Source organism: Hymenobacter jejuensis (assembly GCF_006337165.1).
Classification (GTDB): domain Bacteria; phylum Bacteroidota; class Bacteroidia; order Cytophagales; family Hymenobacteraceae; genus Hymenobacter; species Hymenobacter jejuensis.
Map to the genome: position 1 here is coordinate 1,671,339 of NZ_CP040896.1, position 115,343 is coordinate 1,786,681.

General features: G+C 57.0%; 95 protein-coding genes (2 of these 95 cut by a window edge). 48 read left to right on the forward strand and 47 right to left on the reverse strand.

The window, feature by feature from the left end; all coding sequences use genetic code 11:
- The 7 genes from FHG12_RS06775 to FHG12_RS06805 form a co-directional block, all read right to left on the reverse strand.
- Positions 1-1,327, reverse strand: partial view of a hypothetical protein gene (locus FHG12_RS06775; RefSeq protein ID WP_139515008.1) — the 5' portion only. It extends 158 nt beyond the left edge of the window; the window shows 1,327 of its 1,485 coding nt (coding positions 1-1,327); the start codon lies at positions 1,325-1,327; its stop codon lies beyond the left edge, outside the window.
- Positions 1,328-1,427: 100 nt separating this feature from the next.
- Positions 1,428-4,901, reverse strand: coding sequence for a hypothetical protein (locus FHG12_RS06780; RefSeq protein WP_139515009.1), 3,474 nt, complete (start codon positions 4,899-4,901; stop codon positions 1,428-1,430).
- 186 nt (positions 4,902-5,087) lie between these two features.
- Entirely contained in the window at positions 5,088-6,536 is a 1,449-nt protein-coding gene (locus FHG12_RS06785; RefSeq protein ID WP_139515010.1) for a hypothetical protein, read from the reverse strand.
- Between the two features lie 204 nt (positions 6,537-6,740).
- Complete coding sequence (locus FHG12_RS06790; RefSeq protein ID WP_139515011.1) at positions 6,741-7,133, reverse strand: hypothetical protein; 393 nt, start codon at positions 7,131-7,133, stop codon at positions 6,741-6,743.
- Between the two features lie 105 nt (positions 7,134-7,238).
- Positions 7,239-8,666, reverse strand: a complete 1,428-nt coding sequence (locus FHG12_RS06795; protein ID WP_139515012.1) for a hypothetical protein — start codon at positions 8,664-8,666, stop codon at positions 7,239-7,241.
- Between the two features lie 207 nt (positions 8,667-8,873).
- On the reverse strand, positions 8,874-9,812 hold the full coding sequence (locus FHG12_RS06800) for a sugar phosphate isomerase/epimerase family protein (protein ID WP_139515013.1): 939 nt from the start codon (positions 9,810-9,812) through the stop codon (positions 8,874-8,876).
- Positions 9,813-9,877: 65 nt separating this feature from the next.
- Positions 9,878-10,879, reverse strand: a complete 1,002-nt coding sequence (locus FHG12_RS06805) for a sugar phosphate nucleotidyltransferase (RefSeq protein WP_139515014.1) — start codon at positions 10,877-10,879, stop codon at positions 9,878-9,880.
- Between the two features lie 258 nt (positions 10,880-11,137).
- Here FHG12_RS06805 and FHG12_RS06810 point away from each other — a divergent pair, with 258 nt between their 5' ends.
- The 3 genes from FHG12_RS06810 (at position 11,138) to FHG12_RS06820 (ending at position 13,093) form a co-directional block, all read left to right on the forward strand.
- Positions 11,138-11,716 (forward strand): LemA family protein, encoded by a 579-nt coding sequence (locus FHG12_RS06810; RefSeq protein WP_139515015.1) that lies wholly within the window; start codon positions 11,138-11,140, stop codon positions 11,714-11,716.
- A 91-nt stretch (positions 11,717-11,807) separates the two neighbouring features.
- Positions 11,808-12,263, forward strand: a complete 456-nt coding sequence (locus FHG12_RS06815) for a TPM domain-containing protein (RefSeq protein ID WP_139515016.1) — start codon at positions 11,808-11,810, stop codon at positions 12,261-12,263.
- Positions 12,260-13,093: a TPM domain-containing protein gene (locus FHG12_RS06820; RefSeq protein WP_139515017.1), complete on the forward strand. Its 834-nt coding sequence runs from the start codon at positions 12,260-12,262 to the stop codon at positions 13,091-13,093. The genes FHG12_RS06815 and FHG12_RS06820 overlap by 4 nt, the downstream gene beginning before the upstream one ends.
- 83 nt (positions 13,094-13,176) lie before the next feature.
- Here FHG12_RS06820 and FHG12_RS06825 read toward each other — a convergent pair whose 3' ends face one another.
- The 3 genes from FHG12_RS06825 to FHG12_RS06835 all read right to left on the reverse strand — a co-directional run bounded on the left by FHG12_RS06825 (position 13,177) and on the right by FHG12_RS06835 (position 17,077).
- Positions 13,177-13,806, reverse strand: coding sequence for a DUF1684 domain-containing protein (locus tag FHG12_RS06825; RefSeq protein ID WP_139515018.1), 630 nt, complete (start codon positions 13,804-13,806; stop codon positions 13,177-13,179).
- Between the two features lie 5 nt (positions 13,807-13,811).
- The gene (locus FHG12_RS06830; protein WP_139515019.1) at positions 13,812-16,343 is read right to left on the reverse strand and encodes a T9SS type A sorting domain-containing protein; all 2,532 of its coding nucleotides are present in this window, start codon (positions 16,341-16,343) and stop codon (positions 13,812-13,814) included.
- A gap of 104 nt (positions 16,344-16,447) precedes the next feature.
- A complete protein-coding gene (locus tag FHG12_RS06835; RefSeq protein ID WP_139515020.1) occupies positions 16,448-17,077 on the reverse strand; it encodes a 3'-5' exonuclease family protein in 630 nt (209 codons plus the stop codon).
- A gap of 223 nt (positions 17,078-17,300) precedes the next feature.
- On the opposite strand from FHG12_RS06835, the gene polA reads away from it, so the two are divergent.
- The gene (gene polA, locus FHG12_RS06840) at positions 17,301-20,165 is read left to right on the forward strand and encodes a DNA polymerase I (protein ID WP_139515021.1); all 2,865 of its coding nucleotides are present in this window, start codon (positions 17,301-17,303) and stop codon (positions 20,163-20,165) included.
- Positions 20,166-20,268: 103 nt separating this feature from the next.
- On the opposite strand, the gene FHG12_RS06845 is transcribed toward polA, so the two are convergent.
- Positions 20,269-20,736, reverse strand: coding sequence for a lipocalin family protein (locus FHG12_RS06845; RefSeq protein ID WP_139515022.1), 468 nt, complete (start codon positions 20,734-20,736; stop codon positions 20,269-20,271).
- Positions 20,737-20,985: 249 nt separating this feature from the next.
- Here FHG12_RS06845 and FHG12_RS06850 point away from each other — a divergent pair, with 249 nt between their 5' ends.
- Positions 20,986-21,978: a YpdA family putative bacillithiol disulfide reductase gene (locus FHG12_RS06850; protein WP_139515023.1), complete on the forward strand. Its 993-nt coding sequence runs from the start codon at positions 20,986-20,988 to the stop codon at positions 21,976-21,978.
- Positions 21,979-22,071: 93 nt separating this feature from the next.
- On the opposite strand, the gene FHG12_RS06855 is transcribed toward FHG12_RS06850, so the two are convergent.
- The 3 genes from FHG12_RS06855 to FHG12_RS06865 form a co-directional block, all read right to left on the reverse strand.
- Positions 22,072-23,508 (reverse strand): SGNH/GDSL hydrolase family protein, encoded by a 1,437-nt coding sequence (locus FHG12_RS06855; RefSeq protein WP_139515024.1) that lies wholly within the window; start codon positions 23,506-23,508, stop codon positions 22,072-22,074.
- A gap of 22 nt (positions 23,509-23,530) precedes the next feature.
- On the reverse strand, positions 23,531-24,817 hold the full coding sequence (locus tag FHG12_RS06860; RefSeq protein WP_165699320.1) for an OmpP1/FadL family transporter: 1,287 nt from the start codon (positions 24,815-24,817) through the stop codon (positions 23,531-23,533).
- Positions 24,818-24,965: 148 nt separating this feature from the next.
- Positions 24,966-25,811: a cyanophycinase gene (locus FHG12_RS06865; RefSeq protein WP_139515026.1), complete on the reverse strand. Its 846-nt coding sequence runs from the start codon at positions 25,809-25,811 to the stop codon at positions 24,966-24,968.
- A 476-nt stretch (positions 25,812-26,287) separates the two neighbouring features.
- Here FHG12_RS06865 and mgtE point away from each other — a divergent pair, with 476 nt between their 5' ends.
- Together mgtE and FHG12_RS06875 are read left to right on the forward strand one after the other, a co-directional pair.
- Positions 26,288-27,670, forward strand: a complete 1,383-nt coding sequence (mgtE, locus tag FHG12_RS06870) for a magnesium transporter (protein WP_139515027.1) — start codon at positions 26,288-26,290, stop codon at positions 27,668-27,670.
- A 53-nt stretch (positions 27,671-27,723) separates the two neighbouring features.
- Positions 27,724-28,413, forward strand: coding sequence for a hypothetical protein (locus FHG12_RS06875; protein WP_139515028.1), 690 nt, complete (start codon positions 27,724-27,726; stop codon positions 28,411-28,413).
- Positions 28,414-28,452: 39 nt separating this feature from the next.
- On the opposite strand, the gene arfB is transcribed toward FHG12_RS06875, so the two are convergent.
- Together arfB and FHG12_RS06885 are read right to left on the reverse strand one after the other, a co-directional pair.
- Positions 28,453-28,863, reverse strand: a complete 411-nt coding sequence (gene arfB / locus FHG12_RS06880; protein WP_139515029.1) for an alternative ribosome rescue aminoacyl-tRNA hydrolase ArfB — start codon at positions 28,861-28,863, stop codon at positions 28,453-28,455.
- A gap of 187 nt (positions 28,864-29,050) precedes the next feature.
- Positions 29,051-29,824, reverse strand: coding sequence for a septal ring lytic transglycosylase RlpA family protein (locus FHG12_RS06885; protein ID WP_139515030.1), 774 nt, complete (start codon positions 29,822-29,824; stop codon positions 29,051-29,053).
- Between the two features lie 391 nt (positions 29,825-30,215).
- Between FHG12_RS06885 and FHG12_RS06890 the strand changes: the two genes are divergently transcribed.
- Both FHG12_RS06890 and FHG12_RS06895 read left to right on the forward strand, forming a co-directional pair.
- Positions 30,216-31,130 (forward strand): DUF72 domain-containing protein, encoded by a 915-nt coding sequence (locus FHG12_RS06890; protein WP_139515031.1) that lies wholly within the window; start codon positions 30,216-30,218, stop codon positions 31,128-31,130.
- A gap of 156 nt (positions 31,131-31,286) precedes the next feature.
- Positions 31,287-33,395 (forward strand): matrixin family metalloprotease, encoded by a 2,109-nt coding sequence (locus FHG12_RS06895; RefSeq protein ID WP_139515032.1) that lies wholly within the window; start codon positions 31,287-31,289, stop codon positions 33,393-33,395.
- A 104-nt stretch (positions 33,396-33,499) separates the two neighbouring features.
- Here FHG12_RS06895 and FHG12_RS06900 read toward each other — a convergent pair whose 3' ends face one another.
- Complete coding sequence (locus FHG12_RS06900; protein ID WP_139515033.1) at positions 33,500-34,444, reverse strand: 3-oxoacyl-ACP synthase III family protein; 945 nt, start codon at positions 34,442-34,444, stop codon at positions 33,500-33,502.
- Between the two features lie 159 nt (positions 34,445-34,603).
- On the opposite strand from FHG12_RS06900, the gene FHG12_RS06905 reads away from it, so the two are divergent.
- Positions 34,604-35,185 (forward strand): hypothetical protein, encoded by a 582-nt coding sequence (locus tag FHG12_RS06905; protein WP_174805790.1) that lies wholly within the window; start codon positions 34,604-34,606, stop codon positions 35,183-35,185.
- Positions 35,186-35,214: 29 nt separating this feature from the next.
- On the opposite strand, the gene FHG12_RS06910 is transcribed toward FHG12_RS06905, so the two are convergent.
- From FHG12_RS06910 to FHG12_RS06920, 3 genes are all read right to left on the reverse strand, one after another.
- A complete protein-coding gene (locus tag FHG12_RS06910) occupies positions 35,215-36,264 on the reverse strand; it encodes a DUF3667 domain-containing protein (RefSeq protein WP_139515034.1) in 1,050 nt (349 codons plus the stop codon).
- 167 nt (positions 36,265-36,431) lie between these two features.
- Positions 36,432-37,127, reverse strand: coding sequence for a head GIN domain-containing protein (locus tag FHG12_RS06915; RefSeq protein WP_139515035.1), 696 nt, complete (start codon positions 37,125-37,127; stop codon positions 36,432-36,434).
- A gap of 146 nt (positions 37,128-37,273) precedes the next feature.
- A complete protein-coding gene (locus tag FHG12_RS06920) occupies positions 37,274-38,593 on the reverse strand; it encodes a carbohydrate porin (protein ID WP_230471315.1) in 1,320 nt (439 codons plus the stop codon).
- A 215-nt stretch (positions 38,594-38,808) separates the two neighbouring features.
- On the opposite strand from FHG12_RS06920, the gene FHG12_RS06925 reads away from it, so the two are divergent.
- On the forward strand, positions 38,809-39,279 hold the full coding sequence (locus FHG12_RS06925; protein WP_139515037.1) for a nuclear transport factor 2 family protein: 471 nt from the start codon (positions 38,809-38,811) through the stop codon (positions 39,277-39,279).
- Positions 39,280-39,340: 61 nt separating this feature from the next.
- Here the strand turns inward: FHG12_RS06925 and FHG12_RS06930 are convergent, their stop codons facing one another.
- Entirely contained in the window at positions 39,341-41,398 is a 2,058-nt protein-coding gene (locus FHG12_RS06930) for a M13 family metallopeptidase (RefSeq protein ID WP_230471316.1), read from the reverse strand.
- 145 nt (positions 41,399-41,543) lie between these two features.
- On the opposite strand from FHG12_RS06930, the gene FHG12_RS06935 reads away from it, so the two are divergent.
- The 3 genes from FHG12_RS06935 (at position 41,544) to FHG12_RS06945 (ending at position 44,940) form a co-directional block, all read left to right on the forward strand.
- Positions 41,544-41,975, forward strand: coding sequence for a hypothetical protein (locus FHG12_RS06935; protein ID WP_139515038.1), 432 nt, complete (start codon positions 41,544-41,546; stop codon positions 41,973-41,975).
- Positions 41,976-42,060: 85 nt separating this feature from the next.
- The gene (locus tag FHG12_RS06940; protein ID WP_139515039.1) at positions 42,061-44,511 is read left to right on the forward strand and encodes a penicillin acylase family protein; all 2,451 of its coding nucleotides are present in this window, start codon (positions 42,061-42,063) and stop codon (positions 44,509-44,511) included.
- 48 nt (positions 44,512-44,559) lie between these two features.
- Positions 44,560-44,940 (forward strand): hypothetical protein, encoded by a 381-nt coding sequence (locus tag FHG12_RS06945; RefSeq protein WP_139515040.1) that lies wholly within the window; start codon positions 44,560-44,562, stop codon positions 44,938-44,940.
- Between the two features lie 104 nt (positions 44,941-45,044).
- On the opposite strand, the gene FHG12_RS06950 is transcribed toward FHG12_RS06945, so the two are convergent.
- Positions 45,045-46,295, reverse strand: coding sequence for an alpha/beta hydrolase family protein (locus FHG12_RS06950; protein WP_230471317.1), 1,251 nt, complete (start codon positions 46,293-46,295; stop codon positions 45,045-45,047).
- Positions 46,296-46,486: 191 nt separating this feature from the next.
- Between FHG12_RS06950 and FHG12_RS06955 the strand changes: the two genes are divergently transcribed.
- From FHG12_RS06955 to FHG12_RS06965, 3 genes are all read left to right on the forward strand, one after another.
- The gene (locus FHG12_RS06955) at positions 46,487-46,888 is read left to right on the forward strand and encodes a BlaI/MecI/CopY family transcriptional regulator (RefSeq protein ID WP_139515041.1); all 402 of its coding nucleotides are present in this window, start codon (positions 46,487-46,489) and stop codon (positions 46,886-46,888) included.
- The gene (locus tag FHG12_RS06960) at positions 46,866-48,215 is read left to right on the forward strand and encodes a M56 family metallopeptidase (RefSeq protein ID WP_139515042.1); all 1,350 of its coding nucleotides are present in this window, start codon (positions 46,866-46,868) and stop codon (positions 48,213-48,215) included. Before FHG12_RS06955 ends, FHG12_RS06960 begins: the two co-directional genes overlap by 23 nt.
- A 242-nt stretch (positions 48,216-48,457) precedes the next feature.
- On the forward strand, positions 48,458-49,498 hold the full coding sequence (locus FHG12_RS06965; protein ID WP_174805791.1) for a hypothetical protein: 1,041 nt from the start codon (positions 48,458-48,460) through the stop codon (positions 49,496-49,498).
- Positions 49,499-49,586: 88 nt separating this feature from the next.
- Here the strand turns inward: FHG12_RS06965 and FHG12_RS06970 are convergent, their stop codons facing one another.
- From FHG12_RS06970 to FHG12_RS06995, 6 genes are all read right to left on the reverse strand, one after another.
- Complete coding sequence (locus tag FHG12_RS06970; RefSeq protein WP_165699321.1) at positions 49,587-50,015, reverse strand: BLUF domain-containing protein; 429 nt, start codon at positions 50,013-50,015, stop codon at positions 49,587-49,589.
- A 216-nt stretch (positions 50,016-50,231) separates the two neighbouring features.
- Positions 50,232-51,803 (reverse strand): DHA2 family efflux MFS transporter permease subunit, encoded by a 1,572-nt coding sequence (locus FHG12_RS06975; protein WP_139515044.1) that lies wholly within the window; start codon positions 51,801-51,803, stop codon positions 50,232-50,234.
- 201 nt (positions 51,804-52,004) lie between these two features.
- A complete protein-coding gene (locus tag FHG12_RS06980; RefSeq protein WP_139515045.1) occupies positions 52,005-53,576 on the reverse strand; it encodes a DHA2 family efflux MFS transporter permease subunit in 1,572 nt (523 codons plus the stop codon).
- Between the two features lie 104 nt (positions 53,577-53,680).
- Positions 53,681-54,790, reverse strand: a complete 1,110-nt coding sequence (locus FHG12_RS06985) for an HlyD family secretion protein (protein WP_139515046.1) — start codon at positions 54,788-54,790, stop codon at positions 53,681-53,683.
- A 60-nt stretch (positions 54,791-54,850) separates the two neighbouring features.
- Complete coding sequence (locus FHG12_RS06990; RefSeq protein ID WP_139515047.1) at positions 54,851-55,288, reverse strand: universal stress protein; 438 nt, start codon at positions 55,286-55,288, stop codon at positions 54,851-54,853.
- 135 nt (positions 55,289-55,423) lie between these two features.
- Positions 55,424-56,746, reverse strand: a complete 1,323-nt coding sequence (locus FHG12_RS06995; protein WP_139515048.1) for a TolC family protein — start codon at positions 56,744-56,746, stop codon at positions 55,424-55,426.
- 332 nt (positions 56,747-57,078) lie between these two features.
- Here FHG12_RS06995 and FHG12_RS07000 point away from each other — a divergent pair, with 332 nt between their 5' ends.
- Positions 57,079-59,172: a sigma-54-dependent Fis family transcriptional regulator gene (locus tag FHG12_RS07000; protein ID WP_139515049.1), complete on the forward strand. Its 2,094-nt coding sequence runs from the start codon at positions 57,079-57,081 to the stop codon at positions 59,170-59,172.
- Positions 59,173-59,417: 245 nt separating this feature from the next.
- Here the strand turns inward: FHG12_RS07000 and FHG12_RS07005 are convergent, their stop codons facing one another.
- From FHG12_RS07005 to FHG12_RS07015, 3 genes are all read right to left on the reverse strand, one after another.
- Positions 59,418-60,824, reverse strand: a complete 1,407-nt coding sequence (locus FHG12_RS07005) for a M56 family metallopeptidase (RefSeq protein ID WP_139515050.1) — start codon at positions 60,822-60,824, stop codon at positions 59,418-59,420.
- Positions 60,825-60,826: 2 nt separating this feature from the next.
- Positions 60,827-61,192: a BlaI/MecI/CopY family transcriptional regulator gene (locus tag FHG12_RS07010; RefSeq protein ID WP_139515051.1), complete on the reverse strand. Its 366-nt coding sequence runs from the start codon at positions 61,190-61,192 to the stop codon at positions 60,827-60,829.
- A gap of 138 nt (positions 61,193-61,330) precedes the next feature.
- Entirely contained in the window at positions 61,331-62,311 is a 981-nt protein-coding gene (locus FHG12_RS07015) for a Gfo/Idh/MocA family protein (RefSeq protein ID WP_139515052.1), read from the reverse strand.
- Positions 62,312-62,476: 165 nt separating this feature from the next.
- On the opposite strand from FHG12_RS07015, the gene FHG12_RS20995 reads away from it, so the two are divergent.
- From FHG12_RS20995 to FHG12_RS07045, 6 genes are all read left to right on the forward strand, one after another.
- Positions 62,477-63,775 (forward strand): AAA family ATPase, encoded by a 1,299-nt coding sequence (locus FHG12_RS20995; RefSeq protein WP_165699322.1) that lies wholly within the window; start codon positions 62,477-62,479, stop codon positions 63,773-63,775.
- Between the two features lie 172 nt (positions 63,776-63,947).
- Positions 63,948-64,979 carry a 5-methylcytosine restriction system specificity protein McrC gene (locus tag FHG12_RS07025; RefSeq protein WP_139515053.1) on the forward strand — a complete coding sequence of 344 codons (1,032 nt, stop codon included), beginning with the start codon at positions 63,948-63,950 and terminating at the stop codon, positions 64,977-64,979.
- A gap of 139 nt (positions 64,980-65,118) precedes the next feature.
- Positions 65,119-66,771 carry a TldD/PmbA family protein gene (locus FHG12_RS07030; protein WP_139515054.1) on the forward strand — a complete coding sequence of 551 codons (1,653 nt, stop codon included), beginning with the start codon at positions 65,119-65,121 and terminating at the stop codon, positions 66,769-66,771.
- Between the two features lie 71 nt (positions 66,772-66,842).
- The gene (locus FHG12_RS07035) at positions 66,843-68,177 is read left to right on the forward strand and encodes a TldD/PmbA family protein (protein ID WP_139515055.1); all 1,335 of its coding nucleotides are present in this window, start codon (positions 66,843-66,845) and stop codon (positions 68,175-68,177) included.
- A 237-nt stretch (positions 68,178-68,414) separates the two neighbouring features.
- On the forward strand, positions 68,415-70,067 hold the full coding sequence (locus FHG12_RS07040) for a TldD/PmbA family protein (RefSeq protein ID WP_139515056.1): 1,653 nt from the start codon (positions 68,415-68,417) through the stop codon (positions 70,065-70,067).
- Between the two features lie 40 nt (positions 70,068-70,107).
- On the forward strand, positions 70,108-71,433 hold the full coding sequence (locus FHG12_RS07045) for a TldD/PmbA family protein (RefSeq protein WP_139515057.1): 1,326 nt from the start codon (positions 70,108-70,110) through the stop codon (positions 71,431-71,433).
- Positions 71,434-71,549: 116 nt separating this feature from the next.
- On the opposite strand, the gene FHG12_RS07050 is transcribed toward FHG12_RS07045, so the two are convergent.
- Together FHG12_RS07050 and FHG12_RS07055 are read right to left on the reverse strand one after the other, a co-directional pair.
- The gene (locus FHG12_RS07050) at positions 71,550-72,179 is read right to left on the reverse strand and encodes a porin family protein (RefSeq protein WP_139515058.1); all 630 of its coding nucleotides are present in this window, start codon (positions 72,177-72,179) and stop codon (positions 71,550-71,552) included.
- Positions 72,180-72,326: 147 nt separating this feature from the next.
- Positions 72,327-72,938, reverse strand: coding sequence for a porin family protein (locus tag FHG12_RS07055; protein ID WP_139515059.1), 612 nt, complete (start codon positions 72,936-72,938; stop codon positions 72,327-72,329).
- A 200-nt stretch (positions 72,939-73,138) separates the two neighbouring features.
- Here FHG12_RS07055 and FHG12_RS07060 point away from each other — a divergent pair, with 200 nt between their 5' ends.
- From FHG12_RS07060 to FHG12_RS07085, 6 genes are all read left to right on the forward strand, one after another.
- The gene (locus FHG12_RS07060; protein WP_139515060.1) at positions 73,139-73,762 is read left to right on the forward strand and encodes a DUF4159 domain-containing protein; all 624 of its coding nucleotides are present in this window, start codon (positions 73,139-73,141) and stop codon (positions 73,760-73,762) included.
- Between the two features lie 119 nt (positions 73,763-73,881).
- On the forward strand, positions 73,882-74,877 hold the full coding sequence (locus FHG12_RS07065; protein ID WP_139515061.1) for an AAA family ATPase: 996 nt from the start codon (positions 73,882-73,884) through the stop codon (positions 74,875-74,877).
- A 58-nt stretch (positions 74,878-74,935) separates the two neighbouring features.
- Positions 74,936-75,811, forward strand: coding sequence for a DUF58 domain-containing protein (locus tag FHG12_RS07070; protein WP_139515062.1), 876 nt, complete (start codon positions 74,936-74,938; stop codon positions 75,809-75,811).
- Between the two features lie 65 nt (positions 75,812-75,876).
- Complete coding sequence (locus FHG12_RS07075; RefSeq protein ID WP_165699323.1) at positions 75,877-77,430, forward strand: BatA domain-containing protein; 1,554 nt, start codon at positions 75,877-75,879, stop codon at positions 77,428-77,430.
- Complete coding sequence (locus FHG12_RS07080; RefSeq protein ID WP_139515064.1) at positions 77,427-79,673, forward strand: DUF4175 domain-containing protein; 2,247 nt, start codon at positions 77,427-77,429, stop codon at positions 79,671-79,673. The genes FHG12_RS07075 and FHG12_RS07080 overlap by 4 nt, the downstream gene beginning before the upstream one ends.
- Positions 79,674-79,686: 13 nt before the next feature.
- Positions 79,687-81,489, forward strand: a complete 1,803-nt coding sequence (locus FHG12_RS07085) for a hypothetical protein (protein WP_139515065.1) — start codon at positions 79,687-79,689, stop codon at positions 81,487-81,489.
- 118 nt (positions 81,490-81,607) lie between these two features.
- On the opposite strand, the gene FHG12_RS07090 is transcribed toward FHG12_RS07085, so the two are convergent.
- A complete protein-coding gene (locus FHG12_RS07090) occupies positions 81,608-81,877 on the reverse strand; it encodes a hypothetical protein (RefSeq protein WP_139515066.1) in 270 nt (89 codons plus the stop codon).
- A 135-nt stretch (positions 81,878-82,012) separates the two neighbouring features.
- Between FHG12_RS07090 and FHG12_RS07095 the strand changes: the two genes are divergently transcribed.
- From FHG12_RS07095 to FHG12_RS07120, 6 genes are all read left to right on the forward strand, one after another.
- Positions 82,013-82,600: an RNA polymerase sigma factor gene (locus FHG12_RS07095; protein WP_139515067.1), complete on the forward strand. Its 588-nt coding sequence runs from the start codon at positions 82,013-82,015 to the stop codon at positions 82,598-82,600.
- 49 nt (positions 82,601-82,649) lie between these two features.
- Positions 82,650-83,807: a trypsin-like peptidase domain-containing protein gene (locus FHG12_RS07100; protein WP_139515068.1), complete on the forward strand. Its 1,158-nt coding sequence runs from the start codon at positions 82,650-82,652 to the stop codon at positions 83,805-83,807.
- 160 nt (positions 83,808-83,967) lie between these two features.
- On the forward strand, positions 83,968-85,662 hold the full coding sequence (locus tag FHG12_RS07105; RefSeq protein ID WP_139515069.1) for a DUF1800 domain-containing protein: 1,695 nt from the start codon (positions 83,968-83,970) through the stop codon (positions 85,660-85,662).
- A gap of 55 nt (positions 85,663-85,717) precedes the next feature.
- Positions 85,718-87,307 carry a DUF1501 domain-containing protein gene (locus FHG12_RS07110; RefSeq protein WP_165699324.1) on the forward strand — a complete coding sequence of 530 codons (1,590 nt, stop codon included), beginning with the start codon at positions 85,718-85,720 and terminating at the stop codon, positions 87,305-87,307.
- 225 nt (positions 87,308-87,532) lie between these two features.
- Entirely contained in the window at positions 87,533-87,883 is a 351-nt protein-coding gene (locus FHG12_RS07115; protein ID WP_139515070.1) for a hypothetical protein, read from the forward strand.
- Between the two features lie 203 nt (positions 87,884-88,086).
- Entirely contained in the window at positions 88,087-88,290 is a 204-nt protein-coding gene (locus FHG12_RS07120) for a hypothetical protein (RefSeq protein WP_139515071.1), read from the forward strand.
- 57 nt (positions 88,291-88,347) lie between these two features.
- Here FHG12_RS07120 and FHG12_RS07125 read toward each other — a convergent pair whose 3' ends face one another.
- A complete protein-coding gene (locus FHG12_RS07125) occupies positions 88,348-89,019 on the reverse strand; it encodes an SOS response-associated peptidase (RefSeq protein ID WP_139515072.1) in 672 nt (223 codons plus the stop codon).
- 128 nt (positions 89,020-89,147) lie between these two features.
- Between FHG12_RS07125 and FHG12_RS07130 the strand changes: the two genes are divergently transcribed.
- Entirely contained in the window at positions 89,148-90,161 is a 1,014-nt protein-coding gene (locus tag FHG12_RS07130; RefSeq protein ID WP_139515073.1) for an SMP-30/gluconolactonase/LRE family protein, read from the forward strand.
- A 125-nt stretch (positions 90,162-90,286) separates the two neighbouring features.
- On the opposite strand, the gene FHG12_RS07135 is transcribed toward FHG12_RS07130, so the two are convergent.
- Both FHG12_RS07135 and FHG12_RS07140 read right to left on the reverse strand, forming a co-directional pair.
- Positions 90,287-91,108 carry a T9SS type A sorting domain-containing protein gene (locus FHG12_RS07135; protein WP_139515074.1) on the reverse strand — a complete coding sequence of 274 codons (822 nt, stop codon included), beginning with the start codon at positions 91,106-91,108 and terminating at the stop codon, positions 90,287-90,289.
- A 330-nt stretch (positions 91,109-91,438) separates the two neighbouring features.
- Complete coding sequence (locus FHG12_RS07140; protein ID WP_139515075.1) at positions 91,439-92,524, reverse strand: PAS domain-containing sensor histidine kinase; 1,086 nt, start codon at positions 92,522-92,524, stop codon at positions 91,439-91,441.
- 174 nt (positions 92,525-92,698) lie between these two features.
- Between FHG12_RS07140 and FHG12_RS07145 the strand changes: the two genes are divergently transcribed.
- The gene (locus FHG12_RS07145; protein WP_139515076.1) at positions 92,699-93,337 is read left to right on the forward strand and encodes an NUDIX hydrolase; all 639 of its coding nucleotides are present in this window, start codon (positions 92,699-92,701) and stop codon (positions 93,335-93,337) included.
- 170 nt (positions 93,338-93,507) lie between these two features.
- Entirely contained in the window at positions 93,508-95,307 is a 1,800-nt protein-coding gene (locus tag FHG12_RS07150; RefSeq protein ID WP_139515077.1) for a M61 family metallopeptidase, read from the forward strand.
- 100 nt (positions 95,308-95,407) lie between these two features.
- Here FHG12_RS07150 and treA read toward each other — a convergent pair whose 3' ends face one another.
- From treA to FHG12_RS07165, 3 genes are all read right to left on the reverse strand, one after another.
- Positions 95,408-96,970 (reverse strand): alpha,alpha-trehalase TreA, encoded by a 1,563-nt coding sequence (treA, locus tag FHG12_RS07155; RefSeq protein ID WP_139515078.1) that lies wholly within the window; start codon positions 96,968-96,970, stop codon positions 95,408-95,410.
- Positions 96,971-97,031: 61 nt separating this feature from the next.
- The gene (locus FHG12_RS07160) at positions 97,032-97,988 is read right to left on the reverse strand and encodes a cation diffusion facilitator family transporter (protein ID WP_139515079.1); all 957 of its coding nucleotides are present in this window, start codon (positions 97,986-97,988) and stop codon (positions 97,032-97,034) included.
- 184 nt (positions 97,989-98,172) lie between these two features.
- Positions 98,173-99,267: a PAS domain-containing sensor histidine kinase gene (locus FHG12_RS07165; protein ID WP_139515080.1), complete on the reverse strand. Its 1,095-nt coding sequence runs from the start codon at positions 99,265-99,267 to the stop codon at positions 98,173-98,175.
- Between the two features lie 300 nt (positions 99,268-99,567).
- On the opposite strand from FHG12_RS07165, the gene FHG12_RS07170 reads away from it, so the two are divergent.
- Complete coding sequence (locus tag FHG12_RS07170) at positions 99,568-100,899, forward strand: NAD(P)/FAD-dependent oxidoreductase (RefSeq protein WP_139515081.1); 1,332 nt, start codon at positions 99,568-99,570, stop codon at positions 100,897-100,899.
- Between the two features lie 89 nt (positions 100,900-100,988).
- Here the strand turns inward: FHG12_RS07170 and FHG12_RS07175 are convergent, their stop codons facing one another.
- Both FHG12_RS07175 and FHG12_RS07180 read right to left on the reverse strand, forming a co-directional pair.
- The gene (locus tag FHG12_RS07175) at positions 100,989-101,492 is read right to left on the reverse strand and encodes a cupin domain-containing protein (protein ID WP_139515082.1); all 504 of its coding nucleotides are present in this window, start codon (positions 101,490-101,492) and stop codon (positions 100,989-100,991) included.
- A 168-nt stretch (positions 101,493-101,660) separates the two neighbouring features.
- A complete protein-coding gene (locus tag FHG12_RS07180; RefSeq protein ID WP_165699325.1) occupies positions 101,661-102,533 on the reverse strand; it encodes a hypothetical protein in 873 nt (290 codons plus the stop codon).
- Between the two features lie 243 nt (positions 102,534-102,776).
- Between FHG12_RS07180 and FHG12_RS07185 the strand changes: the two genes are divergently transcribed.
- Positions 102,777-104,408: an amidase gene (locus FHG12_RS07185; RefSeq protein ID WP_139515084.1), complete on the forward strand. Its 1,632-nt coding sequence runs from the start codon at positions 102,777-102,779 to the stop codon at positions 104,406-104,408.
- A gap of 92 nt (positions 104,409-104,500) precedes the next feature.
- On the opposite strand, the gene FHG12_RS07190 is transcribed toward FHG12_RS07185, so the two are convergent.
- Positions 104,501-104,953 (reverse strand): hypothetical protein, encoded by a 453-nt coding sequence (locus FHG12_RS07190; RefSeq protein WP_139515085.1) that lies wholly within the window; start codon positions 104,951-104,953, stop codon positions 104,501-104,503.
- 60 nt (positions 104,954-105,013) lie between these two features.
- Positions 105,014-106,246, reverse strand: a complete 1,233-nt coding sequence (locus FHG12_RS07195) for a BamA/TamA family outer membrane protein (protein WP_139515086.1) — start codon at positions 106,244-106,246, stop codon at positions 105,014-105,016.
- Positions 106,247-106,603: 357 nt separating this feature from the next.
- Here FHG12_RS07195 and FHG12_RS07200 point away from each other — a divergent pair, with 357 nt between their 5' ends.
- The 4 genes from FHG12_RS07200 to FHG12_RS07215 all read left to right on the forward strand — a co-directional run bounded on the left by FHG12_RS07200 (position 106,604) and on the right by FHG12_RS07215 (position 109,743).
- Entirely contained in the window at positions 106,604-107,236 is a 633-nt protein-coding gene (locus FHG12_RS07200) for a helix-turn-helix transcriptional regulator (RefSeq protein ID WP_139515087.1), read from the forward strand.
- Positions 107,237-107,318: 82 nt separating this feature from the next.
- Entirely contained in the window at positions 107,319-108,356 is a 1,038-nt protein-coding gene (locus FHG12_RS07205; protein ID WP_139515088.1) for a hypothetical protein, read from the forward strand.
- Between the two features lie 61 nt (positions 108,357-108,417).
- On the forward strand, positions 108,418-109,305 hold the full coding sequence (locus tag FHG12_RS07210; RefSeq protein ID WP_139515089.1) for a hypothetical protein: 888 nt from the start codon (positions 108,418-108,420) through the stop codon (positions 109,303-109,305).
- An 18-nt stretch (positions 109,306-109,323) separates the two neighbouring features.
- Positions 109,324-109,743 (forward strand): hypothetical protein, encoded by a 420-nt coding sequence (locus FHG12_RS07215; RefSeq protein ID WP_139515090.1) that lies wholly within the window; start codon positions 109,324-109,326, stop codon positions 109,741-109,743.
- 80 nt (positions 109,744-109,823) lie between these two features.
- Here FHG12_RS07215 and ettA read toward each other — a convergent pair whose 3' ends face one another.
- A complete protein-coding gene (gene ettA, locus FHG12_RS07220) occupies positions 109,824-111,488 on the reverse strand; it encodes an energy-dependent translational throttle protein EttA (protein ID WP_139515091.1) in 1,665 nt (554 codons plus the stop codon).
- 501 nt (positions 111,489-111,989) lie between these two features.
- On the opposite strand from ettA, the gene FHG12_RS07225 reads away from it, so the two are divergent.
- The 3 genes from FHG12_RS07225 to FHG12_RS07235 all read left to right on the forward strand — a co-directional run bounded on the left by FHG12_RS07225 (position 111,990) and on the right by FHG12_RS07235 (position 114,474).
- Positions 111,990-113,297, forward strand: a complete 1,308-nt coding sequence (locus tag FHG12_RS07225; protein ID WP_139515092.1) for a DUF349 domain-containing protein — start codon at positions 111,990-111,992, stop codon at positions 113,295-113,297.
- Between the two features lie 135 nt (positions 113,298-113,432).
- The gene (locus tag FHG12_RS07230; RefSeq protein WP_019948259.1) at positions 113,433-113,654 is read left to right on the forward strand and encodes a DUF2795 domain-containing protein; all 222 of its coding nucleotides are present in this window, start codon (positions 113,433-113,435) and stop codon (positions 113,652-113,654) included.
- A gap of 79 nt (positions 113,655-113,733) precedes the next feature.
- Positions 113,734-114,474: an ABC transporter ATP-binding protein gene (locus FHG12_RS07235; protein ID WP_139515093.1), complete on the forward strand. Its 741-nt coding sequence runs from the start codon at positions 113,734-113,736 to the stop codon at positions 114,472-114,474.
- 83 nt (positions 114,475-114,557) lie between these two features.
- Here the strand turns inward: FHG12_RS07235 and FHG12_RS07240 are convergent, their stop codons facing one another.
- Both FHG12_RS07240 and FHG12_RS07245 read right to left on the reverse strand, forming a co-directional pair.
- The gene (locus FHG12_RS07240; RefSeq protein WP_139515094.1) at positions 114,558-115,082 is read right to left on the reverse strand and encodes a GNAT family N-acetyltransferase; all 525 of its coding nucleotides are present in this window, start codon (positions 115,080-115,082) and stop codon (positions 114,558-114,560) included.
- Between the two features lie 91 nt (positions 115,083-115,173).
- A protein-coding gene (locus FHG12_RS07245; protein ID WP_165699326.1) for a lycopene cyclase family protein crosses the window boundary here: on the reverse strand, positions 115,174-115,343 show its 3' end. 1,003 nt of this gene lie beyond the right edge of the window; 170 of the gene's 1,173 nt are visible here — the last part of the coding sequence; the start codon falls outside the window, past its right edge; the stop codon is at positions 115,174-115,176.

A 115,343-nucleotide genomic window follows, 5' to 3' on the forward strand; every position in this document is an offset into this window, starting at 1 on the left:
AGGCATGCACCTGCGAATTGGGATTGACCCGGAAGGTAGCCACGTCGGGGCGCTGGGGGTTGAGGGTGATCTCGTAAATGCTGTCGTGTTGGGGTTGCTCCTGCAAATCGTATTCGCTGAAACCGCCATTTACGGGCACTTTCACATAGAAACGCGCAACCGCAGGTTGTGGCGGAGTGACAGACGGTGCGAGCTGCGTAGCGGCCGACCAAGTATCAGCGGCGGGCAGCTGCACCGGCGGTACAAGACTATCAAACTCATCACGCGAAGCCGTAGCCGGCGAACCCGCAGGAATAGCGGCGGGCGTTACGCTTGTTTCAGTTAAAGCGGGAGCGGGCTCGGCGTAAACAGGCGCAGCGGGCCGCTCTTCGTAAGCAGGAGTTGGCGAGGGAACCGGGGCAGGCGTTGGTGCAGTGGGCGCACTGGTAACCACCGGCGCTTTGGGCACTTCGCGGGCCGGCTGACGCTGCGGTTCGGCTACCGGAACAGGTGCTTTATCCCGTTTTGCAACATATTGATTGTCAGAAAGTTGCTCAGATACCCGCTGCTGCACCAAACGCTCGATTTCTTTTTGCAACTCCGGCGTCAGGCTTTTCATCGTGGGGCCGGCCCAAGTGGCAGCCGGAGCCGAGTTGGCCGCCGCTTTCACCGATTCCAACTCGCTGCGATGGCGGTCGGCGCGGGTGCCCAGCGCATTGATGCTGCGGCGCAGAAGCACGTACAGGAATAAGCTCAACAGCGAGAGGATCAGCGAGATCGGCCCGAAGAATTTATTCATGATGCTTTCCCCGGCCGAGCCGCGGCCCGTGCTGGCTACCTGATTGGCATCCGTCACCGGACCCGCATCCGAATCGACGGCCGCTGTGCTTTCGTCGGTGGTAGCCGTGGTATCAACCTGCGCCTCCGTTACCAGATTGGAGCTTACATCGCCGGGCGGAGTGCCGTTCTCCACGTAATTTTTCAGCGATGCCTCCAAGGCGGCCAAGGCCTGCATGCGCGCCGGGCTGGCTTTGCGAGCGGGCGAAGCTTTCAGCTTGGTAATAATTTCATTAGCAAGCTTTTGCAGCCGCGATTTATCCGAGCCCAAGCCCTTATACATGACGCCGCGCTTCTCCAGCGGCGTGTACAGTGCGCTATACACCTTCTGGCTATCTGCCTTGATGCTGTTCTCAAACTCTTTCAGCGAACCGCTGCATTGAAGCGAGTTTTTCAGGTTGGGCCGCTTGTTGTCGTCGTACACAAAGCGGGCCGTCGCGCACCAGATCTGAGCCTTCTGCTCGTCGAGCGTAGGCTGGCCGAGCGGGGTTTGGGCGTGGGCGCTGACCACTGTGAATAACAGACAAAGAAAGCAAAAAGCAAATCGGCAGATTGACCTCATTATGAGAAGGTTTTGAGGATGGGACTGAATCTAAAGCTAGCAACCGGCGCTAGCTGTTCGGGTTGATCAGCTCGCGGCTCAGGTTGTACAGCGACTGCTTCAGCGTGTAGAAAAACAGCGTTTCGGGCAGGGTTTCGCCCTGGCTAAGCTGCCTATCGAGCTGGTGCAGGCCGAGGCTGAGGCTGTCTTCGATTTCGCGCAGCAGAAAGTCTTTCACGCGGGTGCGGTCCACGTCGACGCCTACGTCGCGCATGAGCGGTGCTACTTCGTCGCCGTCGAGCACGAGGTCGAGGAAGCGGCGGGTGTTGTCGAGCACGGTTTGCTTGAGCGTAGCATCTACTTGCGGCAGCTTCAGGCGCGTGCTTTCGATGTCGTTGCCTTCGATAGCACCGCTGTATTTTACCGTCCGGATGTTGTCGAAATCGGCGTGGCTGGTCGAGCTGTCTTCAAACAGTACGCCGCCGTTGGTGGTAGCTTCCTTGGGGTTATCAGCCAGAATGACGCGGAAGTTGGCGGGCGGCTCTACGCCCGTCGCACCCTTAAACACGGCTTTCGTGATGCGCTCAATCGCGGCTAGGCTGCTGCCGCCACTGAGCAGCCGCAGATACAAGCTGCCTTTGCCCGAGAAACACAAATAACGCGGTGCCTTAAGTCCCAGATGCTGAACCAGTTGCGCCACATGGTAAATAATAGCCGTGTAGTGCAAATAGAACATCACCCGCAGTTGGCGCCCTTTGCCGAGGCCGAGGCTCTGGGTGAAGCGCAAGGCGTCGTTGTAGGCAAACAGCAGGCTCGTCACGTCGGCGGAGCTGAAATCGGGGTTTTGCAGCGCCGCCCGCAGGTAGCCTTTGTATTCCTGGTTTTCCTCGCTATCAGGCAGACTCTCAACGTATTGCACCCCTAGCCGCAGCAAGCCGTTTTGCTTGGGCGCGCCCTGCACGCGGGCATAGCCATCGCCCCACAGATCGTCGCCAGCAAAGCGGAATGACGAGCTAAAGGCCGGCCGCTGATCGGCGAAGATCAGCAAGTCGGTAGTGCCGCCACCGATGTCGATGTTGATGACGTTCTCGTCGCGGTTGGGCACCACTTGGTTGGTGGCGGTGAGGTAGTAGTACGGCGCCACCGACTCCGACACAAACTGCGTGGTGCGGCGCGTCCGAAACACCTGCTGGAACGCCTCGTCCCACACCTGCTGAAACTGGTTGCGCAGGAAAGCATCAAAGCTCAGGGGCGCAAACCACACCACGCGGGTATCTTCCAGAATGCCGCCGTGCAGTGCCGCTTTGTGCTTCATCAGAAGCAGAATTTCGCGGAAAAAGGCCCCGATGCGCGATACGCCCTGCGGGTCGAGTTCGGCTGTCCACTTCAAATTCGTTACGAATCGGTTTTGGGGCGGCTGGTTGGTTTCGGTGTTGATGCTAAAACCTATGTTGATGTTACTGAGCACTTTACTTGGCTCGTTGGCATAGGCATTGGTTTCGCAAACAGCCGTCCGGATCGGGAATTCATACACCGAACCCTGTTCGCCGATAATGCTGGGCACAAATTCCCGGTTTTGGATCAGCGGCACGTCAATGAGCTGGCCGGGGCCGCGCATGTAGCGCTGAAACGCCGAGTAGCCGGTGTCGGGCAGCGGGGCATTGAGCAGCTCCACTTGTACGTCGCTCTCCCCGATCGTAAACGGCCGTGGATGTGCCGCGGGCCCATCGGCATAAGCAACGTGGGTGTTGCTGGTGCCAAAATCGACGGCAAACGTGAAGCGGCGCGTGCCGCGATCCAGTTCGCGCCAGCGAGGCACGATAAGGCCCCGGGCCGGCTCAGCACCGTGGAAAGCCGGCGGACACGTCAGTTCCGCGATGTCGAAATGGGTGCCGGTGATTTCGTAATAGGTGCTGCCGGCTGTGGCAACGCTTTTTTGGGTGCGCTCGAAGCGGGTAGCGCGTTTGGAAGCGCCTTGCTCCGTAATCTGGTCGCCGCCGGCGAAGAACTTCAGATCGTAGCGCCGCTGGAGCATGGTTGGCGAGTTGTCGGCATCCACGAGCATGACTTTGTAGAAGTCGTTGTACTCGGGTTGCTGGCGCATTTTGTAGAACGGGAACACGCCCAGGCCAATGTTGGCCCGCACGATGCGGCCTTTCTCCGGAATCTCGCGGCCCTGCGCGTCCTTCGGGTTTTGTGGATTCTGGTAGTAGCTGCGCTCAAACGTGATGAAACGCCCGCCCTGCACCGGAATCCGAAGGGCCACGCGCACGTGGTTCAGGTCGATGGTAAACGTCAGCAGCTCCGCCAGATCGTGCTCCGTGAAATATTCGAAGAACGCCTGCCGCAGCGGCAACAAGTATGGGAAGCGCGCCCGGCCTTGCGTATCAGCACCGTACTGAAACGTGACTTTGCCTGTATGAAAGCGCTGGGTGTTAAGCTCATACGGCAACTCTACCAACGCATCTTCCAGGAAGTCGCCGACGGTGAGGTACGGATATTTGAAGCCTTTGCCGGGCAGCACGCGGTTTTCCAGCGTCAGCTCGTCGGCGTACGGTACGGGCGTGCGGTCATCCCAAGGTTGACCGTTCAGGTAATTGGCACCGGCCATCGTGAGGTTGGGGCGCAACACCAGCGGACGCAGCTTGCCATTGCTCAGGTCGCGGGTAGCGGCAATAAATAAGTCGGAGCTCATTACAGCCGACTGGTCGGCACGGCCGGGCAGCGGCACGTTTTTGATGCTGGCCAGGTTGCCCTGCAAATCGGGTAGTGCGGGGTACTTCGTGGCAAACTGGGCCGCGGTGTGTTCGCCCTGCATCTGCATCTGATTGATGCGCGAACGGTCGAGGCCGGCAAATACGCTTCCGGCAAACTCTCGGCGCTGCAACTGCGGATACGCCAGAAACAGCTCGTACACAAACTCGCGGAACGCAAGCCCCCGGTCTTCCAGCAGAACCACTTGATTATCAAAGTAATGTCCGCGCGACTGAGGCCGCTCCAAATCCAGTGGAAATACCGTTGGGGCCGTAAAAAATAGCGTCAGCGGCGAGGTGCCTCCCAAGAGCCGCGGTCCGCCGGGCAGATTCGGCGACTCGTAGAACACCAAGTACATGTCGGTGAAGTCGCGGAAGCGGTCGTCCTGCAAAAACAGCTGCAAGGTTTCGCCCAGCAGGCGCGTGCCTTCGTCGGCGCGCATGCGTTGCACCTCAGCCTGCGCATTCCAGCGGCGCAACGTGATTTTGCGCCCGGCTTGCGTGTAGAGATGGTAGTTGTAGAGCAGCTCAAACAAGTCCCAGAAGTGCGTTACCAGCTCGTGATACACGCTGCCGGGGTTGCGCTGCCCTTCGCGGGCCAGGAAATCAAACGCCGTTTCGAACAGGTGCATCCGCGCAAAGGGCGTCGGGATGGACACAGCCACGTTCTTGGCGCGACCACCCGTGGGGTCGGTTACCGTGTTGATTTCGGTACTGGTAATCGGGGCGGTTTTCTGCCAGCCTTCAATCTGCTGGGTACCGTTGTTATGTAAGCGAAGGACTTTGGGCATCCTGATTGTCAGTTGAGTAGTAATCTAATTCCCTCCTTTTTTAAGGAGGGGTGCCCGAAGGGCGGGGTGGTAACGGCGTTGTTTACAGGGACAACTAAACAACCTCAGCACGCGGGCCAACCACCCCAGCCGCCGCTTCGCGACGGCGTCCCCTCCTCAGCTGAGGAGGGGAGTTGGTCGTTCTTTTTACACCACTTTCACCTTCTCCTCAAATGCCTTATCCGTCACGTCGTAGAACAGCGCCAGCATTTTGCGGAAGCTGTCGGGCTCGGCGATGGTTTTTTCGGCTTTGTTCAGCGAATCCAGTAAGTAATTGTGGCTCAGGCCTTTATTAAAGAAGTCGTTCCACTTCTTTTCGACGGGCTTACCGGCAATCATCACGTTGAAGTCGTCGGTGGTCAGGTCGAAGGGACGGAAGGCGCGGCGGTTTTGCGAAAGCTCTTTCAGCCATTCGTCCACCCCAAATTCGGGGCTGTGCAGGAAATTACTTAACTCCCTGAAAATGGGCTCGTTGCGCATAGCATAGTCCAGATTCAGGTTGTCGTGGTAAGGAGCTTTGTCGGTGGCTAGGTGTTGCTTGTGGTAGCGCGTAAAGTACAGCAACTGCGTGAGGTGCTTGGCCACAATCTCGCGCGACTCGTCGGGCAGGTGACTAAACTGGATCTCCTGCGCATCGGTGCCGAGGCCGTACTCGTGAAACTGGGTGCCGCTACCCCGCAACTCCGCATCCGGATATTGCATGAAATCGACGATGCTCAGGGCCGCCAGCAGCTCAATCACGTGGGCTTTGTTGCGCTGGGCCGTGCCGCCGGGCTGGTTTTCGTAGGGCGTATCGGGCGTATCGGCCAGATAGTACAACGCATTCAGCCCCTGCAAGTTATGTTCGTAGTAGCTGAGGGCCGCCTTGGTTTTGGTCAGGAAGCTGTTGGAGTCGATAACCGAATTATCCTCCGATTGCAGCGCGAAATACGGCATTACCGTCACGGCGCCCGTGATGGCGTCGCGCAGGTAACGGGCGTTGCTGAGGCGGGTGTTCTGGTCCTTCAGGTTTTTGAGCAGCAGCGGAAAACCGGCCGCACCCGTTCCACCGAAAATACTGGATATGAAGAAGATACGGTCGCCTTCCTGGAAGTTGTCGGCAAAAAAGCGAATCTCCGGCGACTCCACTACTTTGTTGAGCACCACCGAGCCCACATTCGGCGAGCCACGAAAACCGATGGTCAGCGGGCTTTCCAGGTTGTCCTGCGTGAAGAGCAATTCCACCAGCCCTTTTGAGTCAACGGACAGCTGATCGTAGTGCAGATATTGGCGAAAGCTCTGGTTGATGCCGCCGAAGTCGAACACAAAGGTGTCTTTCACACCGCCGTTGGTATCGGCTGAAATGCTGCTCAACGTACTCACGTCGGTCTCGAAAAAGCCTTCTTCGCGCGGACCTAAGTGGCTGTAAATCTGCTGGTAGCTCTTGAGCATGTTCACCGTCCGGTTCATGTCGCCGTTGTGGGCATCCGGATCGATGATGATGGGCACCACGCGATCGCAGTTGCGCAGCTTAATGCCCGAGGCCAGCAGCATGGTGAGCGAACGAATCACGCGCGAGCCCGTGCCGCCAATGCCGAAAAGAAAGAGTTTAGCCATTGCGAGTTACTGATTTGAACGAAACTCCCCTCCTCAGCTGAGGAGGGGACGCCGTCGCGAAGCGGCGGCTGGGGTGGTTGGCCCGCGTGCGGAGGTTGTTTGATAAGAGCGACTTAGAGAACATCCGCTTCAAACAACGCTCGGACCACCTACCCCTAACCCTTACTCAGCTGAGCAGGGGAATTAGCGCTGGTTTGATTCCGCTTAAAAAGGAGTCGTGCTGGCGTTGGTCGAGCCTTTGCGCAGAATGATCGAGAACAGAAAAAACCACAACAGCCCGTAAAAAGCATTGAGTGTGGCCATCCAGTAAATGTAGGAATGCTCGGCGGCCTGCTGGGCGTGCGCCTGCCAAATCGCCACCACGAACGCCAGCAACGCATTGATTACCAAAAAGATAACCCAATGGCGCACTTTGTTAAAGGTGGCCACGCCCATGGCCCGGTTGATGAGGTAGTAGAAAATCAACACCAGCCCCAGCGAAATCCCGAGCGTGAGCAGGCCCACATTCGGGAAGATGACATCCCGATACAGGGGCGTTTCGGACGGCGGCTGCGGGGTGCCGATGAGTTCGTAGAGAAAGCGGAAGAAGCTTTTCATAAGACGGATGTAGCGCGAAGCACCAGCTTCACGCAGCGTGGAACGATGGTCGTTAGCGTACCGGCTAACGGAGCGGACAATACGCGAAGCAAATGCTGCGCGCCACTATTTGGCAAGTTGCAGGGTCAACGGAAGTGTAAAAACGGGTTTTTCTTCTTCGTTGGTATACAAGCCGGCTACGCCATCGAGTAAGCTACTTAGGGCGAAGGTTTTAGCACCGACTTGGTTGATGTTGCTGTCGTTTTTGGTTGTCCATTGGCCCACCCAAGCGGGGCGTTGGTCGCGCAGAACCAGCTGCACTGGCCGAGCACCGCGGCCAACACGGGTGACGCGCACCTTCACAAAATGCGTGTACTGCGACTGCGGGCCGCTGCTGTTGCGTGTGTCGTCGGTGGCGGCAAACACATCCAGCACTTTGGCGTCGGTATCCTGAGCTTGCAGCTGAAGATTCGGCTTCAGGTATTTTACGTCGCGGTACAGTGCGGGCAGGGCTTTCATGTTCAGCCCCACGACAAACTCAACAGGCTGACTAACAGATACTTCCTGCATGGCCACAGTATGATAGCTTGCGCCAGCCGTGCGTTTGCTGGCCCCTTGGTCGCCGTAATACCAAGCACCTTTGTTCTGAAACTTATCGAGCAGTGAATATGCTGGCTGTGAATACGTTACGCCAAAGTGTGCTTGCTGAGCTGGCTGGCGTTCGAGCAGGGCGATATCGAAGCGCTGCACAGCGTCGGCCGGCCCGATGACCCAGAAATAATACGGAATATCGGTATCGCAGCAGCTGTTGATTTTGCGGGCCGCCGTTTTCATGGCCGGATAGAAAGCGCCGTGAAAATCAGAGGTATAGCCGTATACCGACACCGCCAAGTCGGAGCGGCCCGCACGGTTGAGCGCGTCGGTAATGTCGGTTTTGATGTAGGGCACGGCCCCGGCGTTGCGCGGCGCGTAAATGAAGTCCGAAATCAGGATGCTGACCGCATTAGGCTGGTAATAATGGCTGACCAACGTATCCAAAATCGTGGGGATGCTGGTGCTGCTGGCCGCCTCCCGAATGCCTTCGCGCACCGTCGTTTCCAACTGCTGGTACGAATCGCGGTAGGGCTTCTCCTTGATGCGGTAAAACGTCTTGCGCTGGGCCGCGGGGCTCCGATTCAGGTCCGACAAAAACTGCGCTACGTGCTGCTGAAAGCGGGTATTTTGGGCGTCGGCGCCGGGTTTGGGCATGAAGCCTTCCATCGAGCCCGATACTTCCAGAAACACATTAACTGCTGCCAACGGGCCGGCAACTGCCGCTGCCGGCGGCGGTGCCACAGCCGTGCCATCGGCCGGCTCGACGGCGGGTTTTTCGGTAGTTTCGGCGGGCGTTGAACTGGCCGTACCCGAATCGGACTTCATGTCTTCGCGGGAATAGCAGCCGGGCAGCGTCAGCAACGCGGCCGCCAGCAGGGGAAACAGACGGGGCAAAACAGGTATTCGCATCGAAACAAAGTACAGACTACCGGCCGAAGCCGCAACCATGCGTACTGCCATCGGCTCCGTCAGGTTGTGGGTGGAACGCTGATGCGAGTATAAAATTTTATTCCGAAAGCTGGCTTGGAATATCATTCGCTGCTTTCGCGAATTTATCGTCTTGATACAGAGCCTGTTTCGAATTGCGTACGGCAGCAAGAAATATTAAAATATTTCTGGTCACCGAGAACGTTTTTTATAACAATTTCAATATCAGCCACTTGCTTTTCAGACCATCGCGCCGGCTTTTTCCAGCAAGCGCTTGGTGGCCCGAATGCCGTCTTCTTCGCTCAGGCCTTCACCTTCGTACTCCACGCCGATGTGGCCCGTATAGCCGGCTTTTTTCACGATCCGAAGCATTTTGACGTAGTCGATGATTGTTTCATTGCCTTGGCTATCAAAGGCATACGATTTGGCACTGACGCCTTTGGCGTACGGCATCATTTCCTGCACGCCCTTGTAGCGGTCATACGCTTTGGAGCAGCCTTGCGGCGTGCCGTAGTCGGCGCTGAGGCAGAAGTTGCCGAAATCGGGCAGCACGCCGCAATACGGGTTGTTGACCTGCTTGATCACAGAGCTAAGCCATTGGCCATTTGAAGAGTAGCCGCCGTGATTTTCGACAATGACGCCGATTTTATTTTTGGCTCCGTACTCGGTTAGGCGACCCAGGCCGTCGATGGCGGCTTGGGCTACGTCCTGCTCGGTACCTTCGCCATGAGCATTCACGCGGATGGAATGGCACCCTAGAAACTTGGCCGCATCCACCCATTTGTGGTGGTTCTCAACGGCTTGACTGCGCTTGGCTTTGTCGAGATCGGCTAGGTAGCCTTCGCCGTCGATCATGATGAGCACGTTGCGCACGCCTACGTCGGCGGCGCGCTGCTTGAGTTCGGTGAGGTAGCGCTGGTCGGTGGCCTTGTCTTTAAAGAACTGATTGACATACTCCACCGCGCTGATCTGGAAGTCGTTTTTCGCCTTGGCCGGAAAGTCGAGATTAGTCATTTTGCCTCCAAACAAAGCGCGGTGCAACGACCATTCGGCCAGCGAAAAGTCGAAAAACAGCTTGCCCGTAGGCTCGGCCAGCAATTCGCCGGGCAACGCGGCCAAACCCAGCCCAGCCGCCGCTAGACCCATACTTTTCAGAAACTCTCGACGCGGTTGCAGCATATCTGGCACTGGTTAAAAGGTAAGGTTTCAAGCAGAATTGGGCAGCCGGAAGCAGCGAGCGCGGCTTAGCTGTAGTCGATTTCGGTATTGTCGCCGATGTTGAGGCTGTGGTTCATGCCGCGAAAGGAAGCGTCGGAGCCCACAATGCAGTCGTGCAGCACCGCCTGGAGTAGTTCGCTGTAAGACCCTATGATAGAATCACTTATGATAGTGTTCTTCACAATGGTGCGATCGCCGATGGCTACGTTGGGGCCAATGATGGAGTTGGAAATCCGGCAATCGCGGCCGATGCTCACGGGAGGCACAATGATGGTGTCCGGAAACTCGGGGTACTCGCGGCGCTCCAAAAACTCGGGACGACCGAGCAGCCTGGCGTTGGCTTCGAGCAGCGTTTCCTTGCGGCCGCAGTCAAACCAATTGTCGACGGGTGAGGTGACCATCTCTTCGCCTTCTCTGATCATAAGCATTAGAGCATCAGTTAGTTGAAATTCGTCGTGCGTACGAATATCTTCGGCGATTATACGTTCCAGCGCGATGGCTAACCGGTCGGGATGGGCGATTTTATACAACCCCACCATGGCGAAGTTCGACTTCGGAATTTTGGGTTTCTCGACCACTTTCGTCACGTGGCCGCCCGCCGTGGTTTCGACCAACCCAAAAATCGACGGTGTTTTTACCTCCTTCACGGCCAGAATGGTGCCGGGCGTTTGCAGCATCTTGGGCAGATCGATGTCCACGATGGTGTCGCCGAGCAGGATCAGGATGCCGTCTTGGTCGTAGCGAAACTTCTCGCGGGCCAGCCACAGCGCGTGGCCAATGCCCTCGCGGGGCTCCTGCACCACAAAAGTGGCTTTCAGCTCGGGGTATTGGCGCCGGACGTAGCTCTCAATTTTCTCGCCCAGATAGCCGATGATAAACACAAATTCCTTGACGCCGGCTCCAACGAGCCGGTCGATGATGTGACCCAAAATGGTATTGCCCGCCACGGGCACCAGCGATTTGGGCTGGGTGTGCGTGTGGGGGCGCAAGCGGGAGCCTATACCGGCAACGGGGATGACGGCTTTCATGAGCAACGGTGGTAGCGTAAGCACGCAAAATAGCGAATCGGCCGGCAAGGCAACTCCGACACAACCGCAGTGGCGCGAATTCGTACTTTGCAGCGATCTTGTTGAGGTATTAGCAGCGAGTTGTCGGTTGCCGGATGCCTGTTGGCACTACCACCTCAAGGGGCCAATTGTTTTCCGCCGCCGAAAGCCAGCGCGCTGATGCCGGGCTGCAAACCCTTTCTTTTGAAAAAACCCTTCACCTATACTCCTTTCTCCCTTATGAAACGTCTTCTTCTGTACCTCGCCGGAATGGTGGTGCTCCTCTCCCAGTCGTCGTGCGGCTACAACAGCATGGTTACCAAAGACCAAGCTGTGAAAGCGCAGTGGGCCAACGTACAAAACAGCTATCAGCGCCGCTCCGACCTCATCCCTAACCTCGTGAACACGGTAAAAGGTGCGGCTAACTTCGAGAAAAGCACCCTTACCGATGTGATCAATGCCCGCGCCAAGGCGACCAGCGTGCAGGTGTCGCCCGAAAACCTGACGCCCGAAAACATCAAGCGTTTTCAGGAGGCGCAAAGCCAGGTTAGCGCCGGCCTGGGCCGTTTGCTGGCCGTTTCGGAAAACTACCCCGACCTGAAGGCCAACGCCAATTTCCAGGAGCTCCAGGCCCAGATTGAAGGCACGGAAAACCGCATCAACGTGGAGCGCCAGAAGTTTAACGCCGTCACCAACGACTACAATACCTACATCCGGTCTTTCCCCAACAACTTGTTTGCGGGTATTTTCAAATTCACGGAGAAGCCTTATTTCGAGGCCGACGCCACTTCGCAAAAGGCCCCAACCGTACAGTTCTAATTTCGTTTGCTAGAAGCTTAAGTTGCTGATAATTTGATGTTTATGAAATTTAGCAAATATCAGCAGCTTAAGCTTTCAAGTTCCCATACTTATGACTAACCCTCTCACGCCGGCGCAGGAAGCGGCTTTGGTAGCAGCAATCAAGCAAGCCGAAGTCACGACTTCGGGCGAAATCCGGGTGCATTTGGAAGATACCTGCCCCACGCCCGAACCCCTCGACCGCGCGGCACAGGTGTTTGCCGAGCTCGGCATGCACCAGACGGCCCAGCGCAACGGCGTGCTGTTTTACTTGGCTTGGGAGACTCGCCAGTTTGCCGTGATAGGCGATGCGGGCATCAACGCGGCCGTGCCCGACGATTTTTGGGAAACCACCAAAGAAACCGTACTCGATCAGTTTCGGGCCGGCCACTACGTTACCGGGCTGGAGCGCGGCATTCGCATGGTGGGCGAGCAGCTTCAGCGCTATTACCCCTACAATGCGGCCACCGACCGCAACGAACTCGACGATTCCATTTCGTTTGGCGACTCTGCGCCGCCTCGTCCATGATCCCTCCCCTTATGCCGTCGTCCCGACGCTTACTGACTTCCTTACTGGGAGTTTTGCTGCTCTTTGTCAGCCTGTTGCAAGCTGCAGTAGCACAAGATGTTCCGCCACGGCCTAATCCGCCACGCCTCGTCAACGACCTGGCGGGCCTGTTGCAGGCCAACGAAGTAGAGGCGCTGGAGCGCAAGCTCGTCGCCTACGACGATTCTACCTCTTCCCAAATTGCCGTTGTGACGGTACCCAACCTGGGCGGCGACGACATTGCCAATTACGCCCAGCGCCTCTACGAAAGCTGGGGTATTGGCCGCAAAGGCCAAAACAACGGTATTCTGGTGCTGGTGGCCAAAGAGGAGCACCGCGCTCGCATCCAGACGGGCTATGGTCTGGAGGGTGCCGTGCCCGATGCCTTGGCCAAGCGCATCATCTCCAATACCATCGTGCCGGCTTTCAAGGAAGAGCGCTACTACGACGGCCTCAACAGCGCCACCGATGAGCTAATTGCCTTAGCGAAAGGCGAATACAAAGCCGACCCTGCCCAAACCCGTACCTCCAACGACTCTTCCGGCTCGGGCTTTCCGTTCTGGATGATCATTGTGGTGCTGGCAATTATCATCATGATCAGCCGGCGGGGGGGCGGCGGCAACAGCGGCGGACGTCGCAACCGTGGCTTTGGCGGCAGCATGATTCCGCCCATCATTTTCGGCGACTTCATGGGCGGCCGGGGCACCTTTGGTGGCGGCGGTGGCGGCTGGGGAGGTGGCGGCGGAGGCGGTGGTTTCGGCGGCTTCGGCGGCGGCTCCTCCGGGGGCGGCGGCGCCAGCGGCAGCTGGTAGCCTCAGGTAAATCAAAAAAGTCCTTCCGCATAAGTATTTTACAATCAAATACTTATGCGGAAGGACTTTTTTTCGTCCTGTGGTTAATGATCGCTCTGCACACCGGCCCGAATAGCTACGGGGAGTCGGTTTTCGGCGGGCGGCACCGGACAGGAATACTTTGGGCTGTAAGCACAATAAGGATTGTAGGCGCGGTTGAAATCCAGCATGAGCACGGGGCTTTTCGGGATGCGCAGATCGATGTAGCGGCCGCCGCCGTAGCTTTCGTGGCCGTTGGTGGGGTCGGTGAATGGTACAAACAGGTAGTCTCCGTAACCGGGCTTGCGCATCAAATCAAGGCTCTGATACACTATCAGTTGCAGGGGCTGCCCGTTGAGGGTAAAATGCAGCACGCCGTACTTGCGGTATTCGGGCTCACGGGCGGTGCTGGTTTTCATGCGGAAAGGCAGCGCCGTCGAGTCGCGCTCTAGGGTTGCTTCCACGTAAAAAGCATAATCCGTTGGGAAGAACGGGAGGCCTTTAAACGCCTTGCGCTCGGCAGGCGGTAGCGGCGACTCATGCGGATTGCGGTATTCGGCGTTCAGTTCTTGCTGAAAAGCAACCACCGATTGCGCGTGTTCGGCAGGCGCAAGATGGGCCGTTTGGGCATGGGCGCTTGCAAAAACACAAAGCAGCGCCACCAGAAATCCTGAGAACCGGAAGTTAGAAAACATATAACTTACTCTATTACAACCCGTTGTACCACTACACCGCTGGCATATTCTACCCGCAGCAAATATACCCCCGCCGGCAGGTTGTGGATGGGCATGGTAAAGGCAGACGTCGTGACGGGCATTGCAGTCGCAGTTTTGCCTGTAATACCCAGCAAGTGAATGCGTTGCGGCTTAGCCTTTGCATCCAGCTGCACATGCAGCACACTATGCGCTGGGTTGGGGTAAACTTCGGTACGAATACGGGCCTGGGTAGCCGAAGTGTGCAGCACCTCTGCGGCCACCAAGCGCGCTAATCCCAGTACCCGGTGGCCGCCAACATCCGTAAAGCTGCCGCCAATCAGGATTTTGCCGTCGGGTTGCAAGGCTACGCAGTTGGTTTCGTTGTTGGGGCCGTCGGCGGGCTCAAAAGTGGCGTCGCGCGGACCGTTTTCCTGTACCCGCAGCAAATATGGCCAGTTGTTGATGTAGCCGTCGCCGAGCAGGCCAGCTACCAGCAGCCGGCCGTTGGGTTGCACCGCGATGCTGCGCACCACGGCTACCTGCGGAAACTCATTGGCAAAAGTCTGATCCAGAGTGCCGTTAGGCTGCAAGCGCGCCAAGCCACTGACCAGCTTACCTTTTAGGTCCGGGATGCTCCCACCGACCATCAACCGTCCGTCGGGCAGTTCGGCCATGGTGTAGGCGACGCCGCTGTTGCCCCACGCGGCCGAGTAAAAATTGGGGTCTTCGGTACCGTTGGTCAGCAGTCGCACCACGGGTTGTCCGACCGCCATGCCGTTGACGTTGCGAAAAAATGAACCAGCCGCTAGCACCTTCCCATCGCTTTGGATGTACAGCTTGTAAATATTGCCCTGCGGCGCTGTGGTTTTGAAAGACGGGTCCAGGCTGCCATTGGCGGGGTTAATCCGAATTACGGAAGTATAAAAATTCGTACCCCCGTTGACGTACAAAAAGGCGCCCGCGATCAGGAGCTTGCCATCGGGCTGCTGAGCCAACGCACTCACGCTGGAGCTGCCGCTGCTGTCGTAGAACCCAACGGCGAAAAGCGGATCGAGCTCGCCGGAGGCCTTCAGGCGCGCAACGGCCAAGCGCTTTTGCCCGTCGATGCGGGTGAAGGTGCCGCCAACTACTATTTGTCCATCGGCTTGCAACAGGAGCGTGCGCACTTCCCCGTTGAGGTCGCTCGGCCCACGAAAGGAATTGTCTACCTCCCCGTTGGGCAGCAAGCGGGCTATTTTGTGAACCAGTACGCCGTTTATCTCGGAGAAATCTCCGCTTATCAAAATCCTTCCATCGGGCTGTAGCACTAGGTTGGTTACAATACCCAGTTGCTGCAGCGCCAGCGCAAAGCCGGAAGCTGGCGCGCCAGTAGCAGAAAGCGCCACTAAGCTCGTTGAGCGCGTGGCAAAGCTGCTGAAATTGCCACCCGCCAGTACCACGCCATTGGGCAACACTTGCAGCGCAGCTACCACGCCATCAGTGAGTTGCGTAGGCGCCCATGCGGCATCTTCGGTGCCGTTGGGCAGATAACACGCCACGCTGGAGGTCGGAGTTACATCACTGGAAGTAGAAACCACAACCAGCTTGCCATCGGGCAACACAGCCATGCTGCCGTTGTCGCTGGGGTTGCGAATGAGTGGCGCGCTGCCGCTGGGCACGAAGGTAGGGTCGACGGTTCCAGAGGGCAGCAGGCGCAACAAGCTACCGCGAACTGTGCCCACTTGGTTGGTGATTGCGCCGCCCACCATCATTTTACCATCTGATAACAACTTGATTTCCTGCACGTTCAACACAGCGCCCGTTGCGAAGGACAAGTCGCGGGTACCATCGGCGTTGAGGCGCAACAAACCGCCGACCGACGCCCCGTTGAAGGTTGTAAAAGTGCCGCCGACTAAGATTTTACCATCGGGCTGCACTACCATGCTGCGCACGCCTTCCACCGTCAGGCCGGCGGCAGGCACGAACGTGTTATCGCGCGACCCATCGGCGTTGTAGCGGACAATACCCGGTTCGGAACCGGTGCCTGTGTAGCCATAGCCCTTGCCCGCCACCAGCAGGCGACCATCGGGTTGGGCGGTAGCCACAATGCCTTCGCTCCCGTAGCCGAAAGAGAACGTGCTGATAGTGAACACGTTATCAGGGGTCCCATCGGCATTGAGCACGATCAGGTTGTTGGCCACCTTGCCTGCTATTGCTAGCGACGAATAGCCCAATAACAAGGCTTTACCGCCCGGCAGCGGCCGCACCCCCCAAAGCCGGGAGCTGGTTTTGCCCTGCAACACCACCCGAAAATCCGGATCAGGCGTGCCGTCGGGGCGGTAGCGCACCACATCGGCATGCGGCTCGCCGTTGGCATGCGTGAATGTGCCGAGCACAACAGCGCTCCCGTCCGGGTACACGGCCACGCTCTTGACAACGCCCGGTTTATAAAGCTCCGTGGTTTTAAAATTCGGATCTAGAAGTTGCGCTTTACCGCTAAAAGGCAGGAGCCACGTTACAAGTACAAGGCTAAGTAGTAGCTGTTTAATTCGATACACGCGGCGTAATAAGCTAAAAGGACGGGGAAATAGCAGTGGCAATCTACGCAGTTTTGCCCTGACCCAATAGTAAAATTCCGTGTTCTTCCCCGAAGCTTGCGCTATCAGCCTGCCAATGGTTCCTCGTCGGGTTCGGCGGCGAGCACCTGCTTGTAAAACGGCAGCCCGTAGAAGGGCCGCAGCAGCCGGATCACGTCCAATGCATCGGCTACGGCCGTGTGCGCTACGGTGGGGTCTTCTAGCTTTGCCCGCGCCTTACAAATGGCCATTGTTGGTAACCGGCTGTCTTTCTTCCAGTTAAGATAAAACACGGCCGGATCGAGCATGGCGGGCTCGGCATACAGCAGCGTTCCCCAGCCCGGCAGCAGGCGCAGAAAACCCAGATCGAACGAGCCAATATTCTTGCCTGCCAGCACCAACCCAAGCCGCCCCCGCTGGTCGGGCTTGTAGCCGTAGGCCAACAAAAACTCCCGTAGCTGCGGCACCAGTTCCTGGATGGTACAGTGATCGGCCCGTGGCTCCTTTTCGGCCAATTCCTGCATTAGTCCGGCATTCAAAGCCAGCGCCCCAGCCGTGCCCACGTATTCGGGGTGGCGCACGGCCCGCCGAAATGTGGGCAGCTCTTCGAGCGGCAACGGGCGCTTGGTATCTTCGATAATGGCCGCCAGCTCAATAATCTGGTGTCGATCGGGGTTGCCGCCCGTGCATTCGAGGTCGAGGGAAATGTAGCGCATACGGTAAGCAGCTACGCACGGAAGCCGGTTAGCGTTAGCAACCAGTTGTAAATCGGCGGGTTAATTCTTCCTGGCTCCGTATACAGGGCAGGTTTTTTCGCAGAAGTTCAGCTCAATTGCGACCAACCAGAATAATCTGGCACGTACTGGTGTTTACGTATTCCAGCGATAATTCTGCGCTCGTATCTGTCCCTACTTATCGTCCCTCCGTACCTTCGCCCTCATGACCGACGCCCCCAAAAAACTTTTCCTCCTCGACGCTTTCGCCCTCATCTACCGCGCCCACTTCGCTTTCAGCAAAAACCCGCGCATCAACTCCAAAGGCATGAATACGGGTGCCGTGCTGGGCTTCACCAACACCCTGGTGGAAGTCCTGCAGAAGGAAAAGCCCACCCACATCGGCGTAGCTTTTGATGCCCAAAAGAAGACGTTCCGCCACGATAATTTTGCCGAATACAAGGCCCAGCGCCAAGCCATGCCCGAAGACATCGGCACGGCCATTCCGTATATCAAGCGCATCATTGAGGCATTCAACATTCCGATCCTGATCATGGATGGCTTTGAGGCCGATGACGTGATTGGCACGTTGGCCCAACGCGCCGAAAAGGCTGGTTTTGAGGTGTTTATGATGACACCCGACAAAGACTACTGCCAACTCGTGACGGATAAGATCAAGATCTACCGGCCGGCATTCATGGGCAATGCCGCCGAAGTACTTGATTTACAACACGTTCTGCAGCGCTTCGAGATTGAGCGCGTGGAGCAGGTAACCGATATTCTGGGCTTGCAGGGCGACGCTTCGGATAACATTCCGGGCATTCCGGGCATTGGCGAAAAGACCGCCAAGACGCTGATTCAGAAGTACGGCTCGGTTGAAGGGCTGATTGCCCACGTAGACGAGCTAAAGGGCAAGCAACAGGAAAACGTGCGCAACTTCGCCGAGCAAGGTCTTATGTCGAAGGAACTGGCCACGATTCATGTGAACGTGCCCATTGAGTTCCATGAGGAAAACCTGACCCTGACCCAGCCCAACGAAGAAAAGCTGCGCGCCCTGTTCGACGACCTCGAGTTTCGCCAGTTGGCGGCCCGCGTGCTCAGCGGCGGCGCACCGGCGGCGTCCGTCACGGCGCCCACGCCGCGGGGCGCCCGCCGGCCCAGCGTACCGGCAGCCCAGGCTTCGCTGTTTGATGCGCCGGGTGCCGTGGCCATTGCCGCTGAAAACGGCGAAGAGCTCGGTCACGAAGGCGCCCCGGCTGGCCCGCCGCGCACGCTGGCCGATGTGCCCCACCAATACCACCTCATCGACTCGCCCGCCATGCGTAAGTCGTTATTAGACTTCCTGTTACAACAAAAGGAAGTCAGCTTCGATACCGAAACCACCGGCCTCGATACCATGACGGCGCGCTTAGTAGGGCTTTCGTTTTGCTGGCTGCCAGGCGAGGCCTATTACGTGCCAGTGCCCCACGACGATACCGACGCAGCCCAGGCACTGGTAGACGAGTTCCGGCCGTTTTTCGACGCGGAGCATATCCTCAAAATCGGCCAGAACATCAAGTACGACCTTACCATACTGAAGCATTACGGCGTGCAGATGCGCGGCCAGCTGTTCGACACGATGCTGGCGCACTACCTTCTGGAGCCCGACATGCGCCACAACATGGACGTGCTGGCCGAAACCTACCTGCACTATTCGCCGGTATCGATCACTGACCTGATCGGGCCAAAGGGCAAGAAGCAGAAAACAATGGCCGACATTCCGCCGGCCGAAGTCAGCGATTACGCCTGTGAAGACGCCGACGTGACGTTGCAGCTCAAACATTATTTCGAGCCGCGCCTACAGGAAGTGGGCTTGCTCAAGCTGCTCAACGAGGTGGAGAACCCGTTGGTGCCGGTGCTCAGCGACATCGAATACGAAGGCGTAAAAATCGATTCGGGCGCCATGAACGAGTATTCGGCGGAGCTACAGGGCTACATCACCGAAATCGAAAAGCAGATCTTTGCGGCGGCGGGACAGGAGTTTAACATTGGCTCACCCAAACAACTGGGCGAAGTGCTGTTTGACAAACTCCAGCTCGGCGGCGGCAAGATCAAAAAAACCAAAACCGGTCAGTATGCCACGGGCGAAGAAGTACTGAGCGTACTGGCCGCCGACAACCCCATCGCGGCCCTGATTCTGGAGCACCGCCAGCTCACGAAGTTGCGCTCGACATACGTAGAAGCCTTACCGCAGCTCGTATGCGAGCTCGATGGCCGCGTACATACGTCTTTTAATCAGGCAGTTACAGCAACCGGGCGTTTGAGCAGCACCAACCCTAACCTGCAGAACATTCCGATTCGCACGGAGAAAGGCCGGGAGATTCGCAAAGCCTTCGTGCCCCGCGACGCCGATCACATTCTCGTCGCGGCCGACTACTCGCAGATCGAGCTGCGCATCATGGCTGATTTTTCGGGCGACAAAACCATGATTGAGGCTTTTCGTCAACACCTTGATATTCACGCCAGTACGGCCAGTAAAGTATTCCACGTCGGCCTCGACCAAGTGGATGCCGAGATGCGCCGCAAAGCCAAAACAGTCAATTTTGGCATCATCTACGGCATTTCGTCTTTTGGTTTGGCGCAGCGCCTGGGCATTTCGCGCAAGGAAGCCCAGGAGATTATTGAGGCGTATTTCGTGGAATTTGCTTCGGTAAAACGCTTCATGGATGACAGCATCAACCGAGCCCGCGAACTGGAATACGCCGAAACGCTACTGGGCCGTCGGCGTTACCTGCGCGATATCAACTCGCGCAACGCCACACTGCGCGGCTACACCGAACGCAACGCCATCAATGCGCCCATCCAAGGCACTGCCGCCGACATCATTAAGAAGGCGATGATCAACATTCACGAGTGGCTCATTCAGGAAAAGCTCGGCACCAAGATGATCCTGCAAGTGCACGACGAATTGGTCTTCGATGCGCCCAAGGAAGAAGTTGAGTTCATTACACCCAAGATCCAAGAACTAATGATCAATGCCCTGCCCCTGCCCCACGGCGTGCCTATGGAGGTAGAGGTCGGCACGGGCCAAAACTGGCTGCAAGCTCATTAGGGCTCTTAGACAGTAAGGAAAAGGCCGGCGTCGGCAAGCCCTTTACAAGAAAGCGCCGCTCCTGAGGCAGGAGCGGCGCTTTCTTGTAAAGGGCTTGCCGAGATTATTTTTTCGTAAACGTCAGAGTAGCCGGAACGGCGATACCGGAGTAAGTATATGTAGATGAGATCTTTAGCGAAGTAGCAGTCAACTCCAGTACATCTTGCGTGGTGGCAGTGCTGCCTTGGCGCGCTGACGTTTGGGTGAGCTTGGTGCCGTCAGCGTTCAAGCTCCAGGTGCCATTGTCGGTATCGGGAGGAGTGCAACTGGTGGCACCTTCGCTGATAGTGTACGTGTTGTTGCTGTTATAGCGCAGCAGATCGTCTTTCTGACACGTCTGCAAGACGGTCGCGTACACATCCACCGGCTGCCCAAGAACAGTTGCGGTGGCACTCGTGAGCAGCCAATCCTTGTCGCTCAACAGTTCGGCTTTCGTAGGCGGCGCGGGGTCTTCTTTCTTGCTGCTACTGCCACAAGCAGTAAGGCCGCCTAACAAAGAGAAGGACAGCGCGATTGCAACTAATTGATTCATAAATATTTAATTACAGAGACCCAAGAGACATGGTTGAATGTACTGTGCCGGTTTTAAGCGGCGGCCGTGATGGCAAACGCGCGCCATGCTTTACTCAACGTCGTAGCGGCGGATCAAGTATAAGAGTTTTCAATCCTGATTGACGCTGTAGCCCGTGGCTTACGTTCACCCAAAGACAGGCAGGACCATCGGGAATGAACCTACGGGTACGCCAATGGTTTAGTGTACAATCCTCCATTTCTTTTTGCTGTGCAACAGATTCTTTCTTACGATGCCGTGGTTATCGGGGCTGGCCCGGTGGGGCTCGCCAGCGCCATTGAAGTGCAGCGCCGTGGCCTCTCGGTGTGCGTGATCGACAAAGGAGCTTTGGTAAATTCCATTGTGGGCTACCCCACCAATATGGAATTCTTTTCCACGCCTGAACTGCTCGAAATCGGTGATTATCCCTTTCCTACGGCGCACTACAAGCCCTTACGCGAAGATGCCCTCGACTATTACCGCCGGGTAACGGTAGCCGAAAAGCTTACGCTCCGCCTCTACGAGCGCGTAGTACGGCTCGAAGGCGATGCCGGAGAATATATCGTCGTTACCGACAAAGCGCAGATTGCCACGCGACACGTCATTATCGCCACAGGATTCTTCGACATTCCTAATAAGCTGGATGTACCCGGTGGCAACCTTCCCCACGTAAGCCATTACTACAAAGAGCCTTACGCGCACGTCGATCGGCCGGTGGTGGTGATCGGGGCAAAAAACTCGGCGGCGAAAGCGGCGTTACAGATGGCGCGCGCCGGTGCCCACGTCACGCTGGTGGTGCGCGGCGCTGAGATCTCCGAATCGGTGAAATATTGGATTCGGCCTGATCTGATCAACCGCATCAAGGAAGGCCGCATTAAGGCGTATTTTAATACTCTGATGCAAGCCGTCACGCCTGAAGCCGTAGAATTGCTCACTCCCGATGGGCCGGTGTCGGTGCCGGCTACTTACGTGTATGCGCTCACAGGCTATCGGCCTGATTATGCGTTGCTTATGGCTTTGGGGATTACTACCCAGAACGACGCTGCCAGCACGCCTTCGCACGACCCGGAAACCTTCGAAACCAACCGGCCCGGCGTGTATCTGGCCGGAACCGTCTGCGGGGGCTTGAATACGAGCCGTTGGTTTATTGAGAACGGTCGTTACCACGCGCAGGTGATTGCCGAGCACATAGCGGCTACCACCAACGTGCCACAGCCTTCTTAGGCAGTCCTATTAAAACGGTATTGTTTATTACCAAAAAGCCCCGTTTCTGATTCAGAAACGGGGCTTTTTATTGAATTTGCTAACGCTACGAGCTTATGGGAAGGTTACGCCGCGGTAGTTGTTCGGATCGACGCTCGGGATAGAGGCACCGTACTGCTGGTTGATCACCCGGATCATTTCGTTGGCCAGTACTGCATAGCCACGCGGCGTAGGATGCACCCCATCGAGGCCAAACAGATTGCCCGAGATGAAGGAAGCCGTGTTGTTTACGCCATTCGTCACAAAGCCGCCAGTCGCCACGCGCGAGAAGAACCCGTTGGCATCGAAAATAGCGAGGCCTTTAGCCGTAGCCTTAGCCGTGATGGCACTGTTGAAAGCCGTAGTGGCTGTGGCAACTAGTTTCTGCTCAGCATCGTCGAGCACCAAGGTGCTTGGGATTGGGTTTTTAACATCGGCTCCGAATGCTTTCGTAGTGTCGATGCCCTGCAGCGCCAAGAACACACTCAGGGTTACCGTTGGAGGCAAAGAAGCTTTGGCTTGGGTATAGACATCGCGCCAAGGCTTGCCCGTATTTGGTCGACCAAAGAGGGGCAGATAAGGAGCGGAAGTAAGCGTAAACAGTTGTTTGCCGCCTGTAGCATCCTTGATGTCTGTAGTAGGAACGGTTATCGTTTTGATCGTGGTACCAGGCGTAGTAGAGAGGCCGCCCGTGTGCACAATGATAGCCGGCACTTTGTTTTCCGTCAGAGTAGCCTTAAATGAAGGACCAACCGTGGTAAAGAACGGAATACCTGTTACATCGGGGATAGTGCTTACCAAACCCTTTGCGCCATTGGCCGTCAGGGCGTCAATGACTTTGTTGGTCTTATCCGTAAAGTCTGCTACTGGAGTCAGCGAGCTGGCCGCGCCGCCGGCGGTAGCAAAACCCAGCACGTCGTTGTTGCCCAACCATTCGGTGAAGAAGGTAGGGTTAGAAGCAGCTACCCGTTGCAAATAGGTTTGGGTCGGCGTGGCATCAGGGGTAATGCGCTCGAAATAAGGGTTGCCTTGCGTACTGCCGTAACCCGCCGTTTCAATATCCGACATCCGAATACCGGGCACACCCAAATTCTGAACCGGATCTAAGTATTTGGTATACAATGGCTTAGCAGCCGTAGCGCCAGCGCGCAGAGCCAGTTTGTCGGTAACTGGTGTCGTGATGGGAGAGCCGGAAGCCGTGAAGCCGGTTAGGCGCAGGTAACCCGACCCATTCTCTTGGCCGCTGGCAAATAAGGGCTGCGCAAAGTCGCCGCCGCCTACTTTCTTAAACTGCTGAGCCAACAGGTTTGGATACGAGTTCAGCTGTCCTTCTAAGTACAGGCCGCCATCAGAGTAGCCGGCGGTCAGGGAGTTGCCGACTGCGATGTAGCGTGAGAAGTCAGCGGTGCCGTTGCTGGCTTTGAAGTCTTTCTCCAGATCGGGTTGGCAACCACCTAGTACTAAGCCCATTAGCGCTAATGCCGGGGCAATTTGTTTATAAATCTTGTTCATATGAAAAAGGCTTTCGCAGAGCTTAGAAGTTGTAGTGCAGACCCAATCCTGGAACAAAGATGAAAGTCTTGTAGGTCCCGGCTACGCGGTCGGTAGTGCCGTTGGTGATCAAATCACGCTGGGTTTGCGAACGCTTCTTGAAATCTTCAAACAGGAAAGAAGCATCCACGCCGAAGTGTTCGCCTACGTCGTAGGAAGCGCCAGCTGACAAGAGCACGCGGTCAGCGTCCGGCGTTTCCGGCGTTACGTAGCCGTCTTTCACGGGCGAAAAATCATAGCCTACGCCGGCACGAAGTGCAAGTGCATCCGAAACCTTGTACTGACCGCCCAAGCGGAAGGTAAGGGCGTCTTGGTAAGAGCGCTTGGAAGAGCTGAAGTTGGCACCGCCTACTTGGCCATCCACACCGCTAGTACCACCTTGGCCGTTGTTGCCGCTAAAAGCGAAGTTCAGCGTCTGGTACTTGCTCCACTGCACGTAGTTGGCATCCAGACCGATGGTTACTTTATCGTTTGGCGTAACTCCGACGCCGAAGCTAAACGTAGCTGGCAGGGGCAGCGTAACGTCGAACTTGGTAGCCGTGAAACGCGACCCAAACGACGAAGAGATGTTGTTGAAGCTTACGTCGCCGCTCTTGACGTGCGCATCAACTTTCGAGCGGTAGCTGAAGCCCAGGCTAACGTTGTCGGTTGGCTTGAAGTAAATGCCAGCGTTGTAGCCCAGCTTGTGCTCGGCTTTGCCGTCCAATTCGATGCTGCCATTGGAGCTAGGCAACGGGATGTCTTTCTGCAGATTAACGGCGCCGTACGCCAGCACCACCAGCCCGGCACCCACACTGATCTTGTCGGTAAGTGCGTAGCTTATTGTGGGTTGCACAAAGATAGATTGTAGGTCAATCTGAGTGAGCGAATAGCGGCCTTCCCAGCCGCTGGCATACTCCAGCTTGCTGCCAAAAGGCGTGTACACCGCAATACCCGCCCGGAATTTGCCTTCGGCGGGGCCAAAACTAGCGTAGAGGTTAAAAGGGGTTACGACGTTATGCTGCAACTCGCGCTGCGTGCCTCCGCCTGACTGGACGTATGATATACGGGCTAAAGCAGCGTTTGCACCTACCTGAACGCCGTTTTGACGAATCATGGCCAGCGCACCAGGGTTATAGAACATGGCCGCGTGGTCCAAGGCCAGGCCTACTCCGACCCCACCCATGCCGACGTTCTTTTGCCCGGCTAGGTTCACTTGGAAGCCACCCGCAGTAGCCGCCGTGCCTGTAAGCAGCGCACCACCCACGAGGAGTAGAGATTTTAACTTCATAAGAAAGAAAAAAGAGTGAAAATTGGGGATTTTGGGACTAAATGTAACGAAAAAACACAGGAGTAGTCGGCTTGCCGAGTTTTTTATGCGTTGACTTGGGACGCGGTAAAATGCCCTAAGCTGGCCCGACCTTAAAACCGGTATAATATTAGAAAAAAACGCCGCCCTTTCCCTCCTCTTCGGCATTTTCTCCATTTAGCACTTGCCGGTTTTGCAAGTCAAAGCGCTGGCCGCTTACCAGCAGATGCACCCGCAGATCCTGCCCCGATACGGGCTCGCCGCGCCCGATGCGCCCAAGGTTGCTGCCTTGCAGGTGTTGCCCATCCACTGCAATCACGACGCCGTCGCCGAACACCTCGGCTTCCGTCCCACCCCGGATGATCAGTCCGGTTTCCTGGCCCAGCCCCAACCCTAGTCGCGTGGGATGTTGTAGCACGGCGTGTGCCAGCCGGCTAAACCGGCCTCTTTCGGCAAAGTGCTGATCTATATACAGTTCCGAAAGCAGGCCCAGCCCCGGCCCCGTGCGCAGGCCGCCTTTCGTGAGCGACCGGGCGCCGTGGCCTTCCACAATCATGCAGTTGGGCATCACGGCAGCACCGGCACTGGTGCCAGCCACGATGAAGGAAGCATCGCGGCGGTAACGATCGGCGAGCGTAGCCAGGGCGCGGGTGCGCTCCCAAAACTCCGTAATGCGCTCTTGGTCGCCGCCCGTGAAGAACACGAGACCGGCCCGCTCCAGCCGCTCCAGATACGGGGGACTGTCGGCGTGGTGGCGCTCATCGACGCGCATGTGGCGGGCAGCCCGGCACCCCAAATCGCGGAAGGCATCGACGTAGGCCGGACCGGTTTTACCCGGATTGGGTGCCGCCGTGGTCACGATTTCGACGTGCGTCGTGGCGGGATCAGGCAACATATCGGTGAGCCGCGCCAGCAGCTCGTCGTCGTCGCCGCCGCCCAGCGCCACCAACGTACCCAGCGGAAATGTATTGGACATAACGTTCTATTCTAAACCAGAATGGCGCAAAACGGCCGGCTGGCAGCTTAAGATCAAGCTGTTGCAAGTGAGAAATAAACGGACAGTTCGCTTAGCGAGCAAACTTACGCCTCCAAAGCGCGGCCTTCTGCCTGGGTTGCATACGGCTAAAATGCTCTGGTCGGCACTGCTTTTTAGCATCTACTTCACCTTGAGCCGTTTACAGTACAAGCGAATTTCTACCAATTGCTGTTGCTTCCAATACCGGTCTGATAAGGTATGCAATCGCATTCCGAGCAAAAGACTAAACTGGAAGCCGGATTTGCAGAAAAAATCCAAATGCAAGAGGCACTGCGGCGAACGAATCGGGCGGGGCTATGAGTTAAAGAGAAAAGCGCACGTACGGTGGCGGTTACGCCGGTTTTTTCGGCTACTTTTGCGCGCCCGTTTGGACCAAAATCTTCTGCCTAGCGAGAAAATCCCTCCTTTCTTAGTTCATGAATCAGCACCCGACCACCGACCAAATTACGTCCCTGATTCAGGAGGGCGAGTTTTTCAAACTTAAGGAAGTGCTCAAGGAGTTTGAGCCGGCCGAACTCGTGGAGCTTATCGAGGCCGAAGAGGAGCGCGAGCAGCTGATTATTTTTCGGCTTTTGCCGCTGCGCCTCGCCACGCAAGTATTTGAGTATCTGGACCTTGACATTCAGAAGCATTTTCTGGTGAATCTGTCGCAGGACAAGATCACGGACATTCTGAACGAGATGTCGCCCGACGACCGGACGGCGCTGCTGGAGTTTTTGCCCGATGACTTTGTCAAAAGCCTGATTCAGACGCTCTCGGAGCCTGAGCGCAAGGTGACGCTGGAACTGCTCGGCTACCCCGAATACAGCGTGGGCCGCCTGATGACGCCCGACTACATCGCGATCCGGGAGAACTGGACGGTGCAGCAAGTGCTCGACTACATCCGACAGCACGGCGGGCAGTCCGAGACCCTGAGCGTGCTTTACGTCACCGACAGCCGCGGTGTGCTCATCGACGACATCCGCATCCGGGAGTTTCTGCTCGCCGACCCCGCCATGCGCGTCAACGAGCTCATGGACCGCCGCTACGTGAGCCTGCGCGCCATGCAGGACCAGGAAGAAGCCATTGAGGTATTCCGCAAAAACGACCGCATCGCGCTGCCCGTCGTCAACGACGACGGCGTATTGTTCGGCATTGTTACCATCGACGACATCCTCGACATTCGGGAAGAAGAAGACACCGAGGACATTCAAAAACTCGGCGGTTCGGAAGCCCTCGACGAGCCTTACCTGATTATTTCGTTGGCGCGTATGGTGCGCAAGCGGGCGGGCTGGCTGGTAATTCTGTTTCTGGGTGAGATGTTCACGGCTACGGCCATGGGTTTTTTCGAAGGCGAAATCGAGAAGGCCGTGGTGCTGGCGCTGTTCGTCCCTCTGATTATTAGCTCGGGCGGCAACGCCGGCTCGCAAGCTACCTCCTTGATTATCAGGGCAATGTCCTTGGGCGAGGTAACGCTGGGCGAATGGTGGCGCGTCATGCGGCGCGAAATCCTGTCGGGGCTGGCGCTGGGTGCCATTCTGGGGCTGGTCGGGTTTATCCGCATCGTGATTTGGCAGCTTTCCGGTTTCAAAGACTACGGCACGCACTGGACCCTGATTGGCTTTACCGTAGGCTTTTCGCTGGTGGGCATCGTGCTGTGGGGTTCGCTCGCCGGCTCGATGCTGCCGCTGCTGCTCAAAAAGCTCGGCTTCGACCCGGCTACCTCGTCGGCGCCGTTTGTGGCTACCCTTGTGGACGTAACGGGCCTGGTCATTTACTTTTCCGTAGCGACGCTTTTTTTGAAAGGAACAATTTTATAAGTTCCCCAGCATAAGCGTGTTATGGTATGCATCAGCTGGCCTGCTTACGACGAATGGTATGGGTTGGCCTGGGCTGGGCGCTGGGCGGCTGCGCTGCCGTGGGGCACGTAACGCAGCTAGACGACAACTGGTATCATGTGCTGCATGTGGGCGGCAACGACTCGCTGGCCCGCACGGTAGCGAAGCACAACGTCTTTGTGCAGCAACACGGCGACACGCTGGTATTCACGCCACCGGCCACGACCGAAGCGGCGCGCCCGGTATCATGGTACTACCGGCTGCAGCCTGAGCACCATGTATTGCTGCTCAAGCGGCACTTCGATGTGGACGTGTTTACCCTGCCCTTCAAAGTGCGACCGCCACGGGCGGGCGTCCCTGTGCAGCTCAACACCAATTTCAACGCGGCGCTGTATGTGGGGCAACGACTTGATTTCTACTACCTCAACAGCCGCCGGGCCACGCCTTGGCGGCAGGCGCCGCGCATCCGGGCCACGGGCTTGGGCTACGGGCTATTTTTGGGCTTGGGCTCAGCCAACATTTCCGAATACGTGACGCAGCAACAAAACACGTTCGAATACGAAGGCATGGCGTTGCACGCAGGAGCTGCTACTATATACGATGCGCTCAACTTTAACGTGGGCTTAGCCGTCGGCTTCGACCACCTGCTCGGCGCGGACGGCCGCTATTGGGTCTATCAGCACCGTCCGTGGTTTGGGGTGTTGTTTGGCCTAGACCTGAATTAATCTTGCACAAGTATTTGTCTAACAAATACTTGTGCAAGATTACTGTATATCGGGGCGGCTGCGGCTTGCCTTTTTCTCGCTGTGTTTTTTCTTGGAAGCAAGCCGCTCGCGTACGGCGCCGGCACTGGGCTTAGTGGCCCGGCGAGGCTTGGGTCGGCGCAGGGCGCGTTGCAGCGTATCGTGAAATTTTCGCAGCGCCGTTTCCTTGTTGCGCAGCTGGCTGCGGTCTTCTTGGGCCGTAATGAGAAGAAACCCTTCGGCCGTGAGCTGCTTGCTGAGCTTGTCCAGCAAGGTTTGTTTTTGCTCCTCGGTCAGGAGTTGCGACGAGGCGACGTGAAAGCGCAACTCCACCTTCGACTCTACTTTGTTCACGTTTTGCCCGCCCGGACCGCTGCTGCGGGCGGTTTGGAGCTGAAGTTCGGGCAGGAAAGCGGAGGCCGGAGGAAGCATGGACAACAAAACGGGCGATAGGGCTCCGAAGTTATGCACTACGCTACAGTCAACTGCGCACCGCATTAAGACCAGCAAGCCCCAAAAACGCAAGCAACTGATTTACAACCAACTACAACGACCCTGAGCGCACCGATACCTTGGCGTGCTTAGGGTCGTTGTAGTTGGGTTATGGCTTTGAAACGGGCTAACTACCGAGGGGCACCTGGCGGACCAGGCCGGTAATGCCGCGCTGCTGAAGCTTGCGCCGCACGGCTTCGGCAGCGCCGCGGTCGGCAAACTGACCCACTACCACCCGCTTCAAGGCACGGCCGTTGATGGTTTCTTCGGAAATGGTCACAACCAATTGATTATCAAGTGCTTGTATTTTAGCCTGAATAGCTTGCGCATTGAGGGCATTGCTGAAAGTGCCGGCCTGCACAATGTAAGCGGGTGAATCGAGGGTTTTGGGCACTTCGCTTAGCACGGCCGCATCGGCCGCCGACACGTCCATGGTAGTGGAAGTGGCCAGTAGGTTCATGTCGTCCTGTAGCACATCGAGGTCGTCGGGAGCATCGGTCGGGCCAAGCGGAATGTTGTTTGGCACTACTTCGGCTACCACGTCAACGGCGCCCTGCTGCACAATGCCCAGCGGACGGGCGGCTACTTCGGCCAAATCCAGAATGCGGGCGTGGCGAAACGGGCCGCGGTCGGTAACGCGTACGACTACCGATTTGCCGTTTTCGGGATTGGTCACCCGCACATGGGTGCCGAAAGGCAACGTTTTGTGGGCGCAGGTGTATTTAAATCGATCGAACCGCTCGCCGCTGCTGGTGCGCTGGCCTTGGTGCTCCCGACCGTACCACGAGGCGCGGCCTCGCATTACGGCTATTCTGCGGGAGGTGGTGGTTGCGTTTTCGTCCTCGCTGCTTCGCATGGCACTGGCTCCTTGCGGGATGGCCAGCAGCAGTGTGAAAAGCATAACCATCATCAAGCCGGAAACATGCAGTCGTGGGGGTAACGTCATTCGGTTTCTGTGTTGTTGAACGGAACAAAACTATTACCGAGATACAAACTGCTCCTGTTATTCCAAGCACTTTGCTCCATCAGAGGACAAAAAATTATCTTTTACCAATAAAATTTGCACAAAATATATAGAGGTCATTCTTGGCAAAATGTGCATTTGTGTTTGTTTAAGGCACATTTTGCACTATAGAAAGACACCATTCACAGCCTCAAGAAATGCGATTATGCGCTGGGCAAAAAATTTTGTCATTCTGCCGGCCGCTACCTTTGAAAGGCGGTTGGTAAAGTCCCGGAAATTTCCTAAGGCATAAAGCAATCATACTACCTCATTTAACCGTAAGCAGAACATGGATTTTGGTCGTCTTTCCGACTTGCGCTACGTCGATTTCCGGCTGCCCCCCGATCACCCGGATACGGCGGCTGTATTGGCACGCGGCGCTATTTCCGCCTCGCAGACTCGAAATGTGTATGTCGGCTGCCCAATCTGGACGAATAAAGCGTGGTTAGGCTCCTATTTTCCGGCCGGAATTAAGGAAAACGAATACCTGCATTATTACGCCCGGCAGTTCAATAGCATTGAACTGAACACCACGCATTACCGCATTCCAGACGCCACGACGGTGCGCAAATGGCGCGACGCAGCACCTGTGGGATTCCGGTTTTGTCCTAAAATGCCGCAAAGTATTAGCCATGAGCGCGAATTGTACAATGCCGACGACCTTACACTAACATTCTGTCGAGCTATCAGCGAGTTAGGCGATCGGATGGGAATGGCTTTTTTGCAACTTCCGCCTACTTTCGGCCCTGAAAACCTGCCGCGCCTAGAACGGTATTTACTTGATTTTCCCGATTACGTTCCCTTAGCCGTCGAACTTCGTCACCCGGCTTGGTTTGCCGATGCTGGTCTGCGCGATGCCGTATATGCGTTGCTGGAAGCATTGGGCAAAACACTGGTTATTACGGATGTAGCCGGCCGCCGCGATGTGCTCCATCAACGCCTGACGACTTCTATTGCATTCGTCCGCTTCAACGGGCACGGGCTAGTGCCGAGCGACTACAATCGCGCCGATGCGTGGGCTGAGCGGCTGGCGGCTTGGCTGGCGGCGGGCTTACAGACGGCGTATCTCTTTATCCATCAGAAGGATATCATGCATTCGCCCATCTGGACGCAGTATTTTCTGGATAGACTCAACAAGCTGACTGGCCTAGCCATTGCGCCGCCCAAGATCATTGTGCAGCCTGTGCAGGGAAGCTTGTTTTAGAGCGGCCACAGGACCGGTGCGCAGATCTTGAGGGTACGCCCCGGCCACAACGGGGAGCGCTAGCTATCCGAAAAGTGGCTTTGACGCAGAATAGCCTCGGCCAGAGGTGGTGAAAAATCGTACTTTGTTGAAGTCTTCTTCGCTGTTAACTCCTGTATGAAGTTTGTTACTGTTCTCCGGCTGGCAGCTAGTCTGCTGGCAGTGGCTTCCGCTACGCTTAGTTATGCCCAAACCACCCAACCTGCCCTGCCCGAGCTGCGGTGTCTGATGGTGCCACTGGAACCCGAACGCCGGGCCCAAAAAGCTACGCTGGTGGTAGAAGGCGAAGTACTGGACGCCCATAGCTTCTGGAATGCCCAGCACAGCCGCATTTACACGGCCCATCGCGTGCGAGTGTACAAGTCTTTCAAAGGCAGCGCCACCGCCGAGCTGACTGCGCTCACGGAAGGCGGCGTAGTGGACCTTGAGCAGCAGACACTTACCAATACCCTGGCCTTGCGACCGGGTCAGCAAGGCATTTTCTTTCTGTATCCTTCTCCTTTTGAAGGAGTTACTGCGGCTGGGCCAGCCTGGGCGGCTTACGGCAGCCAACAGGGGTTTATTCGGTATGACCTGGCGGAGGCTACGGCTACCGAGCCTTTTCGGCAATATCCGGTGGTGGATGGTGATTTTTACGCTGAGCTTTCCGCCACCACGGGCCAGCCGCTCCGTGAGCTGACGGCCAACCCCGCCCTCAGAGCGGCTGTGGCACGACGCACGCAACGGCCAGTGGCCGCCCGGGCTACGGCTCCGGTGGTGGCTACCTTGGCACCCACTACCATCACAGCCGGCACGGGCTCGGTGCTTACCATCACCGGAGTAGGCTTTGGCAACGACCGCGCAACGGGCTTTGTCGAGTTTAAGAATGCCGACGACGGCGGCGCTACCTACATCAAGCCTTTGGATACCGACTACGTGCAGTGGACCGACACGCGCATTCAGGTGCGGGTGCCTTCGTACGCGAGCGCGGGCAATCCGGCGGGTAGCGGCCAGGTGCGCGTAACCAACAACGACCAACTGAGCTCTACCAGCCCCACAACCATTACGGTGGTGTACGCGCTTTCCAACGTGCAGGAATCGACAACGAAGCTCATTTACCCGGCTGGCCACATCAACCAGAACCAAACCGGCGGCTACACCTTCCATTTCGACCCTACGTTCGCGGCCAACACAGCGGCCTCGCAGAGCTGGCAACGGGCGCTGGCAACCTGGCGCTGCCAGACCGGCATGAACTGGGAAGTCGGGACGACGCGCACCAAGCGGGGGGCCGAAAAAGACGGGGAAAACGCCGTCGGTTTCGACCAAGGGGCCGAGCTTCCCGACCGGGTTTTGGGCCGCACGACGAGTTATTATTCGGGTTGTCGTCTGAGCAACGGCACGGTCCGGTTCTACGTGACTGAAATCGACATGCAGTTTGACGAGGCCACGAACTGGCAATATGGCACGAATGCACCTACAACGCAACAGGTTGATTTTGAATCAGTTGCCGTACACGAATTAGGTCACGCCCATCAGCTCGCCCACCTGATTCTGCCGTCGGCAGTGATGCACTATGCCGTGGCCCGCGGGCAGGTAAGCCGCCAAATCAGCGGGCTAAGCGACATCCCGGGCGGACGGGTGGTGTTGCGCAACTACAGCTTTACGCTGAGTGGCTGCGGCCCGGCGGCCATGCTGCCGGCCCCGCTCGTGACGGTGCAGGCCAACAACATTGAAGGATCCGGTTCGCAAGTCATCTGGACGACGCGCGACGAATGCTTCGTGAACGCCTTTGTGGTGCAACGTGCTACCTCCGATACCACCGTGTGGCAAACCCTAACGACTCTGCCCGCAGGCGCGGCCACCAACGGCTACCGCTACCTCGATGCGCAGGCGCCCAGCGGGCTGATCTATTACCGCTTGCGGCTACGGCGCCCCGACGGCAGCTTCGACACCACGGCCCCCATCGCCGTAACCGACGCCAACACCGACGGCCTGCAACTCTACCCGAATCCTTGGCAGGACGGGCCGCTGCGGCTGCAATACAGCGCTCAGGCCAGCGGCACGCTCACGGCGCGCATCTACGATGTTTTGGGGCGCACGCACGGCCTGTATGCCATCGACTACCAGATTGGGCTCAACATCCTGGGCATCAACCCCGGCAGCCTGCGGGCGGGCTGGTACATCCTGCGGTGGCGCGACTCGTCGGGCAAGAGCGGTTCCGTGCCATTTCTTCGCCTGAATCCTTGATGCAGCTATATAAAAAGGGCCGCAACACCTCGCGTTGCGGCCCTTTTTATATAGCCATTATTGCTAAACGCTTTACAGTCAAGTATTTAGCAATAATGGCTTTTTTAGCGTTCTAATAGCATAGCGCCGTACGAATAGCCGCCACCAAATACGGTGATGACCACTTTGTTGCCCGGCGTAAGCTGCTCGCGCGTGTCGGCAAGGGCAATGGCCGCGCCTGCGCAGCCGGTGTTGCCAAGGTCCTGAATATTCGACACGGCGCGTTCGGTTGGCAAGCCCAAGCTTTCGAGCACGTTGCGCGTGATGCGCAGGTTGGCTTGGTGCGGAATCAGGTACGTTACGTCCTCGACGCCCAATTGATTGCGTTCGAGCAACTGGCTCGTAACGCGGGCCATGTGCTGGCAGGCGTGCGTGAACACATCACGGCCGTGCGGCATCACCAAGCCGCGCTCGACGGGCTTGAGCGTGACCGCAGTGTTGGCTTTGCCCACCGTGGCAGCGCCGCCCGTGATGAGGTCCACCATGCGCAGGTCGGTTTCGGCGAGGCGCTCTTTGCTGATAAGCAAGGTAGCCGCCCCGTCGCCCCAGAGGTGGCCGGCGATGGTATCTTCCTCGTTGTTGTACGCCGTGTTGTGTTCCGACACTACAACCACCGCCCGCGAGGCTTTGCCCATGGCAAAATAGCCTTCCACGATCTCAATGGCGTTGAGCAGCGAAGAGCAGGCCGAAGAAATACTAACTACCGGTATATCAGCCACATCCAGAGCATGCTGCACGGCGTGGGCAACCGTAAAAATAGTATCGTAGGGCGTGTAGGTAGCCCCCACAATCAGGTCGAGGCCGTGGATAAATTCCGGAGCCGCCGCCAGGGCCCGTTGCGTGGCCTCAATGGCCATCGTGTTGGTGTTTTCGCCCACGGCTGCTTTGCGCCGCTCCCGAATGCCGGTACGCTCAATGATCCAGTCGTGCGAAAGGCCGTTGAGGCGGGTAAAGTGTTCGTTGGTGACAATGTGGGCGGGCAAATAGGCCGCAACCTGATGGATATACACGGGTGGAACTAAGCGAAAACGAAATGTAGGACTGGAACAGCGGGCGGGGGCAGAAAATGCAAATTACTGCACTTTTATGGAAGCGGCCCGTACTTTGCTCGGCAACCTTCGTTCAAACGGCGTCCAACGCTTCAGGTTCAATCCGCTACTTACAAGATTATGACGCTCTCCCCTGCCGCTCGCCGGCTTGCCGCCGTCGCGGCTTTCGTATTGGCCGGCTGCTGGCTGTCGCCGGCCGCTTACGCCCAAAAATACCGCACCGCCGCGGGCCTGCGCCTGGGCAAAAACAACTTTGGCGTAACCGTGCAGCAAAAGATTTTTGAAAAAACCACACTGGAAGGCCTGGGCATCGCTTCCAACCGCGAGGTAAGCGCCACCGTACTGGCCGAGCAGCATTTCCGCATTCTGGGCCCCAGCCTTAATTATTACCTGGGCGCCGGCGGCCACCTGGGCAACCACAAAGACAACGGGACTTTCGGCGGCCTCGACGCCATTGCCGGCGTCGAATACAAAGTTGCCCTGACGCGCCTGGTGTTATCGCTGGATTTTAAGCCGACGGTGGAATTCAACTCCGACGATTGGGCGCGGTTTCCCACGGCCATTTCGGTGCGCTACATTCTGGTGAAGGAAAAAAATAACGGCTTCCTCAACGGTGTATTCGGCGGCGATGACAAAGACAAGTCGAAACGTAAAAGCAAAGCCAAGAAGGACTCGCAGCGGCGCGGCTTGTTCGACTTTTGATATAAATACTTGATAATCAGATATTTATATCAAAACAGAATAAAACCCATTGCCAGCGCTGACACCACGGCAAACAGCAGCGTGAAAGTATAAGTAAGGCCCAGCAGCAAGGATTTGCCGATGGTTTTGCCCCACGATTGTTGGTAAAACCCGTGCAGCGCCACGACGAAGTAAACGGGAATCAGCCACAGCAACCACGCCGAATACTCTTCGAGAAAGGGCGCGTAGCCCAAAAGCAGCACCGCCAGAAACAGCAAGAACAGAAAGCAATGCAGGTGGACCGTAAAAATCAAGTGCGCCACGTAGTTGCGGTGCTGCCGGAAGTACACGCCCTTCAACAAAAGCGCGGCCAGGGGCAGGAGCAAAAACAGGGCAATGGACAAAGCGCGCAAGCCCTGATGGATTTTCTCTGCGCGGGTCGTATCGCGCCAATAGATAAACCGCCGCACCGATAGCCGGCCCCAGAAGCTGGACTTTTCGCCTTTGCTGCGCAGTACCGAATCGAGCTGAGCGTTGGTGGGCTCCGCGGGCAGGCGCTTGATTTCGTCGGGTCCTAGGTGGGTCTTGCCGATGGTGAACCCCACTCCCGGTTCATTTTTCGATGCTGGCTTGGCCGTTGCGCGCGGGGGCACTCGCGCCGCGACGCCGGGCGGCACGAATCCCGCTTTTTGGAGGGAATCGAGTTGGCGCAAGCCTTGGTCGCGCTGTCGTTGCTGCTGGGCCGTGAGCGCTTTCTCCTGCTTTTTTTCTTCGTGGCCAAAGCGCAGGGAAAGCACAAAAAAGAAGACAAAGCTGATGAAGATGTACAGCCGAATCGGCGGCACGTAAGGCACCCGGTGGCCAGCCAGAAACCTTTTGGTTAGCTCGCCCGGATGAAAAAGCAGCAACCCCGCGGTTCGAAATACCTTACCGTCGAAGTGAAAAATGCCTTCAAGCGTTTCCTCCACCACGTGTCCAAACCCGATGTTGATGTCGTGGTTTTGCTGGCCGCACCTGGGGCAATAGTCGTCGGGCCCACCTTCCGGGAAGGCGTAGTAGCAATTGGCACAGACCGGAAGCTTTGTGTGCAGGTGAGCCATGAAAGGAGTGCTGCGTAACGGTGCGTCTATACTTTCTGGATTGCGCCGCAAGTAAGCATTTTCACGCCTGATGGCGATTTAGAATTTCGGCAACCTCCTCATAATCAACGAAAAAGGCGACTCGTAGTGAGTCGCCTTTTTCGTTGTTGGCCAGAGCTGAAAGCGCGTTAGCTGCGATGTACTTTGCCGCTGCCGATGATGGACGTGCTGATTTGCGGGTTGCCGTTGACGTACACATCGCCGCTTCCGATGATGCTGGCTTTCAGGGTTTTGGAAGCACTTATTTTACAATCACCTGATCCGCTGATACTTACAGTAGCCACATCGGATTTCAAATCCGTAGCGTTTACGTCGCCTGAGCCACTGATGCTGATCTCGTGCGTAGGGCAAGCGCCGGCCAACGTAATGCTGCCCGAACCCGATAGCGACGAGCTGAGTCGGGAGGCTTGCAGCGTCGGCAACTCCAGCCGGCCCGAGCCCGACACCGACAGATTTAGGGTGCTGGCCTTAATGCTCGTAGCGGCCTTCATCATTCCGGAGCCACTCACACTCAAGGCATTAATGGTGGGGACGGTGATGTACACCGTAATTTTGCCCAGGTTTCCGTGCCAGTTGTCTCGGGTACGGATGCGCAGCTTGTTGCCGTTCACTACCGTTTCGAGTTGGGCCAGATCGGCGGGTTCGCCTTCTACCTCCACCTTCTGTGGGCTACCTTGGCGCAGCACCACATTGCCGGACGTGGCAAACCCGATTTCAGTGAAAGACGCCACCTGGCGCACTTCCCGAGTGGAAGCCAGCGCCCAGCCGGGCAACAACAGCAGCGCAGGCAACAGCAGTAGAAACAAACGAGACAAGGTTTTCATAGAGAATCGCAAGTTTGAGGTGAGGTAGTAGCCCTAAGATGCCGCAATGCCGACAACCGTTGCTCAACAGAAGTTACGAAACTATTCGTAAGCACACCGCCGCGCGGGCTTGTAGTCGGCAGTTGTAAGTGGCAAACTGCGCTACGCTAAAAGGCCACGTGCAAACGCACTGCCACTACATGCACCGGCCCGCGGTCGCGGTTATAAGCAGGGTGCAGCACAAACTGATAATCGGGGCTGACGGTAGCGTGCTGCTTCGGAAAATTGAGGCTGTAATAGGCTTCGGCAATCATTTCCGGCGCATAAGTAAGCCGGCCATCGCCGATGATGAAGCCGTGACCGCCCGCCGCCAGATAGTCGCGGTGGGCCGTAGAAAGCCCGTTGCCGACCACGGCCAGCCCCAGGCGGTCGTCGGGGCGCTGCCAGGTGGCGCCGGTGCTGGAAAGCCCGGCGCTCAGCGAACGATCAATTTCGGTGAACGCCCACGTTTCGCGGCGGCCGTCGTTGTAACTGAGGCGAGCGAAAGCGCCGATCTGTTCGGTGAGTTCCTGCTCGGCATTCAGGCCAAAGCCGGTTTTGGTGCGTCCGTTTACGCGGGTAGCCGTGATATCACGATCGTCGCGCAGCATGGCCAAATGGTAGTCGCCCATGTCGGCTACCGTGCGGAAGCCCAGCATGCGCACCGTGCCGGCGCGGCCGCCCACGGCGTAAGTACGCGACAGCTCCAAGGTTTCGGAATGGGCGGTGTGGTAGTGCTTGTTCAGGATGGGACCATTGGCTTCCAGCGGCACCAGCGAGGTGGCAGCACGCAGCGCAAAGCTTGGCGTAACATACTCGCCCACAGCCCCTACCGTATAGCCGCGTGTATTGGCCGGATAGTCCCAAGCGCCGTTGCTCATCAGGCCCCAGTTCAGAAACTGGCTGCGCGGATCGTGGCTGTAGCTGTTCTGATCGAAGTAGTCGGAAAGGCTGAACTTGCCCACGTTCAACGCAAAAAACCGCGTTGGCGCCGCCCCCGCGATTTGGTTGGGAGCGTCGTCGGTGGGCGTAGTAGAGGCGTCCAGCGCCCAAACTTGCCGCAAAAACAAGCGCGCCAGATACAGCTTGGGCGCCGGATCGCCGATGCGGAACGTTTCGCCGTTGGTGAAGCCCGCAATGCCGCGCGCCGCGCTCAGCCCGCTGCCGCCCGCCAGCTCGGGGTTGAAATAAATGCTGGCCCCGCGCCACAGCCGGCGGCCAATGAATACAGTGCTGGTTAGGGAGGTTTTGGCGCTTTCGCGGGGCCGCAGGCTGTATTCGCCGGTGTACGGCGCCGAAAAATTGGCGTGCCATTGCGTGATGACGGTCTGCTGAAAATGCAGGCTCCAGGAGCGGGTCCGGGTAGTGTCGGCGGGAGTTTTTTGGTCGGGCGCCGGAGAAGGGGCTGCGGAAGGAGGCGCTGGCGGCGTATTGGACTGCGCGGGCACGGTTTGCGCCTTCGCATGTATCGCATTGATTATCAATAATATACAAAACAGTCGCCGAAACGCGGAAAAAGCAAGCATAGCTGAAACAGAGGGTGCAGGCAATAGATCTTCGCGAAGCACACCCCGCCACTATGTATAATGCATGAACGCCCCGCCGGGCTATCTCCGACAAGGCTCATTTTTTTCCATCTTTAGCCCACCCTTGCCCTACCGCCATGCACCCACACGAAGAACTTCTGCACCGCTTCTACCAAGCCTTTCAGCGCCGCGACGCGGCGGCCATGGCGGCCTGCTATCATCCGGAAGCGACCTTCGAAGACCCTGCTTTTCGCGTTTTGGAAGGGCGCCAGATCGGGGCGATGTGGCACATGCTGTGCGCCCGCAGCAAAGATTTGCGCTTGGTCTACAACGGCATCCGGGCCGACGACCAGCAGGGCCAAGCCACTTGGGACGCGCACTACACGTTTTCGCAAACCGGGCGCTTCGTGCACAACCACATTCAGGCTCGCTTTACCTTCCAAGACAACAAAATCCTGACCCATCACGACCGGTTCAGTTTCTGGCGCTGGTCGCGGCAGGCACTGGGGCCCATGGGTTGGCTGCTGGGCTGGACGCCGTTGTTGCGCAACAAAGTCCAAGCCACCGCCCGCCAGAATCTGGAAAAGTTCATGGCCAAGCATAGCTAACAGCAAAAACGCCCCCTCCTTAAAGAAAGAGGGGGCGTTTTGCTTTTTTACAACTATCTGATTACCATATTTTTACACGCGAGCTATCGGCGCGCCAGAGCCTCTCGCCTTGCTTGATATTGAAGGCTTGATAGAACTCCGGCACGTCGGCGAAGGGGCCGTTTACGCGCAGGTTAGCCGGCGAGTGTACGTCGGTGAGTACGCGCTGGGCGAGTACTTCGTCGCGCTGGTGGTTTTGCCAGCCAAGCGCGTAGCCCAGGAAATAGCGCTGCTCCGGCGTGAGACCGCCGATTTTCTCGCCTTTCTTGTACTCGTCGGTTTTCTTGAAGGCGTCGAGAGCAATGACGATGCCGCCCAAGTCAGCAATGTTTTCGCCTGCGGTAGCTTTGCCATTAATATGCAGACTATCAAGTACTTGATAGCCGTTAAACTGCCGCACAATGCCGTTGACACGCTGCTGAAACAGCTTGCGATCCTGCTTGGTCCACCAGTTGCGCAGGTTGCCCTTCTCGTCGAACTGGCTGCCTTCGTCGTCGAAGCCGTGTGTGAGTTCGTGGCCGATGGTGCTGGCACCCGCATACCCGTAGACGATGGCATCGTCGGCGTCCTCGTCCTTCAAGCCGGGAATGGCGAAAATGGCGGCCGGCAACACAATTTCGTTGTTGCTGGGGTTGTAATAGGCATTATACGTCTGGGGCGTCATTTCCCACTCGGTGCGGTCGACGGGCTTGCCCAGCTTGTTGATGTTGTAGTTGTACGACCACTGGCTGGCCCGCATCATGTTGGCGGCATAGGAGCTACGGTCGATTTTGAGGTTGGAAAAGTCCTTCCACTTATCGGGGTAGCCTACTTTCGGGGTGATTTTGCTGAGCTTCACCAAGGCCTTTTGCTTGGTCGAGTCGCTCATCCAGTCCAGCTTCTGAATGTGGTCGCGGAACGACGAAACCACGTTGGTAACCAGTTTCTCGTAGCGCTCCTTGGTTTCGGGCTTAAAGTATTCTTTTACAAACAGTTGGCCCAGCATCTCGCCCATTGCGCCTTCTTCGTCGTCGAGGACGCGCTTCCAGCGGGCGCGCTGCTCTTTGCGGCCCTGCAGAATGGTGCCGTAGAAATGGAAATGCTCGTTGTCGATGGCACGGCTCAGGTTGCTGGCGTACGCATTGACCAGTTGCCACTGCAAGTAGGCTTTCCAGTCATCGATGGCCGCGGTTTTCAGCAGCTGGCCCGCCGTTTTGTAGAACTCCGGCTGGCCCACAATCACGGTGTCGGCTTTGGCAAGATTCATCTTGCCAAGCCACGTTTTCCAGTCGAGGCCGGGCGTGAGCTTGTCTAAGTCGTTCACAGCCATCTTGTTGTAGTTGGCGTAAGGGTCGCGCAAGGCTTCAAGCTTTCTCGACGAACCGGCCAGCGTTGTTTCCAGCTTCACTACGCGGGCGCTGCTGGCTTTGGCGGTCACCGAATCCTGTCCCATTAGCTGGAACATCTTGGCGACGTGCTTGCCGTATTCCTTGCGGATGTTGGCCGTACGCGTGTCTTTGTTGAAGTAATAGTCGCGGTTGGGCAGTCCCAGGCCGGTTTGCCAGAGTTGCAGCGCCATTTTATCGCTGTTTTTGGCATCCTGCGCTACAAACGGCCCGATCAGAGCGTTCACGCCCAGCGGTTTGAGGCGGGCAATTTCGTCCTGCACATCCTGCGAGGTGCGCATGGCAGCAATCCGGTCTAGCTCTGGCTTCAGGGGGCTAATCCCCTGTTTGTCAGCCTTTACCGAATCCATGCCGGTGGCCCAGAAGTCTCCGATCTTCTGTTGGTTGGTGCCGGCCGCTGCATTAGCCTTGGCCGCCTCTTCGTTGATGGCGCGCAGGCGGGCATATATCTCGTTCTGCACCTCTTTGCCAATGCCCCACGAGCTTTCGGAGGCCGGAATGGGGTGCTTTTTGAGCCAGGCGCCGTTGGCGTAGGTGAAAAAGTCGTCGCCGGGGCGCACGGTGGTGTCGAGGTTGGCTTGCAGCAAGTCGCCCTGGGCAGCCCCAGATTTGCCGTTCGGCTGGCAACCTGCCAGCGCAGCAGCCCACAAAGCACTCATCAACAGCCATTTACTTGCAGCAGAGGTATTGTTCATAAAAGTAGAATGGTGGAAAGAGAAGTCTGCCACGAAAGTAGGTTTTCTGGCCAGATGATAGGACTACAGCAGCGCCTCAGGGTTGCATTTCCGTTAGTACCTTCCCGGAGCGCATTGCGCTTTTCGTCTTAAGTACCTGCCTCTTATGTCGCTTCTGCATCTTCTAGTGCTCAACTTCGCCTTAGCTGCTTACCTCACCGGTGTCATCTGGACCATACAGTTGGTGCATTATCCCAGCTTCGCCGACGTGGCGCAGGACCGATTTGCAGCTTTTCATCAAAAGCACTCCAACCGTATCAGCTGGGTCGTGATGGCGCCGATGGTGCTGGAATTGGGCTCGGGCGCGTGGCTGGCGTGGCAAGGACGCAGCTTGGGCCAAAGTGTTTGGTGGGCGCTGGGGCTGGTTATAATCGTCTGGCTGTCAACATTTTTCATTACAGTGCCTTTCCACAACCGTTTGGGTCAGGGATACAATTACATCGCCATCGACGGCTTGGTGCGTACCAACTGGATCCGCACTTTGGCGTGGACGGCGCGAGCCGTGCTGTTGGGCTGGTTGCTGTGGCCGAGGATATAGCGCATTCGATACCGCTACAATTTTAGGGTTCTATGACCTGCTTAGCGCCAAATATTGTCTACTTTCCGAAGCTTAAATGCCGTGTATGATCAAGTGGATAAAAGCTGTGCTGGCGCTGGCTATCAGCGGTGCGCTTACCTGGGTACTCAACACCAAACAGGGTGATGTTCCGCCGTTTGGGAAGTTTTTGAGTCCCTTTGAAGGCTTCTGGCAGAACGGAGAGGCGACCGATGCGTTTCCGGCTCAGCAAAACCTGACGCTGCCCGGCTTGCAGGCGCCCGTGCAGGTGCGCTTCGACGACCGGCGCGTGCCCCACGTTTTTGCCCAAAACGACCACGATCTCTACTTCGCCCAAGGCTACCTCACGGCCCGCGACCGGCTCTGGCAGATGGATTTCGTTACACACGTGGCGGCCGGGAGGCTGGCCGAAATTGTGGGGCCGAGCCGCCTGGAGACGGACCGCTTTTTCCGGCGCATGGGCATGGTGTACGGCGCCCAGAAATCGCTCGACATGGTGATGGCTAACCCCGTCACGCACAATGTATTACAATCGTATTCCGATGGCATAAATGCCTATATCAGTTCGCTTTCCGCGAAGGAGTATCCCTTCGAATACAAGCTCCTGAATTATGCGCCGGAGCGGTGGGAGCCGCTAAAATGCGCGCTGCTGCTTAAGTACATGGCCTTCGACTTGAGCGGACGCTCCGACGATTTGCGCATGTCCAACGCCCTGAATAAGTACGGGCCAGCCGTGGTGAAAGACTTATTTCCGGATTACCCGCAGCGCGAGGACCCGATTGTACCCGTTGGTACTCCTTTGGATTTCAAGCCGTTACCGGCACCCCCTACGCCGCCCTCATTTCAGGCGGCGATGTCGGAGAAGGTGCCGGCCCGCGAGCCCGATCCGGAACTGGGCTCTAACAATTTCGCGGTGAGCGGGGAAAAATCGGCGTCGGGCTTTCCGATTTTGGCTAATGACCCGCACTTGCAGCTGAACTTGCCCAGCATCTGGTACCAGATTCAGCTGACGGCGCCGGGCGTGAACGTGTACGGCGTGACCATTCCGGGCGCGCCGACGGTGATTATTGGCTTCAACCAGCAAGTGGCCTGGGGCGTAACCAACGTGGCCGCCGACGTGATGGACTGGTACCAGATCAAATTCCGCGACCACACGCGCCGCGAATACTGGCACGACGGCCGCTGGAAACCGATTCGCCGCGTGGTGGAGCGCATTAAAGTGCGCGGCCAACCCGATCGGCTCGACACGGTGCTCTACACGCACCACGGCCCCATCGTGTACGACCGCGACGAAAAGCCCTTCCTCAGCGAAACGCCTATTCGGCACGCCATGCGCTGGACGGCCCACGACGCGGCCAATGAAGTGCTGGCGTTTTACCTGCTCAACCGCGCGAGTAATTATCAGGATTACACGGCCGCCTTAGCCAACTATGGTTCGCCGGCGCAAAACTTCATTTTCGCGGATAACCAGAAGGATATCACGATTTGGCCCAACGGCAAGTTTCCGCTAAAGTGGCGCGATCAGGGCAAGTTTATCCTCGACGGCACCGACCCCGCTTATGATTGGCAAGGCTGGATTCCGCAGGTACAAAACCCGCACGTGAAGAACCCGGCGCGCGGTTTTGTGAGCTCCGCCAACCAGTCTTCCACAGGTCCCGACTACCCGTATTATCTCAACTGGACGTTCGGCAGCTACGAGCGCGGCCACCGCATCAACGAGCGACTGGCGCGCATGACCCGCGCCACGCCCGACAGCCTGCGCGTGCTGCAAAACGACAACCTCAACCTCAACGCCCAACTCATGCTCCCGCGAATGCTGGCCCTGCTGGATTCGCAGCCGCAAAACGTGGCCAAGCGCGGCGCGCGGCAGCAGGTCCGCACCGAAATGCACCGCTGGAAGTATTTCTACGAGGCTAACGCCATCGGGCCGAGCATCTTTGAGCTGTGGTACAGCAACTTAGTAAGGCGTATCTGGGAAGACGACTTCAGCAAAAAAGGCACTGGTATAGAACTGCGCTGGCCCGGCCGCGACCGCACCAACACGCTCATTTTGCAAGAGCCTGATTCTAAATGGATTGACGACCGCCGCACGCCGGCCAAAGAAACGCTGCCCGATCTGGTGCGGCTGTCGTTTGAGTTTGCTGCCGATTCGTTGCAGCGCAAGTTTGGCGAGTTTGGGCCGAAGTGGCGCTGGGCCAACCAAAAGAGCACCGACATTCTGCACCTGGCGCAGCTTCCCGGCTTCGGCCGCATGGACCTCGACGTGGGCGGCGGCGCGGGCATCGTGAATGCGACTTCCGAGCGCAATGGCCCGTCGTGGCGCATGGTGGTGGCTCTTGGGCCGCAGGTGCAGGCCTACGGCGTGTACCCCGGCGGGCAAAGCGGCAATCCGGGTTCGCCGTTCTACGACAACATGATCGAAACGTGGCGCGTGGGGCAGCTCTATCCGCTGGTGTTTCTGCACAATGCCACCGAACAGAATAAGCGCGTGCAGGCTACGTGGACGCTGAACAAGTAGCAGCGGCTTATTCACAAGTATCTGTTTATCAAATAGTTATATACCCGTATGAATCGAGGGATCTGGCCGCTTTTTCTGGTTATTCTGGTGGCAGGCGCTGTTGCTCAGGTGTTTCTGCCGTGGTGGAGCGTGGCGGTGGTTGCATTCGCGGCTGCGCTGTGGCTGGGCACGCACGGCGGCTGGGCTTTCTTGGCGGGCTTTGAGGGGGTGGGCTTCGTTTGGTTTGCCTTGGCCGCGTGGCTCAACGTTCAGAACCAAGGCCTGCTGAGCCACCGCGTAGCGCAATTGTTGCCCTTGGGCGGCAACGGCTGGGCGCTGGTGGTGGTCACCGCGATTTTGGGCGGCTTGGTGGGAGGGTTAGCGGCGCTGGCTGGCTGCTGGGTTCGGCAGGCGGTTTCACCAAAGCCAGTCGCGCAGCCTGTATCTTAATTGCTTCGCAGCATCAAATAATATTTGGCATAATAACATGATAATCACCTAATTAAAAAGGCCAGCTTCGTACGAAGCTGGCCTTTTTAATTAGGTGATTGCCTTTAGTAGTACTGCGAGATGAACCCGAGGGCTTGTAGCGTATAGCTGACTACCGAGGTAAAGTGATTCCCGCCGGGCACCGGGTGCAACTCTACCTGTTTGGCGCCGCGCGCCTGCATGGCTTTGTAGGCGTCTTCGGAGTTGAAATACGGCACGTAGTCGTCGGCGGTGCCATGAAAGAGCGCAAGCGGGGCTTTTGGCTGCCAGTCGTAAATGTCGTTGTCGTGGAAGGCAGCGGCCATTTGCGGATCCGTGTTAGTCAGAATGCTGGTCCGGAAAGAGGCCGTAAAAAGCTGCTTGGGCTGGTCTGGCACCGAGCCGAACGAGTTTTTTTCCAGTTGCGCGGCCCAAGGCGGATTGAAATAATACGCAAATGGCCGGTTGATGCCGTACACGCGATTGTAGGTATCGAGTACCCACACGTAGGTACTGAGGAAATTCAGGGGCTTGTCGGAGCTCAGAATATAGTTGGCAAAGGCCGACTTGTGGTAGGCCCCGGCGCCCGGCGCACTAGCCGTAACGGTGAGCTCGTTGGCGTATTTTTCCTCGATGAGCTTGTGCAGCGCCATCGTGGCAAAACCGCCTTCGGAGTAACCGAGCAGGAAGTTTTTGTCGTTGAGCAGAATGTTTTCGCGCCGGCAGAATTCGCGGGCGGCGCGCATCATGTCCAGCGACGCCGAGGCCAACGATGCCGCGTGCTCGTAGGGGTGCGGCAACGCCTTGGAAGCGCCGTAGCCAATGTAATCGGGTGCCGACACGATGTAGCCCGTGGAAGCCAGCACCGAAACCGCCGAGTACACCTCGCTATTGGTACTGTAGTGCGACGGCGCCCGGTCTTCGTCGGAAGGCCGAATCGTGCCGTGCTGGTAGCTCAGGAGGGGCAAGGGCTGCGGCACGGTGGGTACCAGCAACGCCCCCGAAGCCGTGACGGGCTTGCCGTCGGTGTTAGGCGTGGTGTAGGTTAGGCGATATACCCGGATGGGATATTTGGCCAGTGCGCCGGCAACCGGAGCTTCGGCAACACGACTGGCCAAGTCAGTCGCGCTGTATTCGCCTATCAGTGAGCTATTTACTAAAAGACTACTGGGTGTGGGCGCCGGAGGCGCCGGGGTAGGAGCGCTCGGCGTAGGGGTTGCGGGCGACGATACTTCCGAAGCATCTTTGGTGCAGCTCATGCTCGGCGCCGTGAGCAATACGGTGCTGAGCAGCAACGTCAGGCGCGCCAGCCGGGAGCTGATTTTATGCAGGATCACGATATGTTCGACAGGAATGATGGGCTTGCATAACACTTGCTAGGCCAAAAAATTTCGTTTTGAGCCGCGAAAAACGCGCGTGTCAGCTTCTTTCACCTCCCAGAAGCCGAAAGTTTATTTTCGCTTCACCTATCTATTTAGTTGCATAACTAAATTATTAGTTATAAGTTTAGTGTATCATACTCAGACACATGGAATCTTTCCCTGAACTCACCAAAGCCGAAGAGCAGGTTATGCAGGTGCTCTGGCAGCGCGGCCCTTCGTTTGTGAAGGACGTGCTGGCCGACATGCCCGAACCCAAGCCCGCCTACAACACCGTCTCAACCATCATTCGCATTCTGGAGCAGAAGAAGTTCGTCGACCACGAAGCGTTTGGGCGCACGCACCGCTATTTCCCGCTGGTAGCGCAGGACGCGTACCGTCGCTTCTCGCTGCGCAAGCTGCTGGGCGGCTACTTCGGCAACTCCTTTAGCCGCTTGGTTTCCTTTTTTGCCAAAGAGGAGGACCTGGATGCCCAACAACTCGAAGAACTTCTGAAGCATGCCCAACAACAGCTAAACGAAGACGCCGATGACAACGCTCCTGCTACTTAACTGGATGCTGCTGAGCACCTTGTGCCTGGGCGCTGGCTGGCTACTCTACCGCTTCGCGCTGCGCTCGGAGCGTAGCTTTGGCTATAACCGCTGGTACTTGCTGCTTGCACCCGCGCTGGCTGCGGCCTTGCCGTGGCTGCCGTTGCCAGCCGTGTGGGGCACGGCCTTACGCGGTGTGGCACTGCCCCCGATGACGGTATTACTGCCCGTCGTGCGGGTAGGAACCGCTGCAACACCCGAAACGAGCTTCTATGTAAGTAATTGGTTATTAATTATGTACACAACCATTGCTGCTTTGATGATGATCCGTTTGGGAGTGCGGTTGTGGCATCTGCACCGCCTGGCGCGCGGGCTTCCAGGGGAACGCCAGGCGGGCTACACGATGGTGCGCACGGGAGGCAAGTTGCCCATCAGTTCGTTTGGGCGCACTGTTTATTGGGACGAGACCGCGCCCCTTACCACTGCCGAAGCCGAACAGGTGCTGCGCCACGAACTGGCCCACGTGCAGCAAGGTCATACCTACGACCGGCTGGTGCTGGATGTGCTACGGGCGGTGCTGTGGTTCAACCCGTTTGTGCACCTCTTTCCGCGGGCGCTGGCTCTCACGCACGAATACCTCGCCGATGAGGCCGTGTTACACGAAACGCCCACTGCTTCCCCCGCCCAATACGCGACGCTCTTGGCCCAGCAGGCCAGCCAGCGCCTGGGACTTTCGCTCACGGCTGCTCATTCCTTCACCCAATCCCACACGCTTAACCGTATCGCTATGCTCTACAAAAATCCTCCTGCCCGCCGCTGGAAGCAGTGGCTGGTCTTGCCGGTCAGTGGGTTGTTGCTCTTTGCCGTGGCCTGCCAGAAAGAAGCGATCCCGACACTTACCGCAGCCGCTTCGGCGAGCCAAGCAAACCTGCCGCCTCCGCCCCCTCCGCCGCCACTTGCCCCACCGCCTCCCCCGCCCCCGCCGTCCTATGCGGTCGGGCGCAAAATCTACACGTCCGTTGAGAAGATGCCTGAATACCAGGGCGGCTACGCACAGCTTTTGCAGGATATCGGCAGCGCCGTGCAGTACCCCGCCATAGCGCAAGAAGCCAAGTTGGAGGGCAAAGTGTTCATTCGGTTTGTGGTTGGCACCGACGGCCAAGTGCACGATGTAGAGATCCAAAAAGGCGTTGTGGCCCCGGCCGGTCAGGAAGCCGCCGCCGAGGCGCTTAACAACGAGGCGCTACGCGTGATCGAGAACTTGCCGGGCACTTGGAAACCAGGCATTCAGAGGGGCAAAAAGGTAGACGTGAGCTTCACAGTGCCCATTAGCTACGCCAGCAAGTAACCTGATACTAGCTTGGCTAGAATGCGAAGTTCACTTTTGAAAAAGAGGTTGCCAACAGGCGTTGGCAACCTCTTTTTCTGTTTTTTATAAATTTTACTATTTACACAACTACTTGACAATAAGACATTTACCAATATAGTCTGTTCCTGTTTTTTCAATTCCGCGAAGTCTATCTGCACTACAGATTCCTGCAAAAAGGCGTAACTTGCTTCCCAATTTGGCTTCCAACTTCTTTTCAATCAGTGTCTTATTCTCGAATCTCTTCCCGTTTTGCCGCCCCGTTGCTTTCTGCGCTGGGCCTGCTGTTTTCGTTGACCACCCTGCCCGGCTGCACTACCCGCACGGATGGCGAAACTCCTGATTCGAAACTATCGGCTTCGGGCGCTCCGGCGGCGGCTGCCCCGATCGATTCGGCGAAGCTCAAGCTGCAAGTCCTGCGCCTCGACTCGCTCAAGGCCGATTCGATTGTAAAAGCCAGTGGCCAACTGCCCGGCGCCATCCTGCCCGGTCACCGCATCGTGGCGTTCTACGGCAACATTCGCTCGAAAGGCATGGGCATTCTGGGCCGCGAGCCCAAGGAGCAGATGTTCCGCAAGTTTGAGAAAGTACTGGCCGAGTGGCAAGCAGCCGATCCTTCGCTGCCCATTCAGCCTGCCCTGCACAACGTGACCATCACGGCCCAAGGCGCGCCTGGCAAAGACGGCAAATACCGCCTGATGAATTCCAAAGCCACGATTGAAGAAGTAATCGGCTGGGCCAAAGAGCACAAGTGCATCATTTTTCTGGATGTGCAGGTGGGTCTCAGCGACCTAGAGCACGAGCTTCCCAAGCTGGAGCCGTACCTGAAAGACCCCATCGTGCACATGGGCATCGACCCCGAGTTTGCCATGCAAACCAAAGGCGTGCGCCCCGGCAAGAAGATCGGAACCTTCGATGCCAAGGACGTGAACTACGCCGTCAAATTCTTGGCGCGCATCGTGAGCGAAAACCACTTGCCGCCCAAAGTTCTGACCGTGCACCGCTTTACGCAGGGCATGATTACGAACTACAAAAACATCAAAACCGACCCGCGCGTGCAAATTGTAATGCACATGGACGGGTGGGGCGACCCGACTTTGAAGAAAGATTCGTACCACGACTACATCCAGACGCAGCCCGTGCAGTACACCGGCTTCAAGCTGTTCTACGAATACGACATCAAGCCGAAGAACTCGCACCTGATGACGCCCAAGGAAGTGCTGGCCGAGCTAACCCCAAAGCCTCTGTACGTGCAATATCAATAACTAATTGCTAATCAATTAGTTAACAAAAAGCCCCGCTCGGTCATCGAGCGGGGCTTTTTGCTGTGACAAACTGCCGGATTGTAGCAACTCAACTGAGAGGCTGCGCTTCCGTCGCAAACGACTTGAGCAAGGCCACCAGCGAGCCTTCGCCTTGGTCGGGGTGCGAAGCCAGGAATTCCTGTTTGGTTGGGTCGACGTAGCCGAGTACGTGCTCAAACTGCGAACCCGTGACGGTCTTGAAACCCATTGACCAATCCGGAAAATCGCGCTCATTGATGGTGCCGTCGGCCACTTTCAGCACGTGCAGGTGGCGAATATCGCTTTCAATGGTGGCAAAAATGCTTTGCACATCCTGCTCGTGGCCTTCCAGCACCTGAAAGATGTTGCCGTTGCTGTAGAGCAGCATGCCGGTGATGTTGAGGCGGCTGTTTTTGTCGCGCCATTGGGTGAGTGCTTCGTGTAATTCGGTCTCGCTGAAGGGGCTGGTGGCGATGCTTGAGTAAGCTAATCGATACATAAGAGGAGTGCTATAATAACTCCTAAACATAATTTTCCTCCTGCGTCTGTGCAAGCTCAGCCAATGCAGCCAGAGAATTTCTTATTTTCAGCTTATTCCCTGCTGCTTGTATTGAATTCATAAAGCATTAAAAATCAGCCTGTCATGCAGAGCACAAGCAAAGCATGACGGGCTGATTTAGGCTATTGAAATGCGGGCTAAGCCTCAAAGAGTATGTTAGTGAGCGGCGTTCAAGTCGACGGGGCCGGCGTTGCGCACGCGCTTGATGAGCAGGATCATCGGGATGCAACCTAGAAAAAACAACCCCAGAACGGTGAAGGTCTGGGCGTAGGTAATGAGCGAAGCCTGCTTCATTACCGTCCCTTCGAGCGCGGCATAAGCTTGCTGCTGGGCCTGCATGAGCGAGAAGCCTTTGCTGAGGAAATTTTGGGTGAAGGCTTGCAAACGTTGCTGCGTTTCAGTGTCGTAGAGCGAAATATTGGGCAACAAAGCCACGCGGTTGTAGGCCAGGTTACGCTCCAGATATGTGCCTACAATAGCCACCCCAAACGAACCACCCAACTGGCGCAGCATGCCCGTAAGACCGGCTGCCTGGGCCCCGTCTTTGCCGCGCAGGCCAGCCAGCGACATCGTCGTGACGGGCAGAAACAGCAGCCCCAGTCCCACGCCGCGCAGAATCAGAGGCCAGAAGAAATCGCTCTGGCCCGCCGTGGGTGAGATTTTCTGGCTCATCCAAAACGTGAACACGAAGAAGATGCCGAAGCCGAAGGGCAGCATAAACTTCTGCGGCACGCCGGCCTGCAACGCCCGCCCAATGATGGGCATCATAAAGCCCGACACCAGCGCCCCCGGCAATAGCAGTAAGCCGGTTTGGGCTGCCGTAAAGCCCAGAATGCGCTGCGTGAAAATCGGGAACACAAACACCGACGCAAACAACCCAAAGCCCAGCACAAACGACAGAATCGCGCCGACGGCCAGGTTGCGGCTGCGCGTGAGCACGCGCAAATCCACGATGGGGTTGGTGGCCGTCAGCTCGCGCCAGATGAAGCCGACAATGCCGATAATTGAAAGGCCGGTGAACACATTAATCAGGCTCGACTCAAACCAGTCTTCGGTTTCGCCTTTTTCCAGCACAAATTGCAGCGAGCCTACGCCCAAAATCAGCAACACAATGCCTTGCCAGTCGAGCTCGCGCAGGGGCCGTGGCTTCATGTGCTTCATGCGCTCGGGGTCTTCGATGAAGGCAAACGTGCAGATCGTGGCCAGAATGCCGACGGGCACGTTCACGTAGAAGATCCAGGGCCAGTCGTAGTTATCCACGATGTAGCCGCCCAGCGTCGGACCAATGGTCGGGCCAATGATGACGCCCATGCCGAACAAAGCTTGTCCTAACGGAAGCTGCTTGGGCGGGAACGTATCGATGAGGATGGACTGCGAGGTGGCCATCAAGGCGCCGCCGCCCACGCCTTGGATAAAGCGAAACGCCACCAGTTCCCAGATATTCGTGCTTTGCCCGCAGGCGATAGAAGCCATCGTGAACAGCACCACCGAAAACCCAAAGTAATTGCGGCGGCCAAACTGCTCACTCAGAAAGCCCGTGAGCGGCACCACAATCACGTTGGCAATGGCGTAGGCCGCAATCACCCAGCTCACTTCCGAGAGCGTGGCCGAAAGGTTGCCCATCATCTGGGTCAGGGCCACGTTTACGATGCTCGTATCAATTAGCTCCAGCAGCGTGCACAGCACTACGGTGGCCACAATAATCCATTTTTTAGCTCCTGATTCCATGGCGTCGGGGTAACTAGTGCTGAGGTGGGGCTACTGAATAAGATTGAGTTGTAAAGCCGTTTCTCTCCAATTTGTTTTGAGACAAATGACCATACGATCAATTTGTTAATTTTTCTGCAACTGCCTCATAATCAAGCATTAACAAAAAAAGCCGCCAGCTTCTGCTGGCGGCTTTTTGAGAGACAGGCTATTGACAGGCAATTAGTGCGCAGCCGACATATCCACGGGCGGTGCGTTCTTCTTGATTTTCATAAAGAACACCAGCGGAATGCAGATCAGGAAGAAGATCCCGAGCATAGTGAAGGTTTGCGAGTAGGTGATCAGGGCCACCTGCTTCATCAGCGTGCCTTCCAGCGCGGCGTATGCTTGCTGCTGGGCTTGCGAAAGGGCGTAGCCTTTGGCGAGGAAGCCCTGCGTGAAGGCTTGCAGACGCTGAGTTGTTTCGGTGTTGTAAAGCGAAATGTTCGGCAGCTGCGCCACGCGGTTGTACGCCGTCGAGCGCTCCAGATACGTGCCCACAATGGCCACCCCAAACGAACCGCCCAACTGACGGATCATGCTGGTCAGACCGGCAGCCTGGCCGGCATCTTTACCCGACAAGCCCGCCAACGATAACGTGGTGATAGGCAAGAAGATAAAGGCCAACCCAAAACCCCGCAGCATCAAGGGCCAGAAGAAGTCCATGTCGCCGGCGGTGGGTGAAATGCGGGCGCTCATCCAGAAGGTGAAGATGAAGAATATGGCGAATCCGAATGGGATCATCAGCTTCTGCGACACGCCTTTCTGAATGGCTTTACCGATGAACGGCATCATCGCGCCCGTTACCAACGAGCTGGGTAACAAGATCATACCCGTTTGCATAGCCGTAAAGCCCAGGATGCGCTGCGTAAAAATCGGGAATACAAACACCGACGCAAACAGACCGAAACCAACCACAAACGACAGAATGACCCCGAAGGCCAGGTTCCGGCTGCGGCCAATCACGCGCAGATCGACAATCGGCTGCTTAGCAGTGAGTTCGCGCACAATAAAGCCGATGATGCCGATGGCCGATAGAAGCGCAAACGAAATAATGTAGGTCGATTCAAACCAGTCCTCGGTTTCGCCCTGCTCCAGCACCAGCTGCAACGAGCCGACGCCCAACACCAGCAAGAAAATCCCGAGCCAGTCGATTTGACTGACCGGCCGCGGAATACGGGCCTTGATATGCGCTGGGTCTTCGATGAAGATGAACGTGAAAATCGTGGCCAGAATGCCGACGGGCACGTTGACGTAGAAGATCCAGGGCCAGTCGTAGTTATCCACGATGTAGCCGCCCAGCGTTGGGCCCAGCGAAGGACCTACAATTACGCCCATGCTAAACAAGGCCTGCCCCAGTGGCAATTCCTTGGGCGGGAAGGTGTCGATGAGAATGGATTGCGACGTGGCCATCAAGGCGCCGCCGCCTACGCCTTGGATAAAGCGGAAGGCTACCAATTCCCAAATATTCGTGCTGTGTCCGCAGGCGATAGAAGCCAGCGTAAACAGCACCACCGAACCACCGAAGTAGTTGCGGCGGCCAAATTGTTCGGATAAAAAGCCCGTCATGGGCACTACAATCACGTTGGCAATGGCGTAGCTGGCAATTACCCAGCTTACCTCCTGCTGCGTGGCCGAGAGGTTACCCATCATCTGGGTCAGGGCCACGTTTACAATACTGGTATCGATCAATTCCAGCACCGTACACAGGACCACCGTTACCACGATAATCCACTTACGAGCTCCAGATTCCATTTTATAAATTATTGGTTGTCAAAATCTTAAAGTCTTGGCAAACCAAGGCCAGAGGATCATCAGAAGATGACCACACACCTGGGTTTACCAAGACCTTGAAGACCTTATTTTACCTTCACGACTGCGTTCACGCTCATGCCGGCACGCAGGGGGTGTTCGGGGTCAACTTTGTCGAGCACGATTTTCACGGGAACGCGCTGTACCACTTTCACGAAGTTGCCCGAAGCGTTGTCGGGGGGCAGCAGGGCGAAACGAGCACCCGTAGCCGCCGAAATGGATTCGATGTGGCCCTGGAATTCTTCGTTCGGGTAGGCATCCACTTCCACGCTCACCGGCTGATTGACTTTCATGTCTTCCAACTGGGTTTCCTTGAAGTTAGCCACCACCCACGTGCGGTCGCTGGCCACGATGCCCATCAGCTGCTGACCGGGCGAAACCACCTGGCCGGGCTGCACATTTTTCTTGCTCACGTAGCCGTTGGTCGGCGCTTTGAGGGTCGTGTAGCTGAGCTGCAACAAGGCATTGTCGAGGTCGGCTTGGCGTTGTTTCACAACCGCTTGTGCCACAGCCACTTGCTGTTGAGCCGCTGCCACTTGCTGTTGCGCTACCGATACTTGCTGCTGCGCCGTCGAGCGCTGGGCCGTAGTCGATTTTAGGTTGGCTTGTACGGCGTCGTACTCGCTTTGCGGAATGATGTCTTCTTTCCGCAGATAAGCGCTACGCTGCAAGTCTTTCTGCAAACGGGCCCGGGTAGCATCGCTCACCCCGATGGCCGAACGGGCCGAACCGACGTTGGCTTGGGCTGTGCCCACGGCAGCACGAGCGGCTACCACGTTAGCTTGCGCGGCAGCTAAAGCAGCTTGCGCGGCGTTTACGCGCTGTTGGTAGTCGGCGGGGTCGATGGTTACGAGCACGTCGCCTTTTTTCACCACGGTGTTGTCGTCCACTTTCACCTCGGCTACGGGGCCGCTCACGCGGGGCAGCACGGGGTACACGTCGCCTTCGACTTGGGCGTCGTCGGTTTCTTCGTGGGCTTGGGCAAATTGATAACGGGTCCAGCCGTAGTAGCCACCGACGAGCAGCAGCAGGGCCAGGATAATCAGCAGAAACGGACGGCGCGAACGGCCTTGTTCTTCTACTTCGGGTTCATAGGGCTGCGCGGCACCAGTTGGGTTCGGCGCTACGGCCGGCTCTTGTTGAACGGGGGTTGCCATATCTCAGGATTAGTTGAATGCGAAAGAGGAAGGGGAATTGATTTCGAAAAAATGAGGCCGTTAAGCCGATTGCCGATATTCATCGGCCGGGCCCGCTTTCACGAGCAGCGTAGCACACGGGGCCGTACGCACGACTACTTCGGCGGTGTTGCCCATCAGAAAGCGCGTGAGGCCGGTTTGGCCATGCGCTCCAATAACAATCAGATCAGCCGGATGGCGACGTGCTTCGGCCACAATTTCTACGGCCGCATCGCCCTCTAGTATTACCGTTTTTACGCGAGCGCCGGCCCGCTCGGCCGTCGCTTGGTGTGCAGCCAGTTGGCCGGGAACATTGAGTTCGGGGCTGGCATCGGGCTGGGCCAACACGGGTTGGGGCTCTAGCACATGTACCAAGCGTAGCTCGGCCCCGGTGGCCGCCGCCAGCGCGGCAGCATAAGCCACCACCGGCACCGAGGCAGACGAGAAATCAAGCGGGCAAAGAATGGCGGATAGGGTCATATTGTGGGAATGTTGAATGCTGGACGTTGAATTTTAAACGAGGCGGATATATCGCTTTTAATTTTTATAATATGCTGATTATCAACATTTTACAAAACATTTATCATTTAAAATTCAAACCTCAAGATTTCCTTACTACCAAATCTGCTCGCCTACGGCGCGCTTGAGTTGGTACTGGCCCATGGTGTAGTTATAAATCGCCTGTACACGAGCTAAGCGGGCCTGCGCCAGCGAAGTTTCGGCATCCAGCACGTCGAGGTTGGTGCCTACGTCGTAGCGGTAGCGGGCACGGGCACGGGTAAGGGCGTCGGTGGCTTGCGCGATCTGCGTTTCGGCGTTGGCGTAGCGCGCCGAGCTGGCTTCGATATTATTAGCAGCCTGGCGCACATCCGAGCGAATCGACTCCTGCACATCCTGGGTGCGCGACTGCGCCGACCGAGCATTGGCCGAGGCTTCCACGCGCTGGTTTTTGTTGCGATTGCCGTCGTAAATCGGCACCGACAACTGCACGGCGGCTACCGTATTGAAGCGGAAGCGCTCCAGGTTTGGCACGATGTAGCCGTTTTTACCGCCGGCCTGCACCTGAGCGCCTAAGCTGGGCAGGTTGCTTTTTTCGATCAGCCGAAGCTGGGCTTCTGCCGTATTTTCGGCATCGCGGGCCAGCTTCACTTCCGGCCGGTTCTCCACGGCCTGTGCAATAGCCGAATTCACATCGACGGGAGCCGCGCTGTAAGCCAACGAGCCACGCACGGGCATCTCGGCGTATTCGGGGCGGTGCAACAGGCGAGCGAGCTGCGTCTGCTGGTTGTGCAGCTGGTTTTGCAGATCAATTTTAGCGTTCTGGGCTTGCGTGATGCGCACTTGCGTGGTTGTCACGTCAAACTTGGTGCTTACGCCGCCCTGCACTCGCTTTTCCATTTCGCGCTGGTGCTGCTGCAACGAGGCGATCTGCTCATCCTGCACTTTGATGCTTTCGCGCATAAACAGGATGTTGTAGTACAGTTGCACCGCGTTGTAAGCCAGATCGCGGCGGGCGGTCACGATGTTGTCGGCGGCGGTTACACCCTGCGCTTTCGCCAGGTTGTAGGTCGCGTCGTTTTTGCCAAAATCCAGCAGCATGTACTGCGCCGTGATGTGGGCATCGTAGTTATTATTAGGAGCCAGCTGCAACACCTGATCGCCGAACGGCAGCTTTACCTGCGGGTCGACGCGAGCATAGGTGGCGGTACCCGTCACGTACGGCAAATAGCCCGTACGGCTCTGGGCTACCCGCGCCTGGGCCGCGTTTACCTGTTCTTCTAAGCTGGTAATGGCAGGGTTAGCATCCATTACGGCCTTGATGGTGGCGTCCAGCGTAAGTGAATCAGTAGTGGCAACGGGAGTTTGGGCGGAAGCAGCGCCGGCTGTCAAGAGCCCAAGGGTCAGCAGTGGCGCAGCAAGTTTCAATCGGGAAAGCATACAGTAGTACGACTTGTGTGTGCCGCCCTAATAACCAACTATGTGCCACGCTTAAAATGGGATTAAAATTCTTTCAAAAACCGGTTTTCCGGCGTTTAAACGCATAAAATATTTTTCGAAATACGTTTTCGAACATTTTCTGCCACGGCCTGTTTTTCTTAAATATCAGGAATATCTCATCTTTTATCCTGATATTTGAGGAATTTTTACTGCCGTAAACGCTCTTACGCTATCTTATTAAAGGTGTGTTAGGGGCGCGATTTGCTCCCTTTACCTACGTTTTTGTGTTGCCTTTTGAGTTAGATACCCCCGCCGACTTATCGTTTTTGCGCATGCCTAATCAAGAAGAATCGCTGCTGTTATACTTGAACGAGGCCATTGCCACGACCCGCAACAAGGAAGGGCTCTTCCGGATCGTGACGGAAAAGCTGCGGTTGATCTTCCCGTTCGACGTGATTTCCATCGTGACCATCGATACGGAAGGCCAGTACAAGCGCCTTTTCCTGCGCGACTACTTCACTGATCTCACGATTCCCTCTCGCCACAACAACCGCAATCTGCGCCACCCCATTGCCGGCACGCCCACCGAACGCATCTTGCTGGACAACAAAATACAAACCCTTGACCTTCAAGAAGTTGCAAAAGAGTACAATGGCGAAAGCCCTTTCAACTACCTGATTCAGCAGGGCGTACGCTTTATGACGGTGGTGCCGCTGCGCATTGCGGGCACCTCCTTGGGAGTGATGTGCTTGGCTTCACGGCGTCATCCACACTTCGAGCCCGCCGACCTGTCGTTGCTGGGCAAGATCGGCAGCTTGGTAGCCGTGGCCGTGAGCAACACGCTGGCCTTTGAGGAAGTAGCGCAGCGCGAACGCGAAAAAAGCATTCAATTGGCCGTCAATAACGCCTTGCTTAGCATCAAGGAGCGCGGCCAGCTTTTCCATACGGTAGCCACGGAAATCAATCGGGTGGTACCCTACGACTACTTCGGGGTGCGCATCCGCTACCGCGACGGCACGCACAAGGCCTTCGCTGAGTTTGGCAAACAAGACGATGGCACGTTTGCGCCCCTCGACCCCGATCGCTGGAACGAGGTACCGGAATACGGGCAGATGGAGGGCGAAGCCATGGAGTTGTTTCAACACCCGGCTATTTACGGCGACGAAAGCTTCCGGCGCTTGTCGGATAAGTATCGCCTGATGCGCTACATCGCCGAGCACCGCAACACCCGCTCGTTGCTCATCGCGCCGCTGTGGGTGCAGGAAGACCAAACGGCAGTACTGTCATTGAGCAGCAAGGAGGAAGGCAACTTCGATGAGACTGATTTAGAGCTGATTAAGGGCTTAGTCCCGCAGATCACGCTCACGATGCAGAACCTGTTTGCTTTCGAGCAGATCGAGAGCCTGAGCGCGCAGCTCGAGCAGGAGCGCACTTACCTCATCGACGAGATCAACACCACCGCCAACTTCGGCGAGTTCATCGGCCAAAGCCCGACCATCCAGCCCGTGCTCACGCGCATCACGCAGGTCGCCCCCACCGACACGACGGTGCTCATTAGCGGCGAAACGGGTACCGGTAAAGAGTTGGTAGCCAGAGCCTTGCACAACCTCTCGCCCCGCCGCGACCGCGCCCTGATCAAGCTCAATTGCGCCGCCTTACCCGCCCAGCTCATTGAAAGCGAACTCTTTGGCCACGAGAAGGGTGCTTTCACCGGAGCCGTGGATCGGCGCATCGGCAAGTTTGAGTTGGCCGACGGGGGCACTATTTTCCTCGACGAAGTGGGCGAGTTGCCGCTCGATTTGCAAGCCAAGTTGCTGCGCGTGTTGCAGGAAAAGGAGTTTGAACGCATTGGGGGCCGCCGCGTAATTCACAGCAACGCCCGCGTGATCGCGGCCACCAACCGCGTGCTGGAAGATGAGGTAGCCGCCGGCCGCTTTCGCGCCGATTTATACTACCGGCTCAACGTGTTTCCGGTGCGGCTGCCGGCCCTGCGCGAGCGTCCCGAAGACATTGAGCCGCTCATTCGTTTTTTCCTGGAGGGCTTCACCAAGAAGATGGGCAAGCCCGTGCGCGGCCTGCGCGAGCGCGACCTACGGGCGATGCAGCAGTACAGCTGGCCGGGCAACATCCGGGAGCTGGAGCACGTGCTGGAGCAAGCCGTGATCGTGTCGACGGGGCCGTTTCTGGAGTTTGCGGGCTTTTCGGCGGCCGCCGCGCAGGCTTCGCCGCCCATTCCACTGCCCGATTACGCGCCCATCAAAACGCTGCGCGACCAGGAGCGCGACCACATTCTGGCGGCGTTGCAGCGCACGGCTGGCCGGGTAAGTGGCCCCAACGGCGCCGCCGTGCTGCTCGACATCAACCCCAAAACCCTCGAAGCGCGCATGAAAAAACTGGGCATTCAGCGCACCGTGGTAGCTTCCTAATGCGGCATGGGCACGCTCTAAAATACCATAACAGTTTGAATGTTAAATTTTTACATTCAAAGCAAACCCAGGCATCTCGTTTTTTAGCCGGACAAGTTGCGACGGCTGATAACATAGTTGCGTTGCAAACGTGACACCCAATAAAACGCAGGCCCGGCAAATGACTTAGCCGGGCTTGCGTTTGTAGGTTTACAAACCATTTACATTATAACAACCTTACTATCAGATAGTTATTTAAAGAATTTTTACTTTTTCGTAGCAACTACGATCACGCCGTTTTTGCCTTTGGCGCCAAATTCCTTTTCGGCAGCTTCGCCCTTATACACTTTCACCGACTCGATGCGCTCGGGGGAGATTGCGCGTAGCGCCTCGTTTGTGGCTTCTTGGCCATCAATCACGATGAGGCTGTTGGCCAGGCTGGCATCCGTGCTGTGGTCGCCCGCGGTACCCTTAATGGTGACCTGCGTTGCGCCCGCTTTCGAAGCGGCCGGCTGGAGACTGATGCCGTATTTCTGGTTGAAGTTCAGCACCGATTCGGAGTTTTCATTGCCCTTGGTGATGACGCTCACCACGCCGGCCGCCGTGCTGCCGAACGCCTTCTGAAATGCCTCACCCTTGAGCACATTCATGCTTGCGATATGGGCTGGATCCATCTGCGTTAGTTTTTCTTTCGAAACCTCTTGGCCGTCAACGAAATACAAGAGATTGTCCGGCAAATGATTCTGCGTACGGGCGTCCTTCTGGTTGGAGGCGATGACCACGGTAGTCGAGGCATCCGGCTTCCGGGGCTCAACTTGGGGCTGCGAACAGGCGATAGCCAAACCAGCAACCAAGGGCAGCAGTAGCGCATAGCTCAGCAGATGCACCGCAGAAGAACGCTTCTTGTTAATCATAGCAATACGGTTTTTGAGAGTGAGAAAATTGAAATTATTGACCAAGGAGGAGCTTTGCGCTAGCCCATTAAGCCGCACCAAACTATACTGATAAGCCCGGCTGTCGAGGCCGGTTTGCAGCACTTTGCGGTCGGTAACGAATTCGAGGTTTTCCTGAATGGCTTGCTTCAGCAGCCACGCCGCAGGGTTAAACCAGAAGGCCACCACTTGGGCTTGCGCCAGCAGCACATCCAGCGTATGGCCTTGACTGACATGCACTTGCTCGTGCTGCAAAATCATCGGCAGCTCTTCCGGCCGGTGCTGCTCAGGATTCAGGTAAATGGTTTGCCCGAACGAAAACGGATTCAAGTCGCCGCTAAGGCGGCGTACGCGCATACCCAGCACCTGCGCAGGCGGCGAAGTCCGGTGTAGCCTATATAACGAGGCCAGCTGTCCGAGCAGCCGCGCGGCCATTAGGCCCATGCCCACCCAGTAGACGCTCACGAGCAGTTGCCAATAATCGAAGCCAGTTGGCGTCGGTACAGCCAGCGCCTGCCAATCCGGCGCGATGAGCTGTAGCGTAGCGCCCAGCTCCTGCTGCCGCGCAAACAACTGCCCGATATCCAGCAGCGGATACGCTGCCGAAAAAAGCAGCGCAAACAGCAGAAAAGCCCGGTTGAGGGTGTAAAAAGTGAGCCGGCGCAGCACCACGTAATAAGCCAGACCAAACAGAACCAAAGCCCCGTTTGCCTTCACCAGATACAGCAACAGCGCGGGCATGGCTATTCCGGTTTGCGGTTTTCAATCATGTCGATGATTTCCTGCAACTCGCTGGCGCTGATCTTCTTCTCCTTTGCAAAAAACGACACAAGCTCTTTGTAGGAATTCTTGAAGTAGTCGCCTACGAAGTCGCTCATGAAGCGCTTGCGGTATTCTTCGGCCTTCACAAGCGGCGCAAACCGATACGAATTGCCCAGCTTTTCACTGCTCAGGTAGCCCTTCCGCTCCAGGTTGCGAATCGTGGAAGCCAGCGTAGTATAGGGTGGTTTAGGCTCGGGGAGCTGGTCTAGCACGTCTTTGGTAAACCCGCCGTCCAGCTGCCAGAGCACCTGCATGGCTTCTTCTTCGGGTTGCGTCAGTCGTTCCATATGACTTTACGATGTTTTCGTAATACTACGAACATTTCGTAATTAAGCATATGGAATCGAGAAAAAGCGCAAAAAATTATTCAACGCGTGGGTAAAGCCTGCAAAAGCCCTTGTTATAAGTAACTGATTATCAATTATTTATTCACCAGGATAAATTACTCCCAGCTGCCGACGCACTTCGTCGAGCTGCTGCATTAGCTCCAAACTAAACTGCCAAGGCACAAGCGGGCTTTCCACCAAGTTTTGCTCGAGGCAGTGCTGCACATGCTCGATCTCGTACTGATAGCCGTGGCCGGGAAAGTCGAAAAAGAAATCCTGAGGTGCTTCGTCCGGGCGCTCCAACGTGAGCCGCTTGGCATGATGGAAGCGGCTGTGCATCAGCAGCTTTCCTTCGGAGCCGTACACGGTGCAAGTAGTATCGGTAGTGGCGGCCAGGGTGGAAAACAGGCTGGCGGTGGCTCCGTTTTCGTACGCCAGCGACATAGCGCAATTCATGTCGACGCCGGTTTCGGTGAGCGCCCCTGCAGCTTTGATATCCGTTGGGTTGCCGAGGAAAAACTTGCTGATCAGGAGCGGATAAATGCCAATGTCCAGGAGCGAACCGCCGGCCAGCGCCGGCGCAAACAAGCGCGCCGCCGGATCGTAGGGAGCCGTAAAGCCAAAATCGGCGGCTATGTGCACTACTTTCCCTATCGCCCCTGACTGGATGATTTCCAGCGCTTTATGGGTGGAAGGGAAAAAGCGCGTCCACAACGCTTCCATCAAAAACACCTGCTTTTCCCGCGCCGTGGCAATCATCTCTTGCACCTGCCGAGTGTTCAGGGCGAAGGCTTTTTCGCACAGCACCGGCACGCCAGCGCGCAGGCAGAGCAGCGTATGCGCATGGTGCTCGGAGTGGGGCGTAGCAATGTACACGACATCCAGGTCGGGCAGCTTCAGCAACTCTTCGTAGCTCCCAACGGCGTGCGCTACATTGTATTGAGCAGCAAATTGTTGCGCTTTATCCAGGCTCCGTGAGGCTACCCCGTACAAGCGGGCATTGGGCACGAGTTGTAGGCTTTCGGCAAACTTGTGGGCGATCCGGCCCAGCCCAATGATTCCCCAGTTGAAAGTGCGCACGGCAGAAAAGGTTAAGCAACAGAATAAGTACAAGCACAAGCAGGTACGGAAGTACGGCGATTTGGGCCGGTCGGCCAACGGCGAGGATGATACTTTTTTGGCTTCTTAAGCGCTGAAAGGGAGCCTTCTGCGCGCCGCATACGTTTTGCAGTTACTTTTAAACGCATGCCTGCTCTCTTCGACCCCACCCTGCTCACCCGCGACCATGTGCTGCGTGCCATCCGGCACCTCGACCGCACTGCCCTGACGGTTCCGCCCAGCACGGTTTATGACCTGGTGTATCGCGGCCGCCGCTATCCGCCGCGCGCCGTGGCGCAGCAAGCATGGCGCTTCGCCATTAATGACGTAGAAGCCAAATGGCCGTTGCCCGCTGGCAGCCCCACCAACCAAGTACTTGAGGATCTTGATTTTACGGTAGCTACCAAGCGCCCGACCCTGGCCAACTCGCCCCTCGACGGCGACGTGGCTACGCAGGACGCCATGCAGAATCTGTACACGGGCTTGGCGGGTGATGACGTACCTGCGCCGGCCCCAAAAGCGCCCACCGTAGCGCACGAACCCACCGCAGCCTACACGTCTGAGCTGCCCGCACAGCCCTATACCAAGGCCGATGCGTTGCAGGAGCTATTTATATCGGAAGAAAAACTCGTGGATACGCTGGCGGCCCTGGAGCGACGGCGCAACCTGATTTTGCAGGGACCGCCCGGCACGGGCAAGACGTTTTTGGCGCGGCGGCTGGCGTGGCTAGAGTTGGGCAGCCAGGACACGCAGCGCGTAGAAATGGTGCAGTTTCACCCCAGCTACAGCTACGAAGATTTTGTGCAGGGCTTCCGGCCCGATGCGCACGGCTCGTTTCGCCTCACCGACGGGGTGCTGCCCGATCTCTGCCGCCGGGCCACCGCCGACCCCACACGGCCGTATTTCCTGCTTATCGACGAGATCAACCGCGGCCACCTGAACCGCATTTTCGGCGAGCTGCTGCTGTTGCTGGAGGCCGACAAGCGCGGCCCGGCCCACGCCGTGCGCCTGCCTTATGCGCCAGTCGAGGCCCCGCGTTTTTATGTTCCTGATAATCTGTTCGTTATCGGCACCATGAATACCGCCGACCGATCTTTGGCGCCCCTCGATTATGCCTTGCGGCGGCGCTTTGCCTTCGTGCCGATGCTGCCAGAGTTTGGCGAGCATTTACATAAGCATTTGATTGACAATAACATACCAACCAAGACTGTAGACCGCATGATCGCCCGCCTTGCCGAGCTAAATGAAGTCATTGCTAACGACCCCGAGCTCGGCCCCGATTTTCAGGTCGGCCACAGTTACTTCTGCCAACCGCCTACAGATCCAGCCGCCGCCGACCAGTGGCTCACGCTGATCTTAGAACAGGAAATTGCCCCGCTCCTCCGCGACTACTGGTTCGATCAACCCGCACACGCCACCGCCCACATCAAGCGCCTGCTTTCATAAAACCGAACTTCCCTCCTCCGCTGAAGAGGGGACGCGGCAGCTTCGCTGCCGCCAGGGTAGTTGGCCCGCCTGCGGAAGTTGTTTAACAAGATAACTACCAACGACTTCACCACCCCACCTTGCGGGCACCCTCCTTAATAAAAGAGGCGAACTGGATTAGTACTCTGACTCGATGATCCCAATTCAAAACTTATACTACCTGCTTTGCTATGCGTGGAACCGCGTGCCCGACCGCTCGGAATGGCAAAGCGTGGATTCTGCGCCGTTTCATCGGCCGTTGGAACTGCTTACGCATCTGCTACTTAGTGGCACGCGGCGGCTGTTGGTCAAAGGCCTTTCGCAGGGATATCAGGAGCAGGAAGCCGAGCTGACCGAGCTGCGCGGCCGGGTATTGTTGGCGCCGACGCTGGCCCGCGATTTGTTGCGCCAAGGCCGGGCAGTGTGCGCCTACGATGAGCTAGGGCCGAATACGGCGTTCAACCAACTGCTGGCCGGAGCGCTGGATGTGCTGGGGCGTACGCGGCATTTGTCGAGCGCGCAACGCCAAGAAGTGCGGCGGGTGCGCGGCCGTTTTCCCAGCAGCGTGGTGTCGGCGCCGTTTTCGCGCAATCAGTTGCGAGCGGTGCGGCGTTTGCGGTTGCCGGCTGCCGAGTCGTTTCTGCTGAATGTATGCGAGCTGATCCAGCGCGGGGCGCTGCCGGAGCCTGATGCCGCAGGGCGCACGCGCTTTCAGGACTTCCGCAACGACGAGCGTCTGATGGCCAACGTGTTCGAAGCGTTTGTGCGCAACTTCTACCGCCTCGAGCAGCGCCGCTACCGAGTGCTCTCCGAAACCATCACGTGGCAGGCCACCGCCGAGCGCAGCGAAGACCTGGACTTTCTGCCTAATATGCTCACGGACACCACTTTAGAATCGTCTGATCGTAAGATTATTCTCGACACCAAATACTACGCGGCGGCCCTGCGCCCGCGCTACGACCGGCAGCGGCTTATTTCGCCGCACCTCTACCAGCTCTACGCGTACCTGCAAAACCAGCCGCACCGACCGGGCCAGCAACTGGAAGGCGTGCTGCTGTATCCGGCCACTACGCGCGCCGTGGATTTGCGCTACACACTGGGTGGCCACCCCGTGCGGGTGGTGACGCTCGACCTGAACCAGCCGTGGGAAGGCATCGCCCGCGACCTTCTGGAGTTGGTACACTAAGTTGAAGATGCCTGTGAAAACTGGAAGTTAGGCGGATAAAATTGTGCAGCCTTGTGAAAACAGCTGCGTCCCTTGGTTGTCCTTTCGGCTATTTCTGCCTAAACTTCAACCTAGTTTATTCCTCCAAACCTCTACCCTTTTGAAAAGACGTGAATTTGTAGGACTCACTGGCTTTGCGGCCGGTGCCCTGTTCCTGCCCAGTTTTCCCGGTTTTGGTGGCAATCCGGTCGATCCGGAGCGGCTGCTGGAGCAGGTTGATCCCGCCATCAAAAAGCGCTTAGCCGACGCCGCCATGAATGCCGCCAAATCGGCAGGTGCTACTTACGCCGACGTGCGCATCGGCCGCTACCTCAACCAAAGCATTTTTACCCGCGAAAAGCAGGTGCAAAATATTGGCAGTGGCGAGAGCTACGGAGCGGGCGTGCGGGTGCTGGCCAACGGCACCTGGGGCTTCGCAGCTACCAACACCGTTACGGAAGCGGGCATGGCCAAGGCCGCCCAACTGGCCGTGCAGATTGCCAAGGCCAATTCGAAAGTGCAGAAAGAAAAAGTGCAGCTGGCCCCCCAGAAAGGCTACGGCGACGTAACCTGGAAAACGCCGATCCAGCAGAACGCTTTCGAAGTGCCGATTGCGCAGAAAGTGGAGTTGCTGCTGGCTGCCAACGCCAAAGCGCTGGAAAACGGCGCCAGCTTTGTCAATTCGTCGCTTTTCCAAATCAATGAGCAGAAGTACTTTGCCTCGACCGATGGCTCGTACATCGACCAGGACATTCACCGCATCTGGCCCACGTTCAGCGTGACAGCCATTGATCGGGCGTCGGGCAAATTCCGTTCGCGGGAAGCGCTGAGTGCGCCCATGGGCTTGGGTTATGAGTACCTCACGCCCAAAGCCGCCGACAAGATCGCGGGGCCGACCGGCACGGGTTTGGTGGGCTATAAGATGAGCTACGACATGCTGGAAGACGCGGCCCTAGCTGCCCAGCAAGCCAAAAGCAAACTCACGGCGAAGTCGGTGGTGCCCGGCAAATACGACGTGGTACTCGACCCAAACCACTTAGGCCTGACCATCCACGAAAGCGTGGGCCACGCCACCGAGCTCGACCGCGTGCTGGGCTACGAGGCCAACTACGCCGGCACGTCCTTCGCTACGCTGGACAAGTGGAAATCGAAGAACTTCCAATACGGCTCGAAACTGGTAAACATCGTCGCTGACAAGCTCCAGCCCGGCTCGCTCGGTGCCGTGGGCTATGACGACGAAGGTGTAAAAACCGGCCAGTGGGACCTGATTAAGAACGGCGTGCTAGTTGACTACCAGAAAACCCGCGACCAAGCGGGCATCCTCGGGCAAGACCATTCGGATGGCTGTAGCTACGCGCAATCGTGGCAGGACGTGCAGTTTCAGCGCATGGCCAACGTGAGCTTGCAGCCCGGCAAGGAGAAGATGAGCGTCGACGACATGATCAAGAACGTGGACAAGGGCGTCTACATCGCCGGCCGCGGATCATATTCTATTGACCAGCAGCGCTATAACTTCCAGTTTGGCGGTACGGTGTTCTATGCCATCAACAAGGGCAAGATTGACGGCATGTTGGAAGACGTTGCTTATCAGGCCAATACGCAAGAGTTCTGGAACTCCTGCGCGGCCATCTGCGACCAGTCGGATTACCGCCTGTTTGGCTCCTTCTTCGACGGCAAAGGCCAGCCTTCCCAAGTGTCGGCCGTGAGCCACGGCTCGAGCACCACGCGCTTCAATGGCGTGAACGTGATCAACACGGCCCGCAAAATCGGCTAAAGCACGCCTCTCCGCCTCAGCCGAGGTATGGAGTTTTACCACCGCATTTTCATTAGAAATCCTTTCCATACATGGCCATTCTCTCCAAAGACGAAGCCCAGACCATCCTTAAGAAAGTCCTGAGTTTCAGCACCGCCGACGAGTGCGAGGTGACGCTTAACGGCACGACCGGCGGCAACGTCCGCTCGGCCCGCAATGCTATTTCCACCAGCGGCGCCGTTGACAACGTATCGCTGGCCGTTGAGTCGCGGTTTGGCAAACGCTCCGGCATTGCCACTTGCAACGAGTTCGACGACGCTACTTTGCGCCGTTGCGTACAGCGCGCTGAAGAGATCGCCAAGCTCGCGCCCGAAAGCCCGGAGTACATGCCCCTGCTCGGCCCACAGCAGTACTTGGAGTCGCCCAAGTCGTTTGCGGCCAACACGGCCGGCATCACGCCCGACTACCGCGCCCAGCAGGTTGCAGCCAGCATGAAGCTCTGCGACGCCAAAAAGCTGACTTCCGCCGCGTTCCTGAACGACTCGGCCGGCTTCGTAGCCAAGCGCAACAACAAAGGCCTGGAAGCTTATCAGCAGATCACCAACCTCGATTTCTCCATCACGGTGCGCACGCCGGATGGCACGGGCTCAGGCTACGCCGCGGCCGACTTCACCGACATCAGCAAGTTCGATGCGGCCCGCATGACCCAGATTGCGGCCGACAAGGCCACGGGCTCGGTAGGCGCAAAGGCCATTGAACCAGGCAAATACACCGTTATTCTGGAGCCGGCCGCGCTGGTTTCCAATTCGGATGCTTCGCTGCTGGGTGCTTTGATGAACGCCCTCGACGCCCGCAACGCCGACGAAGGCCGCTCGTTTTTGAGCAAGAAAGGCGGCGGCAATCGCAAGGGCGAAAAGATGTTCGACGAGCGCGTCACCATCTACTCCGACCCCACCAACCCCGAGCTGGCCGACCTGACTTTCTCCGGCGACGGTCGCCCGCAAAAGAAGATGACCTGGATTGAGAAGGGCGTGGTAAAAAACCTGTACTCGTCGCGCTTCTGGGCCCAGAAAAACAACATCGCCGACATTCCGCGGCCGGGTGGGTTCATTATGGAAGGCGGCACGCAAAGCACGCAGGATTTGATTAAGGGCACGGCCAAAGGCATTTTGGTCACGCGCCTGTGGTACATCCGCGCCGTCGACCCTCAAACTCTACTCTTCACCGGCCTGACCCGCGACGGTACGTTCTACATCGAAAACGGCAAGATCAAATATCCGGTCAAGAACTTCCGCTTCAACGAGTCGCCCGTGATCATGCTCAACAACCTAGAAGCCATTGGCAAGCCCGTGCGCTTGGGTGGCAACTTGGTGCCCCCGCTCAAAATCCGCGACTTCACCTTCACCAGTCTTTCGGATGCTGTATAAGTATTTGATAATCAAATACTTATACAATAAAAAACAATAGAACGTCATGCAGAGCCATAGCGAAGCATCTCTACCGCTTCGGCTGAATAACGCTACAACGAAGCGGTAAGGATGCTTCGCTATGGCTCTGCATGACAGACGCGGATATGACTACCTCTTGAGTATTGGTAGATTTTCTTTTGCCATTTCATCCGCTATTCTAGTAGCTGGCCTTCACTCCTTCCAACCTTCTGCATTTTGAAAAGACGTGATTTCGTGGGACTTACCGGCCTTGCCGCCGGAGCCCTTTTCTTGCCTAGCATGCCCGGTTTCGGTGCCGGCAACCCCGTTGATCCTTCCCAGTTGCTGGAGGGCGTCGACACCGCGGTGAAGAAGCGTCTGGCCGACGCGGCCTTGAACGCGGCCAAATCGGCGGGCGCCACCTACGCCGACGTGCGCATCGGCCGCTACCTCAACCAAGGAATCTTTACCCGCGAAAAGCAGGTCCAGAACATCTCCAGCACGGAAAGCTACGGGGTCGGGGTGCGCGTAATTGCCAACGGCACTTGGGGTTTTGCCGCGACGAACACCGTCACGGAAGCCGGCGTTGCCAAGGCCGCCCAGCTGGCCGTGCAGATTGCCAAGGCCAACTCGAAAGTGCAGAAGGAACAAGTAAAACTGGCTCCGCAAAAAGGATACGGTGAGGTGTCGTGGAAGGCGCCAATTCAGCAGAACGCGTTTGAGGTGCCGATTGCGCAAAAGGTTGATTTACTGCTAAATGCGAATGCCAAGGCCCTCGAAAACGGCGCCAGCTTCGTCAATTCGGTGTTGTTTCAAGTAAACGAGCAGAAGTACTTTGCCTCGACCGACGGCTCGTACATCGACCAGGACATTCACCGCATATTCCCGACGTTCGGCGTAACGGTGGTGGACCGGGCGTCGGGCAAATTCCGCTCGCGGCAGGCCTTGAGCGCTCCGATGGGCTTGGGCTACGAGTACCTCACGCCCAAAGCCGCCGACAAAGTGCGCGGTCCGGCGGGCTCCGACATCGTAGGCTACAAGCAGAGCTACGACATCATCGAAGACATTACGGCCGCTGCCAAGCAAGCCAAGCAGAAAATCACGGCCAAATCGGTGGTGCCTGGCAAGTACGATCTGGTGCTCGACCCGCATCACTTGGGCCTGACGATACACGAAAGTGTTGGTCACCCTTTGGAGCTCGACCGCGTGCTGGGCTACGAGGCCAACTACGCCGGTACGTCCTTCGCCACGCTCGAATGGAAGGCAAAAAAAGCCCCGTATGGCTCGAAACAAGTGAACATTGTGGCCGACAAGCTTCAGCCCGGCTCACTGGGCGCCGTGGGCTACGACGACGAAGGCGTGAAAACGAAGCGCTGGGATTTGATCAAAGAGGGCGTGCTGGTCGACTACGAAAAGATCCGCGACCAAGCGCACATTGTGGGCCAGAACGAATCGGATGGCTGCTGCTACGCGCAATCGTGGCAGGACGTGCAGTTTCAGCGCATGCCCAACGTCAGCTTGCAGCCGGGCAAAGCCAAGCTGTCGGTGGACGAATTGGTGAAGGGCGTGGACAAAGGCATTTACATCGCCGGCAACGGCTCTTTTTCCATCGACCAGCAGCGCTACAACTTCCAGTTTGGCGGCCAGGTGTTTTATGCCATTGAGAAAGGCAAAATCACAGAGATGCTGGAAGACGTTGCCTATCAAGCCAATACGCAAGAGTTCTGGAATTCCTGCGCGGCCGTATGCGACGAATCGGACTACCGGTTTGCGGGTTTCTTCAACGACGGCAAAGGCCAGCCTTCGCAAAGCTCGGCCGTGAGCCACGGCTCGGCCACGACGCGCTTCAACGGCGTGAACGTGATCAACACGGCCCGCAAAATCGGCTAAACCAAACATCCCTCCTTTTTCTTCAAAAGCATTTCTCTACGTGGCCATTCTCTCCAAAGACGAAGCTCAGACCATCCTTAAGAAAGTCTTGAGCTTTAGCACCGCCGACGAATGTACGGTCTACCTGAATGGACGCACCAACGGCAATGTGCGCTACGCTCGCAACAATGTGAGCACTTCTGGCACGACTGATAACGTGTCGCTGGCCGTGGAATCTCGATTTGGAAAGCGTTCAGGAACAGCCACTTGCAATCAGTTCGACGACGCTACCTTACGTCGCTGCGTGCAACGCGCCGAAGAGATCGCCAAGCTCGCGCCCGAAGATCCCGAATACATGCCTTTGCTGGGGCCGCAGCAATACCTCACGCCGGTCAGTGCGGTAGCCAGCACGGCCAGTATTTCACCCGATTTTCGCGCCCAAGCGGCAGCCGACAGCATTGCGCTGTGCCAGGCCCGCAAGCTGACGGCGGCAGGCTACCTCGAAGACGGCTCCAACTTCCAAGCCATGCGCAATAGCAAAGGGCTTGAGGCGTACCAGCAGTCCACGCGGCTCGATTTTTCGGTGACGGTGCGCACGGTCGACGGCACGGGTTCGGGCTATGCCGTGGCCGATTTTACAGATTCCAGCAAGTTTAACGCCAAGGCTTTAACGCAGATCGCGGCCGATAAGGCGGCGGGTTCGGTGAATGCGAAGGCCATGGAACCGGGCAAGTACACCGTAATCTTGGAGCCGGCCGCGCTGGTCTCCGACGAAGGGCTGCTCAACCGCCTGATGTACGCTCTTGATGCCCGCGAAGCCGACGAAGGCCGCTCGTTTTTGAGCAAGAAAGGCGGTGGCAACAAGCTGGGTCAGAAGCTGTTCGATGAGCGCGTCACGATCTACTCCGACCCGCTGAACCCAGAAGCACCAGGCAACATCTTCGACGGCGACGGCCTGCCGGTGAAGCGCATGAACTGGATCGAGAAGGGCGTGATGAAGAACCTTTACTATTCGCGCTTTTGGGCCCAGAAAAGCAACGCCCAAGCCACAGCTTTCCCCAGCAACTTTATCATGACCGGCGGCACGCAAAGCACGCAGGACCTGATCAAGAGCACGGCCAAAGGCATTTTGGTCACGCGCCTATGGTACATCCGCGATGTAGACCCACAGACGCTATTGGTAACGGGCCTGACCCGCGACGGGACCTTCTATATTGAAAACGGCAAGATCAAGCACCCAGTCAAGAACTTCCGCTTCAACGAAAGCCCGGTCATTATGCTCAATAATATCGAAGCCATTGGCAAGCCCGTGCGCTTGGGCGGCAACCTGGTGCCCCCGCTCAAGATCCGCGACTTCACTTTCACCAGTCTTTCAGACGCTGTATAAGTATTTGATAATCAAATACTTTTCATAACAACCAAAGGCTATCCTGCTGAACGCCGCCGAAGCATCTTTACCGTTTCGGCGGCGCTCAGCAGGATAGCCTAAAGGCGCACTAGTTATTAATTGTGCCCGCCAATCTGGTAGCCGAGGTAAGCCTGAAACACGCGGTTTTTCAGTTTCGGGTCGTTGACCCCGGCTACTGACTTGGCATCGTTGATGTCGTTGAGGCCGGCGTTGAAGCGGGCCCCGATCAGCAGGCTGCTTACCTTCACGCCGAGCCCGGCGCACAGGCTGAAATCACCTTTCTTGTACTGGTCGTCTACCTGCTTGCTTACCTTGCCATATTGCGCCGGCGAAGTAGGCGTGGGCGGCGTAAGGAGCAGCGTACCAGCCTCTTTGGCCGTCATCAACAACCCAAACTGCGGTCCGGCCTCGACGAACACGGGCCCGGCCGTGAGCTTGACCAAAATGGGCAGGTTGAGGTATTGGAGCTTGGTGTCGTAATCTTCCACGTCGCTTTTGCGCTCTGTGCCTTGCACCGAGTACAGCAATTCGGGTTGGAGAGAAAGCGGTCCGGCTATTTTGTATTCGTAAAAGGCGCCGGCGTGGTACTGCGTTTTGTATTTGGTATCGGCATTGATGTTACTGCCGTCGAGCACGGCCATATTAAGGCCGGCTTTGATGCCGAACTGGGCTTGGACGCTGCCCGCCAGAAGCAAAGCAAACAGAAAAGAAAGGGAGCGTTTCATAGCAGAGGTTGTAGGGATTGTTCTCTGCAAAGGGCGGCATAAATCTGTTTGCTGTCAATCACATAAGAATGTGACCCTAATAAAGCAAAGAGCGTATATTCATAACTAATTAATAATTAGACAGTTATGAATATACGCTCTTTGTCCTCAATCGCGGCCTCCGAGCTGGATGGAGCCGTACAGCTGGAACACCCGGTTTTTGAGCTGCGGGTCGTTGAGGCCGCTGAGGTTGCGCAGGTCGTTGATGTCGTTGAGGCCCGCGTTGAAGCGAGCGCCCACGGTAAACAACGAGAGCCGCAAACCGGCGCCAGCCGCCACGCCGAAGTCGCCGCGCTTGAAGTCGTTGGTGGCGCGGCGCTTGATGTTTTCAAACGTCCCTTCGCCGGTTTGCTGGGTTCCGTTTTTGTCGGCATCCAGCAGAAATCCGACTTGCGGACCGGCTTCTACAAACACCGGCCCGATGTACACTTTCGCCAGCACAGGCACGGAGAAGTAGTGCAGCTTGGCATCGAAATTTTCGAACTCCGACTTAAAGCTGGTGCCCTGAGACGAGTACAGCAGTTCTGGCTGGATGGAAACCGGCCCCACCACCTTAAACTCGTAGAGCAGGCCGGCGTGGTAAGAGGTCATGTAGTGAGTGGAGGCATTCACATTAGAGCCGTCGAGCACGGCCATATTAAGGCCGCCTTTGATGCCGAACTGGGCATGCGCGCTGCTTACCAATACCAAGGACAGCAACAGCAACAGGATGCGTTTCATAGCGTAGGATTTGGGGATGAAAGAGTTGGGTAATAAAAGGGTATAGCCAAAAAGCAGGCCGACTTTCTATTCCTCAGATACCTAACGCCGGCCTTACCCCTATTCTTAAATCCGGAATCGTGTATTTTTTTCGCGGATTTGTGCTGAGGATGCCACCTTATCTGTTAGTTTTCGTCCTTGCCCTGTCTTAGCCGCGCTGCATGCCCTCACCGTTTACCTTCGTTCGCCTTCAATACCGCTCCGGCGACTGGGATGGCGTGGACGAGCGAATGCCCACCAACTTGCTGCATTCGCTGATTCAGTACACCACTGTACCCGTCAATCAGAAGGAAAAAGTAGTAGCCCTCGACAGCGCCGAGCTGTTCAACTACCCGTTCTGTTACCTCTCGGGGCACCGGTTGGTGCAGTTCAGCAGCCAGGAAAAAACCAACTTCACGCAATACGTCCGCAACGGCGGCTTCGTGTTCGTCGACGATTGCAACCACGACATCGACGGTCTGTTTGCGCGCTCCTTCGAGGAGCAGATGCGGCAATGCTTCGGGGCAGGTGCCCTGAAGAAAATTCCGAAGACCCACCCGATTTACCGCTCCTTTTTCACCTTCAAAGACGGCCCGCCGCCCACCAGCTTCGAGCTCAACGGCTGGGGCGATGACCTGGTGCACGACTACCTGAAAGGCGTGGAGATCAACGGTCGCCTCGGCGTGCTGTACTCCAACAAAGATTACGGCTGCGAATGGGACTATGACTTCCGCAACAAGCGCTTTCTGGCCGAAGACAATACCAAATTCGGCGTCAATATTCTGATGTATGCCCTGACAGCCTGAACGATGTAGAACGCCTGCAAGAGGCTCCTACCGCGGATACAACTCGCGTTATCATAGCCCACAATCAAACCACGACGGGCGCCGACAAGGCGCTTCTACCGCATGACCAAACAAACTGCATGACCGAACTAGACGTCAAGAATCTGCTTCAAAAGCTTCCGCCGCTGCGCGAGGAAATCGGCAAAGTTATCGTCGGCCAACAGCAAGTGCTCGACGAGGTACTGGTAGCCTTGCTGGCAGGTGGCCATGCGCTGCTGGAAGGCGTGCCAGGGTTAGCCAAAACATTGCTAGTCAGAACCTTAGCCTCTGCAACTGATTTACCCTTTCGCCGCATCCAGTTCACTCCCGACCTCATGCCGACCGATATTCTGGGTACGGAAGTGTTGGAAGAAGACCATGGCACGGGGCACCGCTCGTTCAAATTCAACGAAGGACCGATTTTCGCCAGCTTGGTTTTGGCGGACGAAATCAACCGGACGCCGCCCAAAACGCAGGCTGCTTTGCTGGAAGCCATGCAGGAAGGTCACGTCACGTACGCGGGCCAGGAGCATGCGCTGCCCAAGCCGTTTTTCCTGCTGGCTACCCAGAACCCCATTGAGCAGTCGGGCACGTACCCGCTGCCCGAGGCCCAGCTCGACCGCTTTCTGCTGTACATTCGCATCGGCTATCCTTCTGAGCAAGAAGAACTTGCCGTACTGAATGACACCACGGGCTCGGCCCGGGCTGAAGTGCGGCCGGTGCTTGGGGGCGAAGACATTCGGCAGTTGCAGCAGCTGGTGCGCCAAGTGAGCCTGAGCCCCGACCTACTCGATTTTGTAAACCGACTCGTGCGCGCGACCCGCCCCGCGACCAGCACCGTGAAATTTATTCAGGAATACGGCCGCTGGGGCGCGGGTCCGCGCGCTGGGCAAGCCCTGATTTTGTGCGCCAAAGCGCGAGCCTTGTTGCAAGGCCGGTTTGCCGCCACCATGGATGACATTCGGACGCTGGCCGCGCCGGTGCTGCGCCACCGCGTGTTGCTGAATTTCAACGCCGAAGCCGAAAATCTCACGCCCGATCATGCCGTGGAAGAACTGTTGAAAGCGGTTTCGATGACGGCTGCTAAGCTGCCTTAAGGAAGTTTCGCGCAGAAACCAGCACCAAGTTAAGCACCTCATTAATAACTAATTCTCCTTGCTCTCTCCCGAAACCCTTGCTGCGTTGCGGAATCTGCCGTTGGCCGCCAAAACGGCGGCGGAAGGCTTTTTGGCGGGTCAGCACCTGAGCCGACGGCGCGGCGCGGGCATGGAGTTCAGCCAGTACCGCCCTTACTTGCCCGGCGACGATCTGCGCCGCCTCGACTGGCGACTCGCTGCTCGCTCGGATCGCTACTATATCCGTGAATCAGAGGTAGATACGAGCCTTGTGGTGCACTTGCTGTTGGATGCCAGCGCCTCCATGAACCACCGCGACGACAATGGATTAACCAAGCTCGACTATGCGCGGCTGTTGCTGGCGGCCTTGGCCTATTTGGCTCATAATCAAGGCGATGCCGTAGCACTCACCGTTTTGCATCCGGCGGGCATTCAGCATCTTAGCGGCCAAAGCGATTCGAGGCAGCTACCACGAATTTTTCATGCGCTCGAAAATGTAGAAGCGGCCGGTCGCTTTCCGGGCAACGACGCGCTGGCGCCATTCACTGCCCGCCGACAACGCGCCCTAATCATTTGTGTGAGTGACCTTTACGAAGAAACCTCAGAGATCGAGCAACTTCTGACGCGGCTGCGGGCGGTATCGGGCGAAGTGATGGTGCTGCATACGCTAGCCCGCAACGAGTTGGACTTCACGCACCGCGGCTCCGTGATGTTTCAAGATCTGGAAACCGGCCACACTTTGCAGCTTGACGCCGATCAGCAGCGCGCCGCCTACCAGCAGCAGTTGCAGGAATGGCTGCGCAACACGGCGCAAAATGCCCGCCGCCACGGCTTCGACTACCACGAAGTCAATACCTCCGAGCCTTTGGATCGGGCGCTGCGGGAGTTTCTCAGACGAAGACAGAGTATAAGTTAATACATTGATTATCAATATATTATAAAACCATAGAATAGATTTACCTTCACCTCACTCTGTTTCCATTGCTCACCTTCCTTGCTCCTTCTGGTTTGTTGGCGTTGCTGGGCATTGCTGTGCCGGTGGCCATTCACCTATGGAACCGCCGGCCGGGCCGCACCGTATCGGTGGGTAGCCTGCGGTGGTTGGAAGCAACGGCCAACCGGCGCTTGCGCAGCCTGAAGCTAGAACAGCTGGCGCTGCTGCTGGTGCGCATTGCCGTGGTAGCGCTGCTGGCTGTGGCGCTGGCAAGCCCAGCCTGGCAACGACCACCGGCTCCAACGCGCGGGCAGGTTTTTATCAGTCCCGATCTACTGCCAACGGGCTCGCTGGCAGCATTCCGCCCCGGCATTGATTCGCTGCGCCGCCGGGGCTACGAAGTGCGCCGCCTGGCACCGGGGTTCCGACTTATTTCGGCAGCAGCTTGGCGCAACCTCGATTCGGTAGCGGCCGCTGGCGCAACCGACTCATTACCAGCCGATCAGTTGTGGGCACGCGTGCGGCAGGCGGCAGATTCCTTTCCCAACCGCCCGATTCGAGTGTTTACTTCGGCTAGGTTAGGTCATTTCCAAACCACCCGTCCGGCCTTGCCTGCCCAACTGACGTGGCAAGTCGTGCCCACTGCCGATTCCGGGGCTTGGCTGCAAAGTGCTTACCAGTCCGGCCCCGATAGCCTGCGCCTGCTGGTGGGCCGTAGCACCGAAGCCGCCGCCACGTTTCGGGTGGTGCGCGTGCGAACGCCGAACGCCGGCGAGGCGGTGCGCGTAGCCGGTTTGTCGCCGCTGCACTACGCAACTACGGCCACTGGTGCTACCCTACAACCCCGCGACAGTAGCTCTGCTGCCGTAGCAGCCAGTACCGCGCCGCTTCGCATCTGGGTTCGGTATGATGCTGCGCACAGCGAAGACGCCCGGTACTTGCGGGCGGCGTTGCAGGCAGCCGCGGCGGGTTTGGCGGCGCCGCTTGCACTCACTGTGTCGGCCGCGCCGCCGGCCGCAGCGGCATCCCTCGACTGGCTGTTTTGGCTTAGCGATGCGCCGGTGCCCGCCGGCTGGCAACAACGCGTGCGGCGGGGCTTGCGGCTGTGGCAGGACGCTAAGGCGCCGGGCCAGTCTTCCGAGGGTTTCTTGGCAAACGCCGGAACTGTAGCGCCCGTGCGTATTCTGCGCCGCAGCAAAGAGGCAGTGCCTGCCACGGGTCAGAGCTTATGGTCTGACGGCCAGGGCCGAGCCGTACTCAGCTACCAAAGCATTTTACAAGGCTCAATATATCAGCTACATACGCGCCTACACCCTGGCTGGAGCGAATTGGCGGATAGTCCGAATCTACCGGCGCTTTTGCTAGATATTCTGCAACCAGAGCAGAAGTCAACCAACTGGGCAGCAGACAAACGTGCGCTCGATGCTGCCCAAATTCATCCGGCAAACCACATGGTTTCAGTAGCCACCAGCAACCGTCCCGCACCCGATTCTTACCTCGATTTGCGGCCGTGGGCAGTGCTGGCTACAGGCTTGTTGTTTGCCTTGGAACGTCTGCTGGCACAACGGCGCCTGTCCTTTTCTTCTACTCCTGCCGCATGAGCCTCGTAACCCAAACCTCCTCCCATCCCGCAGTGGCGGCGCTCCGAACGGTATGGCACGCCTACGCCGGCCGGCGGACGGTGGCTGTGCTGCTGCCTGCGGCGGCCGTGGGCGTGCTGCTGGCCGTAGTTGGTTGGGTGTGGCCCGCAGGTCGTTGGGCGGTAGGCTTGCTAGGCGCGGCCGGGGCCGTTTGGCTGGTGAGCTACTTGGTACGCCTGTGGCGACCGAATTTTGCTGCCCTCAGCAGCCAGCTCGATCAGCGCTATCCGGTGCTCGAAAACAGTACTGGGCTATTGTTGCGCGACTCGGGCGAGCTGAATCTGTTGGGACACCTGCAACAGCAACGCGTGGCAGACAGGTTGCAAGAACTGGCAACCACCGAAAGCCACCTGCTGCCGGTTTCGTTTCGCGCGTCCGGGCTGGTTGCGGGGCTGGTACTATTGGCGGCGGCGCTGCTGTGGCTGCTTCAGGCACACGGAACTCAGCGGACAACAGCGACCGTCCAAGCCCCGGTAGTTAAGCTGCATTTCACTGAAGATCAGCCCAGTAACCAACCACAAGTCCTTGCTCAAATTACGGAAACGCGCATTATCGTCACGCCGCCTGCCTACACCCGGCGGGCAGGCTTTGCGGCGTCGCAGCCTTCTTTTCGCTGTCCCGAAGGCTCACACGTTCGCTGGACGGTGCACGTAAACAGCCCTGCTACCCAGCCGCCGCAACTCGAAATCGGGCGGCAACGGCTGGCTTTTCGTGCAGTAACGGGGCAACCCACGGTATTTGTGGCGGAGCAGGTAGTTAAGGCGTCGGTGCTGTACAGGCTGCGGTTTGCGGGCCGCACTTCCGATGATTACGCCATCGATGTGCAGCCCGATCAGGCGCCCGTTGTCCAGATCCAGACGCCCAAACCCTACACACTCGTCGAGTTTGGGCAGAAGCCGCAGGTGGGCATCCGGGTAGCTCTGCGCGACGATTACGGCCTGACGCGGGCCCGTTTGGTAGCTACGGTAGCACAGGGCCAGGGCGAAGCCGTGAAGTTTCGGGAGGTCGTAACTGACCTCAGTGCTGGACTAGGCAAGCAGCCCACACAAAGCATTGCAAATCAAACACTTAACCTACCTAAACTAGGATTAACTTACGGCGACGAAGTATATTTTTACGTTCAGACCTGGGACAACAATAGCCACACGGCGCGCTCCGATACTTACCTCGTGCAGTGGGAAGACACCACGGTAAACGAGGCGGCTACCGACATTTCGCTGGGGGTAAACGTAGTGCCAGCCTATTTCCGCAGCCAGCGCCAAATCATCATCGACACCGAAAAGCTATTAGCCGAGCGCCGGAGCGTGGAGGCGACTGCCTTTTCGGAACGCTCTAATAATCTGGGGTTTGACCAAAAAGTGCTTCGGCTGCGCTACGGCAAGTTTCTGGGGGAAGAGTTCGAGCAAGGACTGGCCGAAACCGCTCCCAAACCGCCCGTGGCCGACGCCGACAGCAGCCACAATGAACACCCCGGCACAGAGGAAGAGCACGAGCATGGTCCGCCCACTGCCGATGCGGCCAACGCGTCGCCCACGGCCGAAACTGACGCCCTCAGCCGACCTTACATGCACCTGCATGACGACGAAGAAACCGCGGATTTCCTGGAGCCCGCCGTGAAAGCCAAGTTGCGCGGTGTGCTCGACCAGATGTGGCAGGCAGAGCTGCGGCTGCGTACCGTACGCCCCGTCGAGGCCTTGCCCTTTGAGTACCGCGCCTTGCGCCTGCTGAAGCAAGTGCAGCAGCAGACCCGGGCCTACGTAAAAAAATCCGGCTACGAGCCTCCCGTCTTGCCCGAATCGACTATTCGCCTGACGGGCGAACTAATCGGCGCAGCCGCACCCCGCCTACAACAAGACGTGCGCACCACTGCCCCCGATCAGTCAATAGTACGGGAGGCGTTGGGGACACTGCAAGCCTTGCGGCGCGGCGAAACAGCCAGCAGCACCGATGCCGCGCGGCTGGATCGGGCCGGGCCAGCTATTGCGCAAGCCGCCGTGCGTCGTCCGGGAGCTTACCTACGCGCCTTGCGCGAGCTGCGTCAGCTCACGACAGACATACGCTCCCACCGCGCCTTGTGCGCTACTTGCCTGGTTTCCGTTGAGCAGGCCCTCCACGAATTGTTGCCGCCCCCGCCGCCGACTCCTACCCGCACCGCCGGCCCCGACCGCCTAGCGCGGCGTTATTTCCAGGAATTAAGCCGGTAAGAACTCAGCCTGAATGCCTTCCTCTCTCCAATTCTACACCCTACTGATTTTCTGCCTGTTACTGGCTGTGTGGCTCACTGTGGCCGCCCTCCGAAGGGCAAACAGAGCTCGTTTGGCGGCGCGCCTGCTGGCAGGCCTAGCCGCTGCGGCAGGGCTGTGGTTTACCGCTTTCCCCCTAACGCGAACACTGGGCACCTCGCGCAGAGAAGCCATACTATTAACCTCTGATTATCAAATAGACACTCTTCAACAGCTCCTCCGAAAGCTGGGCCCGGCCACCACGGTGTGGCGCTACAATGAACTTGTCCCAGCCGAGGCGCCGGTGCTGGCCAGCCTGCCGGCCTTGCCAGAACGCCACCCCGCGTTGCGCCGGTTGCATGTGTTGGGCCGGGGGCTGCCGGCCGCCGATGCCTCGCTGCCCGGCAATCTGCAACTCGTGCAGCACACGCCGCCAGCCTTCACGGGCTTTCGCGCGGCGCACTGGAATCGGCAGCTGGAGTTGGGTAAACCGGTGGAGCTAGAAGGGTTTTTTGAAAATACCGCGGTGGCCAAAGCACCCGTCTGGATATATCTGCAAGCGGCCGGCACAGCCCGCGATTCGGTAAAGCTGCCGACGGGTCGTGGCGCTTTTCGGCTACATTTCACGCCTAAAGCAACGGGCTTGTCCGTGTACGAACTGGTGGCTGGGAAACAGGCCAACACGACACTGGCGCGTGAGCCCGTACCCGTGGAAGTGCTCCCGACTCGTCCCTTGCGCGTGTTGCTACTGGCTAGCACGCCGTCGTTTGAGTTCAAATTCCTGAAAAACCAACTAGGCACGCAGCAACATGCAGTGGCACTGCGCGTTGGCATCAGCAAAGGCCTTATTCAGACGGAGTTTCTTAACCAGCCTGCCCACGATCTCAGTCGTCTCACCCCGACGCTATTGGCCCGCTACGACGCAGTAGTGGCGGATGCCGGCACCCTAAGCGGACTTTCTGCTGGCGAAAACCAAGCCCTGCAAAACGCCATTCGCAGCCAGGGCTTGGGGCTGATTGTTGTGGCCGACGCCGCGGCTTTGCCGCGTACTACTCCGGCTCGGGCGGGGTTTGCCGTAGTGCCCCGTGCTACGGCTGTCACCGCCCGGCCGCAACCTTTGAAATGGCCGGGCGCGCCTGAAAAAGCAACGGCGGTAGTGCCGGGCAGCTTACACCTATCGGCTGGCTCGCGGGCTCTGGTTACGGATGCTCAGCAACAAACCCTGGTAGCCGATCGGCGCTTCGGAACGGGCCGCGTGGTAATTGCGCTGGTGCCCGAAACCTTCCGCTGGGTATTGCAAAACGCAACCCAAGCCTACGATTCGTATTGGAGCTATTTGCTATCGACGGCCGCGCGGCCATTGGCGGTAGAGGAGCGGTGGCACGTGCTGGAAACGTGGCCGCATGTGCAACAGCCTCTCACCCTACGTTTGGAAGCGGCCCGTTTGCCAGCCCAGCAGCCCACTGTGCAGCAGGCGGGCGCACCTGCCGCCCGGCTCGCCTTGCGGCAGGACGTGCGCTTGTCCGAATGGAGCACGGGCCAATATTGGCCAACCACCGCCGGCTGGCACCGCGTACAGCTACCCCAAAAGGCTGCCCAGTGGTTTTATGTGTACGATACCAAAAACTGGGTAAACGCACAACTAATTGCTTATCAAGCACTTAATAATAGAGCTGAAATCCCCGCCTCAGCTTCCTCAGGCGCACCGGATACAGTGCAGCAACCTTGGCCGGTAGCGTGGTTTTTTGGAGTATTTCTGCTGGCCGCCGGATTTCTTTGGCTGGAAGAAAAGCTATAACGCCGGCAGCCTGCTTTCGTATTCTTTCTTAAGCCTCCTAAAACAAAACAGCCCGGCTTTCCTTGCGGAAGCCGGGCTGTTGTAAGCTATACGCTAGCCGGCATTAGCCGGCAGGTAATTACTTTTGCTCAGTCGTAGTGGTAGTAGTCGACGACGAAGAGGTGGTCGAAGCACCAGCAGCGTCAGTTGTAGCAGGAGCAGCAGTAGCCGACGAATCAGTCGTCGTGGTGCTCATGGTTGAAGTCGAGTCAGTAGTAGTAGCAGGAGCAGTAGTTTCAGCCGAGCCAGCTTCCGTAGTAGTGGTTTCGGTGGTCGACTTCGATTCGCAAGAAGCGAGGCCAGCAGCGAGGAGAACGGCAAGAGCAGAAACCTTGATGAGATTCTTCATTTTGGTATTAGGTTTGAAAAATTTAGTCTGAAAAACGCTCTTCATACCGGTCTTTCGGAAAGGTAACCCGACCATAGAAAATTATTTTTCGGGGGGTTACCAACGGGGCCGTTATGTATTAAACAACGAAAGCGAATGGGCAAGGGTCAACCTTCCTACACCGATGAAGAGTTCGTGGCGGCTATCCGTCGCGGCGACGACCGGGCGCTGGCGCAACTCTACCGCCTGCACCTTCCGATGATCTCGCACTTTGTGCTGCAAAACAGCGGCTCGGAGGACGAGGCCAAGGATGTGTACCAGGAGGGCGTGATGGTGTTTTATGAGAAGATACGCGAAGGCACTTTGGAGCTCAGCTGTCAGATCAAAACGTACCTCTACGCTGTGTGCCGACGCTTGTGGTTGAAGCGGCTCGCCGAGAAAACCCGCTTCGGCGGCTCCCTCGACGACCACGAGCCCTACCTCGAAACCGGGGCCGAAGCCGACCTGTTGGAGGCCGAGGAACGCGACCGGCGCTTCGCTACTATGAGCGAAGCGTTGAACCGCGTAGGGGAGCCTTGTCGTTCACTCTTAGAAGGCTATTACCTGCAGGACAAATCCATGCAGCAACTCACGGCGGAGTTTGGCTATACCAATGCCGACAACGCTAAAAATCAGAAATACAAGTGTTTAGTCCGCTTGAAAAAATTATTCTTCACCCACTTCAAGGAAGAAGAATCGTTTTGACCAAGCACTCACGGGCACACGGCGGGAAAATGATTCTCGCACTCTCTATATGAAAACCGAAGCTGATTACTACGCTTTATTTGAGGCTTACCGCGACGGCGAGCTCGGCGTACCGGCGCGGGCTGATCTGGAGCGGCGCCTGTCGGCCGACCCAAACCTGGCCCAGCGTTTTGCCGAGTTTGAGGAACTGACCGGCACGTTGCACCAATACAGCTCTCGCTTGGCTACCCGCCGCAAGCTCCACGCCATTCAGGCCGAGATTGACGCGGAACAGGCCATGCAGGAAGCGCCCCTTGAAACCGGCAACCCCAACATGCCGCTGCTGCACATTTCGCCGGTCGAGCGCAAGCTGCGCGATTTCTGGCATGCGCACCGGGCTACCATGATGGTAGCTGCCTCGGTAGCGGTGATGGCCGTGTTTGCGACGCTGCTGGGCATCGAATTTTGGCGCGCCAACCAAAAGCCAGGCTCTCTGTACGGCTACCAAGTGCTGCGCCGTGAAGTAGAGCGCATCAAGCGCAACCAGCAGGCAATGAACCGCGCCATTAATCACATCGACGGACCGAAGTCGCCGGAAGAGCTCAACCCGGGCAAGTTTAGCGGTACGGGCTTCGCGCTTACTTCGGATGGCTATCTGGTTACGAGCTACCACGTTATCCAAGGTGCTGATTCTGTGTTGATTGAAAGCCGTGACCGCCAGCATTACCACGCCGAGCCGGTATTTTCGGATGTGGCCCACGACCTGGCTATCCTGCGCATCAAGGACAAAGATTTCAACGGTTTCGGCCGTCTGCCTTACACCTTCAAGCGTGGCCTTTCCGATCTGGGGGAGAAGGTTTATACGCTGGGCTACCCACGCGAAGACCTCGTGTACAACGACGGTTCGCTGAGCGCCCGCTCGGGCTTCGAAGGCGACACTGCGTTCTACCAGATCTCAATCCCGGTGAACCCTGGCAACAGCGGCGGTCCGCTACTCGACGACCGGGGCAACCTCATCGGGATCATCAGCGGCAAACAAATGGACGCTCAAAGTGCGGCGTTTGCTACCAAGTCGTCGTACCTGATGCGCCTTGTGGATTCGTTGTCGGCCGCTGGCACGTCGGCGCCTTACCGCTTGTCGCGGGGCAACCAACTAACTGGCACGCCCCGGCCCCAGCAGATCCGCAAGCTGCAAGACTATGTGTTTGTAGTGAAGGTCTACGAATAGCCGGTTTCACTTCTGCAAGGCTTACAAGCCCCGCCCGTAAGGCGGGGCTTTTTTTGTGCTTATGCCCTAGCCAGCTGCGGCACATTGGACTAGGCAACCATGCGGTTCAAATCGATATAAGTTCTTACCTTAAAAGGAGTTATCGAAGCCCCACCTCGCCATGGACAGAAGAGCTTTCCTGCACAAAAATGCCGCAGTGCTCGCAGCGCCCGCGGCGGCTATTACGACGGATGAAACGGTTAGTCGCTTCGCCAACAAAAAACTACCTGATACGGCACGCTCTACGGCAGGCTTAGCGCCCTACAGTGGCCCCTGGGGGTATGCACAGGCCGCTCACTTGCTACGCCGCAGCCTGTTTGGGCCTACACGCACCGAGATAGAGGGCGCTGCGAGCAGCTCGATGCAACAGGTTGTGGACGCCTTGCTGACCGCCCCCGCCGCGCCCAGCCCGCCAGTAAACGTAGCTTCCACCGACGCGAGCGTGCCCCTGGGGCAACCGTGGGTAACGCAGCCCTTCGACCAAGCGGTGGAAGGCGTGCGGCGCTCGTCGCTGAGGGCGTGGTGGATGGGCCAAATGCTCAACCAAAGCCAGTCGTTGGCGGAGAAAATGACCCTGTTCTGGCACAACCACTTTGTCATTGAACTGGGCGACATCAACGACGCGCGCTACGGCTATCAGTACGCGGCCTTGCTGCGGCAGCAGGCGCTCGGCAACATCCGGCAACTTGCTAAGGATGTGACGATTGACCCGGCCATGCTGCGTTACCTCAACGGCAACCAGAGCACGGCTACTGCTCCCAACGAGAACTACGGCCGCGAGCTGCTGGAGCTGTTTACGGTGGGCAAAGGGCCGCTCATCGGGACGGGCAACTACACCAATTACACCGAAGACGACGTGAAAGCCGCTGCCCGTGTGCTCACCGGCTGGCGCGATAACAACCAGACGATCAGCGGCTACTTCACGGCTTCGCGCCACGATACGGGCGCCAAGAAATTCTCGGCGGCGTTCGGAAGCCGCACCATCACGGCCCGGGGCGATCAGGAGTACAAAGACCTGATTGATCTGATCTTCGATCAGCCCGAAACGGCGCGCTTTCTGTGCCGCAAGCTGTATCGCTGGTTTGTGTACTACGTCATCGACGCCGCGACGGAACAGAACGTGATCCAGCCAATGGCTGACTTGCTGATCAAGAGCAATTACGAAGTGACACCGGTGCTAAAATCGTTGCTCACCAGCGAGCATTTTTACGATCCGGTCAATATGGGCTGCGTCATCAAAAGCCCGCTAGATTTCACCGTGACGGTATGCCGGCAGTTGCAGATTGCGTTTCCGCCGGCTACCAACGCGGTGGCACAATACGGCATGTGGGACTACCTCAACAGCCAGACGAACCTGCAACAGCAGTACTTAGGCGACCCGCCGAACGTGGCAGGCTGGGCGGCCTACTATCAGACGCCGCAGTTTTACGAAATCTGGATTAACGCCGTGACGCTGCCGCGCCGCAACCAGTTTACCGACCTGATGATCAGCACTAATGGCTATTCGCGTAACGGCGCCAAACTGATTATCGACCCGATTGCGCTGGTGCAAGCCCTGCCGCCGGCCGTCGCCAGCGACCCCAATAAGGTGATCGCGGAGCTGACGAAACTTATGTTACCCATCACACTCACCAGCAGCCAGTTGGAGTTTCTAAACGATGCGTTGCTGCCCGGCTTGCCCGATTTTGAATGGACCCAGGAATGGACCGCTTACGTAGCCGCCCCGACGAACGCTACCAAAAAGGCTTCGGTGAACACTAAGTTGCAGGCGCTGCTGCGCGCCATCATGGGGCTGGCAGAATATCATCTGTCTTAAAACACCAATTATTTGATTATCAATTAATTCTAATAAATCCGTTACTCGCCGGACTATGAAACGCAGAGACTTTCTTCAGACCACGGCGGCGGCTTCGGTGCTGCCGGTGCTCATGGGCGGCTTTCCGGTGGGGGCATATGGATTTTCGCCGGAGCTGGCGGCACTTACTAATGCGGCCGTCGATACCGACCACGTGCTGGTGCTGATTCAGCTGAACGGCGGCAACGACGGCCTGAACATGATCATCCCGCTGGACCAATATTCGGCCCTGATGAATGCCCGCCCGGACATTGTATTGCCGCAAAACGAGGTGCTGAAGCTCTCCGACCTGACAGGCATTCATCCGGCTATGGCGGGGCTGAAAAACCTGTTTGACAAAGGGCAGGTGGGCGTGGTGCAGAGCGTGGGCTACCCCAACCCCAACTTCAGCCATTTCCGCGCCACCGACATCTGGACATCGGCTTCCGACTCGAACGTGACGCTTACCACCGGTTGGCTCGGCCGCTATCTGGACGGCGAATACCCGAACTTCCCAACGGGTTATCCAAGCGCACAATCACCTGATCCATTGGCCATTAGCATCGGGTCGGTGGTAAGCAACTGCGTGCAGGGCCCGACGGTGAACATGGGGATGGCGATTGCCAGCACGGCCTCGTTTTACCAGTTGCTGTCGGGCGGCGTCGATACGGCCCCCAATACGCCTGCTGGCCACGAGCTGACATTTATCCGGCAGGTGGTGCAGCAGACGCAGGTGTACACGTCCGTTATTCAGAAGGCGGCGGGCAAGGCCAAAAACCTGTCGGCGCTGTACCCGGCGGCCGGCCAAAACTCGCTGGCCGACCAACTCAAGATTGTGGCGCAACTGGTGGCCGGTGGCCTGCAAACGCGCATCTACGTGTGCAACCTCGGCGGTTTCGACACGCATGCCTCGCAGGTGCCCACCACCGGCAGCACTACTACGGGCACGCACGCAACGCTGCTGGGCAAGGTTTCGCAAGCAATTGCGGCTTTTGAAGACGATTTGCGGCTGCTCAACGTGCAGGACCGGGTGGTGGGCATGACGTTTTCGGAATTTGGGCGACGCATCAAGGCCAATTCTGGCCGCGGCACCGACCACGGCGCGGCCGCTCCCCTGTTTGTGTTCGGTACGGCTGTGAACCCGCGCATTCACGGCACCAACCCCATCCTGCCGCAAAATGCGACCGTGAACGACAACATCCCAATGCAGTTCGACTTTCGGGCCATCTACGGCAGCATCCTGAAAGACTGGTTTGGGGTATCGGAAGCCATGCTGAACGAATTGTTGCCGCACAACGGGCCTTCGTTTCCGTACGTGCCCGTGCTGCGCACTTCGGTGGTGACGGGCGCCGTCGGTGCCGCCGAGGTCAACATTGCCGGGTTCAGCGTGTACCCCAACCCCGCACGCGACCAAGCCACCATAGAATTTGAGGCCGAAGGCGGACACGTACAGGTGCTGGTCTTCGACACAATGGGTCGTGAGGTGCAGCGCGTTGCGGACCGGGTGTTGCCGCGCGGCAAACAACGTTTGCGCTTGGAAGTCAATGGGTTAGCGGCGGGTTCTTATTATTGCCACGTGCAGGAAGGCAGCCGGGTCAGCTCGCGGCTGGTGGTCGTCCTGAATTAAGAAATCGGGATTAATCCTTCTAATTAGACAGTGCTATTTTTAACTATAAAATACTTATAATCAAGCTCTTATAGTGCATCAGAGCTGAACACTACCCTTTGCTGTTGCCCTATTCTTGCCGGCATAACGTAGCCTGCTGACAGGTTTTTGCGTACACGCCCCCTAGTGGCTTGGCCTACATTCCAGTGCCCTCTCTCTACCATAACTTTAACACCCGCTCCTGCTATGGAAGCCCAGATCGAACAACAGCTCGAAAAGATTCTACCCGAAGACATCGCACGCACTTTTGAAAGCGCTTACCACGTATTTCAGGGCGACCACGACAAGATGGAAGACCTGATTAAGCACGGGGGCAGCCTGCTGAAAAAAATAGCCCAGCGCCTCAACCCCACGCAAGTGATCATCGGCATCGCCGTGATTGCGGCCGTGGCCGTAGTCGTGGTCAATCGCAGCATGGAATTGCCGGAAGAAGGCGAAGCCAGCGATGCCTCCGACGACAAAAAAGCAAACGCTAAAAAGTTGAGCAGCGCCGGCCAGAACAAAGGTCAGCAAGAAGACAAACGCGACAATAAATAGGGTTCTTCCTATCTAAGAGCCAACGACTTGTCTTCAGGTCGCTGTCTTTCGCCCCGCTTTTCAGGCAAGCCTGAGGAGCGGGGCTTTTGTATTGTTTTAGGATTATATAGTATATATATTTTGTTTAATTATAAATATAATTACTTTTATCCATGCCATAAGCGCATCTGCACCTTATTCCTCCATACCAAAACCACACTTGCATGAAGTACATCGCTACCCTACTGTTATTGGCTTTTGTTGGCTCAATGCCCCTACAGGCGGCTCACGCATCGGCTGCGGCAGGTCCGGCCACGGTGAATGCGACGCCCGAAGGAGCCCATTTCTTTCCTTGGTTTAAATCCAACAAGCGCAAACACAAGCCCGCGTACATGCGCACCCACAAGCGCAAGCTCCATTACAAGTAAGCCACTGATAAACAACACCTTACACACCTATTGCCGAAACAGAGCCGGCCGTTGCCTTCAGGCGACGGCCGGCTCTAGTACTTCCGGGGAGTTGTGAGCCGGCGAATTGACGAGCGAAGAAATGACGTATTCGCGCATGTCGGCGGCCGGGTAAGACCGCAGCAGATCTTGGTGTGCCGCCACCGATACGTCGTCGTCGAGCCATGCCAATTCGGCCTCACGACCCTGCAAAATGACCGGCATGCGGTTATGAATCGTGGCCATCAGTTCGTTGGGCTCCGTCGTGATGATGGTGTACGTAGGTAATATTTCGCCGGTAGCGCGATCGAGCCATTCGTCCCAGAGGCCAGCAAAGGCAAAAGGCTGTTCGTCACGCAGCAAAATGCGATGCGGAACCTTGCCGCGCGTATTTTGCTGCCATTCGTAGAAGCTGTCGGCCAGCACCAGGCAACGCTTCCGCTGCAAGAGTTGCCGAAAAGACGGCTTTTCAGGCAGCGTTTCGGCGCGGGCGTTGATGGGCTTGGGCGCCTGCTTCACGTCTTTTACCCACCCCGGCAACAACCCCCACTGCAACAGCTGAATTTTGCCGGGCTCGGCGTTGGTAATGACCGGCAGCCGTTGCGAAGGCGCCGCATTGTAGCTGCTGCCCGGAGCCGACCCGTCGAAGGTGGCGTCGAAGCGTTCTTCCAGTACCGGAGCAGGAATAATGGTGGTGTAGCGGCCGCACATACGAGTAGGGATAAAATGGTGGATAATGGCTGTTTTTATAACGTTGAGGGCTTCTTCTAAGTTCTTTAGCAGCCGTGCTAAAGAACTGTTTTTGCTTCGTAAGCGCATTTAGTATCTACCTTGGCCGCATGAAGCATCGTCTTTTTCTGTTCCTGGCAGCAGTTCTGAGCTGTGGTTCGCTGGCCGCTCAGACGCCCAAAATGTACCCTACTTTTGGCAGCGTGATCCGCGAAAATCCCAAGCTCGATCAGTTGCTGGCAACCGATGCCAAGGTAGAAGTGTTGGCCATGGGCTACAAGTGGCTTGAAGGGCCAGTATGGGACAAACAGGCGGGTTATTTGCTGTTTTCGCATGCCCCTACCAATCAAATACTTAAGTGGAAAGAGGGCGAAGGCATTACGGAGTTTATGCACCCAGCCGGCTACACTGGGTTGGGCCAATACAGCAACGAGCCTGGCAGCAACGGCTTGGCTTTTACCACCGCCGGCCAACTCGTACTCTGTGAGCACGGCGACCGTCGAATTTCGGTGCTCACCAAAAACGGCGGCAAGCTCACCCTGGCCGACAATTTCGCAGGCAAACGCCTCAACAGTCCCAACGACGTGGTAGTGCGCGCCAACGGCGACGTGTACTTCACCGACCCGCCCTACGGCCTGCCCAAGCAAGGCAGCGACCCCGCGCGCGAAACTGAGTTCAGCGGCGTGTACCGGGTTACGCCCAACGGCCAAGTAACGCTGTTGACCAAGGAACTAGCTTACCCAAACGGCTTGGCGTTTTCACCCGATGGCAAAACCCTGTACGTGTCGCAGTCCGATTCAAAGCGGGCGGTCTGGTTGGCATTCCCGGTGTTGGCCGACGGCAACGTGGGCCAACACCGGGTGTTTAAGGATGTAACCAGCATGGCCGCCCAGCTTCCCGGCTCACCCGACGGCTTCAAGATCGATCAGCAGGGCAACCTGTTTGCCACCGGGCCGGGCGGCCTGCACATCTACGCCCCCGACGGCACGTTGCTGGGCCGTATTGATTTGCAGGGCGTTTCGGCTTCCAATTGCGCCTGGGGCGACGACGGCTCTACGCTTTACATCACCGCTACCGGCTACTTGTGCCGCATCCGCACCAAGACGAAAGGAGCTAACTGGTAAGGGATTAAGTACTGAAAATGCATGGCGCCCGTTCATAAGTAATTAATTATCAGACATATACACAAAGCCCTTGGAGCTTGCGCTCCAAGGGCTTTGTAGTTATTTCAGCCAAAGGATCCGGTCTCTTAGTCGTGGGCCAGCGGCAACGATAGCGTGATGGAGCCACCGCGCACGAGCACCATGTAGGTACTTGGCGGCAGGCTTTGCAAGTCTAGTGGGTGGCGCTGGGCACCGGCCAACGTCCGCTGCTGCACCACGCGGCCCGTTAGGTCCACAAGCTGCACGGTGTAGTCGCCTACGGGCAGCCCCGACAAATCGAGGGTGGAGTGGGCTTTGGCCGGATTAGGGTACAGGTCGATATCGCCTTTAGCGTCCGCGTCGAAAAGCACCACCCGCACGGGGCTGTACTCGACTTTGCCATCGGCGGCCACTTCGCGCAGCCGGTAGTATATCGGTCTGTGCGACAGGTTGCTAACGCCCATATCGCGGTACGCATAATTGGCAGCTACCGAAGTGGCCCCGCGTCCGGCTACCGACACGACGGGCTTGAAATTTCGCCCATCCAGGGAGCGTTCCACTTCAAAATGTGCGCGGCTCTTTTCGGGAGCAATCGCCCAGGAAAGCAAGGCATCGTAACGAGCTGCCGTCACCTCGAAGCGCGCCAGATCGACGGGCAGCGCCTCCGTGTCGCTAGCAATGGACGCCGGATCGGTGCCGACAGGGCCTGCGGCCTGAAAAATAGCCGTTAGCGCGTCGTTTGGAGTCATGGCATGAGCAGAAGCTGCGCCGTTGTTACTCTTAAAAGCTTCAGTTCGGTGAGAGGCGACAAGGGGGTTTTGCTGGGCCAATACGGGTTGTAAAGCGGCTCCATAAGCCAAAGCCAGCAGCCCCAATCGGAGGTGCGACACTGCGACCAAAGCCCTTGAAAGAATAGGCGGCGTTTTCATACAAGACTGGTTGTGAGCGAGAAAGAACGTAGGCGATTGTACCGTCTAAGTAACTGTACTCCTGCTCCATCGGCAAGGCCCAATGCAACCGATATCTTGAATGAATTACATTATCAACGAATATTCTTTTTCGGATTAAGTTATTTACCTAAAAAGTACTATAAATCCAGAAAAATATTTAGTAACATATTGCTTTACAGGATGTTAGTAACGAGTTACAGCATAAACAATGCCCTATATTTACAAACCAGAATGCAAGCCCAGCCAGTGTAGTCGCTATCTGCTTTTTATAAAAAAAACACTATTTTATATTCGTTTACGACCACCTATTTACTCCTTGGGTAGCTCTATGTAAAATGTCGAGCCGCGGTTTTCGGCGCTTTCAAACCAGATGCGGCCCTGGTGCAGCTCGACGATGGTTTTGATGATGGACATGCCCAAGCCCGTCGACTTTTCGCCCCGCAGGCCCGGCCGCCGCGCTTTGGTAAACTTTTCAAACAGCACCGATTGAAACTCGGCTGGGATGCCAATGCCGTCGTCCGCAACCGTGACCAGGATGGCCTTGGGCTGCTCCTCAAGCCGTACGTCGATGTGGCCGCCGTCGGGGGTGAACTTTATCGCGTTGGAAATCAGATTGTTCATCACCTGCATGAACTTCATGCTGTCGAGGCCGACGTACACCGGCGCGCCGCACGTGAGCAGCCGAAATTTCTTCGCAATGTTCTGCTCCGACTCCTGGTAGTTGCCAATCAGAATCCGGAGCCGCTCGGCCAGATCAACCCGCTCTTTTTTCAGATCGACGTTTACTGAATCCAGGAATTCCTGGTTTACGAAGTCACGGATCAGGTCCACGCTTTCGCCGCACGTCACGCCGATAATGCGGATCAACTCATTGATAGTGGGGTCGTTATACTGTACCATCTTTTCTTCGAGCCGCGTCGCCAGGCCTTGCATAAAGCTGAGGGGCCCGGCCAAGTCATGCGACAGAATTTCCAGGGTGGAATTCTTTTTCATGTTGTAGCGATGGGCATTTTCCATGTACTCTTTGTAGCCCGTAATGTCGTGCAGAAACCCTGTCAGCAGCACTTGGCCGGGCGTTTCTTCGGTGCGATGGGCCGTCACGCACAGCCACTGCACCGAGGCATCGTCGCGCTGAAGCCGAAATTCAATGCCTTCCATCAGTTCTTCGCCCTTCAGGAGCTGCTTGTAGCAACCTCTCAGATAGAGAAAGTCGTCGGGGTGCAGGCTGGCGATCAGTTCCGGCAAGTCTTCTTCGATGCGGCCGCGCCGGCAGCGCAGCACTTTCTCGTAGGCCTCGTTGAGGTACAGCATCTGCTTGGCAGTGAGGCTGTACACGAAAAAAACTTGGTTGGTCTTCTCGGCCAGGCGCTGAAAATGCGGAACAGAACTGAACATAGGGATAATACCTTGAAAATCAACTGACTATACAACAAATCACGTGAGGATCTTCCCTACTACGGCTGTGCTTGGCAAAAGGTAGCATAGTTCACAGGCAAGGCCGGATAAAAAAATCCTCTCACCTTCGTTTTGGCTGCAACTGCCCTATTTTACCGCCCTTACGCTTCTTTTATGCAGAACACCGACTGGCTTTCCGTTGCCCAACGCCTGCAATCGCTGGCGCAGGCGGGCCTTGCTTACAGCCACAACCTTTACGACACCGAGCGCTACGAAGAGTTGCGGGCTCTGAGCGTGGAGATCATGGCCCGGCTCACCGACGAGCCCGTCGAAAAGCTCACGGCCTTATTTGCCTCCGAGACCGGCTACCAGACGCCCAAGGTCGATGTGCGCGCCGTGCTGTTTCGGGGCACCGATGAAATTCTGATGGTGCAGGAGAAGATCGACGGCGACCGCTGGACGCTGCCCGGCGGCTGGGCCGACATTGGCTATTCGCCTTCTGAAACCGCTGTGAAGGAAGCCTACGAAGAAACCGGCCTACATACCCAAGCCGTGCGCCTGCTGGCCCTCTTCGACAAACGCCTGCATCCGCACCCCAAACCCGAGCCGTGGTACATCTACAAGTGCTTCATCCTTTGCCACATAACCGGCGGCGAAGTGCTCGCCAATACCGCCGAAACCTCCGGCTGCCGGTGGGTGCACGAAAGCGAAATCACGGCCTTGCCGCTGTCCGTCGACCGCGTTACGGTCTCGCAGCTGCGCACCCTGTTTGAGTTTGCCCGCCAGCCCGAAAAGCCCACGCTGTGCGATTAAGCCCGGATTTAAATACCTAATAAATATATGATTATCAATTAGTTATAACAACAAGGAAAAAGTCCAGAACTTCGCTCTGGCAAAGGCTGGCTGCGTCGCGCAACGTCGGCCAGTTTTTTGCATCCTATTCTGCATGCTGTTACCCACCTTCTCTCTCCTTTTTTAAGTTTATGAAATCACTTGTTAGCCTTGGCTTGTTGGCCGGCTTACTGACGGCGGCTGCGCCCACTCAAGCGCAAAAGGCCATGACCTACACCGTGGACATCGACCCTGCGGTGTCTACCAACGAATTTCGGGTCAAGCTGGAGCTGCCCAAGCTCAAGAAAGACCAGAACATCTACCAGTTTGCGGCTACCGCGCCGGGCACATATCAGGTCATGGACATTGGCCGCTTCGTGAGCAAGTTTGAGGCGTTTGACAAAAAAGGCAAGCCCTTGGAAGTTAAGCAGTTGTCGACCAATCAGTGGCAGCTCGCCAAGCCCGACAAAACGCACGAAATCCGTTACACCATCGCCGAGACCTGGGATTCGCCCATCAAAGAGCACCGCGTGTATCTGATGTGCGGCTCGTCGTTGGAGCAGGATCACGCCCTGCTCAATGGCCAGTGCCTCTACGGCTACGTGAAAGGTTTTCAGGATAAACCCCTGCGCATCAAGCTGAACTACCCGAAAGATTGGAAAATCGGGACGCCGCTCACCGCCGATGCCCAAGGCTACTACAACGCCAAAAGCTACGACCAAGCCGTCGATTCGCCGATGTTGCTGGGCCGCCTCACGGAAGCCAGCACCAAGCTCGGCGACGCCGAAGTAGCCCTGTATAGCTACTCCAAAACGGACCTGATCAAGGCCGAGCCGCTGTTGCAAAACATGCAGCAGATGCTGCAAGCGGCCCAAAAGTTTTTGGTACAGCTGCCCGTCAAGCGCTACACGTTCCTCTACCATTTCGAAGACCGCAACGCCGGTGCTTGGGAGCACTCCTACAGTTCGGAATACGTGGTGAACGAGTCGCCGCTGACGCCCGAAAAAGCTGCCAGCATCACCAGCACCGCGGCCCACGAGTTTTTTCACGTGGTAACGCCGCTAAACATCCACTCCGAAATCATCGAGCACTTCAACTTCGTGCAACCTACTGGCTCTGAGCACCTTTGGTTGTACGAAGGCACGACCGAGTGGGCTTCGGATATGATGCAGCTCCGTGGTGGCCTCATGTCGCTGGACGAATACCTCGCCCAGATGAGCAGCAAAGTCGCCTACGACCATTTGCAGGCCGACACCACGTATTCGCTTAGCAAGCTGGGCCTCAACTCGTTCTCCGACGAAGGCCAGAAACAGTACGGCAACATCTACCAGCGCGGTGCCCTCACGGCCGCCCTGCTCGACCTGCGGCTGCTGGAGCTTTCGGGCGGCAAGCGCGGCCTGCGCGAAGTCGTTCTGGAACTGACCAAGAAATACGGTCCTAATAAGCCCTTCAGCGAGAAAACGTTCTTCCAGGAACTAACTCAAATGACGTATCCGGAGATCGGCGATTTCCTCAAGCGCTACATCCAGAATGCCGAGCCCCTGCCCCTGGCCGAGTATTTTGGAAAAGTCGGGATTCAGTATACGCCGGTGCTGCACACGGGCCGTAAATTGGCTACGCTGGGCACAGGCTTTATGCCTCGCGACGGCCAACTGACGTTCACGCAGGTAGGCGCGCCCCTCAAAGCCAGCGGCATCTCCGACGGCGACCAACTCGTTGCGTATCAGGGCAATGCCGTAACGCTGAACAACGCCATGCAGACGTTGGGCCAGGTGAAAGCCAGCAAGCCCGGCCAGGAAGTAGAACTGACCATTCGCCACGACAGCGCCGAAAAGAAGATCCGCTACCACTTGCAAGAGCAAGACGAGGTGAAGCGCTACAGCTTTACCCCAATGCCCAACGCCACGCCGGCACAACTGGCGCTGCGCAAAGCCTGGATGACTAATCTGTAACTGATTCAAAGCTAAAAAAACTAGCTCCCCTCCTTTTTTAAGGAGGGGAGCTAGTTTTTTTAGCTTTGAATTATTAATAATTAAGGTATTGAGTTAGCAGCTACTCTACTTTGTACTGGTCCATCATCTTGAGTAGCACGCCATTGGTCCAGCCGAAGCCATCCTGAAGCGGATATTCGCCGCCGCCGGCTTTCAAGTGGGTATCCAGCACATTGTATTTCTCCATCAGCTTGCCCGTTTGCTGGAACACACTGACGTTCAAGTCGATCCAGCGGGTGGCAACGGTGCGGGCTAGCTCGCGCTGGTTGTAGTGCTCCAGGCCATCGACGGCCATCCATTGCAACGGAGCCCACGCGTTGGGGGCGTCCCATTGCTGCCCGCTGGTGTTGGCCGTCGTGACCAAGCCGCCGGGCTTCAGGAAGTTGGCCTTCATGTACGTAGCGGCCCGCGTGGCCTGCGTGGGCGTGGCAATTTCGAAGCTTAGTGGGTACGCCCCGGCCAGCGAGTAGACAGGCGAACGCTGTTTCAACTTGAGGTTGTAATCGACGAACCAGCCGACTTTCTCATCCCAGCAGTAAGCCAGAATGGCCTTCTTGCGCTGTTGAGCACGACTCTGGAAAACCTTGACTTGCTGTGCGTTGCCCTGAATCTGGTAAGTCTTGGCAATCGTATTTTCCAGGGCGTAAAGCAGGCAATTCAAGTCGACGGGCACAATGGACGTCGTTTGAATGGTGCCCAGCTTGCCGGAAGGGCCCATCCAACGGGTGCTGAAATCCCAACCGGAAGCAGCAGCGGCGCGCACGTTGCGATAGAATTCGGCGGGCGGCTGCGGGCTCGACTTAGCATTGGTCACGTCGTCGGCATACGACTCTTCGCGGGGTTGGTCGCTGGTATCCCAATACCGATTCAGGACTTCGCCGCCAGGCATGCGCACCGCGCGAAGGCGCATGCCGCCGGGGGCTAAGGAGTCGGCGCCGGCCATCCAGTACGCGTATTCTTTCAGCAATTGTGGCTGGTAGCGCAGCAGCGTTTTTTCGCCTTCGTCCTGCGCCAACAGGTTGACCATGAGGGCGAAAAACGGCGGCTGCGAACGCGTGAGGTAGTACGTGCGGTTGCCATTCGGGATAAAGCCCAGCTTATCAATGAGGTAAGCGAAATTATCGACCATGTTGCGGATGACCGGCGTCCGCTTGCTTTCCTTCAAGCCCAACATCGTGAAGTACGAATCCCAGTAGTACACTTCCCGAAACCGGCCGCCGGGCACAATGTAGGGGTGCGGCAGCGGCAGCAACGACGAGTAGCGCAGGGCGGCGGTATCGTCCTGGCGGCGCTGCAACACGGTCCAGAGTGTGTCGACGTGCCGACGGATGCCACCAGTTATATTACTCTTATACTGACCGTTAGCGGCGGCCGGTGCTGTAAAATAAGCCTGCACAAACTGCCGCAGGTCGAAATCCGGCTTGCCTTTTTGCTCGGCATAGGCTTTCATAATCTGCGCCGGGCTTTGCTTAGGCAGGGCATCCACAAACGTTTTGTTGTCGGGGTAGACGTGCGTCAGCTGCACCGCTTCAAACAAGCCCGGATACAGCTGCCGGGGCGAAGGACGCTGGGCCTGCGCCGCCAGCGCTAGGCAAGTCAGGAAATAAACCAGTATTCTTTTCATTCGGGGTGGGCTTACGGGGTGATCGACAACCTACAAAAGGCAGGACAGAGGAGGGCAAAATTTACGAATTCTCTGACTTAGCTTCGTCAACGGTCAGAAAAGCAGGCTGGATGAACACGTGCTTGATCTCCGGGTGTTGGGTCCGGATGGCAGCTTGCAGGCGATTGACGGCCTCGGTGACTTGCGTAGCCGAGTACTCGGGGTGAAACGCGACCTCAAGCACCACCAACAACTCCTGCGGGCCAAGGTAGGAAGTCATGGGGTCGGCGGCCGAAACCACGGCTTCATCGGCACGAGCAAGGGCGGCGACCTGCGCGCGGAGGGCAGGCTCGGCGGGTTCGCCCAGCAGCAGGCTTTTGCTTTCGCGAATGAGCAACACCGCTATCACAATCAGAATCAGGCCGATAACTATGGAGGCAATGCCATCCAGGGCGGTGTTGTGCAGGAGATGGCTCAGCAGCACCCCCAGAAAAGCAACGATGAGGCCGAGCAGGTCGGCGGCATCTTCGAAGAGCACTACGAAGGTGGAGGGGTCCTTGCTGCGCCGAAAGGCCGACCAGAACGAGCGGTCGCCGCGCTGGGCATTGAAGGTGCGCAGGGCCAGCAGAAACGACGAGCCATCGAACAGAAAAGCCAAGCCCAGTACCACGTAATTCCAGGTGGGGTCGGTGAGGGGCGAAGGATGCCGCAGGTGTTCAATCCCTTCGTACAGGGAAATGCCGCCGCCAATGGAAAAAATCAGGATGGAGACAATGAACGACCAGAAGTACAGCTCGCGCCCGTACCCAAAAGGGCGGTGGTCGTTGGCAGGGCGCTGGCTTTTGTTCAGGCCCAGCAGCAGCAGCCACTCGTTGGCCGTATCTACCACCGAATGTATGCCTTCCGAGAGCATTGCCGAGCTACCCGTGGCGGCGGCGGCCACAAATTTGATGATCGCAATGGCCAGATTGGCGGCCAGCGCTCCGTAAATAGCGATGCGGGAGGACGGAGCAGCGGGCGTATCGGGCGGAGTAGCCAAGGGAAGCGGGGATAAAGCCAACTGCCGACGCCGGTCCGTCGGACCAAAACACCACGTCGCAAGCCGGAGAGTAAGAAGATTGTATCTTGATGTAGCTAGTACGGCGCCACGGGCCAACGGACTTACCCGCCCCGCGAATATTACTCAAGCCGCTTGCCGACTACACACATTAATCAATTGTAAATCAATTACTTACATTGATCGGCAATTTGATATAAAACGTTGTGCCGCGGTTTTCGGCGCTTTCAAACCAGATGCGGCCTTGGTGCAGCTCGACGATGGTTTTGATGATGGACATGCCCAGCCCCGTCGATTTTTCGCCCCGCAGGCCCGGCCGCCGCGCTTTGGTGAACTTTTCAAACAACACGGGCTGGTACTTCGGCGGAATCCCGACGCCGTTGTCCGACACGGTTACGAGGACGTGTTCCTGATCGGTCTGGGCCACGCTCAATTCGATGCGACCACCATTGGGCGTAAACTTTATCGAATTTGAAATCAGGTTGTTGATGGCCTGCATGAACTTGTTGTTGTCCAGCTCCAGATAAATCGGGTCGGCCGGCGCCCGAAACTCGAAGTGCTTGGCGATGTTCTGTTCCGATTTCTGGTATTCCTCCAGCACCGCCCGCAACGACTCGACCAAGTCGGTGCGCTCGCGGCGCAGCTCCACGTTGGCCGACTCCATAAACTCGTTGTCGACGAAATCCTGAATAAGGTTGACGCTGTCGCGGCAGGTCACCTGAATGATGCGCAACAACTCGTTTAGGTGGCTGTCGTGCAGAACCTCCGCTTTTTCGCTGGCGTATTCGGCCAGCTGCTGTACCAAGTTAAACGGGCCAGCCAAGTCATGCGACAGGATTTCCAGGGTGGCGTTTTTCTTAGCGTTGAAGTTGTCGGCGTTGTCGATGTACTGGCGGGTTTTGGTAATGTCCTGAATATGCCCCGCTATAAACTTCTTATTGTCAGGAACTTGCACCAGATCGGCCGTAACACACAGCCACTGCGTTGTGTCGTCGGGGCCTTGCAGCCGCAATTCGGCATCTTCTACCAGTTCGCCGGCCACGACTTGGGCAAACAAACTGGCGGCGTATTCCTGATCGTCGGGATGCAGCCGGGCCAGCAGATCGGGCAGTTCCTCGTTTACGCGTTCGACCTTACCGCCCAACAGGCGCTCGTAGGCCGCGCTCACGTACTGCACCTGCCGGGCCTGTAGCTCGTAGGCAAAATACAGCAGATGACCGCGCTCGGCCAAGGGCTGGAACAAAGCCGCAAAATCAAGCATAGGACAAAGTATAATTGCTCTTGCGAATACGGTAGTTCTTGGCAGCCGTTTCAGAGACGTGCGCGCTCAAACATAAGTATCTAATTATTAATTGATTAGCTATTTACTCGTTTTTCTACTCGGCGACTCCACAAGTAACTTTCAGCTGGCTTTTTGCGTGGCAGCCCGGCAACTTCGCAACTCTCTGCCAGCGGCCTGCACCATCGGAGGCGTTTGCTGCGTAGAGGGTTGCGGCGCCGCGCTGCACCGAAGCCGCTGGCCGCCGTTGCTGCGCTTTACTTCACTTATTTACCTGTTGCCATGGAAGGTTTGGCCAAAATAGAAGACTTGGGAAAACCGCGCGTTGTGATTGTAGGCGGCGGCTTTGGCGGCTTGGAGCTGGTCAAAGCCCTGCGGCACGTCGATATGCAGGTGATCCTGATCGACAAGCAGAACTACCACACGTTTCAGCCGCTGCTCTACCAAGTCGCCACAGCCGGCCTCAGCCCGGACGATATTGTGTCGCCGTTTCGCAAAATCATGGACGAGCAGGCCAATTTCTACTTCCGGCTGGCCGAGGTACAACGCGTAGACACGGTGGCGCAAGTGGTCGAAACATCCATTGGCTTGGTCAAATACGATTACCTGGTTGTTGCGACCGGGGCCACCACCAACTATTTCGGCGACGAGCAGATGCAGCGCAACTCCATCGCCATCAAGAGCGTGGAAGACGCCATCGAGCTGCGCAACACGGTGCTGTCGAACTTCGAAAAGGCCCTCCAACTCGGCGACGAGGAGCAGATGAACAGCCTGCTCGACTTCGTGATTGTGGGCGGCGGCCCCACGGGCGTCGAAATTGCGGGGGCGCTGAGCGAGTTACGCAAGCACGTTTTCCCCAAAGACTACAAAGAGCTGGATTTCAAACAGATGGACATCCATCTGGTGCAAAGCGGTCCGTCGCTGCTAAAAGGCATGTCGGAAGAAGCCGCGCAGAAATCATTGGAATACCTACGCAACTACGGCGTCAACGTGATCCTGGACCGGCGCGTGAAGTCGTACGACGGCTACACGGTCACGCTCAATACCGGCGAAACGCTCATCACGCGCACCCTGATTTGGGCCGCCGGCGTGGCGGGTGCACCCATCGACGGCATTCGCAAAGAAAGCCTGCTGAAAGGCGGCCGCTACCAGGTAGATGAATATAACCGAGTGGCTGGCTATGAGAACATTTTCGCCCTCGGCGACATTGCCGCCATGATTACTCCGGCCACGCCCGAAGGCCACCCGATGGTGGCGCAACCCGCTATCCAGCAAGGACATCTGTTGGGGCAGAACTTCGCCCGCCTCCTGGCCAAGCAGCCGCTTCAGCCCTTCCACTACCACGACAAAGGCGCCATGGCCACCATCGGCCGCAACCTCGCCGTGGCCGACGTGAAACTAATGGGCAAGGATTACCGCACGCAGGGTTTCCTGGCGTGGCTGATGTGGACGTTTGTGCACTTGATCTCGCTGATCGGTTTCCGCAACCGGCTGTTTGTGTTGCTTAGCTGGACGTTTAGCTACTTCAGCAACGACAAAGGCCTGCGCTACATCATCGGCAAGCGCCGCGAGCCCATGCCCGTCGAAGCCACCACGGAAAAGGCCATTGTGTAGCTATGTAGTACTAAGGACTTACCCTAAAAGCCAAAGACCCCGTATCGGCCGATACGGGGTCTTTTTATAAATACTTCTAAACAAACCTGTTATCTGCCAAAGTCATCCTGTACCCGCACGATATCATCCTCGTTGGATGGATTTTGGGCGTCGGTGTGCTGCCAGATTTCGGCCAGCACGCCCCAGTCGTTGAGGCCGACCAACCGATGGCGCTCGCCCTGCTTCAGGGTGATTAATTCGCCGGGCTGGTAAGTCCGCACGGTGCCTTCTTCGTCGGTTGGGCTGGTTACGACGCCCACGGGGCCTTGCAGCACTTTCCACACCTCGGCGCGGCGGTGATGGTATTGCCACGAAAGCCGCTTCTCGGGCGCTACAATCAGGATTTTGGGGCTGAGTTTGCCGGCAATCCGGAGCTGCTCGACGGGCAGCCCGTTGAAATAGGTGTCGGCAAAGGCCGGGGCCTGGTCTTCGCTGATCACAAAAAACCCACCCCAGGGCCGGGTTTGATCTTGCCGGTCGATGTTGAAGCCCTGTTGCTTGAGCTTCTGTTCGGTTTCCCGGAAAATGGTTAGTTTTTGTGTGTCTGTGCTCATGGCGGGAAGGCAGAAAGAGGTTGGTATGCGACCAAAGGTTAACAAGTGAAGCTCAAGATTACTAAATCTCAGGACTTGTTAGGAAATGTATGTTGGCAGCTATAACCAGAATAGTAACCAAGTACTAACGTTGCTCGAATTGACTAGTTAGTGTTCTCTAAGCTGATTTCAATTAGAAGAACCTGCCTGCTTTACAATTTGGGCCCAATTTTCTTTAATGAAGCGTACAGCATTCTTGGTACGCGGAACTCTATCCTGCTCTAGGTAACGATCTAATTCCTTTCCCATCGCTTCAAAAGAAGCCGGTTTCTGCAAGCTCGGTGGGTTTTCGCGCAGCCATTGTGACGCGCCAAGGGTTTCAGCAGAAGTACCACAGTTGACCAATGCATCCAATGCAATCAAGCTCAATGGGCGGCCTGCTTGCAACCAACGCAGTACTCGTTCCCACGTGATGCCGACAGCAGCACAAGCTAAGCCAAAGCTTCCGGGAACATTCCTGATGGAACGGCAGTGAGTTTCTACCCAATCTAAAGCGCTGTTTCCAGGCAGTCCAATCAAACATGTAATGTGTTCCGCTAAGCCTTTTTCATCCAGTTTGGCCAAGGCAGGTAGGATAGTTTCATTGGCTTCTACACTGGGAAAGCAACGTGCTATTGCGTGAGCGAAGAGCAGCACTTCGTGCGGATCTTCATAGTGACCAAGTCGAAACCTGACCCAAGCATAAGCTTGAATACCAAGCGATTCTGCTGCTATCTCTAAGCACTTTGGCAACAAGAAAGGATTAAGAGCTAGTTTTTCGTCGAGTACTAGTAATACTTCGTTGGGTTCAAATTCAGCTAGGAAAGCTGTCACTTCAGAAGGATAAAGCCATTTAACGAGTGCATAGTCCACTAAACGGCTCACGTTGCCCCCCAGACTAGATAAGGTTGGAAAAGCCAACTGTTCTTCGTGTGCGATAGCTTCCTCAGCGGCGTACGCTGTACCGTCGTCATCGTAAAAGTCATCGCTTAGCTCATACTCTCGCCCGTGGACAGATACCAAGTTGAAATACTCAAGCGGCCTCAACGCCCTACTAAGTAATCGCTGGTAGCAGGGCTGGCAGAGGCTATAAGGAATTACGGACTCGTTAAGCTGCTTTATGAGAGCAACGGACCTATTTCGACAAGCTTCGCAAAAAGAATGCATCAAACAGCAGAAGAATTAGTCAGCAAAATACTACGCCACCATCCAAGGGTCTTAAAATCGCGGGGAAGATCTTGCTATCTTACTCACAAAAAAAGACCGATGAACCGAAGAATCTTTTTACGGAATGGCTCCCTGGCTGGCCTGGCGCTCTCTACCCTTTCCCTCAGCGCTTGCGGCTCCGGCGCCCCCGAGCAAAAAGATGCCGCTGCTGCCGATACGCCTTCGGGAAAGCCCGAGAAATTCGAGCTGGACGAGCTGACCATCAACGAGTTGCAGGACAAGATGCGCAGCGGCGCCCACTCCGCGCACTCCCTTACCGAACATTACCTCAAGCGCATCGAGGCCATCGACAAAGGCGGACCGCAGCTGCATTCGGTTATTGAGCTTAACCCCGACGCTCTCACCATTGCCGACTCGCTGGACCAGGAGCGCAAAAACGGCAAGGTGCGCGGGCCGCTGCACGGCATTCCGGTGCTCATCAAAGACAACATCGACAGCGGCGATAAGATGATGACCACGGCCGGCGCATTGGCGCTGGTCGGGCACAAAGCCACGAAAGACGCCTTCATTGTCAAGAAGTTACGTGATGCGGGCGCGGTGCTGCTGGGCAAAACCAACCTCAGCGAATGGGCCAACTTCCGCTCCACACATTCTACGAGCGGCTGGAGCGGGCGCGGCGGCCAGACCAAAAACGCCTACGTGCTCGACCGAACGCCCAGCGGCTCTAGCGCGGGTTCGGGCGTGGCGGTGTCAGCCAACCTGTGCGCGGTGGCCATCGGTACCGAAACCGACGGCTCGGTGGTGTCGCCCTCGTCGTCGAGCGGCATTGTGGGCCTCAAGCCCACGGTGGGATTGCTGAGCCGGAGCGGCATTATCCCGATTTCGGCCACCCAAGATACGGCTGGCCCCATGACCCGTACCGTCCGCGACGCGGCCATTCTGCTTGGCGCGCTCACGGGCGTCGATCCTGAGGATGCCATTACGAAGGAAAGCACCGGCAAAGCGCAGACCGACTACACGAAGCTACTGACTAACAACGCGTTGCAAGGCAAGCGCATCGGCGTAGAGAAGTCGCATGTGCAGGGCAATCACCAAGCGATTCCCGTCTTCAAAAAGGCGTTGGAACTGCTAAAAAGCCAAGGCGCCACCGTGGTGGAAGTGGATATTGTGAAGCCGATCAGCGCCATTGGCGAAGCCGAATTTACGGTGCTGCTCTACGAGTTTAAGGACGGCGTAAACAAGTATTTGGCCACGGCCAACGCGCCGGTGAAAACGCTAGCCGATGTAATCGCTTTCAACCAGAAAAACGAGCCCAAGGCCATGCCTTACTTCAAGCAGGAAATCCTGGAAATGGCCCAGAAGAAAGGCGACCTCAAGAGCAAAGAGTACCAGCAGGCGCTGCAAAAAGAAGTAAGCACCGCTCGCCACGTGCTCGATAACGCCCTGAAATACAACAAGTTGGACGCCATCATCGGCATTACGTCTGGGCCCGCCGCCTGCATCGACCTTATCAACGGCGACTACTCCACCGGCCTTGACTTTTCGACGCCGGCTGCCATTGCCGGCTACCCGCACCTCACTGTGCCGATGGGCCAAGTATACGGCTTGCCCGTAGGAATTTCGTTTGTGGGCCGAGCGTACCAAGAGGCAGAGATCTTGGCGCTTGGCTACGCTTACGAGCAGGCATCCAAGCACCGAACGGCCCCTACGTTTCGCGCGACTTTTATCTAATCGATCTAATGCATAACTATCACATTGCGAGATAGTTATATACTATCCTAAGCAGCCGCTTTCTTCGCCTCGGGCAGAGCGGCTGCTTGGGGTTACATGATGGCGCTCTGGCTGAGTTCGTGCTGCTCTTCCAGCCGGCAATTGTCCAGCCAGCTCATGGCTATATGTTCTTCCACGAAGCGTTGCACACGGTAAGGCCGTCCGTCGAAGTAGGTAAGGGGCGGCACGGTGGCATCCGCTTCCAAATCGTTGAGGTGGCTGGGGGCAAACAGGTAGGCCAGGCTTACTTTGCTGCCCAGGCGTGGCGCTAACTGCGGGAAAAAAGTTTGCTGCATCCACGACGTTCCGTCCTGGTTGGCGTGGTCGCGGCGGCGCACATCCACCAGCCACCGCCGACAGTTCTGGCTCACGGCTACATCGAGTAGGTCGTGGTAGCCTTGCTGCATCTCGGAGGGGGTTGTCTGCCGCATCCACCGCCCCACCAGCACATTCAAATCAGACCGAAATACGATCTGGAGGTATTCCTCGGAGGGCAAAGTCAGCATACGGCACGGGGTTAAGTGCTAAAGATAGGCAATGAAGAGGCGCCCCTCCCCCAGCCTGGGTCAGAATACTTCGCCTACGTTGAACGACAACGCCCGCGAGCCATCGCTGCCAAAGCCGTAGTCGACGGCCAAGTTGGTGCGCGATAACTTGTTCATGTTGAGGCGCAAGCCCAGCCCGGCGGCCGGCGCGACCTTATCGAAACGCCAGGCCGACGCCGACGGCTCCGACACCGTTTGCACGTTGGTAAACACCACCCCGCCCAGCAACCGGTTGTGCGTAATGCCAAAACGATATTCGGCTTCGCCGTACAGCAGGTTTTTGCCCCGAAAACGCCCCTGAATAAAGCCACGCCCCAAGTTGTTGTAGGTGTCCCAGCCCGTGCTGGGCAAATCCAGGAAGGGCGGCGTGCCGTGCAGCGTCAGGGCATTATACGACCACAAAGCCAGAATATTTTTCGACTTCGGGCGCAGGTGCAGGTAGTGGCGCGCATCCAGCAGCAGCGTTTGGAAGTTGGTATTGCTGCCCAGTACCTGCAGGTTGGGGCGCACCAGCAGGTTCACGTAGGTGCCGCCGTCGGGGTTGATCGCGTTTTCGCGGCTGTTGTAGAGCAAGTTCAGCGATACGCCCGACGAGACCGTGGAGCCGCGCACCCCGTGATGGTAGTCCGAAATCTGGTACACCTCCTGCTGAACGGTGTGGCTGTCGATGTTCCAGTGGTAATCCAGCTGATAGCCCAAGCCCACATAGAAACTCGTTTTCAGTTTCCGCAGAACGTTCTGATACACACGCAGATACTCATAATCCATGAGCACTGCCCGGCTGGTAGAAGTGTGCATGCCTAATCCGTAGGTACTCTGGGGGTAGTGCATCACGCGCCAATCGCCCACCCAGTTGACGCCGTTGTCTTGCCCCCAGATCGACGAGGTAGCATTCAGCAGCAACTGCTTGTTTTGCGTTACCGACAGGGCTGCCACAATTGTCGACATATTGGCCTGAGGCTCGTGAAACGCAACGCTGGTGGCTACTTGTACCAAGCCGCGGGTCTGGAGCGTGTAGCCTAAGGTAGGAATGACGGCCACAAACTTGTGCCCTTCCTGCAAAGCCAGCGTATCACGGTTGACGGGATGCAACCGCGGAACCAGTCCATGAATAACATCGGCCAAATCGCGTTGGGCCGCATCCACAGTTGCCTGACGCCCAGAAGCAGCCGCCACAGTATCGACTTGGGCATAACTCGTATTCGCTGCAACCAGCAGAATGCCAAGAAGTATTACCCGAAAAATATAAAGCATAACGCTAGTAATACAGCCTGGCCACAAGTCCTTTAACTAAGTGGGACACGAAAGCAGGCAAAATGTTTTGCATCGCGTGGCGCCAGTGCCCTATTCGTACGACATGGCCACAAGAAATAAGCAGTTGCAAAGATCACAAAGGTTTGTTAGTAAGCGAAAAGACCTTGTTGCTCGATTGCATAGGGGCATTGATATACAATTACTTATATAGTTAAAAATGAAGATTACATTGAGTAGCTGCTGCCAATTCTTACGGGTCAGCAGCAAATTATACCCGCCCCGATTACCGTATCACTCCTATTGCTTTCGGTCTATTCTGGTCTTCTTCCCATTATTCTATTTTATCGATACAGTTCTATGCTCACTTCTTTCAAAGCTGCGCTTATTGCGGCAGCGCCCACCCTGCACCGCCAAGGCTTGTTGTTTACGCTGCGCGACACTTGGCCCGACCTTTCCATCACCCTCACTCCTGACCCGGCCCGCCTGCCCGAGTTGCTGAAAGCCGGGGGCTACAACTTAGCCATCCTCGACCTTCCCCTGCTGGGCCCAATTCCTCCGGTGGTGCTGGCTCACCTGCGCCTGCTGTATCCGCGGGTGCCGATGCTGCTGCTCACCGGCCAGCGGTTACAACCAGCCCTGCGTCAGCACCTCACCCAAACCGGATACACCCTGCTTTGCCGCCATGCCACTACTACTGAGGTAGTTACGGCCGTGCACGCGATTCTGGCTCGGAACGAAAGCCCGAGTAGCTTCCCGACTGCACAACCGACCGGCCGTCGCGAGCAGCCCGGCACTGCTTTCAGCGTTCGGGAGTTGGATGTGCTCCGCCTCGTGGTAGCCGATTGCTGCAACCGCGAAATCGCCGATCGGCTGTGCCTGAGCGTGCGCACCGTGGAAAGTCATCGGCGGGCACTGCTGCAAAAGGCGGGCGCCAAAACGCTGGTTGGGCTGGTGGTGCAGGCCGTACGCGAAGGCTGGGTAAGCGCCTAAAATTCAGTGCTGCCACTGAGGCGCGCTGGCCCTATGTTCCTCACGTTTAGCGCAGTAGTCGAATCTGTAGCTGAGCGTAGGTATGCTGAATTATCCAATTCTTGAAATAGCCATTTCGCTCATCTTCATCTATTTGGTATTCAGCCAGATAACGCTTTCCATCAACGAACTCTGGGCCGGGTACTTCAACTACCGAGGCAACTACCTGCACAGTCATCTGGTGCAATCTATCGGACCGATTTACACCGATGGCCTTTACAGCGACCCAACGATTTCGCAGCTCATGCTCCGGCCCAAGCGCTGGCCTCCGTACGTCAGCCAGCGGCTATTTGCGCAGGCCATTATCAATTGGGTAAGCGAAAAAGCACCCGCGCCGCCGGCTGGCAGCCCACCGCTGGCGCGGTTTGCGGCCGGCTTGGCTACGGCTCCGGGTGGCGCGGGCAGCCGTTTCGATGCCTTGCTGCAAAAGCTACTGGCCAGCGCGCAAGGTGCCGTTTTGCCCGCCGAGCAACTCCAAGCCAACTTAGAAGACTGGTACAAGGAATATTGCCTACGCCTGACCGGCTGGTACAAGCGCGACAATCGTATCTGGTTGCTAATCACAGGGTTAGCAGTGGCCATTATTGGCGACGTGGATACCATTCGTTTGACCAAATTCATTGCCCGCGATACCGCCGTCCGTAATACGCTCGTGACGCTGGGCGAGAGCCGAGCCGCCGAGCCCCGGCCCGCAGAGACGCCGGGCGTAGGTCTGCCACCCGCCCAGGCCGGCTCAGGAGCGCAGCCCCCACCGGAGTTCACGGTCACGGCGCGCCAGTCGGTGGATACGCTTCGCAAGGAATTGCTGGCCATGCAGAAAATCGGACTGCCGATGGGGTTTGGGCAAGCCTTCGACCGCAAAGCCGAAGCCAAGCTGACGAACCTGCCCGAAGATTTGAAGCGCCGCGATGCCAACGGCGACTACAAAAACACGAGCGTAATCATCTGGATGTTATTTGGTTGGCTGCTCACCGGCCTAGCGATGATGGTTGGAGCACCCTTCTGGTTTGACGTGCTAAATCGATTCGTGAACATCCGCAACCTTGGCCCGAAACCAGATACTCCCAACGAGGAGCGCTGAAGCAAGTTGGATACTCAAAACGCGCCCCACTCCGCAGGCAGTCACCTTTTCATGGCTTTGTATGAAACAGAAGACAAATTACCCGTTGTGCAGCCGATGGATTGCGCTGGCGCTTGGGCTACTGAGTGGCTTCCTGCCAGGCTGTGCCAATCTGGAAGCCGTGCGCGAGTTTGCCAAAACCTCCGCGGCCACAGCTGATTATCAGCAGATTGTAACAGATTATGTAGGCTCCCCGGCTCGACAGAAGCTCTATCAGCCAGCCCGGTTTGCCTCTACCCTCGACGAAATAACCCGCGCTCGTACCGCCCAGCAGGCCCGATTGGAAGGCGCCCAAACGGTGCTAGTGCAATACATGAGCGCCTTGGGCGATTTGGCGGCCGATGACCTTCCCGCGGTCGATGCGGAATTGGAAGGCCTTTCCGGCGCTCTTACCGATGCGAAGTTTATCGGTGAGGGCGACCGGGCAATCAGCACTGAAACCGCAACTGCCGCCGGCACCATCGCGAAAGTGCTGCTGCGGGCGGCGGCCGATCATTGGCGACAGCGCCAGATACGAACCATTGTGGAGCAAACCGACGCCAGCCTGCAAACCGTAGTCAAGGGCTTGCAAACTATTGTTCTCAAGGATTTTAGCCTGTCACTCGATCAGGATTCGGTTGCCGTCGAGAAGTATTTCGGGAAAATAAAAGCGGCTGCTGGCACGCTTTCCGACCCCGATGCGGTGCAGTCACTCGCCCGCGTGGTGGAAGTAGACCACATGGCCCGGATCCGGGCACGCCGCGTGAAGCTGCAGACCTATGCCCAAGTTCTCGATCAGATAGGCAAGGGCCACGCCGAGCTGCGGCGCAACGTGGGCCAGCTTAAAGGCAAAGCCTTGAGCCAACGGATGAAGCTATACGCGCAAGACCTGCGCAAGCTCTATAAGGCCTTTGCCGAATTGCAGTCTTAACCCCAAAACCCAGTAGCTATGCCTATTTCAGCAGACCAGGCCCGCGACCTGGCCAAAGCATTTCTCGACGTTTCGCACCAACTGGGTGTGTTCCGATTTGCCAATTGGGCCAGCCTGACTCCAGCCCAAAGGCAACGCATCGAAGATACTGAGTGGGATTTACTCAACTATTCCAGCAGCCTGGTAACCAGCGCAGTAGGCATTGCACTAGATGATATGCAGCACGACCTCGGTACCATCACGGAGGCTACTGTAAAAGCCAAGAAAGCAGTCGAAACCATTGATAAAGTCAAGGACATCATCAAAGTCGCGACGGCAGTAGTAGCGCTTGGCGGCGCCATCGTTTCCAAGAATCCGAAAGCCATTGTGGGCGCCGCCAAAGACCTTTTGGCTACGACCAAAACGCTGGCCAAGAGCCCGGAAGAAGCGCCGGAATAGACTGCGTTTTGGGGCATAAACAAACTCAAAAGGGCGCCTCTCGGTGAGAAGCGCCCTTTTGAGTTTGTTTATAAGTGCTTCTACTGCAACTTCTTATACCGCACGCGCTTCGGCTCTACGTCGCCCAGGCGTTTCTTCTTGGCTTCTTCGTAGTCGGAGAAATTGCCTTCAAACCACGTCACTTCCGAGTCGCCTTCGAAGGCCAGGATGTGCGTCGCCAAGCGGTCGAGGAACCAGCGATCGTGCGAGATGATGACGGCGCAGCCGGCAAAGTTTTCCAGGGCATCTTCCAAAGCCCGGATCGCGTTGACATCCAGATCGTTGGTTGGTTCGTCGAGCAATAGCAGGTTGGCGCCTTGCTTCAGCGTCATGGCCAAGTGCACGCGGTTGCGCTCGCCGCCCGAAAGGCTGCCGACTTTCTTTTCCTGGTCGCCGCCTGAGAAGTTAAACTTCGACACATAGGCCCGCGAGTTCACGGGCCGGCCGGCCAGCAACATGGTTTCGGTGCCGCCCGTGATGGTTTCAAACACCGTTTTGTTCGGGTCGAGGGTTTCGTGCTGCTGATCGACGTAAGCCGTTTGCACCGTGCCACCGACTTCGAACGTACCGGCATCGGGCTTCAGTTGGTTGGTAATCAGGCGGAACAACGTGGACTTACCCGCGCCGTTGGGCCCGATGATGCCCACAATACCGCCCTGCGGCAGCGAAAAGGACAAATCTTCGAACAACAGCTTGTCGCCGAATCCTTTTTTAAGTCCTTGAGCATCAATCACTTGTCCACCAAGGCGTGGGCCGTCTGGAATGAACAATTCCAACTTCTGCTCCTTCTCCTTGGCGTCTTCATTCACCATCTTGTCGTAGCCGGCCACGCGTGCCTTGCTCTTGGCTTGGCGCGCTTTGGGCGACATGCGCACCCATTCCAGCTCGCGCTGCAACGTTTTCTGACGCTTGCTCTCGGTCTTTTCTTCCAGCGCCAAGCGGTTGGCCTTCTGCTCGAGCCACGACGAATAGTTGCCTTTCCACGGAATGCCTTCGCCGCGGTCCAATTCCAGAATCCAGCCGGCTACGTTGTCGAGGAAGTAGCGGTCGTGGGTTACGGCAATGACGGTGCCTTTGTACTGCTGCAAGTGCTGCTCCAGCCACAACACCGATTCGGCGTCGAGGTGGTTGGTGGGCTCATCAAGTAACAGTACGTCAGGCTCTTGCAACAACAACCGGCACAAAGCCACGCGGCGCTTTTCACCACCCGACAGGTTACCGACAATGGCTTCGCCGGACGGAGTGCGCAGGGCATCCATAGCGCGCTCCAGCTTGCTGTCGAGATTCCAGGCGTCGAGCTGGTCGAGGCGCTCCTGCACAGTGCCTTGGCGCTCGAGCAGCTTGTCGAAATCGGCATCCGGGTCGCCGAAGGCTTCGTTGATTTCGTCGAATTCCTTCAGCAACGCCACAGTTTCGGCCACGCCCTCCTGCACGATCTCCATCACGGTTTTGGTGGGGTCGAGGTGCGGCTCCTGCTCGAGGTAGCCCACTGAGTAGCCCGGCGAAAACACGACTTCGCCCTGAAACTGCTTATCGACGCCGGCAATGATTTTCAGCAGCGTCGACTTACCCGAGCCGTTGAGGCCGAGTACGCCAATTTTGGCGCCGTAGAAAAACGACAGGTAGATATTCTTAAGGACTTGCTTCTGAGGCGGGAAGATTTTGCTCACGCCGGCCATCGAGAAGATAATGGTCTGATCGCTCATAGGGAAGGGTAAAAGGTGGTTTTGGTGAGGTGTAAGGAGGCGGCGCTGCAGCCGGCGGCAAGGTAAAGCAGTCTATAAAGCAGTCTATTGGAAAGTCAGAAACTCTGGGTGGCGGGCTGCGCACGCGCTGCGCATTTGCATCTTTGCCCAGAGACTATATTTTGCGTCTTGATCGTTCGTATTCTAGGTTAGAGCTTACCGTATTGTCAATCTGTCATTTCTAACAATTTTCCACTTTTAACCCAACTCCTTCGCGGGCTTCTGCATAACCGAGCGGGCCTGCCGTCCGTAGCCTAATCCGTTAACCAACTCTTTCCCAGAAAGCTCAATCGCAAGGCCGCCCGACCCTGCCCCGACCAAAGGTAGGCAGCTTGGGCTGGTTTCCGGAGCCCGCCGAGGATCGGGCCACGCAGCGAATTTCCGCTGCAAAACGTAAACTTGCACTAGGTTTTCTTCCTTTACAACCATTTCGCCACCTATTCCTCCCGCCCTATCTTAACTATGGAACAAACTGACCACTTGCTGGCCGAAGCCCGCCGTTATGGCTACATCGAGGGCGACCAGGTGTGGCTTCGCCCGTTTATGGACTTGCCCGCGCGGCAGGTTGGGCAAGTAAAAGAATCGGAAGAAGCTTCGCTGCGCTATTTTGCACAGCGTTTTGAAGTATTTCGGGGCAAAGTAGAAGAGCTGCTCACCAAGATCGAGGAGTCGGAGAACAAAGGCTCCTTTTTGATGAAGGCCCTGCATCTGAAAGAGCAGATTGCCGCCTACGACGGCCTCGGCGACTTCGAGAGCCTGCACCGCCGCCTCACTGAAGCCGAAGAATCCATCAAGGTTACCATTGCCCGTAACCGCGAGAAAAACCTGGCCACCAAGATCAGCCTGATTCAGGAAGTCGAGGCGCTGCAACACACGATTGATTGGCAGACTGCCACCGAGCAACTCAAGGAACTGCGCCAGACCTGGATCAAAACCGGGCCGGTTGACAAGCAGCTTACTGAGGAGCTCGAAACGCGCCTGCGCGTAGCCATCGACCACTTTATGGTGAAGAAGAAAGATTTCTTCGCCGACAAGAAGGCTATGGCTAACCGTGTGTTAGACAAGTACATGGATCTGATTCGGCAGTCGGAATCGCTGCAGAACTCCGAGGACTTTGAAGGCACCACCAAGAAGCTCAAGCAGTTGCAGCAGGACTGGAAAGAGGTAGGTGGCTCGCTGCCCCGCAAGCAAGCCAACGACCTCTGGACGCGCTTTCGGGCGGCGCACAACCACTTTTTCGAGCGCCTGAAAGAGCACATCAGCACCAAGCGCGTCGAGAGCAGCCGCGACACCCAGATGGAGGACAATCTGTCGCGGAAACGGGCGCTCGTAGCCGAAGCCGAAGCCCTGCTCAACCGGCCCATGTCGGAAGCGGTAGCGAAGGCCAAGGAACTGCAAATGGCCTGGAAAAAAGTCGGGCCCGTGCGCGGCGAAGAATCGGATCGGGTGTGGGAGCAATTCCTGCTAGCCTGCGATAAAATATTCGAACTCAGCTCGTTAGAGCATTTTATTCGCAAGCGCCAGCCTACCGGCAGCGAGCCGGGCACGCCCGAAGACCAGGTAAACGTGCGTGTGCAAGCCCTCCGCGATTTCATCAAGTACGACCGGCAGGAACAGGAAGCGCTAGAGGACAACTTGGGCAAACTAAGCTCCTCACCCGGCAACGACGCCTTCCGAACTATGCTTCAGGGCAAGATCAGGGCGTTTGAGCGGAAAATTCGTACCAAAAACGAACTGATTGAAATGTTACGCAAGCGCTTAGTTGCGTAGCCCAACCTTCATTTGTATTTTACGTTGTCCTGCTGAAGCAACTATAACCTTGCCGCTGTGTCATACTGAGCCTCGGCCGGATTATTGCTTGCTAGATTATACTTTTGCCAACCTTTTTTTGTAGCACACACGACTATGTATTGGACGCTGGAACTTGCTTCGTATCTGGAAGACGCCCCCTGGCCTGCCACCAAGGATGAATTGATCGACTACTCTATCCGTTCGGGCGCCCCGATGGAAGTTGTCGAAAACCTGCAGGCGTTGGAAGATGACGGCCAGCCCTACGAAAACATCGAGGAAGTATGGCCGGACTACCCGACCAAAGAAGACTTCATGTTCAACGAGGACGAATATTGAGTTGTAGACGTGAGAAGTCAGACATGAGCCGTGCGATGTCGTTCTGCTGGACTATAGTTTGAACGAGCTCGCATTTCGCATGGCTACTCTCTCACCTCTTGAGGTTGAAAATTTGGTTGCGGGGTATGAACAGCGCGTTCTGCTCCGCAACCTTTTTTTTGCGGTGCCTGAGCCGGCATTTGTAGCCATCGTCGGGCACAACGGGTGCGGCAAAACCACGCTTTTCCGAGCCCTTACCGGGCGTTTGCCCTACGAAGGCACCGTAAGAATAACGGGCCGGGACTTGCGTACGGTGCGGCGCCCTGCCGAAACGGGCCTACTGGCGTACTTGCCGCAACGCAGCAGCGTGGGCTTTCCCATTACGGTGCGGGAACTGGTTGTGATGGGGCGCTTTCGGCACCACCGTTTTCTAAGCACTTATAAATCTGATGATTACGCATTAGCAGAAGAGGCGTTAGAGCGCGTCGGGGCGGCCCACTTGATCGACCAGGACTTTACTCTGCTTTCCGGCGGCGAGCAACAATTGGTGTGGCTGGCTCAGTTAGCCCTGCAGGATGCTAGCCTGTACCTGCTCGACGAACCCACCCAGCAACTCGATGTGTACTACCGCAGGCGCGTTTTCGACCTGCTGCAAACTTGGGTGCAGGAGCAGCGCAAAACCGTCCTGTGCATCACCCACGACCTTGAAAACTTATCCAGTCTGCCCGGGTACCTGCTGAATCTTTCGCAGCCGCAGCCGCAATTGGAAACCTTATCGCCTACGACCGTACAGGCCGCCCGTTCCTTCTTGGAAAGCGAAGAGAGCCTGCCGCGCCACTAAGTTTAGGCACTTATTCACTACTACTCCGTTGGAAGGCCATTGCGCAACTACTTGGCAATAAGACAGTTACACAATGGATACATTTAAGCTTCTACCGCGCCGGTAACTGGCTTTTCCAAGCGTAACAACACCAGCGGCTGCCGCGGTACGCCCGCATTGTGATCGGTAGGAAACGGTTCGGGCTGACCAATGCGCTGGAAGCCGTGCCGCTCGTACCACGCCAGCAAATCGGGGCGGGCCTCTAGCACAGTCATCGTCAGAAATTGGCAGCCTTGCTGGCGTGCAAAATCGTTAGCGGCCCCCAAAAGTTGGCGCCCGAGGCCCTGCGCCTGCCGCGCCGGCGACACGGCCAGCATGCCCACATACAGCCGCGTACCCTGAGGCTGCACGTACACGCAGCCCACCAGCTCGTCGGCGTGCAGCAGGGTTAAAATGGTGCCGGTTCGCAGGAGTTCAGTCAGGGATGCTGCATCGGTCCGGGGGCCATCCAGCAAGTGCCCTTCGGACGTCCAGCCGGCCTCCGTGCCTCGGTAAGCCTGATTTATTAAGGATACCAAGGCCGGAATATCCGCAACTGTTGCAGGGCGTGTGAAGAACGGGACAGTCATGAGAGTAATAGCAACAGGTCAGGAAACAAAAACGCGGATGATAGCAGCAAAGGCGCAAAATTACAATGTGATTCGCGCCTTTGTTGCTTACTCATAGCTTGCGCTGCCCCGGCCGGCCGCGCAGCACGTGCCCAATGGATCGCAGAAAAGGCCAAGGTGTGACAGAGTTCATAACCTGCAGATTTTCAGCCCACGACGTGCGCTCATCCAGAAAATCCAGAATGCGCTCGACGGGGTTGCGCGCAAACAACTCCGTAAAAA

Bases quoted from the DNA above. Each gene is read 5' to 3' on its own strand.
- FHG12_RS06780 (WP_139515009.1), bottom strand. From the start codon at position 4,901: ATGCCCAAAGTCCTTCGCTTACATAACAACGGTACCCAGCAGATTGAA.
- FHG12_RS06785 (WP_139515010.1), bottom strand. From the start codon at position 6,536: ATGGCTAAACTCTTTCTTTTCGGCATTGGCGGCACGGGCTCGCGCGTG.
- FHG12_RS06790 (WP_139515011.1), bottom strand. From the start codon at position 7,133: ATGAAAAGCTTCTTCCGCTTTCTCTACGAACTCATCGGCACCCCGCAG.
- FHG12_RS06795 (WP_139515012.1), bottom strand. From the start codon at position 8,666: ATGGCAGTACGCATGGTTGCGGCTTCGGCCGGTAGTCTGTACTTTGTT.
- FHG12_RS06800 (WP_139515013.1), bottom strand. From the start codon at position 9,812: ATGCTGCAACCGCGTCGAGAGTTTCTGAAAAGTATGGGTCTAGCGGCG.
- FHG12_RS06805 (WP_139515014.1), bottom strand. From the start codon at position 10,879: ATGAAAGCCGTCATCCCCGTTGCCGGTATAGGCTCCCGCTTGCGCCCC.
- FHG12_RS06810 (WP_139515015.1), top strand. From the start codon at position 11,138: ATGAAACGTCTTCTTCTGTACCTCGCCGGAATGGTGGTGCTCCTCTCC.
- FHG12_RS06815 (WP_139515016.1), top strand. From the start codon at position 11,808: ATGACTAACCCTCTCACGCCGGCGCAGGAAGCGGCTTTGGTAGCAGCA.
- FHG12_RS06820 (WP_139515017.1), top strand. From the start codon at position 12,260: ATGATCCCTCCCCTTATGCCGTCGTCCCGACGCTTACTGACTTCCTTA.
- FHG12_RS06825 (WP_139515018.1), bottom strand. From the start codon at position 13,806: ATGTTTTCTAACTTCCGGTTCTCAGGATTTCTGGTGGCGCTGCTTTGT.
- FHG12_RS06835 (WP_139515020.1), bottom strand. From the start codon at position 17,077: ATGCGCTACATTTCCCTCGACCTCGAATGCACGGGCGGCAACCCCGAT.
- polA (WP_139515021.1), top strand. From the start codon at position 17,301: ATGACCGACGCCCCCAAAAAACTTTTCCTCCTCGACGCTTTCGCCCTC.
- FHG12_RS06845 (WP_139515022.1), bottom strand. From the start codon at position 20,736: ATGAATCAATTAGTTGCAATCGCGCTGTCCTTCTCTTTGTTAGGCGGC.
- FHG12_RS06855 (WP_139515024.1), bottom strand. From the start codon at position 23,508: ATGAACAAGATTTATAAACAAATTGCCCCGGCATTAGCGCTAATGGGC.
- FHG12_RS06860 (WP_165699320.1), bottom strand. From the start codon at position 24,817: ATGAAGTTAAAATCTCTACTCCTCGTGGGTGGTGCGCTGCTTACAGGC.
- FHG12_RS06865 (WP_139515026.1), bottom strand. From the start codon at position 25,811: ATGTCCAATACATTTCCGCTGGGTACGTTGGTGGCGCTGGGCGGCGGC.
- mgtE (WP_139515027.1), top strand. From the start codon at position 26,288: ATGAATCAGCACCCGACCACCGACCAAATTACGTCCCTGATTCAGGAG.
- FHG12_RS06875 (WP_139515028.1), top strand. From the start codon at position 27,724: ATGGTATGGGTTGGCCTGGGCTGGGCGCTGGGCGGCTGCGCTGCCGTG.
- arfB (WP_139515029.1), bottom strand. From the start codon at position 28,863: ATGCTTCCTCCGGCCTCCGCTTTCCTGCCCGAACTTCAGCTCCAAACC.
- FHG12_RS06885 (WP_139515030.1), bottom strand. From the start codon at position 29,824: ATGCTTTTCACACTGCTGCTGGCCATCCCGCAAGGAGCCAGTGCCATG.
- FHG12_RS06890 (WP_139515031.1), top strand. From the start codon at position 30,216: ATGGATTTTGGTCGTCTTTCCGACTTGCGCTACGTCGATTTCCGGCTG.
- FHG12_RS06895 (WP_139515032.1), top strand. From the start codon at position 31,287: ATGAAGTTTGTTACTGTTCTCCGGCTGGCAGCTAGTCTGCTGGCAGTG.
- FHG12_RS06905 (WP_174805790.1), top strand. From the start codon at position 34,604: ATGACGCTCTCCCCTGCCGCTCGCCGGCTTGCCGCCGTCGCGGCTTTC.
- FHG12_RS06910 (WP_139515034.1), bottom strand. From the start codon at position 36,264: ATGGCTCACCTGCACACAAAGCTTCCGGTCTGTGCCAATTGCTACTAC.
- FHG12_RS06915 (WP_139515035.1), bottom strand. From the start codon at position 37,127: ATGAAAACCTTGTCTCGTTTGTTTCTACTGCTGTTGCCTGCGCTGCTG.
- FHG12_RS06925 (WP_139515037.1), top strand. From the start codon at position 38,809: ATGCACCCACACGAAGAACTTCTGCACCGCTTCTACCAAGCCTTTCAG.
- FHG12_RS06930 (WP_230471316.1), bottom strand. From the start codon at position 41,398: ATGAACAATACCTCTGCTGCAAGTAAATGGCTGTTGATGAGTGCTTTG.
- FHG12_RS06935 (WP_139515038.1), top strand. From the start codon at position 41,544: ATGTCGCTTCTGCATCTTCTAGTGCTCAACTTCGCCTTAGCTGCTTAC.
- FHG12_RS06940 (WP_139515039.1), top strand. From the start codon at position 42,061: ATGATCAAGTGGATAAAAGCTGTGCTGGCGCTGGCTATCAGCGGTGCG.
- FHG12_RS06945 (WP_139515040.1), top strand. From the start codon at position 44,560: ATGAATCGAGGGATCTGGCCGCTTTTTCTGGTTATTCTGGTGGCAGGC.
- FHG12_RS06955 (WP_139515041.1), top strand. From the start codon at position 46,487: ATGGAATCTTTCCCTGAACTCACCAAAGCCGAAGAGCAGGTTATGCAG.
- FHG12_RS06960 (WP_139515042.1), top strand. From the start codon at position 46,866: ATGACAACGCTCCTGCTACTTAACTGGATGCTGCTGAGCACCTTGTGC.
- FHG12_RS06970 (WP_165699321.1), bottom strand. From the start codon at position 50,015: ATGTATCGATTAGCTTACTCAAGCATCGCCACCAGCCCCTTCAGCGAG.
- FHG12_RS06975 (WP_139515044.1), bottom strand. From the start codon at position 51,803: ATGGAATCAGGAGCTAAAAAATGGATTATTGTGGCCACCGTAGTGCTG.
- FHG12_RS06980 (WP_139515045.1), bottom strand. From the start codon at position 53,576: ATGGAATCTGGAGCTCGTAAGTGGATTATCGTGGTAACGGTGGTCCTG.
- FHG12_RS06985 (WP_139515046.1), bottom strand. From the start codon at position 54,790: ATGGCAACCCCCGTTCAACAAGAGCCGGCCGTAGCGCCGAACCCAACT.
- FHG12_RS06990 (WP_139515047.1), bottom strand. From the start codon at position 55,288: ATGACCCTATCCGCCATTCTTTGCCCGCTTGATTTCTCGTCTGCCTCG.
- FHG12_RS06995 (WP_139515048.1), bottom strand. From the start codon at position 56,746: ATGCTTTCCCGATTGAAACTTGCTGCGCCACTGCTGACCCTTGGGCTC.
- FHG12_RS07000 (WP_139515049.1), top strand. From the start codon at position 57,079: ATGCCTAATCAAGAAGAATCGCTGCTGTTATACTTGAACGAGGCCATT.
- FHG12_RS07005 (WP_139515050.1), bottom strand. From the start codon at position 60,824: ATGCCCGCGCTGTTGCTGTATCTGGTGAAGGCAAACGGGGCTTTGGTT.
- FHG12_RS07010 (WP_139515051.1), bottom strand. From the start codon at position 61,192: ATGGAACGACTGACGCAACCCGAAGAAGAAGCCATGCAGGTGCTCTGG.
- FHG12_RS20995 (WP_165699322.1), top strand. From the start codon at position 62,477: ATGCCTGCTCTCTTCGACCCCACCCTGCTCACCCGCGACCATGTGCTG.
- FHG12_RS07025 (WP_139515053.1), top strand. From the start codon at position 63,948: ATGATCCCAATTCAAAACTTATACTACCTGCTTTGCTATGCGTGGAAC.
- FHG12_RS07035 (WP_139515055.1), top strand. From the start codon at position 66,843: ATGGCCATTCTCTCCAAAGACGAAGCCCAGACCATCCTTAAGAAAGTC.
- FHG12_RS07050 (WP_139515058.1), bottom strand. From the start codon at position 72,179: ATGAAACGCTCCCTTTCTTTTCTGTTTGCTTTGCTTCTGGCGGGCAGC.
- FHG12_RS07055 (WP_139515059.1), bottom strand. From the start codon at position 72,938: ATGAAACGCATCCTGTTGCTGTTGCTGTCCTTGGTATTGGTAAGCAGC.
- FHG12_RS07060 (WP_139515060.1), top strand. From the start codon at position 73,139: ATGCCCTCACCGTTTACCTTCGTTCGCCTTCAATACCGCTCCGGCGAC.
- FHG12_RS07065 (WP_139515061.1), top strand. From the start codon at position 73,882: ATGACCGAACTAGACGTCAAGAATCTGCTTCAAAAGCTTCCGCCGCTG.
- FHG12_RS07080 (WP_139515064.1), top strand. From the start codon at position 77,427: ATGAGCCTCGTAACCCAAACCTCCTCCCATCCCGCAGTGGCGGCGCTC.
- FHG12_RS07085 (WP_139515065.1), top strand. From the start codon at position 79,687: ATGCCTTCCTCTCTCCAATTCTACACCCTACTGATTTTCTGCCTGTTA.
- FHG12_RS07090 (WP_139515066.1), bottom strand. From the start codon at position 81,877: ATGAAGAATCTCATCAAGGTTTCTGCTCTTGCCGTTCTCCTCGCTGCT.
- FHG12_RS07095 (WP_139515067.1), top strand. From the start codon at position 82,013: ATGGGCAAGGGTCAACCTTCCTACACCGATGAAGAGTTCGTGGCGGCT.
- FHG12_RS07100 (WP_139515068.1), top strand. From the start codon at position 82,650: ATGAAAACCGAAGCTGATTACTACGCTTTATTTGAGGCTTACCGCGAC.
- FHG12_RS07105 (WP_139515069.1), top strand. From the start codon at position 83,968: ATGGACAGAAGAGCTTTCCTGCACAAAAATGCCGCAGTGCTCGCAGCG.
- FHG12_RS07110 (WP_165699324.1), top strand. From the start codon at position 85,718: ATGAAACGCAGAGACTTTCTTCAGACCACGGCGGCGGCTTCGGTGCTG.
- FHG12_RS07115 (WP_139515070.1), top strand. From the start codon at position 87,533: ATGGAAGCCCAGATCGAACAACAGCTCGAAAAGATTCTACCCGAAGAC.
- FHG12_RS07120 (WP_139515071.1), top strand. From the start codon at position 88,087: ATGAAGTACATCGCTACCCTACTGTTATTGGCTTTTGTTGGCTCAATG.
- FHG12_RS07125 (WP_139515072.1), bottom strand. From the start codon at position 89,019: ATGTGCGGCCGCTACACCACCATTATTCCTGCTCCGGTACTGGAAGAA.
- FHG12_RS07130 (WP_139515073.1), top strand. From the start codon at position 89,148: ATGAAGCATCGTCTTTTTCTGTTCCTGGCAGCAGTTCTGAGCTGTGGT.
- FHG12_RS07135 (WP_139515074.1), bottom strand. From the start codon at position 91,108: ATGAAAACGCCGCCTATTCTTTCAAGGGCTTTGGTCGCAGTGTCGCAC.
- FHG12_RS07140 (WP_139515075.1), bottom strand. From the start codon at position 92,524: ATGTTCAGTTCTGTTCCGCATTTTCAGCGCCTGGCCGAGAAGACCAAC.
- FHG12_RS07145 (WP_139515076.1), top strand. From the start codon at position 92,699: ATGCAGAACACCGACTGGCTTTCCGTTGCCCAACGCCTGCAATCGCTG.
- FHG12_RS07150 (WP_139515077.1), top strand. From the start codon at position 93,508: ATGAAATCACTTGTTAGCCTTGGCTTGTTGGCCGGCTTACTGACGGCG.
- treA (WP_139515078.1), bottom strand. From the start codon at position 96,970: ATGAAAAGAATACTGGTTTATTTCCTGACTTGCCTAGCGCTGGCGGCG.
- FHG12_RS07165 (WP_139515080.1), bottom strand. From the start codon at position 99,267: ATGCTTGATTTTGCGGCTTTGTTCCAGCCCTTGGCCGAGCGCGGTCAT.
- FHG12_RS07170 (WP_139515081.1), top strand. From the start codon at position 99,568: ATGGAAGGTTTGGCCAAAATAGAAGACTTGGGAAAACCGCGCGTTGTG.
- FHG12_RS07175 (WP_139515082.1), bottom strand. From the start codon at position 101,492: ATGAGCACAGACACACAAAAACTAACCATTTTCCGGGAAACCGAACAG.
- FHG12_RS07185 (WP_139515084.1), top strand. From the start codon at position 102,777: ATGAACCGAAGAATCTTTTTACGGAATGGCTCCCTGGCTGGCCTGGCG.
- FHG12_RS07190 (WP_139515085.1), bottom strand. From the start codon at position 104,953: ATGCTGACTTTGCCCTCCGAGGAATACCTCCAGATCGTATTTCGGTCT.
- FHG12_RS07195 (WP_139515086.1), bottom strand. From the start codon at position 106,246: ATGCTTTATATTTTTCGGGTAATACTTCTTGGCATTCTGCTGGTTGCA.
- FHG12_RS07200 (WP_139515087.1), top strand. From the start codon at position 106,604: ATGCTCACTTCTTTCAAAGCTGCGCTTATTGCGGCAGCGCCCACCCTG.
- FHG12_RS07205 (WP_139515088.1), top strand. From the start codon at position 107,319: ATGCTGAATTATCCAATTCTTGAAATAGCCATTTCGCTCATCTTCATC.
- FHG12_RS07210 (WP_139515089.1), top strand. From the start codon at position 108,418: ATGAAACAGAAGACAAATTACCCGTTGTGCAGCCGATGGATTGCGCTG.
- FHG12_RS07215 (WP_139515090.1), top strand. From the start codon at position 109,324: ATGCCTATTTCAGCAGACCAGGCCCGCGACCTGGCCAAAGCATTTCTC.
- ettA (WP_139515091.1), bottom strand. From the start codon at position 111,488: ATGAGCGATCAGACCATTATCTTCTCGATGGCCGGCGTGAGCAAAATC.
- FHG12_RS07225 (WP_139515092.1), top strand. From the start codon at position 111,990: ATGGAACAAACTGACCACTTGCTGGCCGAAGCCCGCCGTTATGGCTAC.
- FHG12_RS07230 (WP_019948259.1), top strand. From the start codon at position 113,433: ATGTATTGGACGCTGGAACTTGCTTCGTATCTGGAAGACGCCCCCTGG.
- FHG12_RS07235 (WP_139515093.1), top strand. From the start codon at position 113,734: ATGGCTACTCTCTCACCTCTTGAGGTTGAAAATTTGGTTGCGGGGTAT.
- FHG12_RS07240 (WP_139515094.1), bottom strand. From the start codon at position 115,082: ATGACTGTCCCGTTCTTCACACGCCCTGCAACAGTTGCGGATATTCCG.